Consider the following 115,343-nt stretch of genomic DNA (forward strand, 5'->3'; position numbering starts at 1 on the left):
AGCTAGTATTGAAATTAATAATTCTGTCTACTTGAGAAGCGTTGATAAATTGAACCTTACTATAAGCGATTCCGCTTATAGGGTAAGGTAAAGCGCTGTTTAAATTCTTAGAGTTTATTACCATTTCCTGCGCAGCTACATTATTATAAAAATTAGTATATCTAGCCAACTTGTATTTGAGATAACCTTTCGTTTTTCCGCTAGTCTTATTTACTAATTCTTGAATAATTTGCGAAGATTTTTGATAATTTCTATTCTTAGCTAAATCGAATGCTTTTTTCTGTTCAAGAGTGTCGTTGGCAAAAGTCAGTTTGGGGTTATACTTGACTTTTAATATCGTAGCATTATGCAAAGTAACCCATTCTGGATCTCTGTTTAAGCAATACTTAATAGTTGCATCTATTTCTTCCAATTCTCCGTTTTCAATTTCTTTGTTGATCATTCTTGAAAGTTCTAGTTGTTTTCTAGTCGCTTCTGTAAAAGCATTTTTTGCATCAGGTGCATATAAAGCTTTTACAAGAGAATTCCCCATTAAAAAGACCACACAATAGTCTTCTTTAGAACGTACACCACGCCCCATGCCCTGTTCTATTCTTTGAACTTTATCAATTAAGCTTTGACGGCTTCCACTTAGAGCTACTTCTTCAAACTTCCCAAATAAGCCTCTTGCGTCTGGCAGACCATCCAACACAAGTACTTCGCAAGCATTTCTAGGCAAGTCGATACCATCGTATCTATTGATCAAAACAACTAACCCGACATGTCTATCCTTTAGTCTTTGGGTAGTTCGAATCAACTCGCGTTGCTCTTTAACTATGACATCAGCAACGTCATTCCAAAATCTTGATCTATATTCAGAAGGTACTAATACCACAACATTTTTATTAGCTGATAAACTTTTGAAATAACCTTTTAACTCGTTGTCAGTGATTTCAGGATTGATTTCTTGCGGAATAACAATAAGCCGCTCTCCAATATCATTTGCCTTCTTAGGTGTTATCGCTGCCTCTACACTCGTACTTTCGATATTGAAATGAGACACTAATACAGTATCATCTTCGATTGTTGCACTCATAAAAATTCTTCGAGGACACTCATTAAAGCTGGGAATTACTTCGATTGGCAAAAAATCTACGTTAATCACTATCTCTTCTGAAGAAATAATACAATCTGATAAACTTAAATTATCTTTTATTAATGCCCAATTGTAAAACAAACTTGAATTATTTTCACTATTATCTTCACGTTGAGAATGAAGAAGTTTTGTAATATCAGCAATTTTTTCTTGCCAGTCCCAAAATGGTATTAATTGTTGAACTCCTCTATCTTTATCTTCCAATTCTAGTAATCTACTTTCACTTTGGTGCTTAATCGTATCTCTAAATATTTCAAAAATCGAATTGTATAATGAATTACTATGAGGTATAGAAATTGCAAATTGTGATTTTGCAATTTTCATACATGCATGTGCATCATCTACTACTAAACATCCGATGTGTTTTCTCATTTCATTTATCCCGAAAACAGATCTACCATTAATAATTTTATGTATATTGATTACTAATATAGCTTCTCCCGTTTCAAAGTCCGTATCATTAGGATCTTTTGTAACCTTGATACCCAAGTCATTAGCCTCTCTAAAAATTTGTTCAATCAAGTAATTGTCTGGAACAATATATACAGCAGGACCTTTGCCGTCATTTAAATATGATTTTAAAATAAGTAGTCCTATTAGAGTTTTACCACTACCAGTATTCATTTTAATAATTGTATTATCTTCATTAAAACTGGTATCGTACCACTCCTCTAGTACTTCGACCTGAGGATGCCTAAGTAAAGCTTTATACTTTTCGTTTTTATTAGGTAATAGGTCAAATATCTCAATCGGATTAGTAACTGACGAATTTAACGCATCGTTTAATAACTTTTCAAAGTTTAACATTTTCTCAATCATCTCCTTATTTTCAAAGCTTTCAATTCTATAATACTCTTTTTGTAAAAAAATTGTTATTTCAACACTAATTATTTTCCTTTTTTTAAAACATATTTCCTCTTAAAATTAAACCATTGATAAGGAAACTGTATATCAACAGTTTCAGCAAAAACAGATAACATACCGGATATCGCTTTCCAATTGATTTCGATATATCAAACGTATCGCTGATTTTTACAAAATCAACTTCTTTCTCTTTAATTCATTCAGTCCAATCAGATAATTATTTTATCTCACACAATCTTCCAACCCTAAATTTTCTTGCATAAAGTCCTTCCACCTCATCAATCGCCAGATGCACATCTCGATATATCGTGGTCTCCTCCCTTGAATTTATTGAGTCAGTTTAAAATCGTCTAACAGTTCCATGATTTTGTTCACAAAAAAAGCCCCCTTCCATTCACAAATCATGTGAACAAAAGAGAGCTTCATTTTGAAATAAAGTTGTTGAAGGTGACACGGTCTTCCTTTCACCTGTCCCCTTTAACACGTTGGTAGGACAGGCTTCATGAGACGAATCCCCTCATCAAGTCTAGTTCTTATTCCCACTCAATCGTTGAAGGTGGTTTCGACGTCACATCGTACAGGACGCGGTTAACGTTCTGAACTTCGTTGACGATCCGAACCGAAATCTTCTCGAGCACGTCCCACGGGATGCGTGCCCAGTCCGACGTCATGCCGTCAATCGACGTGACAGCACGGATTCCGACTGCATAGTCGTATGTCCGCTCGTCACCCATGACACCCACTGAACGAAGTGGTGGCAAGACCGTGAAGTACTGCCAGATCTCGCGTTCGAGACCGGCTTTTTTGATTTCATCGCGGAGGATGAAATCGGATTCCCGGACGATTTCGAGTTTCTCGTCTGTGATTTCACCGAGGACACGAATTCCGAGACCTGGTCCCGGGAACGGTTGACGCCAGACGATTTCGTCCGACAATCCAAGTTCTTTTCCGAGTTCGCGGACTTCGTCCTTGAACAACGTGTTGATCGGCTCAATCAACTTGAACTGCATGTCTTCCGGTAATCCACCAACGTTGTGGTGTGATTTGATCGTTTGGGCCGTATCGGTTCCACTTTCGATGATATCCGTATAAAGCGTTCCTTGGGCAAGGAAGTCCATATCCGTTAACTTCGACGCTTCTTCATCGAAGACATACACGAATTCGTTCCCGATGATTTTCCGTTTTTCTTCCGGATCCGAAACGCCTTTTAACTTGTTCAGGAAACGGTCCTGCGCGTCAATCTTGATGACGTTCATGTGGAAGTGGTCCGCAAATGTCTTCATGACACTTTCGGCTTCCCCTTTACGCAAGAGACCGTGATCGACGAACATACATGTCAATTGGTCACCGATTGCAGCGTGAATGAGTGCCGCGACAACAGAAGAATCGACGCCGCCTGAAAGCGCACAAAGGACTTTTTTGTCGCCGACTTCTTCTTTGATCTTCGCGATTTCGATTTCGATGAAGTTCTCCATCGACCAGTCGCCTGTACACTGACAGACTTCAAACAGGAAGTTCTTCAAGAGTTCTTTGCCGAACATCGTGTGGTTCACTTCCGGATGATACTGGACACCATACATTTTCAGTTCTTCGTTCTTGATTGAAGCAATTGGGCACGAGACGTTTGTTCCATCGACGACGAAACCGTTTGGTACCGACGTGACGAGGTCACTGTGGCTCATCCAAACCGTCTGTTCGAGCGGCAGGTTCGCATACATCGGTGATGGATCGTTGAGTGTCAACGTCGCTTTTCCGTACTCGCGGTGTCCGGCACGTTCGACCGTTCCACCAAAGTGTTGCGACATCAATTGCATACCGTAACAAATTCCGAAAATCGGAATGCCGAGGTCAAAGATTTCTGGATCACAGCGGTACGCGTCTTCTGCGTAGACACTCCGTGGTCCACCGGAGAAGATGATACCGGCTGGTGCGATGTCTTTTACTTCCGCTGCAGTGATCTTATGCGAATGCAGTTCACTGTAAACTCCGAGATCACGGATGCGGCGTGTGATCAATTGATTGTACTGACCTCCAAAGTCGAGGACGAGGATCATTTCTTGGTCCAAATGTGCTTCCAAATCTATTCCCGCCTTTCCAATTTCATGCGTACCCCGATGAAAAAAGCCCACTCTTCCCCCATAGATAAAATGGAAAAAGAGCAGGCCGCTTCACAAAAAGTGTATACGAAGGGTCTGCTCCTTCATAGTCAGGTCGTTTAAGGTGACCCGGTAGAGACTCTCACGCCATATTCGCGAGTATATACAAAGGAGATGCATGTATGATTTACGTTGTTCCCATTGTAACTGTATCAATTCGAAAATATCAACCCTCTATCCGCCGAATGATATTTTCGAAATATTCACGTTTTTTGTCAGCGGATAACGATTCCCCTCCGTAGACCATCCGTTCATAGGCATCGGTCAACGGACGCATCGCATAGGTCTCGTAGTAACCGTCGACCTCGTGTGCAAGTTCGGCAAGCGTTCGTCCGTCCTTGTAGTGGAAGCCTTTTTTATCGAGACGGCGTAACAAGTAACGGTACATCCGTCGGTATCCTTCCGGACGATTCACTTGGTTGCGGAAGAATAAAATCGCCGCTGTCCGCATCAACGCTTTGCGGAAGAGATAGAGGAACAGCCCTCCAACCACCAGACCGACAATCGGCCAAACCGGAATCGATTGTTGATCGTTTTGTGTCGTTGTCGTTGTCTGTTCTTCGTCCAACAGATTTTCCTGCGGACGTTCCGGTGTCGCGGTTTCCGTATCGGTTTCCGTATCGCGCTGCGGATTCGCCTGCTCGGTTTCATTGTCCGTTTCCTGATTGATCGTATACTGTCCGGCCCCGTCAAAACTGACGGTCGGCTCAAGCGGTACCCAGCCCGGCCCTTCAATATAGACTTCGACCCAGGAATGGGCGTTTTTATTCCGGACGGTGTAACTCGTCACGGCTGACCCGATGACATCGGAATCGCCTCCCGTGAACCCTTTCACCCAGCGTGCCGGAAGACCGGCCGCCCGTAACAGAACAGCTGCTGACGTCGAGAAGTTGTCACAGTAGCCGAGTTTCGTCTCGAATAAGAATTGGTCGACGTAATCTTGATTTTCTTCCGGGACGGCGACTTCTTCCGTATTGTATTCGAAGTTTTCCTGTTCGAAATAATTTTCAATCGCTTTTGCTTTATCCCACGGACTGTCCTCATCCGCGACAATCTCTGTCGCAAGATCACGGACCCGGTCCGGCAGGTTATCCGGTAATTGCAAGTAACGGTCTTGTTCCATCGCGGACAATGAAATCGGCTCGTCCGTCTGGAGCAGTTCTTCCGTGAATAACGGATACGTGTATTGAATCTGATAATTTTGTTGCCGTTCGGCATCGTCGAGATAAGAAATCTTTTGATTTTCCGGATCAATCAACAGGTTTTGCCGTTGCTCGTCTACACTCAAACGGACGTTGTCCCCGTTGTACGGAACAAATGGCAGTTCGCGCGACAGTTCAAAGGTCGCCCGTTCCTGTCGTGTTTCGACGTCATCGCCAAAGTGCGAGAAAAATCCCCGGGAATCAATTTCCGGCTCGGATTCCGACAACACCCATCCTTTTCCGGTATAGATGTCTTTGGTCTCAACCCGCCAGTAGCGGCTCCCTTCACTCTCGACCTGGAAGACTTCCCGGTCGTCCATCTGAAACGGACCGCCCAACTGTTCATCGTTGTTGCCGTAGCCGACTTTCTGGATTTGGCTGGACGACGTCCCTTCACTCTCAAATCCATCGGTCCAGTCGTACCAACTGTCCTGCCAGGTCGCCGTGATGACCGGGCTTTGAACGGCTGCGACCAGTGTCGCTCCAATGATCAACAACGCACTCATCGGTCGGACATACGACGCCTTTGGCCGTTCGCTGACTTCCGTTGCATAGAGCAACAGCAGCGCCAAGACTATCGGATAGATAATGAACTGTTCACCCGAATAGTCCGTCCACGTGTCGCAATAGGCAATAAAGCCGATTACACCAAGCGCGAGACCAAAGACGAACCCGCGATTCGGAAACGTCCGGCGCGCCAGGTAGCCGATCAAAAAGCTGATCAGTCCAATCGAGAAGGCAAATGCAGGGCGTCCCGGAAGCTCTCCGTTGATGACCCGATTGACGTCCCCTGCGATTTCCCGGAACAGATTCCATGGCGCTTCACCCGGGATCAAAATGAAATAAAACGACATGAGCAGCGCGAACAGACTGCCCAGTAAAAACCAACTGCGCCGCAGATGTGACAACAACAGCGGTGTCAATAACAGCGGCAGGAAGGGAACGACACTCTCGAACGTCGTCAACTCAAGTAACGGCGGCATGAAGCTCGCAAACAGGAGTCCTGCGAGTAAATTCCAAATCAGTCGTCGTATCATCGGGTTTCCCTCCTCTCGGGTGTATAGACATGAACCGTCGCTTCCTGTCGGACTTTTGAAATCCACAACTCATTGTTGGATTCGAGGTCCGGTGTGATGAACAGGACGTTTCCGTTCAGTCGTAACGCTTTAGAAGAGTACTCCCACGACTCGATGAACGAGCGGGTCCGACTCGGTTGCGCCGTCATTAAATAATGGGTCAGCTTCGCGCCTTCAAGCGGCAACGACAACGACTGGACACCATGTCCGACGAGATGGATCCGGTAATTCAAATGACGTTTGTTCAGTTGATCCGTCGCTGCAGCGAGCATCGAGATGCTTCGTTCGAAGTCATCGTCGCTCACCGTCCCTTCATCAAACACAATCGTCGTCTCGCGTTCCTGTTCCCGTTCAAACGTTTTGGTCATCAAGCCTTGCCGCTTTGCGGTTGCTTTCCAGTCAATCTGATTCATCCGGTCCCCGCTGACGTATTCCCGGACACCGACGACCGTGAAGGACGACTGCCGGAGATCAAGCGAGACCGGTGAGATCCCTCCATCCCCACGATCGTCCTCATGCGGCAGTTGCACGGCCAAGCGGGCAGGTTCCACCGCCAGATACGTTTCGACGGGATAGAGTTTTTTACGCATGAACAAACCGAACGGATCGCGAATTTCAAGCATACAACCGGGAATCTGATAGAGTCCCCGCCGAATCGACGGAATCATGTAGTCGATGTGTTCGACCTTCCGGTAATGTGCCCGTAACGGATGCCGGATATTTAGTTCTTCTTCACTCAGTTCCTCCGGTACAACTTCCGTCACTTCGACAGCGCCGACAAGAAACGGAAACTTCCGCCGGACTTTCAGAGAGACCGGAATATCCGTTCCGGCAATCAACATCTTGTTCGACACCTCACGCGTCGCAATCGCTTGCGTGACTGGCCAAATTAAAAACAGCGTCCAATAGATCGTCAATCCTGCCATGACGTACAACAACAGGGACGCGACGTTTCCGCCGTCAATCCGGGCGTAGACCCAGAGTGCCGTAACCGTGATCAGCAAGACGGCATAACGCCAGCCGATTTGCCATCGTGTCATAAAGACTCCACGTCTTGCTGGATCGGCACGGCAACTTCCTTTTTCACCTGTTCCAAAATGCGTTCGGCGGTCTGTCCATGGTACCTGGCATCTGCCGTCAAAATCAGACGGTGTGAGAGCACCGGTGTCAACAAATGTTTGACGTCATCCGGCAGGACAAAGGTCCGTCCTTCCATATAGGCCCAGGCTTGCGCGACCTTCATCAACGCAATCGAGGAACGCGGACTGGCGCCGAGATAAAGTGACGCATGACTGCGTGTCGCCTGGACCAGTTGAACGATATATTTTTTGACCGGTTGCGAGACATGAACGGCCTTCACTTCCTCCTTCATCCGCAACAACTCGTCGCGGGTGATGACCGATTCAAGTGTCTCGATCGGCTCGTCCCGCTCAAACCGCGTCAACAGTTTCATCTCCTGCTGGAAATCCGGATACCCCATTTTGACCTTGATTAAAAACCGGTCGAGTTGGGCTTCCGGGAGTGGATACGTTCCTTCATGTTCAATCGGATTTTGCGTTGCCATGACAAAAAAGGGATTTGGAAGCGTATGAATCTCTCCATCGACCGTCACATTCGCTTCCGCCATCCCTTCCAGTAACGCCGATTGCGTTTTCGGTGATGTTCGGTTGATTTCATCCGCCAGGACAATGTTTCCCATCAAAGGACCCGGCCGGTATTCAAACTGACTCGTTTTTTGATTATACATGGATACGCCCGTCAAATCGGACGGCAACAGATCGGGTGTAAATTGAACCCGTTTGAACGTCAAACCAATCGAACGGCTGAACGCCCGAACAAGCATCGTTTTCCCGACACCCGGTACGTCTTCCAGTAACACGTGCCCTCCGGCAAGTAATGCTGCTAAGGATTGCGTAATCACATTTTCTTTACCGATGATTACTTTTTCTACGTTGTCGATGATCGCTTGAATCTCCTTTGTATATGTTCGCATTGTCTGGCCCCTTGCTATTTAGTAGTTGAATTTTCTGACTTTTTATATCATCTCATATCCGCTGTTTCTTTTAAAGGAATACGGGTACCTCAATACGCACAAAAGGGGGGTCGCTGTTCGCGACTCCCCCTTCCTGCTTTCAGGAACGATCACATCTCGTAAACCGTTCTTGAGCCGTGCAATCTGCACGTAAAACACGTATCAATCCGTGTCTATTGTCATGTTGCCTTCGTCAAGTCCGGTGATCCTCTTCTCCTCGAAGCGACATGCGATCGTTCCCTATACATTGGTAATCATTCATGTGCATCACCATCCTTTCATATACTGAATATTACCGATTCTATTAGAAGTTAAACCTACTTTTTTGATTATTTTTTCTGATAGCGGTAATAGGTTGAGGCTAAGGCCAGTGCCAGGACAGCTCCCTTGATGATGTTCAAGGAATAGTAAGGGACAGATAACATCACCAGTCCGTTTTCGAGCACCCCGACCAAGCAGGCTCCGACGAGTGTACCGACAGCATTTGGTTTCCCTTGTCCGGCAAACGACGAACCGATGAACGCTGCTGCGACCGCCGGCATCAAATAGCCGGATCCGGCGTTAATTTGCGACGAGCCGACTTGTGAAGCGAGGAGAATGCCTCCGACCGCTGCGAGCCCCCCGGCAATTACATAGGCCAGTGCCCGGTAACGCTGCACCGGGATCCCCGTCAAGTGTGCCGCTTCCGGATTTCCGCCAATGATGTATAAGAAGCGGCCGTGTCGTGTATGGTTCAAAAACAGATGTGTTACCGCAACGACGACCAGCATGATGAAAATGATCCACGGCGCCTGACTGATCGTCAAAAATCCTTCCGGAATCATCCCGACCGTCGGTGTCCCGTCGAGTCGCGGCATCCCGGCACTGATCGATCCACCTCCGGTATACGTCATCGCTACCCCTTCAAAAATGAACATCGTCGCCAGTGTCGCAAATAAGTCGGGAATCTTGAATTTAACGATCAACAGCACGTTCACCAGCGCAACGCTTAAGGCAATCAAAATCGCCAAGCCAATCGACAAGCCAAGCGGGAGGCTGTACCAGACAAAAAATGATACGACGAGCGAACTGGCAAATGTCGCGGTTGAACCGACCGATAGATCAAAACCGTTGACGGTCAGCGAGACGGTCAAACCGATCGCAATGATCGTCACGATCGAGATGCTGCGTAAAATGTTGATCAGGTTTGCCCCTTGTAAAAAGCTTGGTGCCGTTACAGCAAAAAAGAAGATGAGTGCGAGGATTGCGAGGACGATCCCCCAATCATTCAAAAAGCGTAATATTCGTTTACCGGCCGGTTGCCGGTCCATTTTGTGTTCCTGTTCCGTGCTTGGTTCGTGCAGTACTTCGTTCATGACGTTGTCCCCCCTGTCGCGTATAACAGTAATTGCTCTTCGGTCGTCTCCGAGGTCTTAGTCTCGAACACGATTTTGCCGTCATACATGACATAAATCCGATCCGTCACCGTCAGCAATTCATCGAATTCACTGGAAGCATACAGAATCCCTTTTTGCTGTTCAGCCAGTTGATGAATCACGTGGAAGATTTCCCGTTTCGCCCCGACATCGACGCCTTTCGTCGGTTCGTCGAGCAGCAGGATCGATGCGTCGGCGAGGAGCCACTTACCGATCGCGACCTTCTGTTGATTCCCGCCCGAAAGTCCCGCCACGTGTTGCGTTTCATCCGTTGATTTAATCGCCAATCGTTTGATGATGTCCTTGGCGGCAGTCCGTTCTTGACCGGTCTGGACCCAACCGAACCGATTGACGAATTGTTTGAGACTCGCCGCCGTCATGTTTTGGTAAATCGGATCCGCGACAAGGATACCTTCTTTCCGCCGTTCTTCCGGAACCAGACCAATCCCGCGGCTGACGGCCTCGTGCGGCGACCGGATGTTTGCCGGTTCGCCGGCTACTCGAATCTGTCCTGCCGCAGTCGGAATCGCCCCAAAAATCGTCTTACAGAGCTCGGTTTTTCCCGCTCCGACAAGTCCGGCAATCCCAATCACTTCACCTGCGTGGACCGTCAATGACAGCTGATCCAGCTGTCCCGTGACCGATACTTGATCGAGTTCGAGCAACGCTTGTCCAACGGGCCTTGTTTGCCGGTCTGTCTGTTGCAAACGTCTTCCGAGCATCTGTTCCACGATCGTCTCTTTTGTTTGTCCGACCAATGCTTGGCGGGCGACCAGTTTCCCGTCACGCATGACGGAAATCGACTCACAGATCGTAAACAACTCCTGAAGGCGGTGTGAGATGAAAATCACGCCCAATTGTTCACGTGTCGCCAGTTCCTTGATGACCCGAAACAGGTGCTCCGTCTCCCGCTGACTGAGCGGAGCCGTCGGTTCATCCAGGATTAAAAAACGGCTGTCTTGAACGAGTGCCCGGGCAATCAAGACCAACTGCTTGTCGGCAAGACGCAGTTCACTGACCCGTTGCCGGACATCGATGGAAGACTGGAGTTTCCCGAGCGCCTCCAGTGCAATCTGTTCAAAACGCCGTTGCCGGATGACCCCTTTGAGCTGTCCGTTCGTCAACAAGTCGAGACAAATGTTTTCTGCGACCGTCAAGTACGAAATCAGTGCCGTATCGACCTCTTGGTAGACGATTTCAATCCCCGCTCGTTTGGCGGCACGCGGCGAATCGATCGTCAACGGCACACCTTCAAACGAAATCGTCCCGTCATACGACGTATGCGCTCCCGCCAATACTTTCATCAGCGTCGACTTACCGGCTCCGTTCGCTCCGACGAGCGCATGAATTTCCCCGCGGCGCACGGAAAAATCCACCTCATCCAGCGCTTTGACACCCGGGAATTCAATTGAGATCCCACGCATCTCGAGCCGGTTGGTCACATCGGACTGTGTCATTTCGAAGCGTTCGCTTTCCGCAGTTTTTCCATCCAAGGTTCGTTGAATTTCTCGGACGTGCTCCAGCCTTTGATGATCGTATCGAGATTGTACATCGTCGTATCTGCTTTGAGCGCCTTTTGCTCGACTAATTTAGCATCCAGGTCAAAGCTGTCCGGTGTTTTTTCACCGGCCAGTTTTTTCGCCAGCAGACGCATGTCCGTCTGTCCGATCAAGTGCGGATCGACGGCACTCGTCGACACCCAGTTGCTGCCTTTCTCACGCATCAAGTTAATGTCTTGGTTCGAGACATCGATTGAAATTAACGGGATTTCCTGACGTTTGTTATCTTTTAAGGATTTATAGGCGCCCTTGGCCACTTCATCCCATGCTCCCCAGACGGCATCGATGCTTCCTTTCGGATATTTGGCGAGAATCGCGTTCATCTTCGTCGCAATATCGCCTTGGACATCCTGGAAGTTCGTTGGTCCAACCGTTTCAAGCGTCTTGATTTTGCCGTCGGCTTCGTATGTCTTATAGATTTCCTGACGGCGGTCCAGCGGTGCAAATCCCGGACCAAACCATAATTTGATGACCCGGACCGGCTTGTCGTCCTTCACTTTTGTCACTTCATCGAGTGAAAGTTGCGCCAGTTTGTGATCATCTTGGAAGGTCTCTGTGATGCCTTTTAACGTCTGGTCTTTTTTCTTCGTCACCGTATCAAACGTCACGACTTTAATCCCTTTGTCGATTGCCGGTTTGATCATGTCGTAGGCATAATCTTCTTTTCCGTGTGAGATGATCAGTCCGTCATAATCCTGCTGAACGGCTTGTGCCACCAGTTCCTTGAACTTGACGTCATTGCCTTCGGAGATGAACGTGTTGACCTCAAAACCAAACGCTTCCCCTTCTGACCGGGCACCGTCCAAAAATTGTTTCGTATGATCATCGGACGCGAGATTGCGGATGACGGCAATCTTGACGTCTCCTTGGACACTTTCCGGTACACCGCTGATTTTTTTCGTCGGTGTCGCTTCACTATTGGCGCAAGCAGCCAGCAAGACCGCCGGTGCAAGTACAGCAAATGCTAATTTTTTCATCTGGATCTCCCCTGTCTGTTTAAATGGTCTGTTGTCCTACCGTCTGTTCGATCGTTTCCACACTCGGTCGTTCGATGACGCCCAGTTCCGTGATGATGGCGGTGATGAGCTCGTGCGGTGTCACGTCAAACGCCGGGTTAAAGACCGGTACACCGGCAGGCGCCGTCACCTGTCCGGCAAACTGCGTCACTTCCGTCGCTGCCCGTTCTTCGATCTCAATCTCGTCGCCTGATAAACTCGTTAAGTCAAACGTCGACAGCGGCGCGGCGACGTAAAACGGAATTCCGAAGGCACGTGCGAGTAATGCCAGCTGGAACGTCCCGATTTTATTGGCCGTATCCCCGTTTCGGGTAATCCGGTCCGCTCCGACGATGATGGCGGTGATCTGCTTTTCCTTGATCGTATGCGCGACCATATTGTCCGTGATCAAGGTGACGTCAATCCCTGCCCGTTGCAACTCCCATGTCGTCAAACGCGCCCCCTGCAACAAAGGCCGTGTTTCCGACGCATAGACGGATAACGGGATGCCTTGCTCCTTGGCGAGATAAAACGGGGCCAGTGCCGTCCCGTAAGCCGCTGTCGCAATCGATCCGGCATTACAAATCGTCAACACCCGGTCATCCGCTTGAAACAGCTCCAAAGCATGCACGCCGATTTGCCGTGACGTCTTGGCATCCGCTTCATAAAGCGCCACCGCTTTTTGTTCCAGACGTTTCGGCAGTTCTGCAAGCGTCGTGGCCGAAACAATGAGCTGATTCAGTTCGTCGAGCACGTTCCGCAAATTGACGGCGGTCGGCCGGGTGGCCAGTAATTGGGCCGACACCGTCAGCAGTTCCTGTTTCACTTCGTCAAGCGATCCTGTCGTCCGAAACGCTTCCTGCACGAGGACGAAACCACCGAACAAACTGATTGCCGGCGCCCCCCGGACACGCAGTTGTTTAATCGCTTCAATCGCCTGCGCCAAATCGTGAATGACTTCATACCGTTCTTCTTCCGGGAGACGGGTTTGGTCCAAGATCGTCACTGTCCCGTTTTCATAGATGATGCTCTGAACGAATTGACTCATCGGCTGAGTTCCTCCGTTACGTCAAAGTTCCGCAGATCCGTAAACGTCTTGCATTCCGTCCGGCGTTTGATCAGTGCAGCACCGAGGCGTAACGCATGACGTTTTCGTTCGAGACGGACGGTCGGATCGGTAATCTGTTCCAAGTCCGCGACCGGTGCCAGTCCGATCGTCCGGCGAATCAACTCGCATCCGGCAAATCCAAGCGCATCTTGTAAAATCGTACTGAGGACATCCTCGACGAGACCGTCCGCTGAACGGAACGGCTCCACCGCTTCCCGCTCCCACAACGCCTTGAACGTCGACGCAAACGTCAGCCAAAACGTATCGATGTCCTTGATCCGTTCCTCGCGCAACCGGTCATAGTCCGGATAAGCGGCAAAAAACAGATGGGCGATGAACTGACCGACATCAAACCCAAACGGACCGTAAAACGCGAACTCCGGATCGATGACCTTGGTTTCTTCCGCCGAGGCGAAGATGCTGCCTGTATGTAAGTCGCCGTGCAGCAAGGCGTCACCTTTCGTGATGAACAGTGCTTCGAGCTTCGCGACTTCCCGTTTCAGCTCCGCGTCGTTCCAGATTCGGTCGACTTCCGCTTCCAGTCCGGCTTCAATCGCATTCGTTTCCGCGTCGTAAAACGGGTCCGTGAAGATCAATTTCTCTGTGATGTCGCACAGATCCGGATTGTAGTACTGACGGGCGATCTGTTTTTTCGCGACCGGTCCGAGGGCAAAATCCGACGTATAAAACAGTGTCCGGGCCAAATAGGAACCGATGTGTTCCGCGAGCAACGGATACTTCTCTCCCTCAAGCAATCCAGCCCGGACGATCGTCAGATGAGACAAGTCTTCCATCACTGTAAAGGCTTCTTCTTTGCTCGCATGATACACACGCGGGACAAACGGAATCGCGACTTTCGCGAATTCTTTTAACGCTGACTGTTCGATCCATGCCCGTTCGAGCGACAGCGGCCAGCTTTCACCGACGACCTTCGCATACGGTAACGCTTGTTTTAAAATCAGGTGCTGGTCCCCCGCATGAATCCGAAAGACCAGGTTTAAATTGCCGTCACCGATTTCTTCTGCCGTCACCGGTTCATTGCCGATCAGACCGAGTGTCCGGACCCGTTCGATGGCGTCTTGTACTGTAAATGCTTGATATCCCATTCTGATTTCCCCCTTGATGATCACACGAAAAAACACCCCTTTTCGTCAAAGAAAAGAGGCGCAGTAGAATACTCCGTCCTCTTATCTCTCAGACGAATGTCTGTTGGATGTAGCACCGTGCCGGATGGTCGGTTGCTGCGGCGTCTTCGGGCCAATTCCCTCTGCCAACTCACGATAAGAGTCATATGTAGTTGTCGTGTGGTTTGATGTTGATTTGAATACTACGTGCGCCGACCACCCTCTGTCAATTCCAAATTTTAGTGCAATCCGCTCAAAATGGAGACATCTATAGAAGGAGTATTTTCAAAAAAATAAATTTTCAAAATTTAGTTTGACAAGTCCGTCATCTCATGTAAAAATTGCAATTAGATTTCACAATTTCATCCAATTCTTATCAAGAGCAGACGGAGGGACGAGCCCTACGATGTCGCAGCAACCGACCACTTGGCACGGTGCTAATTCTTGCAGCTAACACGCTGACAGATAAGAGTCCACGCGCAATTTTTCATGGTCTCTTGTCATTGACGAGGGACCATTTTTGTATTTTTTAACAAGGGAGAGACGACGATCATGGCGTACATTACCGCAACTTACCAACTCGGCGTGACCGATCAGTTACCAAAACGGGCAGAGCAAATCGCCCTCGGTCTGACGGTCGGCTCATGGACCGATTTGAATCATTTGGAACAACAACAGCTTGAATCCTTTAAAGGACAAGTCGTCCACACGGAAGAACACGACGGAAAAGGGTATGTCACGATCCGTTATCCGGAACACAACGTCTCACGGGACTTTTCGGCGATTTTGACGACCGTCTTCGGCAAGCTGTCGCTCGACGGTCAAATCAAACTGACGGATCTCCAGCTTCCCGCTACGTTCACACCGGACTTCCCCGGTGCTAAATTCGGCATCGAGGGCGTCCGCCAATTGATCCAAGTCCATGACCGTCCCCTGTTGATGAGCATCTTCAAAGGCGTCATCGGACGGGACCTCGTTTTTTTACGGGAACAACTCGAAGCCCAGCTTGCCGGCGGGATTGATCTCGTCAAGGATGACGAAATCTTATACGACAATCCGTTGACACCGGCACTCGACCGGGCGCGGATCGGACGGGAAGTCCTCGATGCCCATTATGAACGGACCGGTAAACGGGCCCTTTATGCGATTACGTTGAGTGGTCCGGTCTTCCGCTTGAAAGAACAGGCGAAACGACTGGTCGAAGCCGGAGCGACAGCGCTCCTGCTCAACACGTTTACATACGGGCTCGACGTCTTGCGGGAACTGGCAGCCGATCCGGAAATCCCGGTCCCGATCTTTAATCACCCGGCGTTGAGCGGTGCCTTGATCGCCAGTCCCGAGTACGGGATTGCCGCCCCGGTCCTGCTCGGAACGTTGCCGCGGATTGCCGGTGCCGACTTGACACTGTTCCCGTCGCCGTACGGGAATGTCGCCCTCGCCAAAGACTTAGCCCGCGGGATTGCCGTCGAAGCGACCCGAATCGGTGAGACCAAAACGATTCTCCCGGTCCCGTCCGCCGGAATCCACCCGGGTCTCGTCGCTCAGCTCGTTCGTGATTTCGGCGTCGATTCCGTCATCAATGCCGGCGGCGGTGTCCATGGTCATCCGCAAGGTGCTGCGGCCGGAGTCATCGCTTTCCGCCAGGCACTTGACGCGGCACTGGCCGGTGAATCACTGACAAGTGCCGCCCACCGGCACGAGGAATTACGTGTCGCCCTCGATGCTTGGGGGATTACGAAATGACGATCCGGATTTTGTGTGACTTTGACGGCACGGTAACGGAGCACGATAATATCATCGCCTTGATGCAGGAGTTCGCGCCGCCGGAAAAATTTGAACCGTTAAAACGAGGTGTGCTCGACCGGTCGCTCTCGATCCAGTCCGGCGTCGGACAGATGTTTCAGCTGCTTCCGTCCAGTCAAAAACAGGACTACATTGATTTCTTGATGAAACGGGCGGTCATCCGTCCCGGCTTCGACACCTTACTCGCCTTTGCCAAATCAAACGAGATTGACTTTTCCATCGTCAGCGGCGGGATCGACTTTTTTGTCCAGCCGATTCTTGCGGATGTACTGACGGACGAAGCGATTTATTGCAACGCCAGTGACTTCAGCCAGGAGACGGTTCGAATCGAATGGCCGCATGCCTGCGACGCGGCCTGTACAAATCAATGCGGCTGTTGCAAAACCTCGATCGCCCGGAAGCTCAAGGAGGACGGTGATACGATCATCGCGATCGGCGACTCCGTGACGGATTTTGAACTGGCCAAGCAGGCGGATCACGTTTATGCACGGGATTATCTGATCACGCTGTGTGAACAGCACGGCATCCCGTATACACCGTTTGAAAACTTTCATGACATCTTAAATCATCTCCAGACAAAGGTGGTGTACACATGATCTTCTTAAAACGATACGAAGAATTACGGGCCGTCAAACAGGAACTTGCAGCACGCGACTGGTTCCCCGGCACAAGCGGCAATCTCGCCATCCGGACAGCCGATCAACCGACTGAATTTCTCGTGACGGCAAGCGGGAAGGACAAACGGCAGGATACACCGGATGACTTCGTCCATGTCGACGCGTCCGGTCAACTGATCGGCGAACAGACGGGCCGTCCCTCTGCCGAAACGTTGCTCCACGTCGAGGTCTTCAACCGAACGACTGCCGGCTGTTCCCTTCACGTCCATACGATTGACAATAATGTCATTTCGGAACTGTACGGCGACCAAGGCGAGATTCGGTTTGCCGGTCAGGAAATCATCAAGGCACTCGGCCGTTGGGAAGAAGATGCGGAAATCCGTGTGCCGATCATCCCGAACCATGCCGACATTCCGACACTTGCCGCTGCCTTTGCAGCGCATGTACATGCCGAGAGCGGCGCTGTCCTGATTCGCAATCACGGTATCACCGTCTGGGCACCGACTGCCTTTGAAGCCAAAAAACAGTTGGAAGCATTCGAGTTTTTGTTCAGTTACACCTTAAAACTACAAACGTGCCGACAGGCGATTCATTAAAAGGAGGAATTTACAATGGCAACAGTACTTTTCCAACAGACAAACGAACGGTATACGGATCAAAACGAGGTATCTTCATTCCTTGCCTCACGCGGCGTACTCTACGAACAATGGGACGTCTCGAAACTGCCGGCGGAGCTGGTTGAAAACTATACATTGACGGATCAAGACAAACAAACGATTCTCGATACGTTCCAAGCTGAAATCACGGATGTGTCAGAACGCCGCGGTTATCAGACGGCAGATATCATTTCGTTGTCGGATGCGACACCAAACTTGGACGAGTTGCTCGTCAACTTCCAGAAGGAACATCACCATACGGATGATGAAGTCCGTTTCATCGTCAGTGGTCATGGCGTCTTCGCAATCCAAGATGACGAAGTCGGTTATTACAACATCGAGCTGAACCCGGGCGATTTGATTTCCGTCCCGGTCAACACCCGCCACTACTTCACGCTCCAGGACGACCGTCAAGTCGTTGCCGTACGGATTTTCGTGACGACGGACGGTTGGGTGCCGATTTATGAAAAAGACACACTTGAGACGACCAACTAAAAAGGATTTCTCAGGACAGACTGCCCCGCGGCTTCAAGCCCGGCAGTCTGTTTTTTTTTGCAATTCCTATCCTACAAACATGCCGCTTGTTTTCGTTTCCTCCTATATAATGAAGAAAAGACTCTCGAACAGGAGGACACGTTCATGATGATTCGACCCGTCCAGGAAGCTGACTTACCGCATATCCTCGCCATCTATAACGAAGGAATCGAAGACCGGATTGCAACGCTTGAAACGGATACCAAGGACCTGTCCTTCATGAAAGACTGGTATCAGGAACGGACGACACGTTACGCCGGTTTCGTCGCGTATGAAGGGACGACGATTCTTGGCTTCATCTCACTTGATCCCTACAATCCGCGTCCGGTCTATCAATCCGTCGGTGAACTGTCTGTCTACATCACAAGAACCCACCGCGGTCAAGGCATCGGACGACAGCTCTTACGGATCATCGAGGAACACGCGATTACGCACGGCTTCCATAAATTGATCCTGTTTACCTTCCCGTTTAATAAGCTGGGTCAAAAACTCTATATCCGGTCCGGATTCCGGATCGTCGGGACGTTTAAGGAGCAAGGCATGCTCAACGGCTACTATGTCGATGTTCTGGCGATGGAAAAGCTGCTTCCGAAGACGATTGACGACCAGATATGATTAGTCCGGCTTCCGAATGGGAAATGAACGAACAGTGAAGCATTCCCAGACAGGAAAGGAAGACTGCCCATGGACATTCAACAAATCCGTAACGCCACACTCGTCGTCACCTATGCCAACCAAGTATTTTTAATCGATCCGTTTCTCGGCGAAAAAGGAACCTTACCGCCGTTTGGCGAGACGCCAAACGCCGTCCCGAATCCGCTCGTTGACTTACCGGTCGACGTCTCAACGTTACTTGATCCCGATGCGATTTTCGTGACGCATCTGCATGCCGACCACTTTGATGAAGCGGCGAAGGAACTTTTGCCAAAACAGATTCCACTTTACGCCCAAAACGAGGCGGACGTAGCGACAATCCGCGAAGCCGGATTCACGAACGTCTCGTCGTTTGAGAATGGATTGACGCTTGGCGACATCCGCGTCACACACACATCAGGGCAACACGGGGTCGGTGAAATCGGTCAACGGATGGGAACGGTCTCCGGCATCGTCTTGACGCACCCCGACGAGCCGACACTCTATATCACCGGCGATACGATTTGGTGTGATGAGGTCGAAACCGCCATCGAACAGTATGCGCCTGACATCATCGTCGTCAACAGTGGTGCCGCTCAATTCCTGACCGGTGAACCGATTACGATGTCCCAGCGCGATTTACTCGCTGTTCATCAAGCCGCCGCTGAGGCGACGATCATCGTCTCCCACCTTGAATCCGTCAATCATTGTCTGCTGCGCCGTGACATGATTGCTGATTTCCTGGCTGCCCATCATCTGTCCGCTCATTTCCTCATTCCGGATGACGGCGAAACGATTTCCTTCTAAAATAAAAACGAAGTCCACCGTTCCGGTCTGATCCGGGAAAGTGGACTTCGTTTTTTTAATCGTGGCTTGGAATGACGAGTCCCAGCAATCGTGCGAACGTAATCGCCTGACTTTCCGTGACGATCGCCCCCGGCAGGAACCGCGGGTCGATCGTCAGACCGGATAGGTCAGCGTGCCGCAGATCAAGTCCCTGCAACGCAGTCTCCACCCATTGACTCTCCGTCAAATCGACCTCATCGAACCGTAAATCGATCGGTTTCATCTCGAAAAAATGACTCTCCCGCATCGCTGTCTGTTCAATCGAGACATGACGTAATGCCGTGCGGATGATTTGCGCATAATTCGCCTGACATCCTTTGACCGTCACATGGTCAATCGTGTTCGTTTCAAATTGGACGCCGGTCAAACGACAATCCTCAAAGACGACACGATGGAAACGGCTGTCATGAAATTGACACCCCGTCAAATCACACTGTTCAAACCGAACGTTTTCAAACGTCGCCCGTTCAAAGACGAGACCCGCGAACGAAACATTCCGAAAGCAGACTTGGTTGGCATCCAACCGGTCCGTCAACTCGATTGGCAACGTCTCTTTTTCATAAATCGTTTGGTACAGGTATGGGTCATCGATTTCGACGTCCGCAAATCTTTCCGGTGTCAAACGACTCGGTAACTCTGGTAACTGAATCAGCTGTTGCTTTTTCATTCATGTCCCCTTCTTCCTTTTACACTGGTTCTGCCTTTACCAGTGTATCAAAGATTGGCGAACAAGCGGTCGTCTATTTGCCCTGTTTTCTTCTCTGCCACATTGACTCTTTTTTGGATTTTTGATTTGAGACCCATTGAGACCATGGTATAGTCAAATCAAAAATAAGAACAAACGTTCTTTTAATGAAAGAGGAGTGTTTGCTGTGTATCCTGAAAGCCCCTTTCCGGATCGACGCATTTTCTGCATCGACAGTGTCTCATTTTATGCCAGTTGTGAATGCCGGTATCGGAACTTACCTCCACTTACAACAAAACTGGCTGTCGTCTCTGACTTAAAACGTTCCGGATCCGTCGTCTTAGCAGCCAGTCCGGCTTTAAAAAAACTTGGAATCAAGACGGCCAGCCGCCTTTATCAGATCGAACAGTTGCCGGTCCGGGAACGGAAGCAGATCCTGCTCGTCGAGCCGCAAATGCTGGCTTATATGAAAACATCAATCGAAGTGCTTGATGTGTTACATCAATTCGCTCCGCTCGATGCCATCCGCATCTATTCCATCGACGAGAACTTTATCGACATGACCGGAACGGAACGTCTTTTCGGGACAGACGATGAAGCCGCCCAGGCCATTCAAAGCGCCATTTGGGAGCAAACCGGCATTCCAGTCCGCATCGGCATCGGTCCAAACAATGTCGTCGCGAAACTGGTCCTCGATTTACTCGGAAAACGCGAAGGTATCGCACGGTGCGGCTATGCAGATGTCTCGAGGTTGCTACACGACTTTCCGATTCGAAAGATGTGGGGCGTCGGTCAAAAGATGGAACAGCACTTGTTGGCACTCGGCATCGAAACGATCGGCGATTTGGCGGCCTCCCGCGTCGAAGACCTTCATGAACGGTTTGGTGTGCTCGGAGCCGAACTGTGGCATCACGCATGGGGCATTGACAGTTCACCGACGACGATCGATCCGACGGCATTGTTTCAGACTTCACCTGCTGTGCAGCGAACAATCGGACATGGTGTGACCCTGATGCGTGACTACTACCAGTATGAACAGATCCGTTTGGTTCTGGCTGAACTGGCGGGTGACGTCGCGGCCCGGGTGCGCTTCTCCAATCAAGTCGGTTGGACGGTTCATCTGGGTGTCCGCTATTCCCGGCATGTTTTACGATCGGGTTTTTCCAAACAACTCCGTCTCCCCTATCCGACCGCTGATGAACGGCTTCTGTTGCGTCATCTGCTCCAACTGTTCGAACCGAACTGGATGGAAGGCGAGCCGATTCGTTTTTTGTCGGTTGCACTTGGTCAGCTCACAGCAGATCAGGGGACCCTGCAACTGTCGCTGTTTGAAGACAACCGAAAAGTCTGGCGCAGAAAACGGTTGTTAAAAGCGATGGACCGTGTCAATCTGCGGTATGGCAAAGGAACGATCCGTCTTGCTGTGTCCTTCCTTGATACGAGTGTCGCCAAACGCCGGCTCCGGTTCGTCGGCGGTCACCCGGGAGGTGACCTGCATGACACGTTACCGTGACCGCGGAAATCTCAAATGGATTCCCTTTCTGATGCCGGAACACGTTCAACTGCTCAAAGCGTATTATCTCGAAAAACACCGGATTGATTTTCCGGTCATCGATGAACAATTGCAGTATCCATGGCAGTTCCTGCTTGAAGAAGCCTTAATAGAAGGAAACGAGTTGGAAATCACGTATTATAGTGAAAGAGGTTACGTCACGACATCCGGTTTCATCGAACACATTCATCGTGAACACGCGTATGTGGTTCTACGTGGGGCTTCACGGATTCAAATTCCGTTTATGGGAATTGTTCGGATTGAAAACGGGTAGAAGAGACAGGAGGCATCATACCTCGCGCACTTATTTTACGAATCGTGATTGAAAGAAGGAATGATGTAGATGATGGATTGGTTCATCGGACTCCCCGTCGTCCTGCAGGCGTTACTTGCCGGGATGATGACTTGGGGACTGACTGCACTTGGTGCAGCACTTGTATTTGTTTTTACGACCATTGAAAAACGCGTCATGAACATGATGCTTGGTTTTGCCGCCGGCGTCATGATCGCCGCTTCCTTTTGGTCCCTGCTCGCCCCTGCGATCGAGTTTACGGAAAAAGATGGCGGGATTGCCTGGTTGCCGGCGGCGCTCGGCTTTTTGGCAGGTGGATTCTTCGTCCGGTTGCTTGACTTCGTCACCCCCCATCTTCATCTGTCTGCTCCGCTCGAAACAGCCGAAGGTCCGTCGACCGGTTTAAAAAAGACGACCTTATTGTTTCTCGCGATCACTTTACACAACATCCCGGAAGGTTTAGCGATTGGTGTTGCCTTTGGTGCAGCCGCGCTCAACATGGACGGGGCGACAGTCGCCGGCGCGTTGACACTCGCGCTTGGGATCGGGATTCAAAACATGCCGGAAGGGGCGGCCTTGTCGATTCCGCTTCGTGGTGAAGGGATGTCACGCCGGCGTGCTTTCAATTATGGACAGCTGTCCGCAATCGTCGAACCGATTGCCGCCATGATTGGTGCAGCTGCCGTCTTCTTCATTCAACCGCTGTTACCGTATGCGTTGGCTTTCGCTGCCGGTGCGATGATCTTCGTCGTTGTCGAAGAATTGATTCCTGAATCACAGGCGGAAAACGGCTCAGACTTGGCCACACTCGGGTTAATGGTCGGATTCACCGTGATGATGATTCTTGACGTCGCATTAGGCTAATCTCTTTTGTTGATTGTTTTCTACGCATCAAAATAAGACGCTGACTCAAAAGTCAGCGTCTACAAAGACAAGGGTGGCAGATTACAATTCTGCCACCCTTGTCTTATTTAAAAAACATCACTTCCGTAAAATCCGCATCGCATTCAAGACCGCAAGAACAGTCACACCGACGTCTGCAAATACCGCTTCCCACATCGTCGCAATCCCGAAGGCACCGAGGAGTAAGAACACTCCTTTGACACCGAGCGCAAAGATGATGTTCTGATAGACGATTTTCCGGGTGGCACGCGCGACGTGGATCGCTTCCACCAGTTGCTTCGGTTCATCCGTCATTAAGACGACGTCTGCCGCTTCAATCGCGACGTCACTGCCGAGTCCGCCCATCGCGATGCCGACATCGGCCCGCGTCAGGACCGGAGCGTCGTTGATGCCGTCTCCGACGAACGCGACTTTTCCTTTTGCTTGTCGCAAAATCGCTTCCAGCTGGTCGACTTTTTGATCCGGCAACAGTTCCGCTTCGATCTGATCGATGCCAATCTGTTGACCGATTCGTTGTGCCGTCTCCTGCCGGTCGCCGGTCAACATGACCGTTCGACGGACACCCAGTTTTTTTAGATCCTGTAAGGCGTCGATTGTGCTGGATTTAATCCGGTCCGCAATCCGGATAACCCCGAGGTACGTTCCATTTTTGGCAACATGGACATACGTCCCGTCTTCCGTCTGATCAAGCGGCGTAAAGCCCAGTTCCTTGAACCAACGGGCGTTCCCCGCCTCCAGCTGATCCGTTCCAAACCGTCCGGTGACACCGGATCCGGCCACTTCCCGGTAGTCTTGTCCCGCCACTCTGACGACACCACGCGTCGCGTACAGGCGTTGGATTGATTTCGCGATCGGATGATTGGAGTGTTGTTCGACCGTCGCAGCCGCCTGCAACAGTTCTTCGTCCGATCCACTTGCCGGACGCAGTTCGACGACTTCAAACACCCCTTCTGTCAGGGTCCCGGTTTTATCGAACACGACCGTATCCAGCTGTTGCAACGCTTCAAGGTGATTACCCCCTTTAACGAGAATCCCCCGTTTTGAAGCAGCACCAATCCCGCTGAAGAATCCTAACGGAATCGAAATGACAAGCGCACACGGACAACTGATGACCAGGAAGACAAGTGCCCGGTAAATCCAGTCCCCCCATGTCGCCCCGCTGATCAGGAGTGGTGGCACGACCGCGAGCAATGTTGCAATCACAACGACGACAGGTGTGTAGACACGCGCGAAGCGGGTGATGAATTTTTCTGTTGGTGCTTTATGACGCGACGCGTTTTCCACTAAATCAAGAATTTTAGCAACCGTTGACTCACCATACCGGCGGTCGACTTGAATCAACAGATGTCCATCCGTATTGATCGTCCCGGCTAAAATCGAATCGGACGGTCGGACCCGTCGCGGGACCGACTCGCCGGTCAGGGCGGTTGTGTCGATGAAGGCTTCCCCTTCAAGGACCGTCCCGTCCAAAGGGATTTTTTCGCCTGCCCGGACCAGAATCCGCTGACCAATCGTCACCTGATCCGGCCGGACTTGTCGTCCGTCTGCAAGCGTCGCGACATCCGGGCGGATGTCCATCAGTTCAGCAATCGATTTCCGGGATTGATCCACCGCACGATGTTGGAAAAACTCGCCGATTTGATAAAACAGCATCACGGCGACGGCTTCCGGATATTCGCCAATCAAAAACGCACCGATCGTCGCAATGAACATCAGGAAGTTCTCGTCAAACACCTGTCCGTGTCGTATGTTCCGGACGGCCGTTCGCAAGACATCCCATCCGATCAATAAGTACGCAATCGCAAAAAATAGAAGGTCAATTGATCCCGGGACGAGATACGCCCCGGCGAAGGACAGCAGACCCACACCATATTGAATTTTTTTCGTCCGGGTCAAAAACGGTCCGTGCTCATGATGATGACCGTGATCGTCCTCGCCGTCTGGTGCATCCGGTCGCGTGAGCACAACATTGGGTTCCAGTTCCTGAACTCGATTAACGACCGCGCGATAGGTGTCGTCGAGTATTGCTTCTTTTTCGTACGTCAGATACAGTTTTTGCCCGGCAAAATCCAAATTGGCTTGCTCGATGCCGTTGACGTTCGAAACACCGCGTTCGACTTTGGCTGCACAGTTGGCACAATCAATTCCGGTCACGTGAAGTCGTTCTGTTTTGGTTTCCATCTTCTCACCTCATTCAAACGATTGTTTGATTATAAAATCAGTGTACTCCCTTTTTTGGTCTGCGACAAGTCATATTTGACTCAGACCTGCGCCCGATATTTCGATTAGTTCTATCTCAGAAGAATAAAACATGATATGTTTTTAATTAGAAAAATATAGAAGGAGAATAACATGACTATCATTGAATTACTTAAAGCACTTTTACTCGGTTTCGTCGAAGGGATGACGGAATTCGCCCCTGTTTCCTCAACCGGACATATGATCATCGTTGACGATATGTGGCTCCAGACATCAGAATTCTTAGGTCAGTATTCCGCGAATACGTTTAAGATCGTCATCCAGCTGGGATCGATCCTCGCCGTCATCGTCGTCTTTTGGAAACGGTTGTTCAGCCTGATTGGTCTCTATAAGATCGAAGGCGAACATGATGCAACGGGTACACACAAACTGAAATTGCGTCACGTTCTGATCGGTTTACTCCCGGCAGCCGTTCTTGGTCTGTTGTTTGAAGACTTCATCGATGAGAACCTCTTCTCGATCGATACGGTCATCATCGGTCTTGCGGCCGGAGCAATCTTGATGATCGCAGCCGATAAATTCGGACCAAAAGAACCGAAAACCACGACGCTTGACCAAATTTCTTACCGTCAAGCAGCACTCGTCGGTCTGTTCCAATGTATCTCGCTCTGGCCCGGTTTCTCCCGGTCCGGTTCAACGATTTCCGGAGGGGTGTTCCTCGGGATGAACCACCGGACGGCAGCGGACTTCACTTTCATCATGGCTGTTCCAATCATGTTCGGCGCGAGTGCCTTGTCACTCTTCAAGAACTGGGAGTATATCAAAGTAGCAGACCTTGGATTTTATGCAGTCGGTTTCATCGCTTCATTCGCTTTTGCATTGTTGTCGATCCGTTTCTTCTTGAAACTGATTAACAAGATCAAACTTGTCCCGTTTGCAATCTACCGTCTCGTTTTGGCAGCAATTCTTGCCGTCATCGTTTATCTGTAATTTTCAAACTACCAGCGAATCGCTGGTAGTTTTTCATTTTCATGAAACTAATTAAGAGTGATTAGGGTATATATAGTTGAGATACAGAAAAAGGAGTGAACGTAGTTATGGCACGCAGAAATCGTGGAGGGTCCAAGTTACCTCTCATCATCGGGATTGCCGTCGTCGTCCTCATCGCATTTTTAGCGATTGGACAGTACAACAGTCTCGTCAACGTCGAAGAAGACGTTTCAAACAAATGGTCACAAGTCGACAATCAGATTAAACGCCGGGCGGATTTGATTCCGAACCTGGTTGAAACAGTTAAAGGCGTCGCCGGTCAGGAAGAAAAAGTCTACGGTGATATCGCCGAGGCACAAGCGGGTCTTGCCCGTGCGGCTTCGACAGAACAACGGATTGAAGCCGATCAGCAAGTCACCTCTTCGCTTCGCGGATTGATTGCCTTGCAAACGACGTATCCGGAACTTAAATCAAGCGAACGATTCCAATCGTTGATGGATACACTGGAAGGAACAGAAAACCGTCTTGGTATCGCACGAAAAGATTATAATGATGCCGTGACCGTCTACAACAAAAAACGTCGCAGTTTCCCAACTTCGCTTTATGCTTCGGCGTTTGGTTTTGAGAAAAAACCATATTATGAAATCTCAGAAAGTGACCGTGAAAATCCAACGGTTGACTTCAATAGTGATTCGAAATGATTTGGCGAAGAACGCGACTGCTTTTCACCGCGTTCCTCGTCTTCTTCCTTCTGACTCCGACTGCCGAAGCCGTGTCAGAACGCACGGGCGCAGCATTCTTCATCCAAGATGATGCCCAGCTGCTGTCTGCGTCGGAAGAAGCGGAACTCGCTCGTCTCGGTCAAGAACTCGAACAGTATACGACGGCACAAGTCGTCCTGAAGACCATCCCTGATTTAAAAGGACAGGATCTAAGCACGTATGCCAATGAGACATTCCGGGCGCAGGGCATCGGTCAAGCCGGGAAAGATAACGGAGTGCTCGTCGTCGTGGCTCCAAACGAACAAGACCGAAATTTTCGAATCGAGGTCGGTTACAAGCTGGAAGGCATCTTGACGGATATTACCGCCGGACGGATTCTCGACAAGTACGCGGTTCCGTACCGCGATCAAGGTGAGTATGGCAAGGCGGCTTCCGAAACGTACAAAGCCGTCGTCAGCTTCATCTCAAAAGAACAATCGCTCGAATCACAAGATCCGGTTAAACAAACTAACGACAGCGGGTTGAGCACATGGGCAAAAGTCTTGATCGGCGCCGGTCTCGTCTTGTTGCTGTTTCTTGATATGAAGTTCACCGGCGGCATGTTCTTCTTTGCGATCATCAACCTGTTCTCTGCCATCATGCGAGGCGGTGGTGGCGGTGGCAGTCGTGGTGGCGGCGGAAGTTCCGGCGGCGGTGGCGCAGAAAGGTAAGGATTTGACATGACACTTTACTCGAGTATCCTTCTATTTTACGGCGTGATGACCGTAATCGGATTTGTTTCGATGTGGCGGGATAAACGCCAAGCGAAACAACGGGCCTGGCGGACACCGGAAGCCACCTTGTTGACGATCGCTTTTCTTGGTGGGGCACTCGGGACATTGCTTGCGATGCAACTTGTCCGTCATAAAACACGGACCGCTAAGTTTCAATTGTTCGTTCCGCTCGCGATTTTACTCCATGCGACCGTCTGGATTTTATGGATCCGGTCGTGATGCTTTAGATTATGTACTAATCAACCGATAAAAGAGAGAGACGAATTCGTCTCTCTCTTTTTTTACTTTGGTCAATGGAGAGGTAAATAGTTGATATCAGGTTTGTATATAGATTATCTTCGGGTAAAGAGTTTAACCAATTTAATAAATACATCTTTTTCACGTGTATTTGAAATAAGAGAGGTGGACACCCATTCATGTGGCATCCTTGCGCCGAGTGTACAACGACAATCCGTTTTATCGAGACTGGTTCTCTACATATCCAGTCCCCTGCATCCGAAGTGTTTTCCTACGCTTCTTTTGAAGAACTGGAACAATTACTGACAGCGACTTTACGTATTGCTGACTTCCCGGTCTCCTGCCGGGCAGTTGGATCACGTCTCGCCACACCGGTTCTCGCTGCTTCTGTTTTACTGGAGCAGTTACACAACCGGCAGACGATCGATTTCATTCAAAATGGAATCATGACCAGTCATCTGCAACCGATCTTTAACATTCAGGACAACACCCTGTTTGCCAATGAAGCGTTGCTTCGGGCAGCAGACGAAAATGTCTCGATGTCGCCTGGTCTGCTCTTCTCGACCGCTTCGAAGATGGGACTCCATTCAAGACTCGATCAACGGGCACGTGAGGAAGCGATCCGTGCGACCCATTTAGTCGGCGGTACGGCGAAGACATTTATCAACTTCCTTCCTTCAACAATCTACAATCCGGAGTATTGTCTCCGCCATACGTTCGAAATCGTCGAACGATACAATGTCGATCCAAGCCGACTCGTGTTTGAAGTTGTTGAGACGGAAAAAATCGAAGACATCAATCATTTAAAGCACGTGTTCGAACAGTATAAAAAACAAGGCATTCAAGTCGCATTGGACGATGTCGGTGCCGGATTCTCGACGCTCGATATGTTGTCACTCCTGCAACCGGATTACATTAAAATTGACCGTGCCTTCATCTCCCACTGCGATACGGTCGCAGAAAATGAAGCCTTCTTACGAAAAGCACGTTATTTAACAAAAGAGATGGGCATTCAAATTCTTGCAGAAGGCATCGAACGCCAAGAAGAACTCGACCTCTGCCGGGAACTGGGCTTTGACTTCGGACAAGGATACCTGCTTGGTCGTCCTGCCCCGTATCAACAACTTGCCAAAGCCCAATAAAAAAATCCTGCCTCCGGATGTTCGGGGGCAGGATTTTTTTAACGTGTACTCAATGCGAACGAACGGCTTGTTGATCATTTTTCATTAAAGTTGCCAACATCGTACGGGGAGACAGATCGGTCTCGATCAATTGACAGAGGGGTTCTTGACCAATTCGTTCCGCTAAATTTTCTCGCTCCGCTTCCGTCAAACCAAGCTCTGTACTTGTCGTCGGTTGCTGATTGTCTTTTAAATAGTGCTGTAATTCTTCGTAAGACTGTGTTTCACCAAGCAATAATTCCTGGACCAACAAGCCATACCCGACTTTGCTTCCATGGAGGATTGTTTTGGTTGAAGGGAACGGTGACAATGCGTTGTGAACACCGTGTCCGATCGCTCCGCGCGTCGCTTCGTCACCAAATCCACCGACACTTCCAGCAAGCGGAATGACCGTCTCCACCAAGTGTTGAATGGATGACGGATAGGCTTTAAATTGTTCCGGACTGATCGGTGTCCGCAAAATCAGCGCTTTACAGTGTTCGGCCATCCGCAACGCGGACTCGACAACCGGATCGTCTGCCGATGTGCCGCTGAGGGCGCGTGCCTCATACCACTTGGCTAACGTATCAACGAGTCCGGCAACGAAATAATCATATGGACTATTGGCAAGAATCCGGTGATCGAGCAACAAAGCCTCGATGACGACGGGAATCGTATCAAACCGCACGTACTGTCCCTGCTGATCATACATGACACTGAGCGGTGTCCACGGGGCACAATTTGAAACAAGCGTCGGAATGACGATCAAGGGACGGTTTTGTTTGACGGCGACCTGCTTTGCCGTATCAATCAATGACCCTCCGCCAACGGCGACGATGACTTCGTACGTCGCACATCGTTCTGCCAACCGCTCAACTTGTTGATCCGTACAATGTCCGCTGAACTCGATTTTTGGTAGTTCCGGAAGATAGCCTCGGGCGGCTTCGAGCGCCTGTTTCCCGTGCAGCATGACGGCTTTTCGATCCGCTAACAGTGTTGTGAGCCGATCAACCGCCCGTTCTTCATGTATGTATTGCAAAACTGCTTGACGAATCATCGTTATCCCTCATTCCATTATTTGTTAACGCTCAGTATACGGAAGTCCCCCGCTGAGTTCAACCCTTCGTTTGATTCGATTTTCAGCAACAGAAGGCGTACACTAAATAAGCAGAACATTGCTGAACTAAGGGGGATTCAAAATGGAATTCATCACATTAAACAACGGACTTGTCATGCCGCAACTCGGGTACGGTGTTTTTAAAGTACCGGAACAAGAGGTTTATGAAGCGGTACGGGAAGCACTACAGGCCGGTTACCGGTCCATCGATACGGCGATGATTTATGAGAACGAAGCCGGTGTCGGACGCGCTTTGCGGGATTCGGGAATTCCCCGGGAAGACATCTTTTTGACGACGAAAGTCTGGAACAAGGATCAAGGTTATGATCAGACGCTCGCTGCGTTTCAAACGAGCCTCGACAAACTGGGTGTCGACTATGTCGATCTTTATTTAATCCACTGGCCGATGCCGGATGAGGATTTATACATGGACACATGGCGTGCGCTCGAACACCTCTATGCCGAAGGAAAAACCAAAGCCATCGGTGTCTCGAACTTCCACGTCCCGCACCTCAAACGGATTCTCGAAGAAGGAACGGTTGTGCCGGCCGTCAACCAAATCGAACTGCATCCGTTCCTGAGCCAGGAAGCGATCCGTTCGTTTTGCCGGGAACACGGTATCTTCGTCGAAGCATGGAGTCCACTGATGAAAGGACGCGACGCCTTGACAGAACCGGTCATCGTGGACATCGCAGCGCGACACGACAAGACGCCGGCCCAAGTCATTTTGCGCTGGCACCTTCAACACGAGATCATCGCCATTCCAAAATCCGTCACCCCAAGCCGAATCCGGGAAAACCTGGACGTATTTGACTTTGTGTTGTCGGCGGACGAGATGAACCACATCGACCAATTGAACCGCAATGAACGGACCGGTTCCAATCCGGATGACATGCATAAAAAATAAGACAAAAAAATCAAGGTGGCAGATTTGAAATCTGCCACCTTAATCTGTGTTACAAACGATTTTCAACTCATCACTTTTTGATTAACGATCCAAATCATTTCCGTGGTCTTGTTTCGCCAAATCGTCTGTGCGGTCGGCGGAACGGTTTGGACGATGAAGATCCTCTTTGTCATCCGTCTTCTCGTCTTCGTGACGGGCTTTTTGTTCTTCCCACTCCGGACGTTTGAAGTCATCATCACGACGCATCGCTACGTTTGGTTCGCGATCTCCGGCCGGCTTCGTGTTCTCGATCGCCTCTTCGTCTTGCGGCATCTTGTCTGTTCCTGCCCGGTGCAAATCGATTTCGGCATGTTCTTCTTTTGAATCCTTGTCGACGTCAAGCGGATTCCCCGATCCCAATTGGGCGTTGGAGTTCGCATCGTCTGATGTATGCGTCTCTTCATAGCTGCCGTAACGTACTTTGACGTCCGGATGTGTATTGTCTGTATTTAGATGGGGATCAAACTGAATGTCCTGGACTTCGAGCAACAAGACGAATCCGCCGCCTTCGACTTCCGTTTTATGGACTTCGACTTGATCTGCCGGTAAATCAAGTGAACCAAACAAATTATCCACTTCTTGGTCACGTCCTTGATTGCCGCGGATCCGATCGATCCATGACGGTTTCGTCGTCGCGATCTCTGCGTCCATTTGACTGCGGACAAGTTGCAGATTCGATTTCTCTTTGACGATGATATAAAAATCTTCTTCGCGATGACCTTGCTGATGCAACTCATCCATTTTCGAGATTAATTCTTCTTCTTTATAAAACGTTCCGATATACTGTTTTGTTTTCATACCGATCCATCCCCTTATGCACGATTTTAGTGACGTACTGTCTTATAAGGACTATTTCCTTTTTCCGACTAAAATATGCCACCAAGTCGGCTCGGATGAGAAAAGTAATCTAAATGATATGTTTATTCCCCAATCAGCTTTAATCCGATGGTCGCACTGATAATCAAACCGATACAGACCAACCGTTTCCAGTCTTTCGCTTCCTTGTAAAAGATCATACTGAGAATCGTACCACCGGCTGCTCCGATTCCGGTCCAGACCGCGTATGCCGTTCCCATCGGCAGTTCATTCATCGCCAAGGTCAGGAATAAAAAACTGAACCCGAAACCGGCAAACATCAAAATCAGGTTTTTCGCGTTTTTCTGCTGATTAAACGTATTAATCAAGACGACACCTAACATTTCAAATAAACCCGCCAAAATCAAATAGAACCAACTCATTGTTTTTCACCCTCCCCACTGACTAACTTCAGACCGATGACACCAACAAGTAAAACGGCAATCAGCATCAACTTGATGAGCGACGCGGATTGACCAAACAGCAGAATGTCGGTCAACACCGTACCGGCTGTTCCCAGTCCGACGAAGACGGCATAGACGGTTCCGACCGGCAGATGATTACTGACTTTAATCAAAACGCTGAAACTGACAATGATGCTGATGATCGTCGCCCCCCACTCGAGTGGTGTCGTTGCGTGTTTTAATCCGATGACCCAGCCGACTTCAAAAAAAGATGCCAGGACGATACTTAACCAATATTTTGTCATGTTATTTCCTCCTCACAGATGTTGGTTCAAACAAAAAAGCCCGGGAGCAAGCGTAAAAAACGCTTTACTCCCGGGCTTTTATCCCTCCGTTGCATGAGGTGTCCCTCATGTTCCTCCCTTGGTCCAGCCGAACGGAACCCTAGAGGATTACTCTTCTTTTCATTCGATACCCCGACTTTAGCACGCTTGATTTTACCTGTCAAACAGGAAAATCGCCAAAAGTGGCTAATAGGTATAGAGAGTCAACTACAGAGGAGGAGTCCATCATGCGCTACAAAATCAATGACCAACTGCGAATCCGCCGTTTCACGCCAGAAGACTTGGAAGCCGTCCATGCCTATGCCTCACAACCCATCGTGAGTCAGTATCAGTCGTGGGGACCCAACTCCGAAAGTGATAGCAAACAGTTCATTCACGACGCTCTCGAAAGTGAGCTCGAGAGTCCACGCCGCCGCTATGTCTTTGCGGTTACCTTTCCAGATGATCACGTGATCGGAGCTGGCGAACTCGTCATCACCGATACCGAACATAAAACGGCTGAGATTGGTTACATCTTGTCTCCCGACGAATGGGGAAACGGCTATGCCACCTTCATTGCCAACTTTTTACTTGAATTCGGTTTTGAGAAACTGGAACTGCACCGGATTACAGCGACGTGTGACCCGCGAAATGTCGCCTCCGAACGTGTCCTCCAAAAAGTCGGGATGACAAAAGAAGGACAACTTCGCGAAACGGTGTATCTGGAAGACCACTGGCGCGATTCCCTCATTTACGGCATGCTCGATTGGGAATGGCAGGTTGATCATGAAGACGATCAAAAATAACTCAGACCGGTGCCTCGAAGGAGGCATCGGTTTTTTTGTATCTGACCACCCCTGTTTAATTTGGTGGATGATTGACTTTTTTTGATATCTTTTTACACTATAAAAATTGAACATGGTAAACTTAGTTTTAGCTGGATTAAAATTAATTTTCTATGAGAAATGGAGTTTACATACGATGCCTCTTTCGAAAAAATGGTTCACCTCACTGGCCGCCTCCGTCATGCTGTTCAGTTCGTTTCCGGTCCAGGGACTTGCGGAAGGTGAAGCCGCTCCGGCAGTCGCCGAGCAACAGACGGACGTCGCGACCGGCAAACAATTCACGCAAGCAGAAACACCGGTCTTTGAAACAACGGACAGTACGGACGCCCTTCAAACTTTACCTGCCGCGACGGAAGTCGAGACGTTCGGGACAGAAGGTCTGTTTACACGCATCCTGCTCGACGGTGTCCATCGATTCGTTAAGACCGACCAATTAGCCGCCGCTCCAACTTATTCAAAAATCGACAGCCGCTATACGAATAAATCGACACCGCTTTATACGACAGCTACTTCAGAGACAGTGACAACCGATACGTTGGCTCTGAATACGGCAGTCGATACATACGGACAAGAAGGACTGTTTACACGCATCAAGCAAGGCACCGTGTATCAGTTCGTGTTGACGGCGGATCTCAGTGCAACTCCTGTCTATGCCACGACCGGAGAACGTTTTGTCCAACAGAAAACAGCCGTCTACCCGACGGCTGATGCCAATGGAACCGCCCTTCTAGAATACGCCGTCAATCAATCCGTTGAAACATTCGGAACGTCAGGCATGTTTACCCGGATCAAGTTGAATGGTCGTTATGCTTTCATTTTGACAGCTCATCTCGGAACAACAAAAGTCACCTCGCATTCGGTGACCGGCAAAAAATACAGCCAACAACTCACGCCTGTCTATCCAACCGCTTCTGCCACCGGAAAACCGCTTGGCACACTGGCACAAAATCAACATATCGACATCTACGGCATTTCCGGTGACTATACGCGTGTCCGGTTGAAGGATACATATGGTTTTGTCTTGACGGCACACCTTGGGGATCTTGCATTTTTTGAACAGACTGCCCGCCTGTACGTGCAGAGTCCGACGCCGGTCCGTCAAGCAGCGAGCAGTACGAGTCCGGTTCTCGCCCAACATCAGACGAATACACTGCTGACGGTCTACGGAACGAGCGGCGCCTACAGCCGGATTTTATTCCGCGGTCAGCATGCCTTCGTCTTGACGAGTGCTTTGGCACCCTTAAAAGTATATGCCAAAACGGACCGCCTGTACGTCCAGGCATCGACCCCGATTCGTCAGGCAGCAAGCAGTTCCAGTCCGATTTTAAAAAATCATCAAACGAATACGTTATTGACCGTCTATGGCACAAGTGGCGCCTACAGCCGGATTCTGTTCCGCGGTCAGTATGCCTTCGTTTTGACGAGTGCCCTTGCGAAAACAAAAGTCTTCGCGAAGACGGGACTTCGGTATGCGGCTAAAAACACATCAATCTTCAAAGACACGACCGCGAAAACCGTTCTCCGTTCGATCAAACGAGCGGAACCGATCGAGATTTACGGGGCAAGCGGTTCGTTCACACGGGTCAAGGTCGGTTCAGTGTACGGTTATATCAAAACGACGGATCTCGTCACGAAAAAACCGGATTTGTATGATGTCACCGGAACCCGTTATGTGCTCGAGGATAAACTGGTCGTGCATCCAAAAGCCAGTCTGACGGGAAAAATCGGGACGCTCAAAAAAAATACCGCCCTGTCGATTTACGGCAAGAGCGGCTACTATACCCGCGTCAAAGTCGGGACGACGTTTGGTTTCGTCGACTCAAGTAAACTCGGCTTAAATAAACCGGTCGCGCGTCCAAAAGTCGGAACGGTCTTTTATGTCCATTTTGATCAGACACCGCTGTTTTCAGCCGATGTCGCGTACAGCCGTCCTGCCGCCTATCTCACGAAAGGCACGAAGCTGATTGGTCTGAAAGCGATTGACGACGACTTCTGGCAAGTCCGGTTACCAAACGGAACGACCGGTTACGTCATCAATCCCTATATCGGGACGACAAAACCGGATATGCGTTACACCCAACAAGCGGTCAATCGTTTAAAGACGTATACCGTCAAAGCGACGACGTCTTATTTCGCAACACCGGCCAGCCCGAAAAGTGCCGGTTTGATTGAACAAGGAAAACGTGTTTATCCCCGGTATCGTGTCGGAAACTTCTACGTCATTCAATCCGGCTGGTCCCCTGTCTATCTGCCGGTCAGTGCCGTCACCGTCACGAGCGACACACGGATTGCCCAGAAAAATACGTCACGCGGCGAAAAGTTGATCCAAGCGGCGGCCAAACATTTGGGAACGCCGTATACGTGGGGATCACAAACGTCAGCCAACGGCGGCTTCGACTGTTCTGGTTTGATTCATTACGCAACGAACCAAGCCGGGAAATACGGGGGACGGACAAACGTCAGCGGCTATTGGTACGGCGCCTTCTTTACGAACCGTCGGACGACGATCAGCAGTGGAAAACGCTCGGATATCGTCTTCTTCGAGAATACGTATACCGATGGTCCGTCGCATATCGGCATCATGCTCGACAATGAATATTTCATTCATGCCGGCGGCTCGCAACTGCAGATCAATTCCATCTATGAACCGCGTTGGCGCGAACATTTCCTTGGCTTTAAATCGATGTAACATCACAAACAAAAAAGAGGGTCTGACTTTAAAGTCAGCCCTCTTCGCTTATCGTTCAGAACGTCATCTCGACGTATTTCGCGACTTGACGGTCTTCGAGATACAACTCGATTTGTTCACGGTATGCTTTATAATGGTCCGATGCGATATGCGCTTCGAGTGCAGCCTCATCTTGGTAGACTTCATAAAGCATGAACTCATGTTCATTTTCAATCGATTGATGTAACGTATAGCGTAAGCAGCCCGGCTCGTTTTGTGTGGCTTTGTAAACCGTGCTTAAAATGGGAAAGACTTGATCCGCTAATCCTGCTTTGACTGTAAGAACGGCATTGACGATGATTTCACCCATGTGTTAATTCCTCCTCTGATTTGATTACCTCTACCTGTACCCGTTTTTCCTAAAGACATACCGTAAAGGATGATTTTGATGTTAGAAACCCTGTTTACCCATCTCGCACAACAAGAAGCCGAGATGATTCGTTTACGCCGCGATTTTCACCGCCATCCGGAATTGTCGTTTCAAGAAGTCCGGACACCGGCCAAAATCATCGAATACTATGAATCACTCGGTATCCCGTATCAAAAAAATGTCGGGGGTAACGGTATCGTCGCGACATTACAAGGGGCGCGTCCCGGAAAAACGATTGCCGTCCGTGCCGATTTTGATGCATTACCGCTTCAGGAAGAAACCGAACTGTCGTTTCGCTCAATCCGTCCCGGTGTGATGCATGCCTGCGGACATGATGGACACACGGCAATCGTCCTCGGACTCGCTGCTGCCTTTCAACCGTTGCAGGAAGAGCTCGAGGGCACGATCCTCTTCATTCATCAACACGGTGAAGAAGTGTTTCCGGGTGGTGCCATTCAAATGATCGAAGATGGCTGCCTCGACGGGGTCGATGCGATTTTTGGTACCCACCTTGAAAACGATCTTCCGGTTGGGACAATCGGTTACCACAGCGGACATACATTATGTGCCATCGATGAATTTGAAATCGTCGTCCACGGTCAAGGTGGTCATGCCCAAGCCCCCCACCGGACGCAGGATGCACTCGTCGCCGGCGCACAGCTCGTCTGTAATCTTCAGCATCTCGTCAGTCGACGGGTCGATCCGTTTGAGCCGGCGATTGTCGCCATCGGTTCGTTTCACGCCGGAACGGCTCCGAACATCGTAACCGGCGAAGCACGGATTGTCGGAGAAATCCGGACGTTTAATGAACAGCTCCGGCATCAGTTGCGCCAGCAGGTGGATCTGGTCGCCCGGACGACGTGTGCCGGAATTGGTGCTACGTATTCCATCGATTTCACGACCGGTTATCCGTCGCTTTGGAATCATCCGAATGAAACGAAGCTCGTCCAGGAAGCGGCCGGCTTTTTACCGGAAGGACACGTCCGTGAAGTCAAACCGATGATGGCTGCCGACGATTTCGCCTATTACCTGGAGCAGGTCCCGGGCAGTTACTTCTTCACCGGTTCTGCGAAGACGGACGGTCGAACGATTTATCCGCAACACCATCCAAAGTACGAAATCGACGAGCAGGCTTTGCTGATCGGAGCCAAAACGTTAGGGGCCACGGTTCTCCGCGCCTTACAAACATAAGGATTGACTTTCCACTTTTGTGAATGGTATTATCATCCCAACGATAACGAACTTACATCAACTTCATATAACACTTATCAAGAGTGGACCGAGAGATCTGGATCGATGACGTCCCAGCAACCTGCGTACAGCAAGGTGCTACGACCAGCAAAGCGAAAGCTTTGGTTGATAAAAAGCGGCGACTCCTTTTGCAACCAAGCAAAGGAGTCGTTTTCGTTTTCTCGCTGTCAGAAATGAGAGCATTACGGTTCAAGGAACCAAGGGAAAGGGAGAGATGACATGGAAAAAGCAACATTTGCAGGAGGATGTTTCTGGTGCATGGTGACACCATTTGAGGAATTACCGGGTATTCACAGTATCGTGTCCGGTTATACAGGAGGACATGTCGACAACCCGACATATGAGCAGGTCAAAACAGGAACGACCGGGCATTCCGAAGTCGTCGAGATTACATTTGATCCGGCACTGTTTTCGTACGAACGGTTACTCGAACTGTACTGGCCGCAGACGGATCCGACCGATGCCGGCGGACAATTCCAGGACCGCGGCACACAGTATGCACCGGCAATTTTTTATCATACGGAAGAACAACGTCTCGCAGCGATTGCGTCGCGTGACGCGTTAGCGGCAACAAACCGCTTTAAGCAACCGATCGTCACACGGATTGAACCGGCGCACGCTTTTTATCCGGCGGAAGAGTATCATCAGGACTTCCACAAAAAAAATCCGGCGCACTACAAAAAAGACCGGAAAGCGTCCGGTCGCGATGCCTTTATTGACGTCGCCTGGAAAGAAGAAGCAACGGTCTAAACAAAATGCCAAAAAGGGATTGCCCTCTCACACGGATGGGCAATCCCTTTTTTCATTTTTCCAGCCGAGATCTTGCGGTCCAACGTGACGTACCTGTTGTCGTCCACTCAGGAAATCGCTTTGATATCCTCTGCTTGTTCCGTTTCATCCACAACTTGATACCGTTTTAAAACAAAAATCCCGGTCAGCATCACGGCGAGACCGGCTATCTGCCCAAGCGACAGATCAACCTGCGGCAGACCAAACCAACCGAAGACATCGACGCATAAGGCGAAACTCAGTTGTGAAATCAAGACGACCGAAATCGCGATCGAAGGACCGAGCAGTTGAATCCCCCGCATGACACAAAAAACAACCCCGACGCCGACTAATCCGCCAAACAAATACAACGGTTCAACTTCACGGACTGCCGAGAGTGTTCCTCCGCGAAAGAAGAGTAAGGCAAGCAACGAGCCGAGCAATCCGACAAAAAAAACTAACGTCGTCGTCGCCCACGCACCGAAGGCATGACTCATCCGCGCATTCAACACGGTTTGTAAACTGATCATCATCCCGGCAACGACGGCACAAAACATTCCTAATCCCATTTGGTTTCCTCCTTTGATTCACTTCAGGCGAGCGAAAAGATCAAGACGCCGGTCAACATCAATCCGACACCGACCCATTGTCCCCGGTTGCTGCTTTTTTTGATGACACCGAACCAGCCGTTCAAATCAATGACAAAAGCACATAGAATCTGTGCGACGAGTAATAACGACATCGCCCACGTCATTCCAAGCAGTTGAATCGACGTCAGTTCCGTAACGACGACTAACACGCCGAGCAATCCGCCGCTGGCATAAATCAACGGCAACTTTCGAAAACCGCCGATTTTCCGGTCACGGACAAACCCATAAATCAACAAGCAACCCATCAAACCGACAAAGTGAACGATCGTCACGGATAACCATGGACCGACCGCGTCACCCAGCCGGGCATTAAAAATGCCTTGCAAGGCAATAAACAATCCACTGAATAAGGCAAACACGATTCCTTGCATCTTCATCCTCCTTTTTCTCCAATTATGAGTAGACCGCATTCCGCCCGACTTTGAAAAGGACAAATGTCCTAAAATGCCAAAAACACAAAAAAAGAGCAGACCAACTGGCCTCCTCCTGAAATCAATCCGTTATGTGTTTACGGAAATGGTCGAGAAATCCGTTTATGCGCCTCGTCCATCATCCGGTCAAATAATGCCTGAACGGTCGGAATATCTTCAATTAACCCGGAGACAAGACCGGCGTTGACATATCCTGCTGTCTCGTCGCCCTCGAGTGCCCCTTTGATATGAAACGATTCGTTCGTTTTTTCTTGGAATTCAGCGAGTGATGCCGGACGCAACCCGTCCACATACGCTCCGTTCAAGACACGCCGGACTTGTCCGACCTCACGCCCGATGATCCGTGTCTCGAGATCATCCGCCTGCACAAGATGATTTTTATACTGCGGGTGCACACAGGACTCTTGTGTCGCAATCAACCGGGTTCCCAGTTGAACGCCTTCCGCCCCTAGCATCCAGGCAGCCGCAAGACCACGACCGTCGCCGATTCCTCCGGCCGCAAGTACCGGAATCGTGACCTGATCGGTGATTTGCGGAATCAATGTCATCGTCGTCAGTTCGAGCGGTGAGTTGATCCCGGCTGCTTCGACTCCTTCCGCCACCAATAAGTCAATCCCGGCCCGTTCCGCTTTGACCGCCTGTTTGACGGACGCGACGACACCAATCGTCCGGATGCCTGCTTCCTGTAAACGTGCCAGAAAAGGCGCCGGGTTCCCGGCGGATAACGAGACGACCGGAATTTGTTCCTCGATCGCTAACGTGATCAAGTCTTCCGTATATGGGGAAACACGAATCGCGATGTTCAAGGCAAATGGACGTGACGTCAGGCGGCGCGTGGCTTCGATCAACTGTTTGACTTCAATGGGCGACATCGTTCCGCAGCCAATCGTGCCCAGTCCCCCTGCGTTCGAGACCGCGGCCGTCAATTCGGCATGACTGATGTTTCCCATTCCCCCTTGAATAATCGGGATTTCAATCTGTAAGCTGGTACATACACGAGACATGGTCTCCCTCCGTTTCCGTCACTAAGAATGATATACTATGTAAGACTGAATTTTAATTCATTTTTAGAAAAGAGGCGTTGTTTGATGAACATTCCCTACCGCGATCTGTCTCCTGCCCTTGCGGCAAACGTATTTGTCGCTCCCGGTGCTTTTTTGATCGGTGACGTGACGATCGGTGAAGAATCGACGATCTGGTTTAATGCCGTCCTCCGCGGGGACGAAGGACCGATTACAATCGGCAAACGGTGCAGCATTCAGGACAATGCAACGATTCACCTGTACGAAGGCGCTCCGGTCATCGTCGAGGACGAAGTCACCGTCGGACATAATGCAATCCTGCACGGTTGCAAAATCGGGCGCCGTTCCATCGTCGGGATGGGCGCGACGGTCCTCGATCATGCCGAAATCGGCGAAGAGTGTATCATCGGAGCCAATACATTGATTCCGTCCGGCAAAAAATTCCCGCCCCGCTCCTTGATCATCGGGTCACCCGGCAAAGTCGTTCGCGAACTGACACCGGCCGATTTGGAAATGATTCAAGAATCGATCGATTCCTATGTCGATAAAGGATATGCCTTTCGGAAGCAACTGGCCGAGGGTTGACCGTCATCAAGAAAACGCTCATCTCGTTACGTCGGGATGAGCGTTTTTTTACCGTTCGGCAAACAACGGATGTTCTGACGCATCATAGTCGGCACTTTTTTGTGTGACGTCATGCGTTTCCTGAAACACCGCTTCAAAGAAACGGCTTGCCGGTTCGGCGAGCAACCGGTAATACTGTTCAAACAACAGCGCGGCGTGATGGCCACTCCATTCGTCCGGCAACAATTCCTGCGGCAGACCGGGATCGGTAAACAAAAATTTCCGGTATTCATGGACGAGTGTCGTCCGTTCGACGAAACACTGTTCTTCATCCATCTCGCCGAGTTGAATCCGACTTTGATGAACGATGTAGCGCCGGCTGTACTCGGCGATGAACCGTTCGTACCGTTCTTGCAACTCATCCAGCGGAAAAGCCCGTTCGACCAGCGATTGATCCGGTTGTGGTCCATGATATTCGCCGACGAAAAAATCGACATACTCGGTGATGCCATAAGCGTCAATCAACCGCTCCGCTTCTTTTTCGAGCGGATTCGGTGAGATCCAGACGCCGTTTGATAAGTTTCCGAACCCGCTCCATGACAACTCTTTCCGCAGTTCGTCGCGGATTTGCCGTTTGTCTTCCGGAATCGTATACATCAACGTCCGCCATTTCCCGTCCCAGACGTGAGGCGTTGATTTGTAGATCCGTCTCGCTGCCTCTTCCATCCGTTCGACCCCACGCGGCGTCAATGAATAAAAACTTTTGGTGCCTTGTTTTTGTGACGTCAACCACCCTTGCTTGACCATCCGCGAAACGGCGACCCGGACCGCCTGTTCATTATGACCAAATTCTTTGAGCAGACGAATTAAGCTGCCGACCCAGATTTGATTGCCGTAATGCCGGATGTAATCCCCGTATACGGTAAAAATCATCGATTGTGTATTCGCACTCATGTCATTCACTCTCTCTTTGATATAACGTTTTTTTGTGTACCGTTAGTATACGTGTTATTTCAGGTGACGACCATCCTCATTTGCCTTGAAACTGCGGGGTCCGTTTTTCGGCAAACGCACGTAAGGCTTCCATCCGGTCTTCTGTCGGGATGACGACCTCATAAGCGGCGGTCTCGATTTTCAGTCCTTCTGAGAGCGGGTGGTCGAGTCCCTGATCAATCGCCTGTTTGGCTTGCCGGATTGCCACCGGTCCATTTCGCAACATTTCGCCGGCGAAAGTGAGACAAACCGGCATCAGCTCCTCCACCGTCGGAACGACGCGAGAGACGATGCCGTATCGTTCCGCAGTCGCCGCATCAATCTTCTTAGCCGTAAAAATCAGTTCCTTTGCCCGCGTCTCTCCAATTAACCGCGGCAATCGTTGTGTCCCGCCGGCACCGGGAATGATGCCAAAACTCGTTTCCGTCAATCCGACCAATGCCCCTTCGACGATGATCCGGAAGTCGCAAGCGAGCATCCACTCGAACCCGCCGCCGAGTGCATGTCCGTTGACGGCAGCAATCGTCGGTTGCGGCAGATCGGCGATGTTCGTAAAGACGTCCCGAATCGCCTCGACGTTCCGCCGGACTTCACGTTCCGTCAACGTCGTCCGCTCTTTTAAATCTGCTCCGGCACTAAAGGCTTTGCCGGTTCCCGTGAAGATGACGACACGAATCGTCTTATCCTGCCGGACCGTGTCGACGAGTTGTTGAAGTTCCATCAGTGTCGGGTAATCCAAACAGTTCATCCGCTCCGGTCGATCGAGCCGGATCAATCCGATCTGGTCCATCTGTTCAAAATGAATCATACAAGTCCCTCCCGTTCGACAATTAACGCGATGCCCTGACCAACGCCGACACACATCGTCGCCAAGCCATAGATTTGGTTCGTCCGGCACATCTCATGCAACAAGGTGGTCAGGATGCGGGCGCCGCTTGCGCCAAGCGGATGACCAAAGGCAATCGCCCCGCCGTTGACGTTCACTTTCTCCACCGGTAATCCGAGTTCCTGAATACACGCGACACTTTGTGCCGCAAAGGCTTCGTTTAATTCAATCAAATCCAACTGGTCAATCGTCAACCCTGCCCGGTCCAAGGCTTTACGCGTCGCATCAACCGGTCCGATACCCATGACGGACGGTTCAACCCCGGCGACCGCACTCGCCCGGTAATACGCAAGCGGTGTTAAACCAAGCTGTTTGGCCGTCTCCTCACTCATTAACAGTAAGGCTGCCGCCCCGTCATTCACACCAGAAGCATTGCCTGCCGTGACGGTTCCGTCCGCAAACAAACTGTTGAGCGTTCCGAGTTTGTCCCGACTCGTCTCCGGACGGGGATGTTCGTCGACAGCGACTTCGACGACTTGTCCTTTTCGTGTCGTATACTGCACCGGAACCAGTTCTGCTTGAAAACGGTCCGCTTCCATCGCCTGTTTGGCCCGCTGTTGACTCATGAATGCAAAATCATCCTGGACTTCGCGTGTAATGTTGTACCGTACAGCCACATGTTCGGCCGTCTCCGGCATCGAATCCGTGCCGTATTTCGCATCCAGTTTATCGTTGACGAACCGCCATCCGATCGTCGTATCGTAGACGGCCGGGTTGCCGCGGGCAAATCCGGTTTCCGGCTTCGCCATGACGAGTGGTGCCCGTGTCATGCTTTCCGTCCCTCCGGCAATGTAGATATCGCCTTCATTCAGCGCAATCGCGCGTGCCGCGGCAATGACGGCATCCAGTCCCGAACCACACAGGCGGTTGACGGTCGTCCCGGCGACTTCGACCGGCAGACCGGCGAGTAAGCCGGACATCCGGGCGACGTTCCGGTTATCTTCGCCCGCCTGATTGGCATTGCCGAAGATGACCTCTTCGATTGTTTTCGGATCGACACGCGGATTCCGTTGGACGAGTGCCTCGATGACACAGGCGCCTAAGTCGTCCGCCCGGACCGCTTTCAGGGCTCCGTTATACCGCCCGATCGGTGTTCGGACGGCATCAATGATCGCGACGCGTCTCATGGTGTCTTCACCCCGCTGTCCGAATAATCATAGACACCCCGCCCAGTTTTCCGTCCGAGCCGTCCGGCTTTGACGTATTGTTCGAGCAGCGGCGCCGGACGATACTTTTCCCCGAGTTTTTCATGAAGGTACCGTAAGTTGTTCAACCGGGTGTCGAGTCCGACCAAATCCCCGAGTTCAAACGGTCCCATCGGATAGTTCAACCCGAGTTTAATCGCCTTATCGATTTCCTCCGGTGTCCCGAGTCCTTCTTGTAACATATAAAACGCTTCGTTGCCGACGAGGGCACTGATCCGGGACGTGACAAACCCAGGGAACGCCTGAATGACGACGGTCTCTTTGCCCATCCGGCGTGCGACATCCTCACAAATCGATACGGTCTCTTCTGACGTTTCAAGACCCCGGGCAAGTTCGACGAGCGGCATCCGGTGAACCGGATTAAAGAAATGCATCGCCATGACACGCTCCGGACGCTTTGTAAACGAAGCGATTTCCGTCGGACTCATCGTCGAGGTATTGGTCGCGAAGACACAGTGCGCAGGCGCCTGTTGATCGAGCGTCTCAAAGACCGTCCGTTTGATGTCGAGCCGTTCCGGAACGGCCTCAATGACAAGATCCGCCCGTCCGACGGTCCCGACGAGATCCGTCGAATAGCTTAGTCGGTTGAACAGATGGTCGACCTCTTCTGCGGTTAATTTTCCACGGATGATTGCTTTATCGGCAATTGCTTCTAATTCGTGCTGGGCTGATGCAAGCAGGTGTTGCTCGATGTCGACGAGCGTCACTTCGAACCCGTTTGCGGCTGCGACATAGGCAATGCCCCTTCCCATCACACCGGATCCTACGACCACTAGTTGCTGAACCATCATCTGATTTCCTCCTTTAAAAAAGCGTCCGGACGAACGTCCGCACGCTTGGTTTTACAGTCCGAACGGATTGAGTGGACGACTTCCGTAATACGACAGGATACTTTTCGTTTCCGTATATAAATCCAGTGTCTCGATACACAGTTCACGTCCGAAACCAGATTGTTTGTAACCGCCAAACGGTGTCCCCGGGAACGCCGAGAACGGACAGTTGATCATGACGATGCCGGCTTTGATCTGATTGGCAATTCGTGTCGCCCGTGCCCCGTCCTTCGTCCAGATGGCGGAACCGAGTCCGAATTCTGTATCGTTCGCCAGACGGACCGCTTCTTTTTCGTCCTTGAACTTCATCACGACGACGACCGGTCCGAAGATTTCTTCCTGGACGGCTTTCATGTCGTGTGTCACATCGGTGATGATGGTCGGCGCATACCAGAAACCTTTTTCAAACCCGGCCACCTGCTCGACTTGACCACCCGTTAAGATTGTCGCCCCGTCTGCTTTGGCTGATTGGACGTATCCGTCGATGACGTCGAGTTGTTGTTGGTCAATGATTGCCCCGACATGTGTCCCTTTATCAAACGGATTGCCGAGAACAAGTTGTTTCGTCTTCGCGACGAACTGTTCCATGAACGTTTCGTAAATGTCTTCGTGTACATAAAGGCGTGACCGCGCTTCACACGACTGACCGCTGTTATAGAAAATCCCGAACAGTGATCCGTCGACGGCTGCCGTGATATCCGCATCCTCAAATACAAGGTTCGGTGATTTGCCGCCGAGTTCCAGTGTGACCCGTTTTAAGCTTTCTGACGCCCGACCCATGATGTCTTTTCCGACCGGTGTCGAACCGGTGAAGGCGACTTTATCAACAGCTTGGTGTTCGACCAGATGGTTGCCGATTTCCCGGCCCGATCCCGGAATGACGTTGACGACACCCGCCGGCACACCGGCTTCGAGGCAAATTTCACCGAGAATGATTGCTGTCAGAGGTGTCAGGGTCGCCGGTTTCACGACGACCGAACAACCGACGGCGATGGCCGGCGCGACTTTCCAGGCTGCCATCATCAACGGATAATTCCACGGGATGATTTGGGCACAGACACCAACCGGTTCCTTTTCCGTATAGTTGTGGAACTGTCCCGGCACGTTATTGACGACACCGCGGTGACCGACGATGGCACCGGCATAAAATTCAAAGTCTTCAATCGCTTGCGTGATCTGTCCTTGTGCGGCTGCTAATGACTTCCCGGTATCTAAAATCTCGAGTTCCACCAGTTCATTGAACCGGGCACGCATGATGCCGGCGATTTTATTGAGGACTTGCGCCCGGCGGCCGACCGGCCACATCTTCCACTTTCCGTGATCAAATGCTTCGCGTGCTGCCTGCACCGCCCGATCCGCATCTTCTTTTGACGCTTTGGCGACTTCGGCGATGACTTCCCCGGTTGCCGGATTGTAGGTCTTAAACGTTTCGCCGGTTGTCCCTTCGACTTGTTCGCCGTTGATCAGCAAGTGATAGACGGACCGTTTCATCTCGATTGTTTTTTCATGTACCGTTGACATAGCTTCCACTCCTTTTAGTTTCCTTTGAATGTCGGTTGACGTTTCTCTAAAAAGGCTTGCATGCCTTCCGTCTGGTCGGCTGTTCCGAACAATAAGTAGAAATTTCTCCGTTCATGGTCCATCCCGTCCTGTAACGACAAGTCTCCCGCCTTATCGACGGCATCTTTGATCAGACGCACGGATATCGGAGGCTGGGCAGCGATTTGGTGTGCACGCGTCATGACGTCCTGTTCGAATTGTTCCGATGCGAACACACGGTTGATGATGCCAAGACGTTCCGCTTCCGGTGCCAGCATCCGTTCCCCCGTCCACAACCATTCAAGCGCCCGTGTCCGACCGATTCGTCTCGTCAATCGTTGGGTTCCGCCGGCTCCCGGCATGACCCCCAGTCCAACTTCCGGAAAACCAAACTGCGTCTCGGGCGTCGCGTAAATCAAATCACATGCCAGTGCCAATTCAAAGCCACCGCCGAGGACAAACCCGTGGACCGCCGCAATCAACGGTTTATGCAGACGGCTGATCCGGTCCCAGTCGGCAAAGGGATCGAGCAACTCCATCGAAATTGGCGTCGCGTCGACCATCTCGTCGATGTCAGCACCTGCTGAAAACGACTTTCCTTCCCCGCTCAGCACGATGACAGCCACCGTTTCATCCTGATCAAATTGTTCCATCACCTTGACGATTTCCCGAATCATCGTCCGGTTCAAGGCATTGTAACGTTCCGGACGATTGAGTCGGATCCGGCCGATCTGACCGTCGACGTCCGCCTTAACGTACTGTCGTGTCAGCATGAACTTCTTCACCGATCATCAGCGTCACGAGATCTCCCGCAAAGCCCATCAAGTCTTTGCCGGACGCTTTTCCCTCGAGCGAACGCATGCCGGCCTGCATCGTTTCATGGTTTTCATAGACCATCTCGCACATCAAATAGTATTTTCCGTCCCCGCCCATTGGTGAACCGACGATTTTCGTAACCGTCATTTCCTGTAACCCTGGAATTTTAGCCGTCAGTGGACCATGGACGTTGAAGTAATGCTCATCAAACTGTTCCTTGTTCTCCGGGTGTGTATAAAGCGCGATTAGTTTTACCATAATGATTACCTTCCTTCACATGAGAGTAGAGACGGGTTTCATCGCCTCGAATGGATTTTTGCATGATTTACAGTACAGAATGCTCCGGCAAGCCGTCGGACCAAACAGATTCTCGATCGAAACGAACGTCGAGCCGCAATACGGACAGTCGATTTCCCAGTGACCGTCGATGACACGCGGAGGTGCAATCCCAAAGGACTTCAGTCCGGTCATGCCGCGGTCGGTGATCCGGTCCGACGTCCACGGCGGATCAAAGAGAAACACGACGTCGACCGTCTGGACCTGCGGGACTTGTAACAACGCAGCTTCCGTATTTTTTTGAATGATTTCAAGCGCAGGACATCCTAAAAAGGTCGGAAGCAGCGTGACACGGACAGCATATCCGTCAGACGTCTCCGTCCACTCCATCGTTTCGAACATCCCGAGATCAAGAATGCTGACGGCATCAATTTCCGGATCCTTGACCGTGTCGAGCGCCTGTCGGATTTCTTGTTCCAGTCCTGTCGTCATCTGCCGTTCCTCCTTCACCATACTGCTGACTGATCGAGCAGATACACCTCACCGAGCGTCGATAAGGCATCGTTTAAGTCAGGCGAATGCTCCCCGTTTCGTCCGTTATAAGTCATCTTCATTTCCGGCAGTGTGACGTTTAAATCCACGAGGACCGGTGTCAAAGCTTGATACCAGCGGTCAATTAAGATTCCTTGTCCTTCGATCAATCGCATCTCGTCAATGATTTCCGTCGCTTCGCCGTAGTCAAACAGATCCCCGAAGTCAGCGAGCACCCGTTCAAGGGCCGCATCCATCTTCTGACGGGCGGTTTCCGTCGATTGATACAACTGTGTGAACCACGTTTGCCAGTGCAACAGGTGATAATACAATTCCATGTTGACCTTGACGGCGAGTGCTGCGAGCGGCGCATAACTGCTTTTTTTCAACGAGTCGATGCGGACCTTTTTCGCGAGCGTGTAGCAGTAATTACGAACGACAGCATACGCCCAGTCATACTCCGGATTTTCCATGTAGTAACCGGGACCGTTGACCCGTTCGACGAGGACGGAATTTTTCCGTTCGTGCGCCAGACGGACATGAGCAAGTGCATCTGCTTTTCCTTCACCGATGTCCTCGAGCAACTGATAATACATCGCCGCATGTCCCATCGAATCCTGGGCAATCGAGGAGGACGCGACATCTTCTTCGATATGCGGTGCCAGACCCAGCCACTCCGATCCGCGGTAGGCATAAAGGAAATCGTCATCCGCCAGTTGATACATCAGGGAGGCTAAAGCCAACCGTTCTGCTTCCGTCATTTCGAATCGCCTCCCTGCCATGACATGATCTCTTTCTCATCGAGCATCTGTTGCTCGTAATGCCGCCATTTTTTCTTGAGATACCCGTATCCTTTTGTCGTCCGGTAATCCTTGTTGTCGAGCCGTTGCAACATCTGTTTTTCGTCCGGCGTCATTCCCCGGATATCATCCCGTTTGACGACCCAGATATCGACGACCGGTTCGCGGCGCATGAAGTTTTCCTGCGCCATCAGCAACGCCATCTCTTTATTCGGGGCGAGCAGACTGAATTGATGCGTAAAAGCCGCGTTGGGTGTCCGTTTACTGAAAATCTCGAACTCCTGATAAAACGTTTCCGTCATGATGTTTCCTCCTTCAGCCGATCGTTTCAGCAAGTGCCTCACGGACCCAGGCATTGTTTTCATAAGACGTTTGGCGTAACGCGAGCCGCTCCTTCGAACGGGGACCGCCGCCTTGAATGATTTTCTTGAATTCCGTCCAATCCGGCTGGGCATATATCCATTGCCCTGTCTCCTCGTCGAACCGTAACGTCGGATCGGGAATGACGAGACCAAGCGAACGGATCCGAGGAACATATTTCGTAAAGAAACTTTGACGCAATTCTTCATTCGTCTTCGTCCGGATTTTATACGCAATCGTCACGTCCTGCTTTGAAGTGCCGGTCGTTTCTTTTGTCGCCGGTCCAAAGAACATCAACAGGGATTCCCACCACTCATCGAGGGATTCCTGAATCATCGCTTTTTGTTCGGGTGTTCCTTCCGCCAGTGCCATGATGATCGATTCTCCATGTTGGGCATGGAACACTTCTTCCGCACAAATCCGTTGCAACGCCCGCGCATACGGACCATACGAAGCACCGAGCATGTTCGTCTGGGTAATGATTGCCGCTCCATCAACAAGCCAACCGATTGTTCCGGCGTCCGCCCACGACCGGGTCGGCATATGGAAGACATTGTGGAACTTGAGGCGTCCCGTGAACAAGTCATCCATCAAATCCGCCCGGGTTTTTCCGTACGGCTTCATCAAGTCTTCCACGACACGAAGCAAGAGTTGACCGTGCCCCATCTCGTCCTGTACTTTGGCCATGATACCGAGTTTTCGGCGTAACGACGGTGCTTTCGGAACCCACTCTTTTTCCGGTAAAGCACCCATGATTTCACTGATGCCGTGCATCGAAATCAATTTAATTAACGTATCGCGGTAAAAACCGGGCATCCAGTCGTCGGCTTCAATTTTTTCCCCGTTGTCGATCCGTTCCTTGAACCGTGCCAGCTTTTCTTCTTCCGTCATGACCGGCGGTTCGAATAGATGTGTCGCATCATACATCTTGTTTCCTCCTCTGCTTAAACAAACTTCTTCTCCGGCTCCATCCGTCGATCGATGATCCGGACTGCTTTTCCTTCTGAACGGGGAAGACCGTATGGCGGATGACAGACCAGATTGACCGAAATCAGACATTCCGTTTTTATGGCGTGACAGACAGCTCGTTTGAGGTCTTCCGGGCTCGCTTCATGGTCTGCTTCAATATGCAGCTCCAATGCCTCAAGACCCCCGCGTTGAATCCGGTGAATTTGATAATGCGGACTGACACCTGTTTGTTGCAACAGGACCCGTTCGATTTCCGACGGGAAGACGTTGACGCCACGGATGATCAGCATATCGTCCGTTCTGCCTTTGACCCGTGACATCCGGGTGGTCGTCCGCCCGCATGCACACGGTTCTGTCGTCACGGATGCCAAATCACCGGTCCGATACCGGATGATTGGAAGCGCTTTCTTTTTTAAACTTGTAAAAACGAGTTCCCCGACTTGTCCTTCCGGCATCGGTTCCCCCGTCACGGGATCAATCACTTCTGTGATGAACAGATCGTCCATCAGGTGCAATCCGTCTTGTTCCTGACATTCCATCGCGACGCCCGGTCCCATGATTTCACTGAGACCATAGATGTCGAAGGCGCGAATGCCCCATTTTTCTTCGAGTGTCTGCCGCAATTCCTCCGACCACGGTTCGGCTCCGAAAATGCCGTAGCGGAGACTGCTCGTTCGCGGATCAAGACCACGTTCTTCCATCCGTTCTGCGAGATGCATCATATAAGACGGCGTCCCGCAAATGCCGCGCGGCTGAAAATCTTCAATCAAGGTAATCTGCCGATCCGTATTTCCTCCGGATACAGGAACGACCGCCATTCCGAGCTGTTCTGCCCCTGCATGCAATCCGAGTCCGCCTGTGAACAATCCGTACCCGTAGGCATTGTGCAACAGGTCGGTGTTGTCCGCCCCGATCGCAATCAGACCACGCGCGACGGCAGTCGACCAGTCCGCAAGATCTTCTTCGGTATAACCGACGACAGTTGGTTTTCCGCTCGTACCGGATGAAGCATGAATCCGGGCTGCTGCTTGCGGGGGAACAGCGAACAATCCGAATGGATAATGTTCACGCAGATCACTTTTCCGGGTGAACGGCAACTTTTGCAGATCCGTCAATGTCTCCAAGGAATCTGCATCGAGTCCGCGGTCCGCGAACTGTGTTCTGTAGAAGGGCACCTGCGCTGTCACATAACGTACGGTCTCGCGCAAACGTTCCAACTGTAAGCTTGTCCTGACTTCCGCCGTCATCGTTTCGAGAATCTTGTTATACAAATTGCACCTCCTCGACTTTTCCAACACAATAAATAAACGTCCGTTTTGAAATGGTTATATCATAAACCTACGATACGTTCACATTATTGTCAATCCTCCATTTTGTTAAAAGCTCCCAAATCAACTTTTTCTGACGCCGTTTAAATCAAAATCACCCGTAAAGGCGTTTCCTATAGAGAAAACGCAAAAATGATATTTCTTTTTGGAAAATATTTCTGAAAATGTTTGCTCATTTCGTAACTGATTGATAAAATATCGTGTGACAAGTGTTATACTATTTTTGGTAAGACCAGCTGTGGTCGGAATCAAGGGGGAATCACGTTGAGAAATGGTTTGTCGCTTGGAGATACAGCCGTCGTTGAAGCAATTGTGACCGAAGAAATGTTCGCTCAGTTTGAAGGTGTGATCGTCCATCCGGCCTATTCAACCGTCTCGATGGTCTATCACATGGAATGGGCGGCCCGAAAACTAATCCTCCCTTACCTCGAAGAACAGGAAGAAGGAGTCGGTGGTGCCGTTTCCTTGAAGCACTTGGGGATGGCAACACTGGGATCAAATATCCGGATCGAAGCCACTGTCATCGAACTCACACCTGACCGCGTCTTGGCAAAAGTCGAAGTCAGACACGGCGATCGTGTCATCGGTCTGGGTGAGGTGAAACAAATCATCTTAACGAAGCAGCTGATTCAGGAAAAGTTGACGCCGCGTGTTTTGTAACTTTCTAAATGAAAGCGCTTACTATAAGTCAGGAGGATGTTTCTTATGAATATGTTGAACCCGTCTACGAATCCCTCGCCTTCCATCATGGAAAAAATCTCCGGTCATGAACAGGTCGTTTTTTGCAACGATCCCGTGTCCGGTCTGCAAGCCATCATCGCCATTCATGATACGACGCTCGGTCCCGCCCTCGGCGGATGCCGGATGGCGCCGTATTCAACCGTCGACGAAGCACTGGATGATGTTTTACGCCTGTCGCGCGGCATGACGTATAAATGCGCCGCGGCTGACGTTGATTTTGGCGGCGGCAAAGCCGTCATCATCGGTGATCCTGCAACCGATAAGACGCCGGAACTCTTCCGGGCCTTCGGACGATTCGTCGATTCGCTTGGCGGTCGTTTCTATACCGGGACGGACATGGGAACGACGATGGACGATTTCGTCCATGCCAGTCGGGAAACCTCCCGGATCGTCGGCATTCCGGAAGCCTTTGGCGGCAGCGGGGATTCGTCGATCCCGACAGCGGAAGGCGTCATCTATGGTCTGCGCGCAACCGTCGAAACCTTGTATGGATCAGACGATTTAAGCCGGGCGAGTTACGCGGTCCAGGGTCTTGGAAAAGTCGGCTATAAAGTCGCAGAACAGCTGTTGGACGCAGGCGCCAACTTATACGTCTCCGATCTCAATGAAGCGGTTCTGGCTATGCTCGTTGAACGGGCAGAACAAACGCCGGGGACAGTCCGGGTCATCGCCGCCCATGAAATCCATCTGACGGATGCGGATATTTTTGTTCCTTGTGCTTACGGGGGCGTCATCCAAGCAACGAATATCCACATGTTGCAATGTAAGGCCATCTGCGGATCTGCCAACAACCAGCTAGCAGTGGATGCGCTCGCACTCGAATTAAAGCAACGCGGCATTTTATATGCGCCGGACTACATCGTCAACGGCGGCGGATTGATTCAAGTCGCGGATGAACTGTACGGGGCGAACCATGAACGGGTCTTGCTGAAAACCAAACACATCTACGATGCGGTTCTCGAAGTGTTCCACGAGTCCCATGCGGAATCGATCACGACACTTGAAGCGGCAGACCGGATGTGCACTAAACGCATTCAAATCCGGTCACGTCATAACAACATCTTTACAAATACGATCAAACCAAAATGGAACATCCGTAACGACTAATGGAGGTGACACCGATGGAAACCCAATTTCCGATCCACCGTATCCTCGATGATGCGGGACAAGTGATCGATACATCTAAAACCGACTTACTGACCAATGAGCTCAGCCTCGCCCTGTTCACACATATGAACCGTATCCGGACGTTTGACCGCAAGGCGATCAACCTGCAACGTCAGGGACGGCTCGGGACTTATGCTCCATTTGAAGGGCAGGAAGCCGCACAGGTCGGCAGTGCCTATGCGCTGCATAACAAGGACTGGGTCTTCCCGACGTATCGTGATCACGGGGCGACACTGACCTTTGGCGCTGACATGGTCCGGACGTTTTTGTACTGGAATGGACGTGTCGAAGGATGTGTCCCGACGGACGAGTTGCACATCTTCCCGCCGGCAGTACCGATTGCCACACAAATTCCCCATGCCGTTGGTGCAGCCTGGGCCGAAAAACGCAAAGGGACGAATCAAGTCGCCGTCGCTTATTTTGGAGACGGTGCGACCTCGGAAGGTGATTTCCATGAAGGGATGAACTTCGCGAGCGTTTTCCAGGCACCGGTCATTTTGTTTAATCAAAACAACGGGTATGCAATCTCGGTCCCGATTCAAAAACAGATGCATTCGGAAACGATTGCCCAAAAAGCGTTGGCCTACGGGATGCCGAGCGTCCGGATTGACGGCAACGATGTCTTTGCCGTGTACTTCACGATGCAAGAGGCACTTGAGCGGGCCCGGTCCGGCGGCGGTCCGACATTGATCGAAGCCGTCACATGGCGGTTCGGTGCGCATACGACGGCGGATGATCCGTCGAAATACCGCGATCAGGACCGGTCGCGTGATCGTGTCGATCCGCTCACCCGCTTGGAAGATTTCATGAAGGCACAAGGGTTTTACGAGGAACAGGAAATCGAAGCGATTCGAATCCGCCATCAAGAAGAGGTTGAGGCGGCCGTCAAAACGATGGAAGCCTTCCCTTCACCTGACGTCAACGATTTGTTTGACCATACGTTTGCGACACTACCGGACGATTTAATCCGTCAAAAAGCGGATTACCTGACAGCGAGGGGGAATTGACATGGCGACACCAATCAATCGACAAACGGAGATGACGCTTGTCCAGGCTGTCACCGATGCCTTACGGACAAAACTGACGACCGATGAGACGACACTCGTCTTAGGCGAAGATGTCGGAAAAAACGGCGGGGTGTTCCGGGCAACAGACGGTCTACAGGAAGAATTCGGCGAAGATCGGATCATCGATACCCCCCTCAGTGAAGCGGGAATCGTCGGAACGTCAATCGGTCTTGCGGTCAACGGGTTTAAACCGATCGTCGAAATTCAATTCCTCGGTTTCATCTATCCGGCCTACGAACAAATCATGACGCATGTCGCACGAATCCGGATGCGGACGATGGGACGTTACGGTGTCCCGATGGTCATCCGGGCTCCTTACGGGGCAGGCATTCGGGCCCCAGAAATCCACTCGGACAGCACGGAAGCCCTCTTCACCTCGATGCCCGGCTTAAAGGTCGTCTGTCCGGCAACGCCTTACGACGCCAAAGGCTTATTGATTGCAGCGATTGAAGATCCGGACCCGGTCTTATTCCTCGAATCGATGCGCAGTTACCGCGCCTTTAAGGAACCGGTTCCGAGTGAGTCGTACACGGTTGAAATCGGAAAAGCCAAATGCGTCACGGAAGGTCAAGACGTGACACTCATCGCCTGGGGGGCGATGGTGCAGGTTGCCCAAAAAGCAGCGACCGAAGCAGCGACACGTGGTATCTCCTGTGAAGTGATTGATTTACGGACACTTTATCCGCTTGACCGGACGACGATTGCCGCCTCCGTCCAAAAAACAGGTCGGGCTGTCATCGTTCATGAAGCACAGGCAACGGGTGGACTCGGGAATGATTTGATTGCTTTAATCAATGATACTTCGTTCTTGTATTTACGGGCACCGATTGCCCGGGTCACCGGATTCGATGTGCCGGTTCCATTATTCGCGCTCGAAGACCATTACATCCCGACGCCGACTCGTGTGCTTGAAGCGATCCAGCGTACGATCGATTTTTAAGGAGTGAGCAGGATGATTGAAGTGAAATTGCATGATGTGGGGGAAGGCATGACGGAAGGTGAAATCGCAAACTATCTGGTCCAGGTGGGCGATCGGGTCACGATTGACCAACCGGTCGTCGAAGTCTCGACTGACAAGATGGTCGCCGAACTGCCGGCTCCGGTGTCCGGTGTCGTCACGGATCTGTTAATTCCTGTCGGACAAACGGTTGGCGTCGGGACAGTCTTGTTATTGATCGAGGCAACGGAAGCACAACCGGCAGTCACCGTTAAACGAACGGTTGAACGGTCCGAGCAACCGCAACAACAACCAACCGTGACCGCCCTCCTGACGGAACGTCCAAAACGTGTGTTGGCGACACCTTACACCCGGAAAATTGCCCGCGATCTTGGCATCGATCTGGAACTAGTTCCGGCTGTCGATCCGTTCGGTCGTGTCACGGAAGAAGATGTACGTCGTTTCGTTGAAAGCGGAACGACTCCTGAGCCCGATCAGCGTCCAGTCGCGGTCGAGACACCATCTGCGCCGGTCGATACGATTCCGTTCCGGGGTATTCGTAAACAAATCGCCAAAAAGATGACCCAGTCACTCTTTACGATTCCGCATGTCACCCACTTTGAAGAAGTTGACATGACCCGTTTGCTGGCATTGCGCGAAGAATTGAAAGCTGCCGGGAAACCGATCAGCGTCAATGCTTTTTTCATCAAAGCCTTAATCGTCGCCTTACAAGACTTCCCGGTCTTCAACGCCAAGCTCGATGAAGCAAACGAACAGATTCTTTTGGAGCGGCAGTACCATATCGGTGTCGCGACTGAAACGGCCGACGGATTGATCGTGCCGGTTGTCCGGGACGCCGACCAACTGACGATGCAACAATTGCATCAACAAGTCGCGGATCTGTCCACCCGCGCCAAGACCGGTGATTTACGGGCAGCGGACCTCAAAGCGAGCACCTTCACGATGAGTAATGTCGGACCACTCGGCAGTACAGGCGCAACGCCGATCATCAATTATCCGGAAACGGCGTTGATTGCCTTCCACAAAACGAAAAAACGGGTCTGTGTCGACGACCAGGATCAAATCGTCATCCGTTCGATGATGAATCTGTCGATGTCCTTTGATCATCGTGTGGCGGACGGCGCGACCGCCGTCGCCTTTACGAATCGGTTTGCCGGACTGATCGAACACCCCACTACTTTATTGATGGAGTTGATCTAAATGGTTGTTGGTGAACTGACCCAAGAACGTGATCTGTTGATTCTCGGCGGCGGTCCGGCCGGTTACACGGCTGCGATCCGCGCCAGTCAATTGGGACGAAAAGTGACCTTGATTGAACAAGCACAGCTCGGAGGGCTTTGTCTGAACAAAGGCTGTATCCCGTCCAAAGTGGTCGCACATGCGGCGGAAGTGAAACAACAAATGAACCATTTGACGGCACTCGGTTTTTCGATCGAGCCGACGCATGACTTCAATCAATTGGTAAAGTACCGGGACGGGATCGTCCAACAGTTACGCACCGGCGTCGAAGCTTTATGCCAGGCAAACGCCATCGAATACATTCAAGGGACCGCCTCGTTCTTGGCGGACGATCGGATCGGCGTTGAACAGGGACATCAGTTCGACACGTACCGGTTCAATGATGTCGTGATCGCAACCGGAAGCCACAGTCTTCAGCAGACGTCCCCTCTCATCTTAAATGCCGAACAACTCTACCAGCTGACCGACTTGCCGGACCGGCTCGTCATCATCGGTCAGGACTATATCACGATTGAAGCAGCAATGAGTTTTCAGGCACTCGGCACACAAGTCACATTGATCGCCGACGCGTTTCAGCTCGATCCGAGCCTCGACAAAGAACTGCGGCGGCTCTTTAAAAAACAAAAAATCCGACTCGTAACGGGCATCGTGACCGCCATCGAGACAACGGATGAAGTGACGGTCACCGTCGTCAAAGAAGGACAGGAAACGACCTGGACCGCTCCATTTTTATTCCACTCGTTACCACGGATTCCAAACACGCTGGAGTTGGGTCTTGAACGCATCGGTGTGACGATGGCAGAAGACGGCACGATTCCCGTCGATCCGGTCGGACAAACGAGCCGGCCCCATATTTATGCGATTGGTGACGTTACACCCGGTCCGCCGCTGGCAATCCGGGCCATTCATGAAGCCAAACGAACCGCCGAACAGTTGGCAGGACAATCCCCTGATCCGACGATGCCCTATTATCCAACGGTCATCCGCTCCCTTCCACCGATCGTCTCAATCGGATTGACGGAGCAAGCGGCGACGGATGCCGGTCATGCCGTCCGGGTTGGTCAATTCGCCTTAAATGCCAATGGCGCAACGACGATTGAAGCCGGCAGTGGATTTATCAAAGTCGTCACGGATGCCACGACGAGTCTGTTATTAGGTGTTCATATGATCGGCGAAGGATCGATTGAACTCGCCGGCACCTTTGCTCAAGCGCTTGAAATGGCAGCCAAAGAAGAAGATGTCCGTTTCCCGGTCATGCCGCATCCAAGCCGGAATGAAGCCTGGACGGAAGCCATCGAATCTTTGGTTGGACAAGCTATCCACTTGTCCCCCCGGCAACAAGCTATCTTGACGAAGTCGTAATCCAAAAACCGGTCAACTGAACAGTGACCGGTTTGTTGTATGAATTTTTTAGTTGAAGGAGGGACAACGATGGACTTGTACTTTACGATGCTGAACTGGAATGATACATCGTTCCCGATTGCTGCGACGACGGATGGACTGTGTTACGTCGGCGCCTTAAACGAACCGGCTGACCTGTTTCCCGACTGGGCCCGGAAACAGTTGCCGCGTGCGGATCTCATCGAAGACACCCGGATCATGCAACCGTATCAGGAACAGTTGATGGAATACTTAAACGGCACACGGACTCATTTTTCATTTCCGCTGCACTTGATCGGAACCCCTTTTCAACTGGAGGTCTGGAACGCCTTACGTCACGTGCCATATGGCGTGACGGCGACCTACTCGGATATCGCGGAACGGATCTACCGACCGAATGCAACACGCGCCGTCGGTACGGCAATCGGCAAAAATCGTGTCTTGATCGTCGTCCCCTGCCACCGGATCATCGGCAAAAAAGGGGATTTGACCGGCTACTGGGGTGGATTGAATATGAAACGGCAACTATTAGCATTGGAACAGTTAACCGGCTGATTCGCGTCCGTTTTCGGAGTACTCCAAAACGAAAGTGACCCCAAAAGGATCCGTCACTTGAGCATATAACCCACCGAAACTCGGCACGCCCAACGCTTCCATGATCTGACCGTCTTCTGCCAGTGCCGCGTAGGCAGCTGAAATTTCTTCGGTCGTCTCAAATGACAAAAGCAACAGGATGTGCGAAGCCGCCGGAAGCGCTGACGAGACGTCCCACAGCATCAATTCAAAAGCACCATTCGCCAAATGGGCATGAAAGATTTCCTGTTGTCCTAGCGCATTTGTTTCCGATAAGATGCGGCGTGGTTTTAACCCCAATGTCCGGTCATAATACGCAATGGCCTCTGCCGCTGTGCCATTCAAGGTAATGCAAGGTGTCGCTGGGTAACGCATATTCTCTCCTCCTCTTCGTGTCCCATCCCTTTCTCTAATCCGACGGTCGTTCCCTGCTTGATGCTCCGGAATAATTGGTTCTGATAAGCGGGTTCAAAAATCGCTGATAAACAAACAAGAGGCTGACTCAAAAGTCAGTCTCTCCAAAGACAAGGGTGGCAGAATGATCATCTGCCACCCTTATCTCGTAAAAAAAGAATTACTCGTTACACGCAACTCCTACAGGAAAAAGCGCATTTTTGCGCTGTCAGAGACAAACAAGACCCGCTTTCCTGCCTGAATGAGGCAGGAAAACTGGCTTGTGTCTCGCCTGAGGAAAGGGCGTGAAAAGAAGAGTGATTCTTTTTTTGAGTCATCCCCTCGTTTCATCCAAAAGGAATCATTCGTTTCACACGCTTCTTGTTCGACTGGTCCCCATGTTGCCTGAAATCCATCTGTCCGTCCTTTACGAACCATCTGTCCCGAAGCGATATGTCGTTTCCCAGCGATATGTTTCGCCCGGTCGTACCAACACGTCCGGGAAAGATGCCTCTTTGACGGCATTCGGATGGACCTGTGTCTCAAGACACAGACCGAGTGACGGACGGGAAGCGACACCGCGAATCGTATAATTTGTTTCGAGTTGTGTACCGGTGTAGAGGACAACGACCGGCTGATCGGTCGTCACTTCCAGAAAACGACCGCTTGCCGGGTCTTCCAGTCGAATCGTTTGTCCCGACAAGACGAACGGATGGTCATATCCGTTGCCGGCTGCCGTTGTTTCCGGATGACCGGACTCCGCACCACTGCGGATCGAACGTCCGGTACGAAAATCAAGCGGTGTTCCGGTCACGTCACGAACCTCTCCAGTCGGCAACAGATCCTCTCCGACGGGCAGGTACGTGTCGCTCGGCACTTGCAAACGGTGATCGAGAATATCCCGACGTAAGTTCCCCGACAGATTCCAGTACGTGTGGTTCGTCAAGTTCAATGGTGTTGTTTGGTCCGTCGTCGCTTCCATCGTCAACGTCAGCGCCAGACCGTCGAGTTGATAAATCGCATCCAGCGTGACAGTACCGGGATAACCTTCCGCTCCATCCGGACTGACGTGCCGTAAATGAAGCCGTGTTTCCGTCATCTCCATGACTTCAAACAGTGCTTGATCAAATCCGTGAATCCCGCCATGAAGATGGTGCTCTCCATCATTGGCTGCCAACGGATAAACGGTGCCCTCGACTTCCATCCGCGCTTGGCCGATGCGTCCGGCGACCCGGCCGACAATCGCTCCAAAGTACGGGGAATGGTTTTGATACTCTTCAACGGTCTCCAGTCCAAGGACAACACTTTCCATCACACCGTCCCGGTCGGCCACACGAATATCGTTGATGATGCCGCCGTAGTTCCAAATCTCGACTTCAATCCCGGGTTGCGTCAACGTGTGCCGCACGAAATCGATTTCCGGAAGTGATTTTGTGTGCTCACTCATCGTCGATCACCTGCCACTTGGCGGCTGACTGTCTCAAGAAACCGCCCGAGTCCGGCTTGTCCGTGCTCCGTCTGCTTGAAGACACCACAGTCTTCGAGACCGCGAACGAATTTTGCTGCGACAGCCTGCCGGACATAGTCTGATACGTCTTGTCCGGCATAGGTTGCCTTCAGTTCTTCCGCCCAAGCTTGGTGCGACGGAGCGACTTGGCTTGTGCCGGTGATGAACTGTTCGACTTCTTTCAGTTCACTGAGCAGACGGGCCGGCAGAACGGCGAGTCCCATGACTTCAATCAAACCGATGTTCTCACGTTTAATATGGTGAATATCCGCATGCGTATGGAAAATGCCGTCCGGATGTTCCGCCGACGTCCGGTTATTGCGCAAGACCAAATCCAGTTCAAATCGTTCTCCGCGCATCCGGGCAATCGGTGTGACCGTGTTATGGCGGACACCGTCCGTTGCCGCAATGATCTCATGCTCGGCATCTTCGTATGTCAACCAGGTCTGATACACCTCGTCTGCTGCATCGAGCAAGGCCGACGCATCGGAACTGCTCAAGCGCACAACCGTCAGCGGCCAGTGCAGCGTTTCGCCGGTGACATCCGGATGATCCGGTAACACAAACTCGTGCAACGCTTGTGCCCGGTCCATCGCAAATTCATAACGACCGCCTTGATAATGATCGTGGGTCAAAATCGAACCGCCGACAATCGGTAAATCGGCATTCGACCCGGCAAAATAATGCGGGAACTGAGCGACGAAATCCAGGAGTCGCGCAAACGCTTGACGGTCAATCACCATATCACGGTGCGTCTGTGACAAGATGATGCTGTGTTCGTTGTAATAGACGTACGGGGAGTATTGCAACGCCCACGCTTCGCCTTCGAGGGAAAGCGGAACAATCCGGTGGTTGGCACGGGCCGGATGATTGATGCGACCGGCATAACCGACGTTTTCGACACAGAGCAGACACGTCGGATAGGTCGAATCAACGATTTCCGTCCGTGCCGCCGCAATTTCACGCGGATCCTTTTCCGGTTTTGAGAGATTGATCGTAATATCGATTTCACCATACACCGTATCCGCCTGGTATTGAATATTCTTAGCGATTCGTTTTGTTTGAATGTAGTTGTTCGCCTGACTGAGTTGATAGAAGTAGTCGGTCGCCTGTTGCGGACTTTCCGCATACAACCGTCGGAAGGTCGAAGTGATGGTCGACGGGCGATCGACGAACACATCCATCAGTTCCGCTGCCAATCGTTCTTTCTCGTCCAGACGCGCTGCCGATTGTCCGGCAGCAATCTGTTGTTCAATCATCGCATCCAAGATGTCGGGAATCGACGCAGTGTCGACAGTACCCGGATCCGTGTAAGCTGCTTCGCCCAGCAATGCCAATAATCGGTTTCGTGCATACACCGCGTCTTCCGGTTGAATCAACTGGTGACGGATTGCCTGCTCTACTAATTGTTTGATGAGTTCGTTCATCGCCTTCACTCCCCTAAATCCATTCTCTCTTTATCGTACCGGTGTCTTGTAGCCTTGCGGACGTTGTTCATGCCAGCGCCACGCATCTTGAATGATCGTTTCGATGTCTGTCCGGCTCGGATTCCAGCCTAAGACTGTTTTCGCCTTATCCGATCCGGCAATCAACGTACTCGGATCGCCGGCGCGTCTTGCAACGACTTGCTCCGGAATCGCATGTCCCGTCACGCGGCGTGCGGCTTCAATGATTTCCCGGACTGAAAATCCGCGGCTTGAGCCCAGATTAAAGACATCACTCGGCTTTCCTTGTTTTAAGTAGTCCAAGGCGAGCACATGGGCATCAATCAAATCCTCGACGTGGATATAATCGCGGACACATGTCCCATCCTCCGTCGCATAATCATCCCCATAAATTGAAATTACCGGACGTTGATTGTTTGCGACTTCGAGCACGAGCGGAACAAGGTGTGTTTCCGGTGTATGATCTTCACCGATTTCCCCTGTCGATCGGGCTCCGGCGACGTTAAAGTAACGCAACGCAACGTAATTCAGACCGTAAGCCGTCTCACACCAGCGCATCATCTTCTCCATCATCAACTTCGTTTCGCCATAGGCGTTCGTCGGATTCGTCACAGCTGTTTCGAGAATCGGCATCTGTTCCTGCTCCCCGTAGGTCGCGGCTGTCGATGAGAAGACAATCTGTTTGACGTCGTGCGCCATCATCGCCTCCAGCAACACTTGTGTGCCGTAGACGTTGTTGTCGAAATACGCCAGCGGATGTTCCATCGATTCACCGACTAACGAAAAGGCAGCGAAATGGACGACCTGATCAATCACTTCCGTCCCAAAGACCGTATCGAGAAAGGCCCGATCCCGGATGTCCCCTTCATAAAAACGGGCTTCCGGATGAACGGCTTCCCGGTGACCGGATTTTAAATGATCGATGACGACCACTTCCTGTCCGGCATCGATCAGTTGATAAACTGCATGCGATCCGATATACCCTGCTCCACCTACTACCAGTACTGCCATTTAGATGACCTCCTGTTCTACTTCGCGTGCTCCATCCCCGACGGTTGCCGTATAGAACGATGCCGGGTAACCGATTGCTGCCTCATATTGTCGACCAACTGCCGTCATGAATGCCTCGACTGTCTCGTCTTCGACGATCGCAATCGCACAGCCGCCAAAACCGGCACCTGTCATCCGGGCACCGAGGACACCCGATTGTGACCAGGCGGCCTCGACCAACGTATCGAGTTCTTGTCCCGTGACTGCATAATCCACCTGTAACGACCGGTGGGATGCATTCATCAATTGACCAAAAGCTTCGAGCCGCCCTTCCGTCAAGGCATCGAGCGCCTGCAACGTCCGCTCATTTTCGGAAATCGCATGACGTGCCCGCCGTTGCAAGCGTTCATCTTCGAACGGAACCGCTTCGAATTCAACTGTCGACCACTGTCCCAGCGTTGCGTACGGACGGTATTGTTGCAGATAAGTAAGTGCTTCTTCACACTCAGAACGGCGTTCATTGTATTTCGAGTCTGCCAGTTCGCGCCGTTTGTTTGTATTCATGATGATGATCGTGTAGCCCGATAAATCGAGCGGGGCATACGTATAATCCAGGGTCTCGCAGTCAAGCAACAGACCGGAACCCGCTTTTCCCATGCCGATCGCGAATTGATCCATGATGCCGCTGTTGACACCGATGTATTGATTTTCCACCTGCTGACCGTACTTCACGAGTTCGATCCGGTCGAGCTGCAATTCATACAGCGTATCGAGCAGCACACCGATGACGAGTTCGAGTGAAGCCGAGGAAGACAATCCCGCTCCGTTCGGAATATCTCCTTTGATGAGAATGTCGCATCCCTCGTCGATTTGGTATCCGGCTTCACGCAATACGTGAATCATCCCTTTGGCATAGTTTGCCCAACCATGGACCGGTTGATGCGTCAAATCATCTCCCGATACTTCGATGATGCCGTCGGCTTCAAAGTTCAAGGAATAAAAACGAAAGACTTGATCGTCCCGTTTCCGGGCAATGGCGTGAGTCCCAAGCGTCAAGGCGCACGGAAAAACGTGACCCCCGTTGTAATCCGTATGTTCGCCGATCAGATTGATTCGTCCGGGGGCAAAAAATCGGTGGGTCGACGGTTGACCGAATTGTTGTTCAAAAATCTGTTCGAGTGTCTGGTCTGTCATACGATCGGCTCCTTTGACTGTTTTGTTGTCACGCCGCGACGAACCGGTTCGATCTGTAAGCAACGTGCTTCATAATCGTTCGTATACGTCACGGTAATTCCTTGTTGCATCAAGTAGGCACCACTGAGCGTGCGTCCTTCAACCTGATACAGGACGGTGGCCTCAAGTCCTCTTAATCGGAAGCTGTATTGTCCGATTCCATGCTGACGCATCGGCGCAACAGCCAGGATGACCGTTTGTTCACTCGCCGTATACTGCATGATCGAGGCGCCTTGATCGTCCGCTTGAATCCGCTGTTGACGTCCGAATTGAACCGTTTCCCGAATCGTCTTGTATGTTGCAATCCATTCTTTTGCTTCTGCTAATTCTTCCGGCGTCCATTCGCTTAAGTTGCCGCCGATGCCAAGCGTGCCCTGCATCGATGAGACGAACCGTGTCGCAAGCGGCAAGTTCCGACCGTTGAGCCAGTTCGGACCATCCGTCACCCAACAACTCATCATCTTCGCATTATAGGCAAACGAGAAATCGTGTTGAATCGTCAGTCGATCCAGTGGATCCGTGTTGTCGCTCGTCCAGACTTGTTCCGTCCGCTTGAGAATCCCGAGATCAATCCGTCCGCCGCCTCCGGCACAGGCTTCAAAATCAACTTCCGGATGACGCGTCCGTAAGCCGTCAAAGATCCGGTACAACGCATCGACATGCCGTTTCCACAGTTCCTGTTGCGCTGCCGGTGTTGCACCCGGTACGCCCGGTTCTGAAAAGGCACGGTTCATGTCCCATTTGATGTAATCAATCGCATGGGTTCCGAGCAGTTCATCCATCATCCGGAATACGAATTGTTCCACTTCCGGCAAGCCGAGGTTCAAGACAAACTGATTGCGCGAGGTTGTCCGACGGGCACCGGGACTATGATAAATCCAGTCAGGATGTGTCCGGTATAAATTCGAATCCGGATTGACCATTTCTGGTTCGACCCATAAACCAAACTGCATATTTTGTTGTTTCACATAATCGATCAACGGCGTTAATCCGTTCGGAAACTTCTCCGGATTTACGACCCAGTCGCCAAGACCGGCCTGATCGGAGTTTCGTTCCCCGAACCAGCCGTCATCGACGACGAACAGTTCACAACCGATTGCGGCTGCCTGATCGACGAGCGCGCGTTGTCCGTGTTCCGTCACGTCAAAATAGGTCGCTTCCCAGGAATTATAGAGCACCGGTCGGACTTTATTCCGGTCCGATTCCGGCATGATGACGTCACGTTGGAAATCGTGGGCGCGAGCACTCATCCCAGCAAATCCATCCTGGGCATAACCGATATAAAAGTCCGGTGTGACGAGCTGTTGTCCCGCTTCGAGCATCCAGCTGAAATCAAACGCATTCATGCCGCCCGACAGTTGAACAAAACCAAACGCATCCTGTTCAAAATGCATCGACCAGTTGCCGGAATAGGCGAAATGACCATAAATGACTTCTCCTGCCGATTCAGTGGCACCGTGTTCCAAAGCGAACCACGGATTCGCCTGATGGCTTGTCACACCGCGTCGGCTGTCAATTGTCTTACGTCCCGGCGTTAGTGGCGTGACTTGTTTTTGGAACTCGCCGGTCCATGTTCCCGCAAAGTGATGCAGGTTCAAGTTCGGACGTTGCAAAATCCCCATCGCAAACGACTGGGCCGTCGTCAACCGGACCGGTTGTGTTCCAGTATTTTCAATCACGAGCGACCGTCCGATGATATCGTAAGCTTCGTACAGATCGTAGCGAATCCCGACACGAAGTTCCTGTAACGGATCAAACAACCATAACGTCAATCCGGTCTCCGATGTCTCGGCACGTTCAAACGCAAACTGGCTGATCCGTTGTCCGTCCTGCCGCTCTGATTTTAAAGTCGGTTCTGTGTAGACCATCTCACCGAATGGAATGAAGTCATAAACAGCGACACCGTCCGGTGATTCAAACGAACTGTGCGCAAGCACCGGATTCGGTAATGCTTCATAGTCGGATGGATACGGCAGACGGGCACCAAAATACGTATGCAACACTTTGCCGTGCTGTCCGATCGTCACGACATGCGCGACGTGTTGTCCTTCGAGGACGAACCGCTGATTCGGCAGTTCAAGAATAGCCATGGTCGTTCTCCTCCTTACGTTGTCAGAATCAGTGTCTCGAGCGGAGCGAGCGTCACTGTTCCACTATATGTCTCGTTCGTATTCACTTCTTTATAGGCAGCATCAAGCACAACCTCACGGCTGGCTGTTGTATCGTGGTTCATCAAGAACAGGAAGTCTCGTGTTTCCCCGTGACGGCGGACGACTTCGACTTGATCCGGTGCTTCAAACGTTTGAACATCGGCATCGAGAAACGCCTGGCGGTAGATCGTATCAATCATCGCATCGTCAATCGATGCGCCGATGTAGGTAATGGTTCCTTTATACACATTGCGTGTCACCGCAGCGACTCCGTCATAAAACGTATCGCGGTAAACGGCGAGTGGTTCCGCTGTCGTCGGTGTGATCAAATCGCACCAAAGACGGGCCGGTGACGCTTGTCCGGCGAATGCCCCGATTCCTTCGACCCGGTTTTCCTGAACCGCTTGAAGAGATTCGTATTCGTCAATTTCAATACCGGCATATGGTGCGAACTTGCCCGGCAACGTCAACGGAATGACGTTATTGTGCGGATCCTTGACGCCGGTCCGGTACGTAAAGATGACGTGACCGCCCTGCTCCATGTAATCGATCAACGCTTGATCAAACGTCGGATTCGTTAAGAAATACAGAGGAACGATGATCAATTTGTATTGATCGAGCCGGTCACCCGGGAAGACGATATCAGTTGCTGCCTGACGCCGGACGGCGCCGCCGTAAAACCGAACGAACTCGGTCCGGAAATCAAATGCGTCACTGTGCGGTTGATGCGTCCAGGCCCAGACGTTTTCCTGATCAAAATAAACCCCGACTTCTGCTTGATAGCTGCTCGCGTTGATCTCGTCACCAAATGTGTTGAGTTCCGTCATGATTTGTTTGACTTCATTGAATTTCCGTTTCGGTTTTCCATCGTGATCGATGATGCCGTGGCAAAATTCTTCTGTCCCGAACAAGGCGGCCCGGAAGCGGAAATAGACGATGGCTTCCGCGCCGCGTGCGACAGCCTGATACGTCCACAATCGGATGTGTCCCGGACGCGGCAAGTAGCCGATTTTACTCCACCCTTGCGCTCCGCTGAGCTGCTCCATCACCCAAAAGCCTTTGCCTTGTTTCGAGGAACGGCAGAGATCGTGATCGCTCGCCATCTTCTCGAAACGGTTCGGTTCCGGCAGTCCTCCCCAGACCGGGTAATTGTCGAAAGCGACGTAATCGAGATCTTGCGCCATCTGTTGCTGATTGACCGCCATGTCACTGTAGACGAGGTTGTGTGTGATGAAGGCATCCGGATGAATGTGTTCCCGGAGCGCATCGACTTGAAGTTTGTTGTAATGGTTGTAACCGTCGGCACAGAAGCGGTCGAAATCGACGAGTAACGACGGATTGTGCTCTTGATAAACTTTCCGCGGTACCGGGATTTGTTCCCATGCTGTGTACGTCTGGCTCCAGAAAACCGTTCCCCATGTTTCGTTTAACACGTCAAGCGTCCCGTAACGGTTTTTCAGCCAACTCTGAAACGCGACTCGGTCGACGTCACTGTACGAACGGTCGGACTTTTCATGACCGTATTCGTTATCCGTCTGCCAACCGATGACACGCGGATGTTTTCCGTAACGCTTCGCCATTTCCGTCGTGATGGCAACGGAAAAACGTTGGTACGTCTCACTGTGGACCGTATAGTGACGACGAGCACCAAAGCTGATCGTCACGCCGTTTTCGTCTGCCGGCAATATCTCCGGATACTTATGACACATCCAGGCCGGTGGTGTCGCCGTCGGTGTCCCGAGCACGATGTCAAAATCGGCCGCACTCAGGCGCTCAATGATATCGTCCCAAAAACGGAAATCGTAGACACCTTCTTCCGGCTCCATCATCGTCCAGGCAAATTCCGCCAAGCGAACGACGTTGACCCCGAGCTCTTTCATTAAACGAAAATCTTCCTCCCATAACTCGCGTGGAGTTTGTTCCGGGTAATAATCGACTCCTAAATACATCGTGCTCCCCCTGACTGAAAACAAATTATTTTACTGCGCCCGCCGTCATTCCTTTTTGGAAGAAACGTTGGAAGAAGATATAGAACACCATCGTCGGTAAACTGATCAAGACGAGTGAAGCGTAAATTTTTCCAGGGTCACCGCCAAGTGCATCTTTGAAGAAGCTTGGAGCCATCGTGACCGTTTGATACGCTGGGTCTGTCATGAACGTCAAGACCATCAAGTACTCGTTCCACGAGTTAAGGAACGCGTAAATCAAAGCTGTCGCAAGGGCTGGTTTCGCAAGCGGCAACATGACTTTGAAAAACACTTCGAGAATCGTCGCACCGTCAATGTATGCGGCTTCCATCAATTCATTTGGTAACTCGTCAAAATATCCTTTGATCAACATCAAACCGAACGGGAGGAAAAAGGCGACTTCTGCCCCGATCAATCCCCAGTGGTTGTTGAGACCGTCAAACGAACGTAACGTGAAGAACAATGGCACGATCATCGACGCGACCGGTAACATCAGACCGGCGAGCACCATGTTGAACAACAGGCGTTTGCCGGCGAACTCAAGTTTCGAGAACGCGAATGCCGCAAAGGCGAGAATCGAGATCGAGATGATGATCATGAAGAAGGCGACGAAGAAACTGTTGAAGACGAACGTCGGGAAGTTCGGGTTTTGCAGCGTCGCGATATAGTTTTCAAAGCCGTTGACACGCAGGCTTTCCTTAAACATGACGAAAATCGGGAACAGCCAGACGATCGAGGCGAGCACCAGGACGAGGTTAATCATCCAGCGGCTTTTTTTAGATTCTACATTCATGGGACGTTCCTCCTTAGTTATCCATTTTCTTTTGTACACGCAGTTGGAAGTACGTGATCAATAGGGCGATTGTCAGCAATACGATGGCAACGGCACTTGAAAAGCCGACTTCTTGTTGCAGCATCGATTTACGGAACAGGTACGTCGAGATGAATTCTGTTGAAGAACCGGGTCCGCCGGCGGTCGTGATCCAGACTAAGTCAAACGTCTTCAATCCACCGATGACGCCGAGAATCGATAACGTGAACGTCGTTCCTTTTAAGTTCGGGAAAACGATGCTCCAGAGTGTCCGGAAGAATCCGGCACCATCGATTTTGGCTGCTTCAAAGATTTCTTTTTCAATCGTCAGCATCGCCATGTAATACATGACCATCGACGAACCGGTCCATTGGAAGATGTTGATCGCAATGACCGAGTACAGGGCGATATCCGGATCACCGAGCCAGTTCTGTTCCAAACTGCCGAGTCCGATTGCCCGAAGGAATTCATTGATATAACCGAATTGGAAATCATAGATTTGCGAGAACGCGGCACCAAGTACAACCGGACTTAATACAACCGGAAAGAAGAAAACCGATTTCATCGCTGTCCGAAGCGGTCCTTGTGTGTGCAGGAAGTACGCCAGCACCAGACCGATAAAGGCTTGGATCGTGACCGTTAAGATCGTAAAGATGAATGTATTTTTAAGCGAGAGGTAGAAATCCGGGTCACGGAACATTTCCGCATAGTTCTCAAAACCAACGAAGGCCTTATCAAACGAAATGCCGTCCCAAGAGAAGAAGGAATTGTAGGCATTATAGAAGATGCCGTAATAGATGAACGCGACGACAAACAGGACGATGGGTCCAACGAACGCCCAACCGACCATATTTTGTTTCATTTTCCCTTTGTTTTTCTTCTTCGGAGCAGTTGCCCGTGGTGCAGGCTTCAGCGGCTCGGCCTTTGGTTTGATCGGCAATTCTTGTTGCTCTGTCTGCATAACGATTTCCCCACTTTCTTGATCTTAAAAATCAGGAAGTGGCACGCAAGGCGCACCACTTCACTGTCTCGTTCTTATTTTTTCGATTGGTCGGCTGCATCCTGAACACGTTGAAGTGCTTCTTTTGGATCTTGACCCGTCGCGATGTTTTGAAGTTCCTTACCGAGGATATCGTTGAGTTTCGTATCACGGATTCCACGGCTTGCTACCGCTTTCGAAAGTGTTTCGTTTAACATCTTGTACGACTCTTTTTCACCTTCTGATGTGAAGGCCGCATCGGAGTCAATTTTGACATCCTTGATTCCCGGCGCCATTTCGAATTCACCCATGTAGACTTCTTGTCCTTCACCTTGACTCATGAAGGCGACGAATTCAGCTGCACCCTCTTGTTGCTTCGATTCTTTGTTGACGGCAAGCGCCATGTCGATGGAGGCGATGATCGGCTGTTCTGTTCCCCCGGCCAAGTTTGGAAGTGGTGTGAAGCCGAGTTCATCTTCAATTTTCCATTTTTCTTTTTTCTCTGCTGTCGTCATGGAGTGTGCTTCCCATGAACCGATGACCCACATGGCTGCTTTTTTATCGAAGAACTGGTTCATCCCGTCATTGTATGTCGCAAGACCAAGTGCTCCTTCTTGGAAGACTTTATCTTCGAACAGATCTTGCCAGACTTGCGCTGTCTTGACCATTTCGTCGTCCGTCCATTTCGCCTCACCCGACAAGACTTTTTGGATGTAACCCGGTGCGACCTGGTGGCTTAAGACATTGTAGACATCGATGTCGATCCAGGCATCTTTTGCGCCAAGCATCAACGGAATGACTTTATCGCCGGACGCTTTGATCTTTTTGACGGCGTCGACCGTTTCTTTGTAGTTTTTCGGTGGTGTCACACCGTATTTATCAAGCATCGTCTTGTTGTACATCAAGTACGCTTGACCGGTAAAGCCGATTGGAACCGCGTATTGTTTGCCGTCGATTGTCGTCTGCTCGATGCCGAGCTCGACGAACTTATCTTTCCAGCCTTTGCCGGCTGCTTTATCCATGTAAGAATCAACCGGTACGACACGGTCTTTGTATTGTTGAATCATTGGTTCTTTTAAGCCGATGATGTCTGGTCCCTTACCTGACAACATCGCGACTTGAAGTTGTTTTTCATAGTCTTCGCTGTAACGTTTGAATTCAACGACGTATTTGTCCTGCGATTTGTTGAACGCGTCAACGACTTCTTTCCCTGCTTCCGGCTGAGGTGCCCAGCCCCACCATGAAATGATTGTTTTTCCATCTTTTGTTGTCGCTTGTTTTTCGTCTTCGCCACCACAAGCAGCGAGAAGTGCCGACAATGTTAAAACTGAAGCGGCTGCGAGAACTTTTGATTTTTTGAATTTCATGTGAGTGATCCCCTTTGTATGTGTGAGTGGTCAAGCATGTTTTTTAAGCTGCTGTCCTTCGTCCCGTGCCTGTTGACACCAATGTTCAATGACATCGGTTCCGATCGGCATTCGTTGGAGTTGAATCAGAACACGTGCGATCAGCCGGAGACGGTACTCTAACGTATCGACTTCACCGGCGACGAATAAGTAAAACTCACCGCCGAGTGTCAAACAGCCGGCTGTACGCATTTGTTGCATCAACGCCCGTAATTCAATGTATCCGCTCTCATTTTTTCGAATATGAAGTTCCGAAGAACGAATCGTCAGCACCCCTTGTACAGACGACATCCGAAATTGAAAGACCCCATCCTGTCGTGGACGAACAAGAACGCCGTCTTGATTCGCAGTTCGCTCATCTCCCGGTTTCTGTTCCGTCATTTGTTCTGTTAAACGGTCCACATAAAAGCCACGGATTGCTCCGTAACGCCCGAAAGCTTCACGGTAGGAAACCCATAAATCTTCTGTTTCCATCTGCGCGACGCCTCCTTCTTTTGGTTCAGCTTCACCGGTCCCTGCCGGTCTGCATCCACCTCCACTGGTTGATGAAAACTTAGTAAATTAAATTTATTATCTAACTTTAAGAAAACTATAGCACAGATGATTTTATTTTGTAAACGGTTTCATAAAAATTTTTATTTTTTGAGTAAACAGCAAAAAAAGCTTGTCCGTTTCCGGTCCTCGACCAAAAACGAACAAGCCTTTTTTAAATCGTTTGAAAGATACTGTTGGTAGCCAAGGCCGCTGCACTGAGCGCTCCTTGTTTTTCACTCCACGGAACCATTTTGACATCGGTTTCACGTGAAGCCGTCGTCAATGCCGTATGCGCAACACGTTCCTTAATCTGATTGACGATGGATGGAGCCAATTCAAACATCGGACCGCCAAGCAGAATCCGCTTCGGATTCAACAAGTGAATCGTGTTCAGGACACCGATGCCGATGTATTCCCCTGCCCGGTGATACGCTGCTTTCGCATAGGGGTCTTCCTCTGTCAGGCGTTTCCGGAGTTCGGTCAACGTCTTGACTTGTGGATCAATCGCTTCGAAATCCCGTAACAATGCTTTTTCACCAGCGAGTGCTTCGAGACATCCCCGATTCCCGCACGAACAAATCGGACCGTCTAAATCGAGGCGCATATGACCAACTTCCCCGGTGATATGATTTTCACCGTCAATCAAATTCCCGTCGAGGACATAAGCGCCCCCGATTCCTTCTCCCGCGTACAGGTAGAAAAATTGATCGACCCCGACGCCTTCTCCGAACAACAATTCAAACGAAGCGAGTGCCCGGACGTCATTTTCGATGAATACCGGATACGCAAACCGTTCTTCCAAATGTTTTTTTAAGGCGACGTCATGCAGATGAAAACGTGGTGCAAACAGGATGACGCCGGTTTCCGGATTCACCATCCCGTGAACGGAAATTCCGATCCCGTGAATCGTTCCGACCTGATTCGTCGCCTGAATCAATTCATCACACAAACGAATGACGGCTTCAATCATGTCGTCATTTGTATCAAATTGACCAACTGCTTCCACTTCATGAATCGTATTCCCACTCAAATCAGCAATGACACCGATAAAACGGTGACTCGTCGCATCAATTCCGATGACATACTGTTCCGTTGCCACCAGTTCCAATAAAATCGGTTTTCGTCCACCGTTCGAGACGCCTAACTCACGTTCCGTCACCAACTGATCCGCAATCAGTTCTCCGACGATATTCGAAACGGTTGGTTTCGTCAATTTTGTCTGTTGTGCCAATTCCACGCGTGAAATCGGCTGATGCATCCGAATCAAACGTAATACGAGCGCACGGTTGTAGGATCGCATCCATTTCGAATTTCGTGGCATCTCTTTGACCATGTTCTCCCCGCATCCCTTCCATGCTGTCTCTTTTCTTATTCTCGCATATTTTGTAAGGGATTTCATTGTTCGGGCGGAGATTCTTGGAAACTGTCAGTTGCCTGTATAAAAATTACTGTCACGGCTTTTTGGATCACGCATTTTTAATTCGCATCATGCTTCATCATACGGCTGTTCAATGACTAAGACACGACTTCCGTCTGCATTTTCGGTCAGTTCCATTTCGATGATGGCTTCTCCGACCAACAGCACAATCGGTAATGCTGGATCGGTGTTCCGGAAAAAACCGACCCGTCCCTGATAAACATCCATATAGTCGGCAAATAAAAACGTTCCGTTGACATGCAGTTCATCTTGATTCGGATTAAATTCAAGGCGCGGCACGCCAAACCATGCCTCACCGTTCAAATACAGCAATGGCTTTTTCCCCATCACTTCACTCGATTCCCGCCGCATCTCGATTGCTCCTTCGGTGTCATAATACAACCGGTCTGTTCCTCTGGTTGCAATGACGATTGGATTCCCTTGATACAACACAATTTCTAAAATTTCATCCGCCTGTTCCACGTAGTAACCGGATGCGTCAGAGATCGCAAAACTAATCGTGTACAATTGCATCCACGATACGATATCTGCCACCTCAACCGGTTTTAAGAACAAAGCCGAAACGAGCCGGACCTCATTTTTTGTCATCGCTAAATTCACATAAATATCAGCCAGTTGAATCGTTCGGATCTCGTTTGACTGATACACCTCATCATAGTCGGGAACAAACATCGTTTCATAATAATCGTCCATTTCACGTAATTCAAGCGGCGGCATACGACGGTCAAAGTCGGCAATCTGGATGCGTTTCATGGGGAAGTGCCTCCTTTTCGTAAAGTTCATTTTGTCCTTTGTATTGAATTACCCAATATCTGGTTCCGTTGCACTCCCCTAAAACGAAAAAAATCACCCTGGACTCCAGGATGATCCGTCATTTCACAAAAAATTGATACAGCAGATATAAAGCAAAGCCAATCACTACAAGGACTGTGAAAATGTTAGTTGTTCCAAAAAACACACGATTGGCCGTTTCATTCCGATCTTCGGGCTTACGATCCATTACGAGAACTCCTTTGCTAAAATCCATTTTTTTCTATCTTATACCTAAGGAATTCTCGAATGTTCTGTTCAGCACCTGCTGTTTTAATTATTTTTTCGCACCATTTGCAAAAAAGACGAGTGTTTCTTCTTCGTCTGTCGTCAAGTCCCGTCCGACCAGCTCACGATACAGCCGGCGCATCTCGGATACATGTCCTTCTGCTTGTTTTGTCACTTCGATGATGTGGCGTAAGACGTGTACCTCTTGCTCAAACGTATCCTTTGGCATCGCTTCGCCGTGCGACCAGACGTAATAGTCAGCGTCGTACTCGGCGATAACATCCAGTAACCGGGTCGTCTGCTCCACCGTGTAGTTCCACTTGGCAGAAAAGATGTCGGCGTACATAGCGTCCCCTAAAAACAGAACACGGTCTTGCGGTACAAAGACGAGCGCGCTGCCCGGTGAATGGTCATTCTCGACCTGCCGTAACAGACACGTCACGCCTCCGAGATCGATTTCAAGCTCCCCTGTGAACCGAATCGTCGGCAAGACCAGCTCAATGTCGCGGGTCGCCCCAAATTCGAGTTTGATCGCATCGGCACAAAACGGAATTTCAATCCCCTGTTGGATCCGTTCCGCAAGCGCCTCGTCCGACCAGTCATAGTCGATCATCTTCCGCATCTCGTCGACGGTTCGGTTAGTCGCAATCGTCGGTACAGCCATCTGCTTCATACCGAAAACATGATCCCAGTGCCAATGGGTCAACGCCACCAAGTCCGGTTTTCCAAGACCTTGTTGTTCCATCTCGTCGACAAACAATGCCGCATGACGACTCGAATTACCGGCATCAATCACGAGGTTTCGTTCGTCACCGGTGATGACGGCGACGATCGGTCGATCCGTTTCACTGACCGGCGTCTGATACCAAATACGATCGGTTAATTGTTTAAACTGTTGCATCTTGATCGCCTCCTGTTTGTAGTATAACGAAAAAATCCATCCGGATGATGTCCGGATGGATCAGTTTCATTCCCTTACTTCTTATTTTGCTTTTGACGGAAGGGCCACCAGACACCTGGTCCAAACGATACCGTAATCGCCGGAATCAGGAGCGGCAAGACAATCAATCCGTACAAGAGAAGACCCGTGATGACGATTGTCGCAATCTGAACCAGACTGAGGACGCCGGAAGGCATCATCGCACCAAACGTTCCGGCAAGGATGATTGCCGCCGTAATGATAACCGAGCCCATCTTTTTCATCGAGAGGTACATCGCTTCTTTTGTATCCAATCCGTTGATCGTTTCTTCCCGGAACCGATCGAGCAGGAAGATCGAATAATCGATTCCTAAGGCAACGAGCATGACGAAGCCGAAGAATGGAACCGCCCAGCTGATGCCGTCATAACCAAGACCGTTGACGAAAATCAGTTCTGCAATCGAGACCGACGTATAGTACGTCAATAACAAGGAACCGATCATAAACAGCGGCATGATCAACGAACGGAACATGATCGCAAGAATGATGAACAAGCTGACGATCATGATGATGACGGTCCGTGTAAAGTCAGCTTTCGACGTATCGTTTAAATCACTGTTGATGCTTGAGATACCGCCATACGCTACTTCTGCTTGTTCGAGCGGCGTATCTTTTAACGTGCTGGCTGTCGTTTCTTTGATCGCAGCGACCGTTTCAATCGCTTCCGGTGAATACGGATCATCGTTTAAGATGACTTCGAATTTCAGACCGGTTTGATCATCGATCGTATATCGTTCAATGACCGGTTCAAAGTCTTTGCCCGACAAGGTATCTTTCGGAATGAACATCCCCGTGCCGCGAATCGTTTCGGATTCCCCCATCTCCTTGAGGAAATCGGCTGCCTCCGTCAATCCGTCTTCGATCTGACCGAGTCCTTCATTGGCAGAACCTACACCATCGGCAAGTTGCGTCAAACCGCTTCCGAGTTGACCGGCCTGTGCGCCCTGCGTTTCAATGCCGGTTGCCGCTTGCGCGATACCGGTTTGAATTTGTGTCAATTGACCGGATAACGCCGTCAATGTTCCGACGGTTTGTGGAATGTTTTCAGCTGATTGTAAGCCTTGACCGACAAGTGTCAGCTGTTGGTTGATTTGACCGAGACCGGTTGCTGCTTGTTGCAACTGTGCTGCCCCGGCTGCTGCTTGATCGCCGGCTGGAATCTGACCGCTGATGGCTTGCAAGTTGTCTTCAACTGTCTGCAGACCTTGCCCGACTTCGCCGAGTCCATCTTTGGCATCGGTCAGACCATCGGCGACTTGCTTCAGTTGTTGATCGACATATAAGTCTTCGATGACGTCACCAGTTGGACGTGAAATCGAACGAACGGCTTTAACTCCGTCCAGTTTGACGAGTTCACGGCTCAATTGTTCTGCATACGGAACAGTTTCTTCCGTCACGATATTCTGGTCATCTTTTAAAATGACATTGACCGGTAACGATTCGCCGGCACCAAAGCCGTCCGAAATCGCATTTAAGCCTTTGACCGTCTCATACTTTTCCCCGATCTCATCGACCGTGTTGAAGGACAGATCATCATCGTACGTAAACAAGGTCGGAATCGTGACGATGGCAACAATCGCCATCGCAAGCAACGGACGACGAATCGATAATCCACCGTACCGGGCCCATAAGCGGCTGTCTTTGTGACTTGCCGCATTTTTCGACGGCCAGAACAATTTCTCTTTTAAGGTCGCCATGAAGAACGGGACAAGTGTAAAGAGCACAAGTAACAAGACGGCGATTCCGACCGCAACGGCGACGGAAGATTTAAAGATCGGGAAATCGGCAAAACCGATGGCCGAGAAACCGACGAGAACAGCGAGTCCACTGATCAACAATGTCCGACCTGCCGTTTTATACGTGTTGACGATTGCCGTCTCGACGTCATGACCGGCAGTCAACTCTTCTTTGTAGCGGCTGAGAAGCAGGATACAATAATCCGTCCCGATCCCGAAGAGAATCGCCACGAGGAAGATTTGGGTAAAGTTCGAAACCGGGAACCCAAACCAATCGACGAAAAAGGCGACGAATGATTGGCTCATCAAGTAAGTCACACCAACGGCGAATAACGGAACGAACGGTGTGACGATCGAGCGGAAGACAATCAACAACAGACCGAAAATCAGTCCGACAGTGATCAATTCCGTTCGTTTTAACCCTTCCTGTGAACTCGTGTTGACGTCCGCATTGATGAGCGACTCACCCGTCAGGTAAATCGTCCGGTCGTCCGGTAACAGGTCGCTCCGGATGTCTTCAGCGAGTGCTGTGATTTCTTCTTGTGAACCGTCGACCGTAATCGGTACGAGGACGGTTTTTTTATCTTCTGAAATCAACTGGCCTTCTGTTTCCTTGCTTTCGAACGGGTTCAAGACACCCGTCACCGGCTCGTCCAGTTGTTCGAGATCTTTCACGATTTGACCAATTTCCGTCCGGTCTTCTTTCGTGACCGCTTCTTTTAACGGAATGACCAGTGAAATGGTTTCCTCGCTTGCGCCGGCTGCCTTTAAGATTTCAGCTGCCCGCTGTGAATCATTATCGCTCGCGAGCTGAATAGCCCCTGCGTCTTCTGCTTGTTTCGATAAATTTGGTGCTGCTAAAAATAATCCGACTGTCGCAAGCAACAAGACGATTACGATCGGCCAACGCCATTTGACGATTTGTCGCATTCCCGTTCCACCTCTTCTGTCTCTATTTTTTCTGAATCAATCTTCAATCTTCAAAATCGCTTTGACTTTCCGGAACGTTTCGATGAATTGTTTGATTTCCTCATCATCCACTTTTCCGTCGATCAATTGTTCCAGGTAACTGTAAATCGCTTGATTCGAAGCTTCCACGATGTCGCGTCCTGCTTCAGTCAAGACGATGCGTTTCGTTCGATGATCGTCTTCCGCACGTTCGACCTCGACCAACCCGTGTTCATTCAATTTTTTTAAGCGGTTTGAGATTGCACTTTTATGCACACCTTGCATGACTGCAATCCGACCGGACGCGACCGGACCATATTTATCCACCAACTTCAACAAGTGAAGTTGTTCCGGCGAATAGAGCCGCCAGACCGGTGAATCGACGGATTTCAGCACACGTTCGGTTCCGTGAATCATCACCTCTTCAAACAAAAGAACGGCTTCCCGCAGATTGTCTTTCATTTTTAGTTTACCCCCTAAACTTATACAAGTAGTTTAGCCCCTAAACCAGATAGCGTCAACTCCAAACTGTCACAAAATATCCTGACAGACAATTCCAATCTTCGTTATGATGAAAGAGCATACATCATACCTAAAGGGGGACTGACACATGACCGCATTATTTTGGATTGCATTAGTGATTTGTGTACTTGGACTTATTTTTACAGTGATGGTCGGACAAAGTCGGAACGAAGAAACGTACAGCAACAGCCAAACAGCGAAAAATATGTCCTGGATGTACTTGGTATTGTTGCCCGTCATTTTGATTATTTTAGGCGTCTTCTATTATTTATTGACGTAAGTCGAAGGACTGAACAAAAAAAGCTGCCTCGATTAACCATCGAAGCAGCTTTTTGGCACTTATTTGAGTGTTTTCGGGCGAACGATATAGATGTCACATTTGGCGTAACGGGAGATGTTTTCAGACACACTGCCGATCATGATCCGCTCCATCGCATTCATCCCGACGGCACCACAAACGATCAGTCCCGCTCCGACACGCGGAGCGATGACTTTCGGAATCAATGTCTTCGGTGAACCGTTCTCAATGACGAGTTCGACTTCACCAACCCCTGCTTCTGTCGCCCGTTTTTCATACTTGTCGAGGAGCTGTTGTGCATACTCGGTCACGTTTTGATCGATGAATCGTTGGTTGGCACGAACGTTGGCAAAGGTTTGGATATCAATGACATGTGCGATGACGAGCTTTGCTTGATCAAGTTTTGCGAACTGGACGGCTTTTTCGAAAGCCAAGTCTGCCGTCTTTGATCCATCGACTGCGACTAAAATTGTATGATAGTGACTCTCCATCGTTGTTCACCCTTTCCACTCAGGCACGTTTACAACATCCGGTCGTTTTCATTCTCAAGTGCCCGGTTCTCATGATCAAGCTTCCGCTCCGCCTCAATGCCTTCCGGTTCACTCTCTAAAATACTCTTCGGTTCAGGTGCCGGACGTTTCGCGCCTTCTTCGTCCGCGAGCAGGACATAGGCGCCACTTTTAACGCTCGCCACATGCTTGTCGACTTCTCCGTCCGCTAAGCCCAGCGAGTCAAAGGCGGCTCGCGTTTCCTCGCTCGTTACCGGTTTTCCGGTAAATCGTTCAAACAATGTCCGTTTGCCGGCAACGAGTTGGGCGGCAGATTGCCCCCGTAACATTGCCATATCGGTTTTATCCTGCAGGACAACATATAAATCCTCTTCTAAATAGCCTGCAAAATGTAAGTCTTCAATCTGGCGAATTAAATCCGTCTCATTTTCGTACGTACCGATCAACTGCTTTTTCCCCATTGTTCATTTCCCCCTTTTATACTTCTATAAGGGATATACCCCAAAAAACCAAAAGCAACGTCATCAACTGCTGTTTTCTTAGGAAACCGGTCTTTTTTCTTCCGCAAACAATTTTTCCCGTTTCCGAAAGACGACAATCACGGCTACAGTTACAATGATGACACTGAAGATTGTGATGCCCTGTTGAAAGTCGGTCAATCGTTCGTTAAAGAACAGACCGATGTAATACCAAATCATGACGAGTCCGAACACCCAATCAGTATGAACGAAAATAAAGAATGCGGCTCCCAGTGCAAACAGGATCAGCATCACCGTGACCCATTCCGACGTCGTCAGTCCAAAAAGATCGTCAAATCGAAAGTCCCGTAAAATCCGGAACGGCAGAATTAAAATCTGAATACTCGACCAGGCGAGAAACACTGAAAACGGTGAGCGCATCCAGGGGGAACGGTTCGGATGATGTTGAATTTTCATATAAATGATGCATAAGGCAATAAAAGAAATCGTCGTCAAAACAAGTTCCCATGGCGGTCCGATGATGCTGCTGGCACCATAGCCGATCATCGTCAGCATGAACCAGCCGCTCATATCAAAAATCAATGTCCGGTCGGCCGGATAAGCCTGGACCGGTCGAATACACCAAATCAATAACGTCGTATAGACGACACCGAAAATCGCATCGATGAACGGTGCCGGCATGATCGCGAGACGTTCGCCCACCGGTGCCTCATACCAGACGACACGAGCCAAAAGAACAAATAAGAAACTGATCAGGTTCAACAAGCGAAGTGCGGTTAACGGTTGCATGACTGGACACCTCCTCAGGTATTTAATTCCCGCCTGTCGAACGGTGGAAACAAGGAAAATGTCGTTTCGACAAAAGCGTTTCCGTGAATATAGGACTACAAAGGAGCGATGTCGTATGGAACCCTTCATTAAACCCTTTCAATACAATTTCATCCGGAGCCAAGTCGATTTGTTGACGCAACAATTGACGACGGTCCATGATCCGGACGTGTTGGATGCCGTCATCTACAGTGCCGCTCAAAAGATTTTTGATCTAATCCCGGTTCTGACGTCAGAGCAAGAAGAATTGCTAATGCTCGTGCGAAATGTACACTCGGAAGCGGATTTAATCCGGTATATCGAGAAGATCCAACCGTTTGTTGCGTCTTTCCCGTCCATTACGGAGTCCCAGCTCCAGCAACTGTTTCGAAAGACAAAAAAATTGCGGAATCCGCCGCTTCATTCCTTCGATTTTCTTAAAACGACCTATTTAAGCTGGAATGATACCGGTAATAAAAAGAAGTTTTTTGTCTATCCGTTGCAAGGAGAATGGGTCGGCGTTGAAGGTCATTATGTTCCAACAATCAAAAAAGGCATCTGTACGGTCTGTCATCAGTACAGCGATGTCACCCTGGTCTTCTGCCCGCACGAACCAATCGGCGGATCACTACCGGGCTGTCGGCAACTACATTTGTATCGACAGTGACCATTGTAATGAGCAAGTGACGGATCCCACGTCTCTTGAAAAATTATTAGCTAAAATGAAGTAACAACAAAAAAAAAGGAGCGGACCGAGTTGAATCGGCGCTCCTCTTTTGATGGATCAGACTTCCACATGAAACTGATTTTTCCCACGGCGTTTTGCTTCATACATCGCGACATCTGCTTGCTCAATCAAGGCTGTCCGCGACGTGGCGTGGGTCGGATAAATCGCACCGCCGATGCTAGCGGTCATGAAGACCGGTGTCTCCTGGAGAATGAACGGCCGCTCGAACAAGTCAATCAACTGTTGACCGCATGCTTCGATCTCCGACTCCTCTTTTACATCAAATAATAACACCACAAATTCATCCCCACCTTGGCGTGAGATGACCGTGTTATGCGGTAATCGTTTTTCAAGGCGGCTCGCAATATCGATGATCAGTTGGTCTCCGACATGGTGTCCGTACGTATCGTTCACTTGTTTAAAATGATCGATATCAATGAAATATAACCCGACGAACCGTTGGTGAATTTCCGCCCGCCGCAACTCTTCCTTAAACAACCGGGCAAACAAGTAACGGTTCGGTAAATTCGTCAGGGCATCGTGGTAGGCCATGTGTTCCATCTCCTCGAGCGCCTGTTCGAGAGCAGCCGTCCGCTCCTCGACCTTTGCCTCGAGATTTTCACGCAGCCGTTGATTATCCATCACAATCCGCACCTGTCTTGAAATCAACAGCGGAACCGCAATCATCAGACCAATCGTCAACCCATTCCAACTGACCGCCTGTCGTGCCATTGTCACGAATAAAATCAACAAAAAGATATACGGTGTCACGAGGCGAATGCCCTCTAAAATCTGCCGATCAATTTTTAAGCCGATAGGCCGTTCGTCTGCATCAAATAAGATCGCCGCCCCGCCAATCAACAACACCGTCGCTATCCAAAGGGGATCGAGCCACATGACCGAGATCGGAAAATCGGTTCGATACAAAGCGACATATAATACATCGGCAATCAGTTGCAGATGGAATCCAGCTAAAATCATCAGAAGTGGAACGCTGTTGCCTCGCTTCATGATGCCAAAAAACAAGATGATCATTCCGCCGAGTAACAACAAATCTCCAAGGGGATAACGGAGCAACAGTAGCGTCTCAAAACTGAGAAATTCTGCTCGCTCCAAGTAAGGGCTGACAAGATAATGCCAGGAAATCGCGCCCGTTACGATCAGGATGATCAACTCATCAAATAAAAAGAACCGCAGATTGACCTGTGAACGACGACTGATTAAAAAATAACAAAACGCCAGCAAATAAAAAACGATTTGCAAGCTGAAGACTAAATCAATACCGTCAAAAGGTCCTGAACGTTCCAGACTGCGCCTTTCCGCAATCAGTTGTGCCGTTTCACCAATGGCTAACGATACATTTCCGAACAACAACAACAAAAACAGACGTTGGGTAAAGGGGCGAGTCGGATGACGGCGCACCGCAATCACTAACAAGACCGTCGAGACGACAGAACCCAGAATCATAAACAAGCTGTTGCCGATTTTTGAAAGTTCCGAAGACGTGCCGATGATTCCTAACCATAACGTATGAGACAAGACCCATCCGCCAATGATTGCATAGATTAGTTTATACATCGTTCACGCCCTTCCCTATTTTTGTCTAGTTCGTTTGTCCTATATGATTATCGGCAAATCTTTCTGTTTTTTAACCATCTTTTCATTATATTTAAATATTCTTAACGTGTCCTGTTTTTTTGCTCTGAAGTGGGTCAATCGATTTCTCCAGAATCAGACAACAAAAACAAGCACCACCGGTGAAGCGAGGCGGTGCTTGTTTTGACTTCAGACATTCTCGGTGACGTGTAGCGGCAACTGAACGGTAAACGTACTGCCCTGTCCTTCGATCGACTCGACATGAATCACCCCGTCATGTTCCTTGACGATTTCCTTACAGATCGATAGACCAAGACCTGTCCCGCCAATCCGTCGGGTATCCGAATTGTCGACCCGGTAAAACTTATCAAACAGTTGTGCGAATGCATAATGCGGAATACCGATGCCGTGATCCGTAATCCGAATCGTCGCATTGTCTTCATCGGTACCGACACTCACTTCAATCAATCCACCGTCTGGTGAATACTTGATGGCGTTATTCACCAAGTTGTTCAGTAATTGTTTAATACGCGCTTCATCCCCAATGATGGTCGGATGTTCCGTACCTAACATTTGGACACGAATGTCATGTTGTCCATTCGACACATCATATAATCCAGCGACCTGCTGGACAATCGTACATAAATCAAGATGCGCCATTTGGTACAGTTGTCCTCCGGACTGCATCCGCTGAACGTCCAAGAAATCTGTCACCAAATTAGACAACCGTTCCGTTTCCGTATGAATCGTCGCTAAATACTTCCGTTGCTTCATCGTATCAATTTCACGATTCAACATCAGCTCCGTAAATCCATAAATGGATGATAACGGTGTGCGCAATTCATGCGACACGGTTGAGACCAGTTCAGTTTTTAATCGATCGGCCTCTGTTTCCCGGGTAATGTCCCGGATGACCAGGATGACACCTTTCCAGCCCCCCTCAATATCAATCCGCTCGGCATAGACTTCTAAATGGGCCGTATTGTTTCGAACATCAAATTGAACTTTATCCGGAGAGACATCTCCTGCCCGAATCAAGGCTAAATAATCATTAAAACGATCGACATCATCGACGATATTACGCATCACTTCAATCACATAACTGCCGGATGATAATGTCCGGTCTTTTGTGAACTCTGACTGAAGTTCCGGTACCAGTTCAAACAAGGGACGGTTCACATACAATTCATCGTTTCCATCTTCCAGATAAATGATGGCTTCTCGAATCGAATCAAGAACTTGTTCCGTTTTTTGTTTCTCTTGTTTCATCTCGTCATAAGAACGTGTCCGAAGCAATGATAACGTCATCTGTTGCGAAAACTCACGCATATCGGCTAATTGTTGCGCTTTATACGTTGACTGGTAACGGACCATGTAAACCGCTGCCATTAACTGCTTCGTCGATGGATCGTAAATTGGCAGTGCGACTTCATGGGTACTGAAGCTGTATGGAACATCATCCGTCCGGGAAACCCGTTTCTCTGACTGAATCACTTGATTCGTCAGCATCATCCGATTGAGGACAGAGGTTTCATCTGCTAACAATGCCTCAATCTGCTGAAGCTTCATTCCGTTTGTCGTAGCTCCAATGTACTGTCCATCTTCATATAACAATAAGGCACCGTACTCAGACGACGTGATTTCTAGCATCTTCCGCACGATCGCCGGATACGATTCGACAGTTTCACGGACCGCCAATGCTTCTGTCAACTCGCTTCGCATTTTCAGCTTTTCTTCGTTCTGCTTCGTCGTTTGGTATGCTTCTTCTAATTCTTCCTGCTGTGCCTGCAGTTCTTCCTGTTGCGCAAGCAATTCTTCACTTTGCGCCTGTAATTCTTCGTTTTTTCCTTGCATCGCTTCTGTATGGGAGCTCGTTGTCACTGCCATCTGGTTAAAGGATGACCGGAGCATTCCGATTTCGTCCGTCCGTTGCTCCGTTAAGTCCATTTCAATCGGTTCGTTCCGTGACAACTTTTGATTGTCATCAATCAGACGCAAAAGCTGCTTCGTCATACGTCGGATAAACGGATGCACGAACAATAAGATAAACCCGACCAACACTAAGATGCTCGAAATCCAAATCCACTGTGTTTTTGCGACTTCGCTTCGCAGATTCGTGACGGCGTTTTCCTGTTGCATCTGTAAATTGTCACGATAATCCTCAAGTGCCACCGATGCCCGTTCAATGTCCGGTGCAATATCAATCGATCCGTCTGCCGAGGGTTTCAACTGTCCCTGTTCGACAAGCCGCTTGGCAACCGGTAATGAAAATAAGCTGTCGCCTTGCAAAAAGTCTTCGTTGATTGAATTGTCTTTTTTTCCGTTGACGTACGATTGGGTGACCGGGAAAAGGGCACCGTAATATAGGTCATACAAGTTCGTCATCTGTGCAGCAAACTCTTCTTCTTCATCCGTCTTGGCTTTACGGGAAAACCAATCGGTCTCACTCTTGATTTCGGTCCGTAAATCTTCGACTTCATTAAACCGGTCTTGATCTCCAAATATGACGAATCCCCGAAGCCCAAATTGAACGGTCTGCCAGTTGTCCCACAGCGTATCCGCCCGTCGGTTTTGCTCGCTGATCATCTCCAGATTGTTACGCGATGACTCGATCCTGCCCTCCATATAATCGTAGACAAAAAACGAGGTGACTGAAACCAATACGAGTACGGTATAAAAGACTGCCAACAACTGTCTTCCGATCCGCCTCCGAATCCATTTGATCATGAAATATCCTCCTCATCATTCGCTTCGAATGATGCTTTTTTGAAATGAATCTAATCACTTAAAAGTATCATAATTTTTAAAAAAATACTTTAAAAATAAGATATATGGTAAAAAAAACAAGCCTTTTCCGTTTTACCCGGAAAAGGCTTGTTTGAAGACTTATTTTTTAGCTTTTTTGACGACGACTACCGTGCTCGTACTTTTTTGTTTAAAGCTGTTTTCAACATAAACCGAAAGCTTGGCTCCTGCTTTTTGTTTGGCAATCTTGACTGTGAACGTCCCTTTTGATGTGACCGTTCCTTTACCGATTACTTTTTTCTTTTCGTTTTGAACATAGACACGGGCTTTTTTCTCACCTGTCCCGGTTACTTTCGTTTGACCGGCTGTAACCGATTTAACTTTTGGTGCTGCCGGAGGAGCAACAACGGTAATCACTGTCGCTTTACTCGAACGGTTCGCAATGTCTTTCACGGTGACCGCAAGACGGGCATTCGCTGCTTGTTTTTTGACCTTCACTGCGAACTTCCCTTTGCTGTCGATGGTTGCTGTACCAACGACTTTGTTTTTGGCATCTGTGATTGTGATTTTACCTTTGGCAATCGCTGTTCCTGTTACGGTTGTCGCACCGGCGAGGACACGATTGACTTTCGGAGCAGCTGGTGCTTTTCCTGGTAACACTTCCGTCCGTTCTGACGTGACATCAGAACCGTTGGCATAACGGATCGTCAAGACGGTTTCTTTCTCCTGACGGGGAATCGTCACGCTGTATTTACCGGCTTTTGCAGTTGTTTTCGCTAATCGTTTAGATGTGTCTTTTGTATCCGTCAACTTCTTCGTCGACCAGACTTCTACTGTCGTACCTGATTTGACTTGTCCGCTGACAACCAGTTGGTTGTCATAGACCGGGTTTACTTTTCCTTTGAGGTTTAACTGGGCAATCGCACGCGTGATGTTGACTTTTCCGTATCCGGATACCGGACTGACATATGCCGGGAATTCCGGTGTGCTGTCCTTTTCATATCCAGGCGGGTACTCATCTTCCATCTCTTCGTCTTCATCGTACCAATCATTCGGATTTTCGAAAGCGAGTGGTTCTGCGCTCGTCCGTAAGATTGCTTCGATTTGTTTCGGCGTCAACTTCGAATCAAGTGACGCGAGAATTCCAGCAACTGCTGCGACGTGCGGTGATGCCATGCTTGTTCCGTCCATGTAGACCGTGTTACCGTCCGGAACGAGACTCGCAATTTTTGAACCCGGTGCAACGACATCCAGTCCAATGCCATAGTTCGAGTAGTCCGCGACCATGCCGAGCGGGTTTGTTGCGCCGACAGAAATCGCGTATTCCGAGCTGGCTGGGAAACCGACTGACATATCATATTCGTTCCCTGATGCTGCAACGACGGTCACGCCGTGATCAGCTGCGTATTTCATCATATAAGCCATCGTCCGGCTTTCACCGCCGCCAAGACTCATGTTAATGATTTTGGCACCATGATCAACCGCGTATTTGATTCCGAGTGCAATCGCATCGGTTTCTCCTTCACCGTTGGCATTCAAGACTTTGATCGGAAGGATCTTCGCTGACTGGTGAATTCCGCGAATACCGTAATCATTTTCAAGAGCTGCTGCGATGACACCCGAGACGTGTGTCCCGTGACCGTGGTCATCTAAGGCATTTCCGTTGCCGTTAACATCAACATAGTTCTTTTCCTGGGCAATATCGACTTTCCCTTGGAAGTCTTTCAGACGGTAATCCACCCCGGTGTCGATGACTGCAATCGTGACGGGTGCTAATGTTTTACCCGCACGGTACTTCTCGAATTGCTCAAAGCCGATTCCGGCGTTCGGGAACTGTTCGACATTTGATTTTTGATTGAGTGACCATTGGTAGTCGTAGTTGATGTCCCCTGTTGCGCGGTATGTCTGAACTTCCTCGACATACTCAACCGCACTTGATTTCTTCAACGATTGTTTGAGGACGGCTGCCGACTGGTTTTTGACCGTCGGATCTTCCGTGACAATGACAAACTCACCTGTTTTACCAAGCGATAACTTTTCAACATCCGGTGCTTGTGCTCCGGCGATTTTCATCGTCCGTTGCGTGTGACCCGGTTTTAACTTCACGATGAAACGTGTCTTAGCTTCTGATTTCACTTTAATGCCAAATGGTTTGAACGCTTCACTCAAGTCGGAACCACCAATCGTTTCGATTCCCGCAGTTTTTGCGACTTGATTGATTTCAGTTGCGATGACTTCCGGAGAAGCATCACGTGTCAGGGCATGCAAACGATTGATTGCCGTCTGATCCGTTTTGGTTAATGTATAAGCCGTTCCGTTGACAAGAGCTGTCATGGCCGGTTTTAACGTTTTTAAATCTTCATACGTTTGTGTCCGCTTGTCTTTATTGAAGAGAAGTGTTTTGACGACGTATGGAGAGACTTTGTAGTACAACGAGGTTAAGTCGCGTCCTTGTTCCGACTGGCTCAACACTTGTTTTTGAATCGCGTGCATCAACGCAAGCAACGGCTTCTCGTCCGTTGTTTGTTTGAGGGCTTCTTCCGCCATACAGCTCATATCGTCGCTGATTGGCTCATATTCGACTGGCAGCTTGACATTGTTGTATGTCAATTTGACGTGTGCCGCTTTTGGTGTTTTGCCTTCTTCGATTTCTGGATAATAGTCGACTTTGACGTAATATGGACCATCCCAGGCATACGGGACAGCGATTTTTGTTGCGTCTTTGTCGCTTGGTTCTGCGTATCCGCGGTAACGATCAAACGTTTCGTCCTTTGACGCCATTTCTTGACTTGGGTAAGCCGTCACTTCAATCGGCTGATCCGTATCAAGCGACAATTCAAAGTGGCTTGCTGTTTTTTCAACACCCGCTTGATGCTCGACCTTATACCAATATGTATTTTTTTCTGCCGTTCCGGTTTCGAGCACAGTTTCTTGCCCAGCGTTTAATAAGACAGCTTCCGATAATGCGCTTGCTGCCGCGGTCTTCGTAGCTGACGGTCCGATTCCAAGTGACAGAATCAAACAGCTCAGCATGAGCCAAATGGTTACCTTTTTCACAACGTTCCTCCTCAAGATATAATCCTACATTGTTTATAGTATAAACAATATTTGGATAAAATGGATAGCTATTTTTTAGGCGAATCACCTTACAGTTTCGAAAGAAAAGACACCTTCCACAAAAGTGAAAAGTGTCTGTTTCGCTGTTATTTAAATTCAGAAAGATATTGTTCGTACCCTTCTTGTTTCAACTCTTCTTTCGGAATGAATCGCAAAGCTGCCGAGTTCATACAGTACCGTAACCCTGTCGGTTCGGGACCGTCCGTAAAGACATGTCCAAGATGGGCATTCCCGTGACGGCTTCTGACTTCCATCCGCTTCATCCCAAGCGCAAAGTCACTTTTTTCAATGATGTTCCCGGGTTCAAGAGGTCGCGTGAAGCTGGGCCATCCGGTTTTCGAATCGTATTTATCCTTCGAAGAGAATAACGCTTCACCGGAAATCAGATCGACATAAATCCCGTCCGCCTTCAAATCATGGTACGGATTATCAAATGCCGGTTCTGTCCCGTCTTCTTGGGTGACTTTGTACTGAATATCCGTCAATTTCGCTTTGATCTGTTCGTCCGTTAACTTCGTATACTTGGGTAAATCAAGTTTTGGTTGATCATTCCAGTATTGGTTAATGAAGTCATCACGTCCGGACGCAGCGCGGTAGAACTTGTATTTCTTTTCGCTTTTCAAGTAATAATCTTGATGGTAGTCTTCCGCCTCATAAAACGGACCGGCTTCAATCAACGGCGTGACGATTTTTTCATCAAAGATGCCGCTGGCTGCCAAATCCTTCTTCGATTGTTCCGCAATCTGTTTTTGCTCGGCGTTCGTATAGAAAATTGCCGTCGTATAAGATTGCCCCTGGTCGACGAACTGACCGTTCGGATCAGTCGGATCCACTTGACGCCAGTAAACATCCAGAAGTTGTTTGTACGAGATGACCGATGGATCAAACGTGATCAGGACCGCTTCCCGGTGACCGGTTGTCTCCGCCGATACTTGGTTATAGGTCGGATTTTCAACATCTCCACCGGTATAACCGGAAATGACTGATTTCACACCTTTTAACTCTTCAAACGGCGGTTCCATACACCAGAAACATCCTCCGGCGAGAATCGCCGTTTCTTCTTTTGTATACGACAACTCTTTGCTTCCGCTCGATTTTGCCTGTTGCTGTTGGAAAACAAAGTAGCCGCCAATCATGATCGCAATCAATGCTACGACCGAAAGAATCGTCAACATCCGTTTCTTCATCTCCCTCCGCCTCCTTTTTTAAGCTTACGTCGTTCACCCGCGGGCAGATGTCTTTTTTCTAATGTACCTTGATTTCCCACAGTTTGTCGCCCGGTCCGCCTTCATTTGGCACATTCAAAAAACGATTCATCTTATTCAGACAGGGAATAAGATAAAAGAATTCAAAAAACCAGGAGGGGTATTTATGTTTGACTACACCGTCAACTCCAATCATTCGACAGAGGACACCATTACACGACTCAAAACAGAACTTGCCGAGATTTCATTCGGCGTCTTATGGGAGTTTGATTTAGCCAAGAAATTCAAAGAAAAAGAGTTACCGTTTGACGACCAGTACCATATCCTTGAAGTCTGTAACCCGAAAGAAGCCCATCGTGTCTTATCTACTCGACGGCGGGCCGGCTACTTCTTACCGTGTAAGCTCGCTGTTTATACGGAAGATGGACAAACGAAAATCGGCATGCCGCGCCCGACCTCACTGATCGGTTTGGTCGAAGACGACGAGCTGAAGCAAGTCGCACTCGATGTTGAACGACAACTTGTTGACGTTATCGAAAAAAGCCGATTGTAACTTCATCAGAAAAACGATGCTCTGCTGACGTACAAGCAAAGCATCGTTTTGTTTGTTCTTTTACAAAATATCAATCCAAATTTTGATCGCTGTCGCTAAAATCAAGACCGCCAAAATGATTTGCAAAATCTTCGTGTTCATCTTTTTTCCGGCAAGCGCGCCGAGCGGTGCCGCAATCAGACTGGCGACGACCATGATGGCCGCTGGACCCCAATCGACCTGTCCTGTCGTAATCTTCCCGACCGTTGCACCAATCGACGAAATAAAGGTAATGGCAAGAGACGAAGCAATCGTCATTCGGGTCGGGATCTTTAGAATGACTAGCATGATTGGAACGAGTAAAAAGGCTCCGGCCGCACCGACGATTCCCGCTCCCACTCCGACGATAAACGCAGCACTTGCCGCAATCCCTTTATTGAAGCGAACTTGATCAAGCGGGATATCATCGATGCCTTTTCGCGGAATGAACATCATCACGGCTGCAGTCAGTGCCAACACGCCGTAGACAAGATTGATTGTATCTTCCGCGAGAACGTTTGAGCCATAAGCGCCGATGAAGCTCCCAATCAGAATTGCTCCGCCCATATACAGAATCAGCGACTTATTTAAGAAACCGCCTTTTCGATAGGCCCAAACGCCGCCAATCGTCGCAAAAAAGACTTGAATCGCGCTGATTCCCGCAACTTCATGCGCAGAAAAAGCAGCAAATCCGAGCAGTGGTGGAATGTAGAGTAGCATTGGATATTTGATGATCGAGCCGCCAATTCCGACCATGCCCGAGATGTATGACCCAACAAACCCAATTAAAAAAATTGTGATGATAAAACCGAGTTCCATTTGATTCACTCCTTTAAAAAAAGAGGACTGTCGCCAGCCCTCCTTCAACTTGAATTACCCTTTTTGGATCCAGAATTTTAAGACGCTTGCCTCTTCCTCATGTTTCACAAGTTCGTGGCCACCTGATTTTGCCCAGGCTTGTAAATCGTTTTTTGCCCCTTTGTCCGTTGCATGGACTTCAAGGATTTGACCGGATTCGAGTCCGGAAATGGCTTTTTTTGTTTTGACGATCGGCATTGGGCAGGCAAGCCCTTTGGCGTCGAGTACGAGTTCTGATTTCATGATTGTGATTCCTCCTGAAGTAAGTGGTTTTCTAATTTAACGAACGGCGCAACGGTTAGGTCCGACTTCCATCTCGCGTTGTGCTTCGAGATCAGGCGTCTGTTTCCCCATGTTGGTTTCGCGAATTTCTTGATAGGCATTTGGCTGCGGTGGCAGATTTTCGGTCACCATCTTCCGGAATGTTTCTTCATCTTCGATGTTCAAGCCGTGATTGTTTGCGAGTAAAATGTCGAGTTTTTCTGCGACACTGCCGTCTTCATTTAACTCTTCAATCAGCATGAAATGGGCCGGTAAGACGACAAGGTCTTTCGCAAGTTCGCGGTACGTCTTGTAAAGCGACTCCCGCAGATCGCCGACCCAATCTTCTGCCAGACCGGCTAAATCCGGACGACCAATCGAATCGATGAATAAGATATCACCCGTTAAGAGGTATCGCTCGTCGACAATAAACGACGTGGAACCGATTGTATGTCCCGGGGAATACAGTGCCCGGACATCGATTTTTGTATCGCCTACTTGAACGCGGCTTCCGTCTTCGAGTGCTGCATAATCAAATGTGACATCTGTCGCGTCTTTTGGCGGCAACCAGTAAGTTGCTCCCGTTTTTTCCGCAATCTCACGCCCACCGGAAATGTGATCGGCGTGAAGGTGTGTATCAAAGACGTGCGTGATGGTCAGTTGACGTTCGTTAGCATAATCGAGATAAACATCTGTCATCCGCGCGGCATCCACGAGGACGGCTTCGCCTTCTGAGATGATCATGTACGATAAGCAGCCTTTCCCGATTCGGACGAATTGAACGACTTCCCCTTGATCGGCTCCGGTTTCATTTAATGATCCAAGTGAAATCGGCTCCAAGTGTTCACTCCAGGCTTTCATGCCTCCTGAAAGATACGAGACGGTCCGTCCTGCTTCTTCCAATAAATCCGCTACAAAAATCGACGACCCTTCTTTTGCACAGACGACTAGAACAGGTTGGTCCGTCGGCAGTTGCTCTAAAATATCTTCGACACCGTCGAGTAAATCGAAATACGGAACATTGAGATACGAAAACTGTTCGCCTTCAATTTTCCAGTCTTGAAATGCCTCTTCATTTCGGACATCCAAGATAAACATTTTTTCACGGTGAATGATTTTTTGCGTGACTTCTTTTGTTGTCATTGCGTGTGCCATCTGATTGATTCCTCCTGCTCATAATTTACGGATTAAACGGTTTGATGCGTGTCATACTTCCAGTCACTCATGCCGGGGATCACGTTTTGAACGTTGAATCCTTTTGCATCAAGCTGTTGGCAGGCTAAATCACTCCGACTGCCTGTCCGACAGACGACATAAATCGTTTTCGCTGTGTCGAGTTCTCCGATTCGTGTCTCCAGTTCTCCGAGCGGAATGTTGACGGCATTCGGGATATGGGAAAACGCATATTCAGCCGTTTCCCGGACGTCCAAGATGAGCGTATCCGGATTGTTGCGAACCGTTTCAACAGTTTCGTTCGTAACAACCGATTTAAATGCCGGTGCTTCTTGCTCGTCACCGGAAGATTTACGGACGTAATGCCGTAAGACATCTCCTTCTTCGATCGTTCCAAGATATTGATTCCCGGTACTGTTCGCCCAAGCACGGAGATCGGCTGTTGATCCTTTGTCAGTTGCCTGTACTTCCACGACTTGACCTGATTCCAGCGTCTTCATCGTCTTTTTTGTCCGGACGATTGGCATCGGGCACGCTAAGCCACGTGCATCGAGTACGATATCTGTTTTGATTGTCTGCAAAAGTATTCGCTCCTTTTTACCTATAGGGGTATATTTAACATTAAATTTTTTAGTTGGTTTTACCTTCATATGCCATCATGCCGCCATCCATGTTGATGACATCAAATCCTTGCCCTTCGAGATATGTTGCGGCACGACCACTTCTTGCGCCAGAACGGCAGACCATGACATATTGTTTTTTCTTATCGAGTTCGTTCATTTTAAATTCGACGAGACCAAGTGGAATATGAATCGCTTCCGGAATCTTGCCTTCTTTGACTTCATCCACTTCGCGGACATCGATGATGTTGAGTTGTTCCCCGTTTTCAAGCTTTTCCTGTACTTCTTTTGCTGTAAATCGTTTCATCTGTCATTCCTCCTCCTAGTGTTAACGCCAAGCGTTCATTCCGCCTGACACTTCTGTAACCTGAGCATAACCCGCCTTTTTTAATTGTTTGACCGCCTGTTTACTGCGCATGCCGCTCTGACAGATTACGATGACTTCTTTGTCTTTCGGAATCTTGTCGAGTTGTGACGGCAATACTTGAAGCGGAATGTTTTTAAAGCCTTTAATGTGATTGCCTTTGAATTCACCCGGTGTCCGGACGTCCAAATAAAATCGGTTGCGGTCGCCTAACTTCTGTTTTAATTCGGACGTCGACCATTTGTTGACACCTTTAGTTGGCGCAAACATCCGATAAGCTAGAAATGCAACGATGATTAGAAATACGATGGTCAAGATATCCATTTGTATCATCCCTCCTCGAGATTAGATGAACAGGTTGACGTTTCCGTCTTCGGCATCGGCAAGATATGCAGCGACACCGGCATATTCGATCCCGTCATGCAATTCTTCTTGTTTTAGTCCGAGCAGATCCATCGTCATCGTACACGCGACGAGTTTTACGTCTTGTTCTTTTGCCAGTTCAATTAAATCAGGAAGTGGCATCGCATTGTGTTTTTTCATGACGTTTTTAATCATCTTCTGACCGGCACCACCAAAGTTCATTTTCGAGAGCGGCATCTTGTCTGCTCCGCGCGGCATGAATTTCCCGAACATTTTTTCAAGCAACGTTTTATCGGGCTGAATCGGTTCGTCCTTGCGCATCGCGTTTAATCCCCAGAACGTATGGAAAATCGTCACTTCATGGTCGTAAGCCGCTGCACCGTTGGCAATGATATATGCTGCCATGACCTTATCGTAATCTCCGCTGAACAATACAATCGTTGTTTTTTTAATTTCTGACATCTGAATAATTCCTCCGCTCAATTTACCCTAATGGGTATATTTTCTTTTAAAAATTTTTTATCTGCTTTTCAATAACAGTTGAACCGCTTCTGCTACGGCTTGTTCATGATTGTCTGCCGTGTCATCATTCGTCACACAGTCAATGAGGTTTTCACTCACGACCAGTCCAATGACACGATCAATCGCACTCCGTGTCGCACTCAGTTGAGTGACAACCTCTTTGCAGGATGCTTCTTCTTTCATCATCCGGGTGATGGCGTGAAGTTGCCCTTCAATCCGGTTCATCCGGTGAATGATTTTGTCTTCGTATACTTTTTCCATGTGAAGAACACGCTCCTTTTTTCGTGTGACCTGCGTCATATCCATTGGCTACATTCCATACAATAATACCTACAGGGGTATAAGTCAACGAAAAAGTTTTTAATCTGATCCGGAGTGTTCCTTCATCCACTTGTGGGACAGACGGGTCGTCTCCCCTTTTAACGTAATGAATTGAAAAACGCGTTGGTCGATTCGGGAATCATCATGTGTCTTAAATCTATTCGAATCGAGCAAAGTACCTGCCAAACGTTCCGAGAGAATCGAGATTCCCGTCCCGTTCGCGATCAATTGTTTAATCAGCCGATTGGAATACACGGTAATGATCCGTTTTGGAACAATCGCTTGCGTGGCTAACCATGTTTCCAGTGCGAAGCGGGCAGCTGACCCTTCTTCCCGGTAAATCCACGTCGCCTGCTCCAAAGCAAGGCTTTCGTGACCGATGATCCGTAATCGGTCGGTCGCAAAAGGAAGCGCCTCGATTTGATGGGAATGATGTGGTCCTTCTACCATCCCTAAATCGATTTCGTGATGAAGTAATGCCTGCTCGACTTGTTCTTGGTTCATCACCCGGGCATCCACTGACGCGTCCGGATAAGCGACAAGAAAGTCGTGGATCATCTGTTCTAACATCGCTTCATAGATGGTATGCGTCGCGGCGATTCTTAACGTCCCTCGGGTGATCCCTTCTAATTCATCCATTTCTTGTTCCAACCGTACCGTCTGGTGCAGAATTTCTTTGGCATGACGATACACAATCCGTCCGGCTTCTGAGATTTCGATCGTCTTGTTAAACGTATGCCGATGAATCAGACTTTGCCCGAAATGTTCTTCGAGATGCTTTAAGTGAAGACTGACCGTCGGCTGTGAAATATACAGCCGTTCAGCTGTTTTCGTAAAGTGTTTTGTTTCGACTAACGTAACAAATGTCTTCAGTTCATTAAAATTCATTTCTTCACCTCATTTATTTTTCTGATTCTTAGTATCAGTATAATTCATTTTCCTGATTAAGACTTTCCCCGTAGAGTCATCTGTATCACCTCACAGAAAGAAGGAACACCCTTTGGAACTATTACTTTTTCTTTTACTCGGCGCCGCAATCGGCATCCTTTCCGGCTTTTTTGGAATCGGTGGAGGCATCATTCTGACCCCACTTTTATTGATCTTAGGATACGCCCCCAGCACAGCGATCGTCTTAAGTTTACTGTTGACGCTTGGTTCGACGGTGACCGGCACCTTTGCCCACCTCCGCCAGAACAACTTTCATCTTCGGGATGCGGGTACGATTGGGCTGGCAGGGATCATCGGATCTGCTGCCGTTACGCCTGTCGTTTTTTGGATGGAACAACACAACGGTGCAGACATCATTATTTCCACGCTGTACATCGTCCTATTGCTTCTGTTTGCGATTCAATTCTTAAAACCGGCAAAAAAAATCATTCGCGAGACGCCTGTTGTGCACGCTTCGTTTTATAAATTAGTCGCAATCGGCGGAGCCGCCGGAATTCTGTCGTCTTTGATGGGCGTCAGCGGTGGCTTTTTGCTCACCCCGCTGCTGATGGGATGGGTGCGTTTCCCCCTTAAACAAGCCATCGGAACCAGTATCGCAGCGGCCACGTTAATTGTCCTCGGCGGAATCACGAGTTACTTCATCTCGGGGACGCAGGCTCCGCTCGGTTTAGGAGTTGTTTTGATTATCGGCGCACTGATCGGCTCACCACTCGGTGCTTCCTTTCTCAATCTCTTCAGCACACACTTTATTAAAAAGAGTTTGGGCAGTTTTTATGCAGCTGTCGCCACGAGTGTTTTCTTGAAAACGACACACCATGAACAACTTTCTCTGCTCCTGCTCGCTTTGTTTACGACCGGATTGATTGGTCTGTTCGTCTATCAAAAAACCGTTCAACGTCAAACAAAAGACTGTCCTTAACAGACAGTCTCAGAACGATGATGTTGATCTCTTTTTCCCATCATAATGATTCCTCTTCTTTTGAATATCTATGCTGGTTTTATACCTGGAGGCGTGAAAGAAAAAGCGGTTGTTCGCTCGAAATCGCTTCCTAGGGAAAAACAAGCAGGAGCGACCCAGCAGCGATGCGGCGCGATGCTTGGCCCAGGAAAACGATTCGAAGCGAACAAAAAAAGCGGTTCTTCTCGATCAAGAGAAAAACCACTCCTTTGTCTTCAGTCTGAGGCTGCTCTTAACGGACAGTCTCTTGTTTAATTTTTTCTGGTTTTAAAACTTTGGCTTCCTTCTTTTGACGCATCCGTTCAGCATTCATCAAGCCCCCGAGCATCAAGACGACCGACGAAAGATAAAACCATGTCATCAAGACGATGATTCCGGCGAGTTGTCCGTACAGACGGTCATAACTGCCGAATTCTGCGTAGTAGGAGAAGAATTCCGATACCGCCTGCCAGGCAATCGTTGCAAAAACGGCACCCGGTAACACTTGGCGTACAGTCAGCCGGACACTCGGCAACACGCGGTAGAGCAGGATGAAGAACATCAACAGGAACAACGAACCGAGTCCCCAGCGGAACAGAAACCAGACCCACGAATAGTTGGTGACAAAGTCATTGACGAGGGCAAAATGCGTGATGAAGCGGCGCGTCAGCTTTTCCGCCACCGGAACGAGGAGGGACATCGGTAAGATGACCATCATTCCGATCGTAAAACCAAAGTCCTGCAACAACCCTCTCCAAAACGGCACTTTTCGTGTCACTTCTAACGCATCATTTAACGAACGGACCAGTGACTGGACCGACATCGAAGCAAGCCAAAAGGCGGCCAGGAAACTGATCGAGGCAAGTTTTAATCCACCGTCATCAAAAATTCCGACGACATTTCTCCGGATCAACTCATACGTCTCTGCCGGTGCAAACGGACGGATCAAATCGAGCACGTCTCCGGACGTAAACGGTAAAAAGGATACCAATCCCACAACAAATAATAAAAACGGGAATAAGGACAACATCAGATAATAGGCGAGTTGTGCCGACTTATCAAAGAAGGCTTCGCCGAAAAAACGCGCAAATACAGGTTTTAATAATGACATAACTATTTCCTCACTTTCGAATGATTCCTTTCTCTATCCCCCTTTCGGTGCTACTTTTAAACTTTTGTAGTCTTTTGAACTCGTAAGTAAGCGTTTAACGATTATCGATTGGCAGAAAGCTGAAGCAGGCGGTACACTGAAACAAGAACAATCGTCGTGTTGGATAAAAGAAAGGATTCTACGCCGTGCCTACTTTACTTGCCGAAGCCGAACGCTTCTTAACTGACTATATAGAACAATACCCGCAGGACAGTAATCGCCTGCATGAAGTCCGGAATGAAATTTCCCGGACAGGGACATATGAACAAACGTCCCAAGAGTTAGCGTACGGGGCAAAGCTCGCTTGGCGCAACAGCAACCGCTGCATCGGCCGTCTCTTTTGGGATCAGCTCCACGTCATCGATGCACGGGATGCTTTAACCATCGAGACGATTCGCGATGCCCTATTTGAGCATATCGAATATGCGACGAATGATGGGCGTGTCCGTTCGACGATTACGATTTTTCACCCGGACCGCGTCCGCGTCTTGAATCATCAATTGATTCGTTATGCCGGATATGAGACACCGGAGGGCATCACCGGGGACCCGAACTCCGTTGCCTTTACCAACCAGTGCCAGTCACTCGGTTGGTCCGGTCAAGGAACCGCCTTTGATGTCTTGCCGTTGTTGATTGAACTCGACGGGCACGTCAGCCTGCATCCGCTTCCGGACGACCTGGTGCTCGAAGTAACGATCACCCATCCCGACTACGACTTATTCGGCGATCAAACCATCAAATGGTACGCCGTGCCGATGATTTCCGATATGCGGCTCGAAATCGGCGGCATCTCCTATCCGTGCGCGCCGTTCAACGGCTGGTACATGGGAACGGAAATCGGCGCCCGTAATTTAGCGGATACCGATCGTTATGATCTCTTGCCGCTTGTTGCGAGACAGCTCGGACTCAATACATCACGGGAACGTTCCTTATGGAAAGACCGTGCCCTCGTCGAATTGAATCTGGCCGTTCTCGATTCGTTTGAACGGGCTGGCGTGACCATCGTCGATCACCATACAGCTGCCAAACAGTTTGCCCGATTCGAAAAAAATGAAGCCGCGTGTGAACGGGATGTCACCGGCGACTGGTCCTGGCTTGTACCGCCGATGAGCGGTGCCGCGACACACCTGTTCCATAAAGACTTTGAACCGACAATCAAACGGCCTAACTTCTTTCCCGGTGTTGCTCCGGCCGAAAAAACAACTGCCCCCACCGGTTGTCCGTTCCACCAGGAGGTTTCCCGATGAATTACGTCAAGACGCTGCGGGATCAAGTCGGACAAACGCCGTTGATCTTGGTCGGTGCCGTCGTGCTTGTCATCAACAACGGGCACATCCTGCTTGAGCAACGCAATGAATCGCAGGCACGGTTCGGACTGCCCGGTGGATTAATGGAATGGGCCGAATCAACGGAAGAAACGGCCCGTCGTGAGCTGTTGGAAGAGACCGGTCTCGTCGCGGAACAGCTGACGTTACTGGGTGTCTATTCCGGAAAAAATTACGTCACGACGCTTGCAAACGGTGATGTCTTTCAAAGCGTGACCCTTGCTTACGTGACAACTGAAACGTCCGGTACGTTACGAATCAGTGAGGAAAGTTTTGCGTTGACCTATTTCCCGTTAACGGAATTACCGGACAACATCGTCGGATCGCATCGTGTGATGATTGAAGACTACTTACGCCTTCAACATGGAGCAATCACGCCATAACGGGCTTGTTCTTTTTAGTAAACGAAAGCGAAGCGATTTTGGTTTTACATTTTTTAATGGTAGGCTAGAAGAAAATCGTAGTTTTCTACAGATTTGAGGTTGTTCTATGATGAACAAAATCATGCTGATCATGCTCGGTGGCACCGGAATCCTGTTTGTGATTTTTGCCATTATCGTCATGATCAGTTTATGGACCTGACAAAAAGCCATGATGTGTGGCGTTCCCCCAGGGGACTTCCGCACATCATGGCTTTTTTTGTATCAGATGGTTTGACTCATGACGAATTGCTTCAAGTCCCGCTGCTTCCAACCGGCTTGCCGTAAGTCGTCCCACACTTGTGGATTGGTCGACTGCAACTGATAACGGGTTCCCGTCAAACGGCGTGTCGCTTCTGTCGCGATCCGCGCTACGTCTTTCTCTTCCGTTATAATCGCAAAAATCGACTCATTAGCGGTCGCAATGAACGCACCGTCGAGTTCATAGTACTGTGCTTGTGCCTGCTTCATGACCGTCTGGTCTTGTTGCCAGATGTATTCCCCTTGCTGTACGTAACGGCGCTCAAATGCAACCGCATCAATCTCGATAAGCGGCTCCATCTGGTCGGATTCTTCCCGAAGAAAATAGCCGAGTTCGTCGACTGTGCGGTAACCGAATTTCTGATAGAGCGAAATGGCCGGCTCATTTCCTTGAATGACTTCGAGCATCAGACAATCGACCTTTAACGATTTGGCGTAACTTAGCTGGGCATCATAGAGAGCTTTGGCAATCCCAAGCCGTCGGTATTGGGGATCTACCGCAAGACCACCACATCGCATGACCGTCTTTTTCTTGATGGTCTTCAGCCCATTCAACCAAATGGCGACCGGTCGTTCGCCGTGGTAGGCAATAAACGAATGCTCGAGTTGATTCCAGTCGCGTTCCAGGATTCGTTCTTGAAATACCTCACGTGAAAGACCTAATGGAATTATGTAATCGCTGAATCCTTCTTGCATCACTAAAAATGCGGTTTCTGTATCAGGTGCCCGTTTAATATGAATCATCTCGGATCGCCCCTTTCTTTACAATTGTTCGCCTTTTTAGCACGCCATTCCTGCCGAGGACCAAACAAAAAGCCATTCAGAACAGCTTCTGAATGGCCGGATCTTATTAATGTAATTTCGAGCGTGTTCTTCCGTACAGGAAGTAAACTGCAAGTCCGATCCCTGTCCAGATGAAGAATGCGACCCATGTGAACGGTTGAAGGTTCAACATCAACATGATACACGCAAGGACCGAAAGAATCGGCAAGAATGGAACCAATGGCACTTTGAACGCCCGTTTCAAATCCGGACGTGTTTTCCGGAGGATGATGACGGCGATCGAGATTAACGAGAAGGCAGCCAGTGTACCGATATTGATTAATTCTGCGAGCGTACCGAGTGGGACGAATCCGGCAATCAATCCGGCTGTTGTTCCTAAAATCCATGTTGCTTTCACCGGCGTATGCGATTTTTCGTTCACGTCCGAGAAGACTTTTGGCAACAACCCATCACGGCTCATTGCGAACAAGAGACGAACAAGACCAAATGTCATGACGAGGATAACCGTTGTCATTCCGACGATCGCGCCTAAGTCAACGAATCCTGCGACCCAGTCCTGACCGGCTACTTTTAATGCAAGTGAAACCGGGCTGTCAACCCCTTCAAATTGTTTGAACGGGACGATTCCGACCATGATGGCGGATACGACAACGTACAATACGGTAACGATCCCAAGTGATCCTAAGATCCCGATCGGCAAGTTACGGCCTGGATCTTTCACTTCTTCTGCAGCCGATGTGACGGCATCAAAACCAAGATAAGCAAAGAAGGCGATGGCGGAAGCTTGTAACACACCACTGATACCGAACGGTGCGAATGGTGCGTAGTTGCCTGGCTCAACGTACCAGATTCCGACGACGATGAACAAGATGACGACGGCGACTTTGACGAGAACCATGATATTGTTGACGCGTTTTGTTTCCTTAATGCCCATCGATAATAAGAACGTGATGACCATTAAGATCAAGAAGGCCGGCAAGTTGAAGAACGTTTCGCTGCCGGGTACTGCTCCTGGTGCAGCGGTTAAAGCAGTCGGTAAACTGATACCAAATCCGGATAATAATGACTGGAAATAACCGGACCAGCCTGTTGCGACCGCACTCGACGCTAAACCGTATTCTAATATGAGACACCAACCGATAATCCAGGCAACGAGTTCCCCAATCGTTGCGTACGTGTAGGTGTAGACACTACCCGACACAGGAATCATCGATGAAAATTCCGCGTAACAGAGGGCGGCTAATGCACAGACAATAGCAGAAATAATAAATGCAACCGGTAAAGCTGGTCCTGCATACAGCGCTCCTGTTCCTGTTAGGACAAAGATTCCCGTCCCGATAATGGCACCAATACCGAGTAAGACAAGATCAAAACCCGATAAATGCCGTGCCAATTTGGAATGACTTTTTTGATCCATCATGACACTGACGTCTTTCTTACGAAGCAAACTCATAAAACACCCTCCGAACTTTCTCTTTTTTCTGAATATTCAAATCATTTTTCTGATTGACTTCATCATCATAACAAACGATGTCAGGTTTTATAAGCCGTTCTTTCTGTGTTTTTTCACAAATTGGTCAAACCAGTTTTGTTGTTTTACTACAATACGAATATGTGGATACGCGTTAACGCACTAAAAAACTCCTCCACCGATGGGTGAAGGAGTTTTGGTTTGGTTACGGACGATCATTTGGGTGATCTAAGTTCGGACCGCGGTTAGCATCCGGATCGATCGGATAATCGTCTTGTTGTGCTAAATCATTTTCAGGAAGTGCACCCTTTGGCGTACCATGTGTCGGGTTCACGTTCGTAGAAGATGATGGTTTAGAGGCTTTTGGTGCTTGATCTGGTGTGACATCATCTGCTGCTTTTGATGCTGCACCTTTTGCTGCTTCTTTTAAGCTCGGCTTTGTTGAAGCAGACGATGTGTTGTTTGATGGCAGGTTCGATGTGTCGATGTCTGCATTTTCTGCTTTTTTCTGGAGACGATCGAGGTAACGTGATGCGTTATCACGACCACCTAAACCAAACGCCAGTCCGAAAGCAAGTGCGACAGCACCGAGGATCAAGATGAACGCCGAGTTAACGATTGTTGCTGCTACACCAAGCTGATCAAGTGCCATGAAGACAGCAAGAGCAAGGATGGCATATTTCGCGACGCTTGAAAGAACTTTTAAGTCTGAGTTCGCGAACAAGCTGTCCATTGTACGTTTCACCAAGTTGCTGATGATGATACCGATTGCCAAGATGACGATTGCCGTCAAGACACTTGGAAGGAAAGCAAGAACTGCGCGACCCAGGTCAACCATGAAGTCGAGACCAATCAGGTTGAATGCTTCAACGACGAACAAGACGACGATGACGATTTCAACAAGTGATCCAACGATCGATGACGGTGATGTCGAAGCATTGTTCGCATCCCAGCTACCGATTTTCAAATGACGTGTTAAGTTGTTGAATCCGAGGCGTGACAAGAGGTCCGCAACGAATTTCTTGACGAAACGACCGACGTAAAGACCCACAAGAATCAAGACGACGCCGATGATGATGTTTGGAATCATACCAAGAACATCGTTTAGCATGTTGATGGCTGGTCCTGTGATTCCTTTAATGTTGAGTTGATCCAGTGCCGAAATCGTGATCGGAATTAAGATCAGGATGAAGACGACTGTACCAAGGATTGAAGAAAGTGATTTTGTATCTTTTTGTTCGTTTGTACCAATGTTAAAGCGTGAAGCAAATTTGTCTGTCCCGACAGCATGCAGGAAGTTCGTGACGATATCGCGAACGATTTTCGCCACGAGGAATCCGACGAAGAAGATGGCTGCTGCAGCGATCAGACGTGGGATGAACCCAAGGAACGATGACAACAATTGACTGAACGGTTCCGAAACACTTTCAATGTTAAGCGCACCGAGTACACCTGGTAAGAACAGTAACAAGACAAGGTAGAAGACGATTTCGCCTGCAACCTTCGGATAGTTTGACAGATCCGTTTGACCTTGAAGCATTTTGTTCGAACGAATTTTTTCATTCGACATCAATTTCGTTCCTGCTTTGACGATGATCATACGGAGAACAACCGCGATGACGTACGCAAGAAGAAGAATCAATGCTGCTTGCAAGATATTCGGGATTGCGGCGAGCAATGTGCTCATCGTATCCGCAAGTGGTCCTGCAATGATGTTCAGGTTCAAGATGTTAAAGACTAAGATTAAGACAAATACCATCAAGACCCAGAAAACAACAGTTCCGATAATTTTTTCAGGCGTCCACTTTTTCTTTTGTGGTGGCGTACCTTCTTTTTGTGGTGACAGCTTGTTGACGACACCAGATTTTTCTAATGCCTTTTGAATGCCGTTTGCGATCAGCTTCGCAATCAGCCACCCGATCAGGAATACGATAAGTGCTCCTAAAATGTTGCCGAGGGATCCTAGAATCCCGTTCAGGTCAAGCGACGTACTGTTCCAAAAGTTGTTCATCCTGCCACGCTCCTTCATCTCTAAATAAATTAATATATCTCCGACACTTCTTTAATTTCCCCCGCTAAAGAAATTACTAAACCACATTTAACCTGAATGTGGGAGTTTGTGAATAGTATTTAAAAAAATGGATGATTCTAGTCAGAACCATCCATTTACAACAAACTATGCATTTTTAGTATTTTACCGTCACGATTCCGTTGCCGTGCGTTGATGCAAAACGGTCTGTATCGCCGCATATCCACCGTCGATATTGATGACGTCTTTGATACCAAGCGATTGCAACACACTGACCGCCATCCGCGAACGGACGCCCGACGCACAATGGACCGCAACCGGTCGATCTGTCGGGATTTCCTGATGACGTGTTGCAAGCTTCCCGAGCAAAATCCGGTTGGCTTGCGCATAATGTCCGCCGTCCCATTCCGTTTTGTTCCGGACATCCAGGACAAAGACATCACCCGCTTCTGCCGCTTGCATCGCCTGTTCCGCACTCCAATCCGGATACTGTTCCGTCAATTGCTCGTCTGAAAGATTCGCGACGTCAATCACTGTTACGAAGCGATCGAGACCAACCGACTGTAAATCCGTCTGGATCATCTGAAATTGATCCGGTTCCGTAATGACGGCGATATCGTGGTCAAAATCAAGCAACCAACCTGCCCATGTCACGAACTTCGAGTTGTACGGAATGTTGAGCGTGCCGGGTACGTGACCGGCAGCAAATGATTTTCCGTCCCGTGTATCCACGACTTGCATCGTTTGAACAAGCTCTGTTAGCTCGGAAGTGTCCGCGGCACGTGGTGCAGAAAGCGTCGTCGTGTCAGCAATCCCCTCTTTGTTGACCCGTTTCATCATCGCAAAGTAGTTGGGTGGTTCCGGCTGATCCGTCGTCAATTCTTTGACGAATGCTGCCTCGTCCTCCATCTGCAATGCCCAGTTCGTCGCTTTTTCGTAGCCGACCGTCGATGTCGGAATCGCACCAAGTGCTTTTCCGCAGGCACTGCCTGCTCCATGACCCGGCCAGACTTGAACGAAGTCCGGTAACGCTTTGAATCGTTTGAGCGAGTTAAACATCTGCTTCGCTCCGACTGCTGTCGTCCCTTGAATCCCGGCCGCTTCTTCGAGTAGATCCGGACGCCCGATATCGCCGACGAAGACGAAGTCTCCTGTAAAGATCCCCATCGGCACCGTTTGATCACGATCGTATAAGACAAACGAGATATGTTCCGGGGTATGACCCGGGGTATGCATGACTTCAAGTGTCACGTTCCCGACTTTAAAGCTCTCCCCGTCTTTGACGAGACGCGCATCAATCTCTGAAGCAAAACCATACTTCCAAGAAGCATCGCCTTCATCGGACAGGTAAGCTGTCGTTCCGAGACGTTGCGCGAATTCGCGTGTCCCGGAGACGAAGTCAGCATGAATGTGTGTTTCCGCCGTCGCCGAAATTCGAAGTCCTTCTTTTTCTGCTTCTTTGAGATACGGTTCGATGTTTCGTGCCGGATCGATGACAATCGCTTCTCCCGTCTTCTGGCACCCTACCATGTATGAAGCTTGTGCTAATTTTTCATCATAGAAATAGCGTAATAACATAACGATTCCTCCTTTAGTTGAATGGCTGTGCTCGATTGATCCGTTCTTAGCGTGTGACGTTTCCTTCCCAGCTCATCATGCCGCCGTCAACGTTTGTCACGTCAAAACCTGCTTGTTCCAAATACATCGCGGCATTCATGCTGCGTCCGCCGGATAAGCAAATGACATGAAGCGGTCGTGACGGATCCAGTTCGTTGGTCCGCTCCGTCAGTTCCGACAACGGCACGTTTTTTGCTTGTTTGATATGACCGCCGGCGTATTCATCCGTTTCCCGGACGTCGATCAGTTGGATCGTTTCGTCTTGTTGCAGTGTTTGTTCCAGTTCATTTGTCGTCATGTTGTTCATGTTGTTTGCCCCTTTGCTACATAAGTTGATGCCCATAATATACCCCCTACCGTATTAAAGAACAAGAAAAAAGATTGCATCAAAAAAGACAGCACCCGGATCGGGTACTGTCTGACGTTTCACTTTTCAGGAGAAGTGGGGTGAAGGATAAGCCTTTTCCGAGTCCACTTCCTCTGTTTTTCTCCTTAGACCACTTCTTTTTCCGAGAACTGACTGTTGTAAAGATCAGCATAAAACCCGCTTGCGGCAAGCAATTCTTCGTGTGTTCCCTGCTCGATGACACGTCCCTGATCCATCACTAAAATCAAATCGGCATCTTTGATCGTCGAGAGACGGTGGGCGATGACAAAGCTCGTCCGTCCTTCCATCAATCGTTTCATCGCTTTTTGAATGAAGATTTCCGTCCGTGTATCGACGCTTGACGTCGCTTCATCGAGAATCATGATGGGCGGATCGGCGAGGACCGCACGGGCAATCGTCAACAACTGTTTTTGTCCTTGCGAGATGTTCGATGCTTCTTCGTTTAATACGGTGTCATAGCCGTCCGGTAACGTCCGGATGAAGTGATCGGCGTGAGCCGTTTTTGCTGCTTCGACGATTTCCTCTTCCGTCGCACCGGTTTTTCCGTAGGCGAGATTGTCGCGGATTGTTCCGTTAAAGAGCCACGTATCTTGCAACACCATTCCGAACGTCGTCCGTAAATCTTCCCGTGACATCTTCCGCGTATCGATGCCGTCGATGCGGATGACACCGTGGTTGAGTTCATAAAACCGCATCAACAGGTTGATCAGCGTCGTTTTCCCGGCACCGGTCGGACCAACGATCGCAACCGTTTGACCTGGTTTAACGTCGATGTTCATGTCTTCGATCAACAGTTGCTCGCCGTAACCGAAGTCGACGTGTTCAAACGTAACTGCTCCGTCGGCTTTCGCCAACTGATGCGTCGTCACTTCTTTGACTTCCTCTTCTTCATCCAACAGTTCAAAGACCCGTTCGGCAGCGGCGACCGTCGATTGGACGATGTTGGCAATGTTCGCCGTCTGGGTGATCGGTTGCGTGAACTGGCGTGTATAGGTGATGAACGCTTGAATGTCCCCGATCGAGATGCTGCGCTGAGTGACGAGAATCCCCCCGACGACACTGATCAAGACGTAACTGATATTGCCGATGAACATCATCATCGGCATGATGATCCCGGAGATGAACTGGGCTTTTCGTCCCGCCTCATACAACTCGTCGTTGACGGCATCAAACTGTTCAACAGCTTTCCGTTCATGTCCAAACGCCTTAACGACGGGATGACCGGTATACATCTCTTCGACGTGTCCGTTTAATTGTCCGAGCGTCCGTTGTTGATCGGCAAAGTATTTTTGCGACCGTTTCAAGATTGGACGAATCGCAAAAATCGACAGCGGCAACGAGACGAGTGAAATCAATGTCAGCAATGGACTGATCGTCAGCATCATGATTAAAATCCCGACAATCGTCACGATCGATGTGATGAACGACGTCACACTTTGCTGCAACGTACTGCCGATCGTATCGATGTCATTTGTGACCCGACTGAGCGTCTCCCCGTTCGGACGGCCGTCATAATACTTGAGTGGTAACCGCTCCAGTTTCTGATTGACGTCTTCGCGCAAATCATAGACCGTTTTTTGGGCGACACTCGACATGATGTATTGCTGGATGTAACTGAACAGACTGCTGATGACATACAGTCCGGCGAGCACTAATAAAATCTGTCCGATTTTCGTAAAGTCGATTTCCGCACCGGGTACTCCCTGGAACTTGGCATAGGCCCCTTCGAACAGTTCCGTGATCGCCGTTCCCATGATTTTCGGTCCGGCAATCATAAAGATGGTACTGAGAATCGCGGCGATGAAGACGGCAATCAGTGCCGTCCGGCGCGGTTTCAGATAGCCGAGCAATCGGCGGAACGTCGCTTTGAAGTTTTTTGGTTTTTCGCCCATCATCATCATGTTCCCGCCGCCGGGACCACCACCCGGTCCATCTGGAGGACCACCGGCAGGACGTTTTGTTGTACTTGTACTCATGCGATCTCCTCCTCTGACAGTTGGGATTTGACGATTTCTTGATAGACGTCGTTTGTTTCATACAGTTCGTCATGTGTTCCGATTCCGGCAATTTTTCCTTCTTCGAGAACGATGATCTGATCGGCATCCATGACTGTGCTGACACGCTGGGCAACGATCAAGACGGTTGCGTCCTCGGTTTCCTGCTTCAGGGCTTTGCGTAAGGTCGCATCCGTTTTAAAATCAAGCGCCGAGAAACTGTCGTCAAAGACATAGATGTCCGGTTTGCGGACAAGCGCCCGGGCAATCGACAGGCGTTGTTTTTGACCACCGGAGACGTTGGATCCGCCTTGTTCGATAATCGAGTCATACTGATTCGGCATCCGTTCAATGAAATCCGTCGCTTGGGCGACACGCGCCGCATGTTTGATTTCTTCGTCCGTCGCATCCTCTTTCCCGAAGCGGATGTTGTCCGCGATCGTTCCCGTGAACAACAACGCTTTTTGCGGCACAAAACCGATTTTCGAACGTAATTCCTCTTGCGGGACAGCTTGACTGTCGACACCGTTGACTTGAATACTGCCGTTCGTCACGTCATAAAACCGGGGAATCAAATTGACGAGCGTTGATTTTCCGGAGCCGGTTCCGCCAATGACGGCCGTAATTTCACCCGGACGCGCTGTAAAGCTGATGTCCGATAAGACCGGAGCTTCGGCTCCCGGATAACTGAACGTCACCCGGTCAAAGACCAGTGTGCCGCGTTCGCGGTCGGCGGAAGCTGTTCCGGCGTCGACCATCGTCGGCTCCATCTCGAGGACTTCATTAATCCGTTTCGCCGAGACGGCCGCCCGGGGAATCATGACGAACATGACAGATGCCATGACGAGGGCAAACATGATTTGCATGACGTATTGAATAAAGGCCATCAAATCTCCAATCTGCATCCCGCCGTTGTTGATCCGGATGCCGCCGAACCAAATGACACCGACGACGGTCAAGTTCATGACAAGCATCATGACCGGCATCAAAAAGGCCATGATTTTATTGACTTTGATCGAGACGTCCGTCAAATCGGCATTCGCTTTCGTTAACCGAACCTTTTCTTCCGATTCCCGGTTAAAGGCCCGGATGACACGAATCCCGGTCAGATTTTCCCGTAAGACGAGATTCAAACGGTCGAGCCGTTTTTGGACTTTTCCAAACAGCGGAACCCCTTTCCAGAGAATCAACAGAATCGACACAACCAAAACCGGCATCGCGGCGACGATGACGAGTGACAGTTTGGCGTCTTTCGAAACGGCCATGATCAGCCCCCCGACAAACATGATCGGCGCACTGACGACCATCCGCAACATCATGATGACGACTTGCTGGACTTGCGTGATATCGTTTGTCGTCCGCGTAATCAAGGACGCCGTTCCGACTTGATCAAACTCTTGTAGCGTAAAGCGTTCGACGTGGTTAAAGACTTTTCGGCGAATATCGCGTCCAAGTCCCATCGCGGCTTTGGAGGAATAGTAGCTGGCGGCAATCGCTGCGAGTGCACCAAGTCCGGTAATCCCGAGCATGACGGCACCGATTTTCCAAATGTACGCCGTATCGCCCGTCACAACCCCTTTATCGATGATGTCCGCCATCAAGGTCGGTAAATACAAATCGGACATCGATTGGGCGAAGACGAGGATCAAGACGGCGAAGACGGCCCATTTATAGGTCGTCAGATTTTTGAGTAACTTAATCATCTGCACAGCCTCCGTTTCCTGGTGACAAGATGTCTTTTAATCCGTCTGCAATTTGTTCGTGCGTCTTGAGCATCTGTTCAAAGGCAGCAGGATCAATCTGATCGAGAACCTGTTCAAGCCGTTGTTGCATCCCTGCTTCCTGCCGCTTGATTGCGTCAACGAACTGTCGTCCGTGATCACTCAAATTCAGGACGACTTCGCGCCGGTTGTCCGGATTTGTTTCCCGGATCACCCAACCTGATTGAACAAGCCCTTCAATTGATTGACTGAGCGTACTTTTCGGTAAATGCGTATGTGCGGCAAGTTCCTTTTGAGTAATCGGACGTCTTGGCGCAATCGTCATCAAGCTGTGAAATTGCGGTAAACTCAGTCCATTTTCCTGCGCCGTCTGATGAGCTGCCCGAACGAGATGCCGTTGGACATTCCAAAAAGATTGCATCATTGCCGTCGAACGGACCGGCTCACGTTGTTCCGTTTCCATCCTTCCACCTCCATGTTCCATTTTGAATCGTTCCATATCGAACGATTATCTATATAAATTAAATTACGCCGATTAGTTCAGAATGTCAATCAATAAACAATGTGAAAATGCACATAATAACTTCTCAAATCCCATAAAAAAAAGCCCAATCAAAATTGGACTTTCAAACGATTTTTTTGAAGTTGGAAACAGACAATCATTCCGGCTCGACATGGACATGAATGTCGTACACACCGTACTCATCGGTCAACGTATCCTCGACCTTCGTCGCGATATCATGTGCTTGATGGACGTTTAACTGGGAGTTGACGAGAATGACGACATCGACGACTTCATTGTTGCCGTAATTCCGACCTTTGATTGATTTAATCCCTTTGACGCCGTCAAGATCATAAATCACATCTTCATACATCTTGAGTTTGTGTTCATCAAACCCGTCCGACAGCTCATGAGACGCTTCCGAGAAGATGTCCCACGCAGTCTTACAGATCAAGAACCCGACAATGATCGCCGTCACGACATCGAGCCACGGCATCCCGAACTGGGAACCGATGATCCCGACCGTCGTCCCGATACTGACCCAGGCATCGGACAAGTTATCCTTGGCGGCCGCCATGACTGCCTTGCTGTCGATTTTACGCGACAAGTTCCGATTGTAACGGTAGACGAAGTACATCACGATGGCAGAACCGATCCCGACATAAGCAGCAATCAAATCCGGCGACTCCTGTTTGCCTTCGAATAACGTTGAAATCGTATCAATCAAGACTTGCAGACCCACTGCCATCATAATGAAGGAAGCGACCATCGAAGCAATCGTCTCACTTTTCCAGTGGCCGTATTTATGATCGTCGTCTGCCGGACGTCTTGAGATTCGTAATCCGATCAAGACGGCAATCGATGCAATGATATCGGTCGTATTGTTCAAGCCGTCTGCCCGTAAGGCAGCGGAATCGGCTGTATAGCCGACAATCAATTTAATGACGGATAAGACAATATAGGCAACGATGCTGATGATGGCACCGCGCTCGCCAAGCTTTAAATTATCGTATTTTTGTTGATCCATTTGTAGTCGCCCCCACTCGCTCTGTCGATTAGCAAACCTCATCGTAACAGGTCGAAATCAAGTGGGTCTATAGAAATCATTTTGCTTAAAACTAGTTAATTAACAAAAGACCAATAGTGTTTCCTGAGGGCAATTCATCTTTTGTTGTTATATGGCGCTTCTTGTGCAATTTGCGCATACTTGATGTCATTCTATCCGCCAACATTTTTGCAAAATTTCTTTGTTGGGCAATCATAATTCGTGCATCTTATGCTCGGAATCAGTAGACTAAAGATACACACCAACAACAGGGGGATGAACACATGAGTAACTACATTAAAAGTGAAGATACGTTTAAAGAATTGATCGCAAGCGACACACCGGTCATCATCAAGTTCGAAGCAGACTGGTGCCCGGACTGCAAACGGATGGATTATTTCATGCCGGATGTCGAAGCACAATTCAAAGAATTGCCGATCTATACGATCGACAAAGACGAGTTCCCGGAAATCGCATCGGACAACGTCGTCATGGGGATTCCAAGCCTGCTCGTCTTCCAAAACAACGAGAAGCTTGGTCACTTACACAGTGCCAACGCCAAAACACCGGACGAAGTCACAGACTTCCTCAAGAAAAACTTCAACTAAACAGATGAAGACCCACTTTCCAAAATGGAAGTGGGTCTTTTTTTAGCGTTCACAGGCGATGCCGTCTTTGTCACGGTCACTTTTCGTATTAAGGTTATATGTCGCTGAGCTGACATATGCTTTGTATTTTGTGTCTTTGTAGATGGATTTTCCGTTTTTATCGTAACCGGTCCGGTTTTTAATTCCCTTTTTCTTCGCGACGCCACCTTTATAGGTTTTCTGCATCTCCGTACAGTTTTTGAAGGCCTTCGCTTTCGTCGCGGCGTGGCTTTCTGCTGATGTCACACTGATCAACGAAAGACTCAGTACACCGGTCATGATGAGTTTTACTGCCTTGTTCATGTCAATTCCTCCTCAATTTTAAAATTCCAAATTTTAGTGATAATTTGATTATAGAGGATTTTTTTAGAATGTGTTTTGACTTTTTGATTTTTACAGGGATGATTTGTCAGAAAGTTTCTGTGAACCAAAAAAGATCCACCGCTTCGCGACAGACCTTTCTTGAACATCCGATTGAATTATTGTGTTCCTGCTAAATACATGACGACAAACATCAAGATTAAAGGGGTTACCAAGAGGATCAAAAGCGTCAACCACAACCCTAATGCAAAAGCACCCGAATCCCGTAATCGAATCGTCTTCCGGGACTTTACTTTTCGTTTCCCGCTTTTTTCCTCACGTTCACTGACTGGACTAAACATCGCTTCTCTCCTTTTGAATCGGATGAATGAAATCATCTGCCCGGCAAAGAATCGTCACCGACCAGTTCGGGTGAATCCGAAATCCTTGGACAGGACGTGCAGAACCCAGGACGACTATTGGTGTCGCCTCAATCAGATCCAGCCGGGTAAAACGATCGCGGATTCTTCGAATCAACTGCCGCATATGATCGTACGTGATGTCTTGTCCACTCAGCTCGGACAAAGCACTCTGCAAGACCGGATACGTTTGAAATGTCGCTTGATTTAATAACACGATTGTCAAAAACATATGTTGATTCAGCAAATCACTTGGTCGCCCGGCAGTATGTAACGTTTTCCCGGCATCTGAACTTTTCAGCAATAGTTCCATTTTACCCGGTTGCGTCTCGTGAAACGTTTCTTCGTTGATAATCGTTTCATATCCTGCTGCGATTTTCCGGTAATAGATCCGGTCCAGTACGTACTCATCCTGAACGACCATCTCGGCCCGGTAACGGTCGATTCGTTCTTGATCGATGTCGCCCTCGATTTGAAGTTCTAAATCCTCAAGCTTCCGCAAGGCTTCCCGCGTAATCGCCACGCCACAATTAACGAGAAACGTATTCGCTAAAATCAGTTGTGTGTCACTTAAGACGTCCGTCCGTGTACCATCAAGTGCTGTTTTCAAATGATAGGCGGCTTGTTCATATTCACGTTCGCGATACAAGATATAACCCAATCGATAGTTCGCGATTGGATGATGTTTTTCGATTTTAATGGCTTCCAGTAACCACCGTTTTGCTTGGTAATAGTCCGGTGTATCCGATAACTTATAAAACTCTGCCTGACGAACAAGTAAGTCAAGATGTGCTTGACGCTTGATTGCCCGTTCCTCGTGAGTTTCATTCGGTAATTCCCGGCGGATTCGTTGCGCTTCCAAATATCCTGACAGTTCCATTCCCTGTGACTCCTTCATTTTTGACGTGTGACAGCTTGTCACAGCTCCCTTGCTACACTGAAAACAACTTATCTGACAAGGAGCTGTTTTTGATGACAAACGCAACGATTCTCTTAGCACGACACGGTCTGAGCCAGGACGACCGGTTCAGCAAAACGCATGTGGCCCGTTTAACTCAATCCATTTTACAATATCCAACTAATGACTGGAGTGATCGCCGGCTGATCGAGTGGATCCAGCAGGTTCCTTTTCAGGATCTGCCCGGGCGAGAAGCGATGATCAATCCATTGACGGATGACTTGCCGTATCAATCCTTTGATCCGTACATCCGGGGAATCGTCCGTTGGCTGAACACTCTTGGTATCCTGACATTGTCTTGTTGTGACGGACATGCCCGCGGTCAAGCTTCGATCACCCTCCAGCAAGCCCCCTCTTTGGAACAATGGCAACTTCTTGAGCTTGCCTTGCCGCAACAGATGACGATGCAACTGATTCATCTGACGTTGAAGTTGAACTACCGCAGAAGCGGGTTCGCTTCCCTCTTGCTGTTCGCGGAACGTCTCTACCGGTTGACCGCAGATCAACACTACTTCAAGACTTTACGACTGGAACGGTTTAAACATCGTTTGCTGACTTGGCTTGAGGTCCCCGGCGTCAGCAGACGGGAACGACTGGTCGCGATGCGCCTTCGCAAT

General features: G+C 49.6%; 112 protein-coding genes and 4 riboswitches (2 of these 116 cut by a window edge). Of the genes, 35 read left to right on the forward strand and 77 right to left on the reverse strand.

What is annotated here, in order from left to right; genetic code table 11:
- From P397_RS0114760 to mtnK, 10 genes are all read right to left on the reverse strand, one after another.
- Positions 1–1,942: the 5' portion of a DEAD/DEAH box helicase family protein gene (locus P397_RS0114760; RefSeq protein ID WP_028106998.1), read on the reverse strand. It extends 557 nt beyond the left edge of the window; only the first 1,942 of its 2,499 coding nucleotides appear in the window; its start codon is at positions 1,940–1,942; its stop codon lies off the left edge, out of view.
- 590 nt (positions 1,943–2,532) lie between these two features.
- Positions 2,533–4,053: a glutamine-hydrolyzing GMP synthase gene (gene guaA / locus P397_RS0114770; protein ID WP_035387773.1), complete on the reverse strand. Its 1,521-nt coding sequence runs from the start codon at positions 4,051–4,053 to the stop codon at positions 2,533–2,535.
- A gap of 129 nt (positions 4,054–4,182) precedes the next feature.
- Positions 4,183–4,284, reverse strand: a riboswitch (purine riboswitch).
- A gap of 37 nt (positions 4,285–4,321) precedes the next feature.
- Positions 4,322–6,394 carry a transglutaminaseTgpA domain-containing protein gene (locus tag P397_RS0114775; protein WP_028106999.1) on the reverse strand — a complete coding sequence of 691 codons (2,073 nt, stop codon included), beginning with the start codon at positions 6,392–6,394 and terminating at the stop codon, positions 4,322–4,324.
- Positions 6,391–7,473 carry a DUF58 domain-containing protein gene (locus P397_RS0114780; protein WP_026833980.1) on the reverse strand — a complete coding sequence of 361 codons (1,083 nt, stop codon included), beginning with the start codon at positions 7,471–7,473 and terminating at the stop codon, positions 6,391–6,393. Before P397_RS0114780 ends, P397_RS0114775 begins: the two co-directional genes overlap by 4 nt.
- Positions 7,470–8,426 (reverse strand): AAA family ATPase, encoded by a 957-nt coding sequence (locus P397_RS0114785; RefSeq protein WP_028107000.1) that lies wholly within the window; start codon positions 8,424–8,426, stop codon positions 7,470–7,472. Before P397_RS0114785 ends, P397_RS0114780 begins: the two co-directional genes overlap by 4 nt.
- A gap of 368 nt (positions 8,427–8,794) precedes the next feature.
- The gene (locus tag P397_RS0114790) at positions 8,795–9,820 is read right to left on the reverse strand and encodes an ABC transporter permease (RefSeq protein WP_028107001.1); all 1,026 of its coding nucleotides are present in this window, start codon (positions 9,818–9,820) and stop codon (positions 8,795–8,797) included.
- Positions 9,817–11,337, reverse strand: coding sequence for a sugar ABC transporter ATP-binding protein (locus P397_RS0114795; RefSeq protein WP_028107002.1), 1,521 nt, complete (start codon positions 11,335–11,337; stop codon positions 9,817–9,819). Before P397_RS0114795 ends, P397_RS0114790 begins: the two co-directional genes overlap by 4 nt.
- Positions 11,334–12,416, reverse strand: coding sequence for a sugar ABC transporter substrate-binding protein (locus tag P397_RS0114800; protein WP_028107003.1), 1,083 nt, complete (start codon positions 12,414–12,416; stop codon positions 11,334–11,336). The genes P397_RS0114795 and P397_RS0114800 overlap by 4 nt, the downstream gene beginning before the upstream one ends.
- A gap of 19 nt (positions 12,417–12,435) precedes the next feature.
- Positions 12,436–13,482, reverse strand: coding sequence for an S-methyl-5-thioribose-1-phosphate isomerase (gene mtnA, locus P397_RS0114805; protein ID WP_028107004.1), 1,047 nt, complete (start codon positions 13,480–13,482; stop codon positions 12,436–12,438).
- Positions 13,479–14,648 carry an S-methyl-5-thioribose kinase gene (mtnK, locus tag P397_RS0114810; RefSeq protein ID WP_026833986.1) on the reverse strand — a complete coding sequence of 390 codons (1,170 nt, stop codon included), beginning with the start codon at positions 14,646–14,648 and terminating at the stop codon, positions 13,479–13,481. Before mtnK ends, mtnA begins: the two co-directional genes overlap by 4 nt.
- A 78-nt stretch (positions 14,649–14,726) precedes the next feature.
- Positions 14,727–14,829, reverse strand: a riboswitch (SAM riboswitch).
- A gap of 207 nt (positions 14,830–15,036) precedes the next feature.
- Positions 15,037–15,138: riboswitch (SAM riboswitch) on the forward strand.
- A gap of 80 nt (positions 15,139–15,218) precedes the next feature.
- Between mtnK and P397_RS0114815 the strand changes: the two genes are divergently transcribed.
- The 6 genes from P397_RS0114815 (at position 15,219) to P397_RS0114840 (ending at position 19,716) form a co-directional block, all read left to right on the forward strand.
- Positions 15,219–16,409 carry a 2,3-diketo-5-methylthiopentyl-1-phosphate enolase gene (locus P397_RS0114815; protein WP_028107005.1) on the forward strand — a complete coding sequence of 397 codons (1,191 nt, stop codon included), beginning with the start codon at positions 15,219–15,221 and terminating at the stop codon, positions 16,407–16,409.
- On the forward strand, positions 16,406–17,065 hold the full coding sequence (locus tag P397_RS0114820; protein ID WP_028107006.1) for a 2-hydroxy-3-keto-5-methylthiopentenyl-1-phosphate phosphatase: 660 nt from the start codon (positions 16,406–16,408) through the stop codon (positions 17,063–17,065). Before P397_RS0114815 ends, P397_RS0114820 begins: the two co-directional genes overlap by 4 nt.
- Positions 17,062–17,682, forward strand: a complete 621-nt coding sequence (locus tag P397_RS0114825; protein ID WP_028107007.1) for a methylthioribulose 1-phosphate dehydratase — start codon at positions 17,062–17,064, stop codon at positions 17,680–17,682. Before P397_RS0114820 ends, P397_RS0114825 begins: the two co-directional genes overlap by 4 nt.
- A gap of 15 nt (positions 17,683–17,697) precedes the next feature.
- Entirely contained in the window at positions 17,698–18,237 is a 540-nt protein-coding gene (locus P397_RS0114830) for a 1,2-dihydroxy-3-keto-5-methylthiopentene dioxygenase (protein WP_028107008.1), read from the forward strand.
- A gap of 144 nt (positions 18,238–18,381) precedes the next feature.
- A complete protein-coding gene (locus tag P397_RS0114835; RefSeq protein WP_026833991.1) occupies positions 18,382–18,891 on the forward strand; it encodes an arsinothricin resistance N-acetyltransferase ArsN1 family A in 510 nt (169 codons plus the stop codon).
- Positions 18,892–18,960: 69 nt separating this feature from the next.
- Positions 18,961–19,716 carry an MBL fold metallo-hydrolase gene (locus tag P397_RS0114840; protein WP_028107009.1) on the forward strand — a complete coding sequence of 252 codons (756 nt, stop codon included), beginning with the start codon at positions 18,961–18,963 and terminating at the stop codon, positions 19,714–19,716.
- A gap of 55 nt (positions 19,717–19,771) precedes the next feature.
- On the opposite strand, the gene P397_RS0114845 is transcribed toward P397_RS0114840, so the two are convergent.
- Positions 19,772–20,422 (reverse strand): pentapeptide repeat-containing protein, encoded by a 651-nt coding sequence (locus P397_RS0114845; RefSeq protein WP_028107010.1) that lies wholly within the window; start codon positions 20,420–20,422, stop codon positions 19,772–19,774.
- Positions 20,423–20,627: 205 nt separating this feature from the next.
- Here P397_RS0114845 and P397_RS0114850 point away from each other — a divergent pair, with 205 nt between their 5' ends.
- From P397_RS0114850 to P397_RS0114860, 3 genes are all read left to right on the forward strand, one after another.
- Positions 20,628–21,953: a Y-family DNA polymerase gene (locus P397_RS0114850; protein WP_028107011.1), complete on the forward strand. Its 1,326-nt coding sequence runs from the start codon at positions 20,628–20,630 to the stop codon at positions 21,951–21,953.
- Complete coding sequence (locus P397_RS0114855) at positions 21,937–22,266, forward strand: YolD-like family protein (protein WP_028107012.1); 330 nt, start codon at positions 21,937–21,939, stop codon at positions 22,264–22,266. The genes P397_RS0114850 and P397_RS0114855 overlap by 17 nt, the downstream gene beginning before the upstream one ends.
- Before the next feature lie 69 nt (positions 22,267–22,335).
- A complete protein-coding gene (locus P397_RS0114860) occupies positions 22,336–23,148 on the forward strand; it encodes a ZIP family metal transporter (protein ID WP_035387680.1) in 813 nt (270 codons plus the stop codon).
- 117 nt (positions 23,149–23,265) lie between these two features.
- Here P397_RS0114860 and P397_RS0114865 read toward each other — a convergent pair whose 3' ends face one another.
- Positions 23,266–25,368, reverse strand: a complete 2,103-nt coding sequence (locus tag P397_RS0114865) for a heavy metal translocating P-type ATPase (RefSeq protein ID WP_028107013.1) — start codon at positions 25,366–25,368, stop codon at positions 23,266–23,268.
- A 171-nt stretch (positions 25,369–25,539) separates the two neighbouring features.
- Here P397_RS0114865 and P397_RS0114870 point away from each other — a divergent pair, with 171 nt between their 5' ends.
- The 5 genes from P397_RS0114870 to P397_RS0114890 all read left to right on the forward strand — a co-directional run bounded on the left by P397_RS0114870 (position 25,540) and on the right by P397_RS0114890 (position 29,250).
- Positions 25,540–26,376 (forward strand): undecaprenyl-diphosphate phosphatase, encoded by an 837-nt coding sequence (locus P397_RS0114870; RefSeq protein ID WP_028107014.1) that lies wholly within the window; start codon positions 25,540–25,542, stop codon positions 26,374–26,376.
- A 107-nt stretch (positions 26,377–26,483) separates the two neighbouring features.
- The gene (locus tag P397_RS0114875) at positions 26,484–27,077 is read left to right on the forward strand and encodes a LemA family protein (protein ID WP_026833999.1); all 594 of its coding nucleotides are present in this window, start codon (positions 26,484–26,486) and stop codon (positions 27,075–27,077) included.
- Positions 27,074–27,808, forward strand: a complete 735-nt coding sequence (locus tag P397_RS0114880; protein WP_028107015.1) for a TPM domain-containing protein — start codon at positions 27,074–27,076, stop codon at positions 27,806–27,808. The genes P397_RS0114875 and P397_RS0114880 overlap by 4 nt, the downstream gene beginning before the upstream one ends.
- A gap of 9 nt (positions 27,809–27,817) precedes the next feature.
- Positions 27,818–28,090, forward strand: coding sequence for a DUF1294 domain-containing protein (locus P397_RS0114885; protein ID WP_028107016.1), 273 nt, complete (start codon positions 27,818–27,820; stop codon positions 28,088–28,090).
- A 197-nt stretch (positions 28,091–28,287) separates the two neighbouring features.
- A complete protein-coding gene (locus P397_RS0114890; protein ID WP_028107017.1) occupies positions 28,288–29,250 on the forward strand; it encodes an EAL domain-containing protein in 963 nt (320 codons plus the stop codon).
- A 49-nt stretch (positions 29,251–29,299) separates the two neighbouring features.
- On the opposite strand, the gene P397_RS0114895 is transcribed toward P397_RS0114890, so the two are convergent.
- Positions 29,300–30,325, reverse strand: coding sequence for an iron-containing alcohol dehydrogenase family protein (locus P397_RS0114895; protein WP_028107018.1), 1,026 nt, complete (start codon positions 30,323–30,325; stop codon positions 29,300–29,302).
- 142 nt (positions 30,326–30,467) lie between these two features.
- Between P397_RS0114895 and P397_RS0114900 the strand changes: the two genes are divergently transcribed.
- Positions 30,468–31,292, forward strand: a complete 825-nt coding sequence (locus P397_RS0114900; RefSeq protein ID WP_028107019.1) for an aldo/keto reductase — start codon at positions 30,468–30,470, stop codon at positions 31,290–31,292.
- 81 nt (positions 31,293–31,373) lie between these two features.
- On the opposite strand, the gene P397_RS0114905 is transcribed toward P397_RS0114900, so the two are convergent.
- From P397_RS0114905 to P397_RS0114915, 3 genes are all read right to left on the reverse strand, one after another.
- Positions 31,374–32,129, reverse strand: coding sequence for a general stress protein (locus tag P397_RS0114905; protein WP_028107020.1), 756 nt, complete (start codon positions 32,127–32,129; stop codon positions 31,374–31,376).
- Positions 32,130–32,251: 122 nt separating this feature from the next.
- Positions 32,252–32,569, reverse strand: a complete 318-nt coding sequence (locus tag P397_RS0114910; RefSeq protein WP_028107021.1) for a DMT family transporter — start codon at positions 32,567–32,569, stop codon at positions 32,252–32,254.
- The gene (locus P397_RS0114915) at positions 32,566–32,895 is read right to left on the reverse strand and encodes a DMT family transporter (RefSeq protein ID WP_028107022.1); all 330 of its coding nucleotides are present in this window, start codon (positions 32,893–32,895) and stop codon (positions 32,566–32,568) included. Before P397_RS0114915 ends, P397_RS0114910 begins: the two co-directional genes overlap by 4 nt.
- A 266-nt stretch (positions 32,896–33,161) precedes the next feature.
- Between P397_RS0114915 and P397_RS0114920 the strand changes: the two genes are divergently transcribed.
- Both P397_RS0114920 and P397_RS0114925 read left to right on the forward strand, forming a co-directional pair.
- Positions 33,162–33,719 carry a GNAT family N-acetyltransferase gene (locus tag P397_RS0114920; protein ID WP_026834008.1) on the forward strand — a complete coding sequence of 186 codons (558 nt, stop codon included), beginning with the start codon at positions 33,162–33,164 and terminating at the stop codon, positions 33,717–33,719.
- 175 nt (positions 33,720–33,894) lie between these two features.
- On the forward strand, positions 33,895–36,447 hold the full coding sequence (locus tag P397_RS0114925) for a C40 family peptidase (RefSeq protein WP_235184007.1): 2,553 nt from the start codon (positions 33,895–33,897) through the stop codon (positions 36,445–36,447).
- A gap of 55 nt (positions 36,448–36,502) precedes the next feature.
- On the opposite strand, the gene P397_RS0114930 is transcribed toward P397_RS0114925, so the two are convergent.
- Entirely contained in the window at positions 36,503–36,796 is a 294-nt protein-coding gene (locus P397_RS0114930) for a putative quinol monooxygenase (protein ID WP_028107024.1), read from the reverse strand.
- Positions 36,797–36,874: 78 nt separating this feature from the next.
- Between P397_RS0114930 and P397_RS0114935 the strand changes: the two genes are divergently transcribed.
- Positions 36,875–38,047, forward strand: a complete 1,173-nt coding sequence (locus tag P397_RS0114935) for a M20 metallopeptidase family protein (RefSeq protein ID WP_028107025.1) — start codon at positions 36,875–36,877, stop codon at positions 38,045–38,047.
- A 71-nt stretch (positions 38,048–38,118) separates the two neighbouring features.
- A riboswitch (SAM riboswitch) is annotated at positions 38,119–38,222 on the forward strand.
- A 104-nt stretch (positions 38,223–38,326) separates the two neighbouring features.
- Positions 38,327–38,857, forward strand: a complete 531-nt coding sequence (gene msrA, locus P397_RS0114940; RefSeq protein WP_026834012.1) for a peptide-methionine (S)-S-oxide reductase MsrA — start codon at positions 38,327–38,329, stop codon at positions 38,855–38,857.
- A 107-nt stretch (positions 38,858–38,964) separates the two neighbouring features.
- Here msrA and P397_RS0114945 read toward each other — a convergent pair whose 3' ends face one another.
- The 3 genes from P397_RS0114945 to P397_RS0114955 all read right to left on the reverse strand — a co-directional run bounded on the left by P397_RS0114945 (position 38,965) and on the right by P397_RS0114955 (position 40,960).
- Complete coding sequence (locus P397_RS0114945; protein WP_028107026.1) at positions 38,965–39,444, reverse strand: DMT family transporter; 480 nt, start codon at positions 39,442–39,444, stop codon at positions 38,965–38,967.
- A 23-nt stretch (positions 39,445–39,467) separates the two neighbouring features.
- Positions 39,468–39,896 carry a DMT family transporter gene (locus P397_RS0114950; protein ID WP_026834014.1) on the reverse strand — a complete coding sequence of 143 codons (429 nt, stop codon included), beginning with the start codon at positions 39,894–39,896 and terminating at the stop codon, positions 39,468–39,470.
- 137 nt (positions 39,897–40,033) lie between these two features.
- The gene (locus P397_RS0114955; protein WP_028107027.1) at positions 40,034–40,960 is read right to left on the reverse strand and encodes an NAD(P)H-dependent flavin oxidoreductase; all 927 of its coding nucleotides are present in this window, start codon (positions 40,958–40,960) and stop codon (positions 40,034–40,036) included.
- Positions 40,961–41,044: 84 nt separating this feature from the next.
- Between P397_RS0114955 and P397_RS0114960 the strand changes: the two genes are divergently transcribed.
- Positions 41,045–41,563: a gamma carbonic anhydrase family protein gene (locus P397_RS0114960; protein ID WP_026834016.1), complete on the forward strand. Its 519-nt coding sequence runs from the start codon at positions 41,045–41,047 to the stop codon at positions 41,561–41,563.
- 48 nt (positions 41,564–41,611) lie between these two features.
- Here the strand turns inward: P397_RS0114960 and paaX are convergent, their stop codons facing one another.
- The 12 genes from paaX to P397_RS0115020 form a co-directional block, all read right to left on the reverse strand.
- Complete coding sequence (gene paaX / locus P397_RS0114965) at positions 41,612–42,496, reverse strand: phenylacetic acid degradation operon negative regulatory protein PaaX (protein WP_026834017.1); 885 nt, start codon at positions 42,494–42,496, stop codon at positions 41,612–41,614.
- 76 nt (positions 42,497–42,572) lie between these two features.
- Positions 42,573–43,343, reverse strand: coding sequence for an enoyl-CoA hydratase-related protein (locus tag P397_RS0114970; protein ID WP_028107028.1), 771 nt, complete (start codon positions 43,341–43,343; stop codon positions 42,573–42,575).
- Positions 43,340–44,548, reverse strand: a complete 1,209-nt coding sequence (locus tag P397_RS0114975) for an acetyl-CoA C-acyltransferase (RefSeq protein ID WP_028107029.1) — start codon at positions 44,546–44,548, stop codon at positions 43,340–43,342. The genes P397_RS0114970 and P397_RS0114975 overlap by 4 nt, the downstream gene beginning before the upstream one ends.
- Positions 44,545–45,414: a 3-hydroxyacyl-CoA dehydrogenase gene (locus P397_RS0114980; RefSeq protein ID WP_028107030.1), complete on the reverse strand. Its 870-nt coding sequence runs from the start codon at positions 45,412–45,414 to the stop codon at positions 44,545–44,547. The genes P397_RS0114975 and P397_RS0114980 overlap by 4 nt, the downstream gene beginning before the upstream one ends.
- A gap of 54 nt (positions 45,415–45,468) precedes the next feature.
- Complete coding sequence (locus P397_RS0114985) at positions 45,469–46,977, reverse strand: aldehyde dehydrogenase family protein (RefSeq protein ID WP_028107031.1); 1,509 nt, start codon at positions 46,975–46,977, stop codon at positions 45,469–45,471.
- A 14-nt stretch (positions 46,978–46,991) separates the two neighbouring features.
- Positions 46,992–47,768, reverse strand: a complete 777-nt coding sequence (locus P397_RS0114990) for an enoyl-CoA hydratase/isomerase family protein (RefSeq protein ID WP_028107032.1) — start codon at positions 47,766–47,768, stop codon at positions 46,992–46,994.
- Positions 47,746–48,069 carry an EthD family reductase gene (locus tag P397_RS0114995; RefSeq protein ID WP_028107033.1) on the reverse strand — a complete coding sequence of 108 codons (324 nt, stop codon included), beginning with the start codon at positions 48,067–48,069 and terminating at the stop codon, positions 47,746–47,748. The genes P397_RS0114990 and P397_RS0114995 overlap by 23 nt, the downstream gene beginning before the upstream one ends.
- Positions 48,070–48,084: 15 nt before the next feature.
- On the reverse strand, positions 48,085–48,579 hold the full coding sequence (gene paaD / locus P397_RS0115000; RefSeq protein WP_026834024.1) for a 1,2-phenylacetyl-CoA epoxidase subunit PaaD: 495 nt from the start codon (positions 48,577–48,579) through the stop codon (positions 48,085–48,087).
- A 14-nt stretch (positions 48,580–48,593) separates the two neighbouring features.
- Positions 48,594–49,379 (reverse strand): 1,2-phenylacetyl-CoA epoxidase subunit PaaC, encoded by a 786-nt coding sequence (gene paaC / locus P397_RS0115005; protein WP_026834025.1) that lies wholly within the window; start codon positions 49,377–49,379, stop codon positions 48,594–48,596.
- Positions 49,376–49,720, reverse strand: a complete 345-nt coding sequence (paaB, locus tag P397_RS0115010; RefSeq protein WP_026834026.1) for a 1,2-phenylacetyl-CoA epoxidase subunit PaaB — start codon at positions 49,718–49,720, stop codon at positions 49,376–49,378. Before paaB ends, paaC begins: the two co-directional genes overlap by 4 nt.
- Before the next feature lie 13 nt (positions 49,721–49,733).
- Positions 49,734–50,705 (reverse strand): 1,2-phenylacetyl-CoA epoxidase subunit PaaA, encoded by a 972-nt coding sequence (paaA, locus tag P397_RS0115015; protein ID WP_035387681.1) that lies wholly within the window; start codon positions 50,703–50,705, stop codon positions 49,734–49,736.
- A gap of 17 nt (positions 50,706–50,722) precedes the next feature.
- Positions 50,723–52,018: a phenylacetate--CoA ligase family protein gene (locus P397_RS0115020; RefSeq protein WP_081776997.1), complete on the reverse strand. Its 1,296-nt coding sequence runs from the start codon at positions 52,016–52,018 to the stop codon at positions 50,723–50,725.
- Between the two features lie 321 nt (positions 52,019–52,339).
- Here P397_RS0115020 and P397_RS0115025 point away from each other — a divergent pair, with 321 nt between their 5' ends.
- From P397_RS0115025 to P397_RS0115055, 7 genes are all read left to right on the forward strand, one after another.
- Positions 52,340–52,735 (forward strand): thioesterase family protein, encoded by a 396-nt coding sequence (locus tag P397_RS0115025; protein ID WP_028107035.1) that lies wholly within the window; start codon positions 52,340–52,342, stop codon positions 52,733–52,735.
- Positions 52,736–52,780: 45 nt separating this feature from the next.
- Positions 52,781–53,923, forward strand: a complete 1,143-nt coding sequence (locus P397_RS0115030; protein WP_028107036.1) for a Glu/Leu/Phe/Val family dehydrogenase — start codon at positions 52,781–52,783, stop codon at positions 53,921–53,923.
- Between the two features lie 14 nt (positions 53,924–53,937).
- A complete protein-coding gene (gene pdhA, locus P397_RS0115035; RefSeq protein ID WP_028107037.1) occupies positions 53,938–54,990 on the forward strand; it encodes a pyruvate dehydrogenase (acetyl-transferring) E1 component subunit alpha in 1,053 nt (350 codons plus the stop codon).
- A 1-nt stretch (position 54,991) separates the two neighbouring features.
- The gene (locus P397_RS0115040) at positions 54,992–55,990 is read left to right on the forward strand and encodes an alpha-ketoacid dehydrogenase subunit beta (protein WP_026834032.1); all 999 of its coding nucleotides are present in this window, start codon (positions 54,992–54,994) and stop codon (positions 55,988–55,990) included.
- 12 nt (positions 55,991–56,002) lie between these two features.
- Positions 56,003–57,208, forward strand: a complete 1,206-nt coding sequence (locus P397_RS0115045; protein WP_028107038.1) for a dihydrolipoamide acetyltransferase family protein — start codon at positions 56,003–56,005, stop codon at positions 57,206–57,208.
- A complete protein-coding gene (locus tag P397_RS0115050) occupies positions 57,209–58,609 on the forward strand; it encodes a dihydrolipoyl dehydrogenase family protein (RefSeq protein ID WP_028107039.1) in 1,401 nt (466 codons plus the stop codon).
- Between the two features lie 69 nt (positions 58,610–58,678).
- Positions 58,679–59,182: a methylated-DNA--[protein]-cysteine S-methyltransferase gene (locus tag P397_RS0115055; RefSeq protein ID WP_028107040.1), complete on the forward strand. Its 504-nt coding sequence runs from the start codon at positions 58,679–58,681 to the stop codon at positions 59,180–59,182.
- Here P397_RS0115055 and P397_RS17650 read toward each other — a convergent pair.
- From P397_RS17650 to P397_RS0115145, 16 genes are all read right to left on the reverse strand, one after another.
- Positions 59,171–59,575, reverse strand: a complete 405-nt coding sequence (locus tag P397_RS17650) for a VOC family protein (protein WP_051524055.1) — start codon at positions 59,573–59,575, stop codon at positions 59,171–59,173. The two genes, P397_RS0115055 and P397_RS17650, sit on opposite strands and share 12 nt — an antisense overlap.
- Before the next feature lie 445 nt (positions 59,576–60,020).
- The gene (locus P397_RS17440; RefSeq protein WP_035414263.1) at positions 60,021–61,040 is read right to left on the reverse strand and encodes an aldose epimerase family protein; all 1,020 of its coding nucleotides are present in this window, start codon (positions 61,038–61,040) and stop codon (positions 60,021–60,023) included.
- On the reverse strand, positions 61,037–62,527 hold the full coding sequence (locus P397_RS0115070) for a UDP-glucose--hexose-1-phosphate uridylyltransferase (protein WP_028107041.1): 1,491 nt from the start codon (positions 62,525–62,527) through the stop codon (positions 61,037–61,039). The genes P397_RS17440 and P397_RS0115070 overlap by 4 nt, the downstream gene beginning before the upstream one ends.
- A gap of 30 nt (positions 62,528–62,557) precedes the next feature.
- The gene (gene galE / locus P397_RS0115075; protein ID WP_028107042.1) at positions 62,558–63,556 is read right to left on the reverse strand and encodes a UDP-glucose 4-epimerase GalE; all 999 of its coding nucleotides are present in this window, start codon (positions 63,554–63,556) and stop codon (positions 62,558–62,560) included.
- Complete coding sequence (locus P397_RS0115080; protein ID WP_028107043.1) at positions 63,557–64,729, reverse strand: galactokinase; 1,173 nt, start codon at positions 64,727–64,729, stop codon at positions 63,557–63,559.
- Entirely contained in the window at positions 64,726–66,858 is a 2,133-nt protein-coding gene (locus P397_RS0115085; RefSeq protein ID WP_028107044.1) for an alpha-galactosidase, read from the reverse strand. The genes P397_RS0115080 and P397_RS0115085 overlap by 4 nt, the downstream gene beginning before the upstream one ends.
- Positions 66,859–66,872: 14 nt before the next feature.
- On the reverse strand, positions 66,873–68,867 hold the full coding sequence (locus tag P397_RS0115090; RefSeq protein ID WP_028107045.1) for a beta-galactosidase: 1,995 nt from the start codon (positions 68,865–68,867) through the stop codon (positions 66,873–66,875).
- 25 nt (positions 68,868–68,892) lie between these two features.
- Positions 68,893–69,678: a carbohydrate ABC transporter permease gene (locus P397_RS0115095; RefSeq protein WP_026834043.1), complete on the reverse strand. Its 786-nt coding sequence runs from the start codon at positions 69,676–69,678 to the stop codon at positions 68,893–68,895.
- Positions 69,679–69,691: 13 nt separating this feature from the next.
- On the reverse strand, positions 69,692–70,657 hold the full coding sequence (locus P397_RS0115100) for a carbohydrate ABC transporter permease (protein WP_028107046.1): 966 nt from the start codon (positions 70,655–70,657) through the stop codon (positions 69,692–69,694).
- Between the two features lie 74 nt (positions 70,658–70,731).
- The gene (locus tag P397_RS0115105) at positions 70,732–72,042 is read right to left on the reverse strand and encodes an ABC transporter substrate-binding protein (RefSeq protein ID WP_026834045.1); all 1,311 of its coding nucleotides are present in this window, start codon (positions 72,040–72,042) and stop codon (positions 70,732–70,734) included.
- Positions 72,043–72,072: 30 nt separating this feature from the next.
- Positions 72,073–72,555 (reverse strand): hypothetical protein, encoded by a 483-nt coding sequence (locus P397_RS0115110; RefSeq protein ID WP_026834046.1) that lies wholly within the window; start codon positions 72,553–72,555, stop codon positions 72,073–72,075.
- A 232-nt stretch (positions 72,556–72,787) separates the two neighbouring features.
- Positions 72,788–73,948 (reverse strand): ROK family transcriptional regulator, encoded by a 1,161-nt coding sequence (locus P397_RS0115115; RefSeq protein WP_028107047.1) that lies wholly within the window; start codon positions 73,946–73,948, stop codon positions 72,788–72,790.
- Positions 73,949–74,101: 153 nt separating this feature from the next.
- A complete protein-coding gene (locus tag P397_RS0115120; RefSeq protein ID WP_026834048.1) occupies positions 74,102–74,806 on the reverse strand; it encodes a hypothetical protein in 705 nt (234 codons plus the stop codon).
- A gap of 334 nt (positions 74,807–75,140) precedes the next feature.
- Positions 75,141–75,992: an MBL fold metallo-hydrolase gene (locus P397_RS0115130; protein ID WP_028107048.1), complete on the reverse strand. Its 852-nt coding sequence runs from the start codon at positions 75,990–75,992 to the stop codon at positions 75,141–75,143.
- 74 nt (positions 75,993–76,066) lie between these two features.
- Complete coding sequence (locus P397_RS0115140; protein ID WP_028107049.1) at positions 76,067–78,736, reverse strand: MMPL family transporter; 2,670 nt, start codon at positions 78,734–78,736, stop codon at positions 76,067–76,069.
- Between the two features lie 36 nt (positions 78,737–78,772).
- A complete protein-coding gene (locus P397_RS0115145; protein WP_026834051.1) occupies positions 78,773–79,216 on the reverse strand; it encodes a MarR family winged helix-turn-helix transcriptional regulator in 444 nt (147 codons plus the stop codon).
- 148 nt (positions 79,217–79,364) lie between these two features.
- On the opposite strand from P397_RS0115145, the gene P397_RS0115150 reads away from it, so the two are divergent.
- Complete coding sequence (locus P397_RS0115150) at positions 79,365–79,556, forward strand: hypothetical protein (RefSeq protein WP_026834052.1); 192 nt, start codon at positions 79,365–79,367, stop codon at positions 79,554–79,556.
- A gap of 59 nt (positions 79,557–79,615) precedes the next feature.
- Here P397_RS0115150 and P397_RS0115155 read toward each other — a convergent pair whose 3' ends face one another.
- The 3 genes from P397_RS0115155 to P397_RS0115165 all read right to left on the reverse strand — a co-directional run bounded on the left by P397_RS0115155 (position 79,616) and on the right by P397_RS0115165 (position 81,351).
- Positions 79,616–80,065, reverse strand: a complete 450-nt coding sequence (locus tag P397_RS0115155; protein ID WP_026834053.1) for a universal stress protein — start codon at positions 80,063–80,065, stop codon at positions 79,616–79,618.
- Between the two features lie 29 nt (positions 80,066–80,094).
- Positions 80,095–80,544 carry a general stress protein gene (locus tag P397_RS0115160; protein ID WP_026834054.1) on the reverse strand — a complete coding sequence of 150 codons (450 nt, stop codon included), beginning with the start codon at positions 80,542–80,544 and terminating at the stop codon, positions 80,095–80,097.
- Between the two features lie 78 nt (positions 80,545–80,622).
- Entirely contained in the window at positions 80,623–81,351 is a 729-nt protein-coding gene (locus P397_RS0115165) for a hypothetical protein (protein ID WP_028107050.1), read from the reverse strand.
- Positions 81,352–81,466: 115 nt separating this feature from the next.
- Here P397_RS0115165 and P397_RS17445 point away from each other — a divergent pair, with 115 nt between their 5' ends.
- On the forward strand, positions 81,467–82,036 hold the full coding sequence (locus tag P397_RS17445) for a FusB/FusC family EF-G-binding protein (RefSeq protein ID WP_051524057.1): 570 nt from the start codon (positions 81,467–81,469) through the stop codon (positions 82,034–82,036).
- A gap of 117 nt (positions 82,037–82,153) precedes the next feature.
- Here the strand turns inward: P397_RS17445 and P397_RS0115175 are convergent, their stop codons facing one another.
- The 4 genes from P397_RS0115175 to msrB all read right to left on the reverse strand — a co-directional run bounded on the left by P397_RS0115175 (position 82,154) and on the right by msrB (position 90,741).
- Positions 82,154–83,674, reverse strand: coding sequence for a GGDEF domain-containing protein (locus tag P397_RS0115175; protein ID WP_081777000.1), 1,521 nt, complete (start codon positions 83,672–83,674; stop codon positions 82,154–82,156).
- Positions 83,675–83,881: 207 nt separating this feature from the next.
- On the reverse strand, positions 83,882–86,419 hold the full coding sequence (locus P397_RS0115180) for a HAMP domain-containing sensor histidine kinase (protein ID WP_028107052.1): 2,538 nt from the start codon (positions 86,417–86,419) through the stop codon (positions 83,882–83,884).
- Positions 86,420–86,578: 159 nt separating this feature from the next.
- On the reverse strand, positions 86,579–89,494 hold the full coding sequence (locus P397_RS0115185) for a S8 family peptidase (protein WP_028107053.1): 2,916 nt from the start codon (positions 89,492–89,494) through the stop codon (positions 86,579–86,581).
- Between the two features lie 146 nt (positions 89,495–89,640).
- Positions 89,641–90,741, reverse strand: a complete 1,101-nt coding sequence (msrB, locus tag P397_RS0115190) for a peptide-methionine (R)-S-oxide reductase MsrB (RefSeq protein ID WP_026834060.1) — start codon at positions 90,739–90,741, stop codon at positions 89,641–89,643.
- Positions 90,742–90,925: 184 nt separating this feature from the next.
- Here msrB and P397_RS0115195 point away from each other — a divergent pair, with 184 nt between their 5' ends.
- A complete protein-coding gene (locus P397_RS0115195) occupies positions 90,926–91,312 on the forward strand; it encodes a DUF302 domain-containing protein (protein ID WP_028107054.1) in 387 nt (128 codons plus the stop codon).
- A gap of 60 nt (positions 91,313–91,372) precedes the next feature.
- Here the strand turns inward: P397_RS0115195 and P397_RS0115200 are convergent, their stop codons facing one another.
- The 9 genes from P397_RS0115200 to P397_RS0115240 all read right to left on the reverse strand — a co-directional run bounded on the left by P397_RS0115200 (position 91,373) and on the right by P397_RS0115240 (position 96,700).
- On the reverse strand, positions 91,373–92,149 hold the full coding sequence (locus P397_RS0115200) for a sulfite exporter TauE/SafE family protein (RefSeq protein WP_026834062.1): 777 nt from the start codon (positions 92,147–92,149) through the stop codon (positions 91,373–91,375).
- Positions 92,150–92,203: 54 nt separating this feature from the next.
- Complete coding sequence (locus tag P397_RS0115205) at positions 92,204–92,431, reverse strand: sulfurtransferase TusA family protein (RefSeq protein ID WP_026834063.1); 228 nt, start codon at positions 92,429–92,431, stop codon at positions 92,204–92,206.
- Between the two features lie 36 nt (positions 92,432–92,467).
- Entirely contained in the window at positions 92,468–93,604 is a 1,137-nt protein-coding gene (locus P397_RS0115210) for an MBL fold metallo-hydrolase (protein WP_028107055.1), read from the reverse strand.
- Between the two features lie 32 nt (positions 93,605–93,636).
- Complete coding sequence (locus tag P397_RS0115215; RefSeq protein ID WP_028107056.1) at positions 93,637–94,203, reverse strand: sulfurtransferase TusA family protein; 567 nt, start codon at positions 94,201–94,203, stop codon at positions 93,637–93,639.
- 49 nt (positions 94,204–94,252) lie between these two features.
- Positions 94,253–94,549, reverse strand: a complete 297-nt coding sequence (locus P397_RS0115220; protein ID WP_028107057.1) for a rhodanese-like domain-containing protein — start codon at positions 94,547–94,549, stop codon at positions 94,253–94,255.
- Positions 94,550–94,570: 21 nt separating this feature from the next.
- On the reverse strand, positions 94,571–94,930 hold the full coding sequence (locus P397_RS0115225) for a rhodanese-like domain-containing protein (RefSeq protein WP_028107058.1): 360 nt from the start codon (positions 94,928–94,930) through the stop codon (positions 94,571–94,573).
- Between the two features lie 21 nt (positions 94,931–94,951).
- On the reverse strand, positions 94,952–95,431 hold the full coding sequence (locus tag P397_RS0115230) for a DsrE/DsrF/DrsH-like family protein (protein WP_014969361.1): 480 nt from the start codon (positions 95,429–95,431) through the stop codon (positions 94,952–94,954).
- 57 nt (positions 95,432–95,488) lie between these two features.
- Entirely contained in the window at positions 95,489–95,752 is a 264-nt protein-coding gene (locus P397_RS0115235) for a metal-sensitive transcriptional regulator (protein ID WP_026834068.1), read from the reverse strand.
- A gap of 99 nt (positions 95,753–95,851) precedes the next feature.
- Positions 95,852–96,700: a LysR family transcriptional regulator gene (locus P397_RS0115240; protein ID WP_028107059.1), complete on the reverse strand. Its 849-nt coding sequence runs from the start codon at positions 96,698–96,700 to the stop codon at positions 95,852–95,854.
- 112 nt (positions 96,701–96,812) lie between these two features.
- On the opposite strand from P397_RS0115240, the gene P397_RS0115245 reads away from it, so the two are divergent.
- Positions 96,813–97,679 (forward strand): sulfite exporter TauE/SafE family protein, encoded by an 867-nt coding sequence (locus P397_RS0115245; protein WP_028107060.1) that lies wholly within the window; start codon positions 96,813–96,815, stop codon positions 97,677–97,679.
- 271 nt (positions 97,680–97,950) lie between these two features.
- On the opposite strand, the gene P397_RS0115250 is transcribed toward P397_RS0115245, so the two are convergent.
- Complete coding sequence (locus tag P397_RS0115250; protein ID WP_028107061.1) at positions 97,951–98,808, reverse strand: YihY/virulence factor BrkB family protein; 858 nt, start codon at positions 98,806–98,808, stop codon at positions 97,951–97,953.
- Positions 98,809–98,993: 185 nt separating this feature from the next.
- On the opposite strand from P397_RS0115250, the gene P397_RS0115255 reads away from it, so the two are divergent.
- Together P397_RS0115255 and P397_RS0115260 are read left to right on the forward strand one after the other, a co-directional pair.
- The gene (locus P397_RS0115255) at positions 98,994–100,094 is read left to right on the forward strand and encodes a nitric oxide synthase oxygenase (protein WP_028107062.1); all 1,101 of its coding nucleotides are present in this window, start codon (positions 98,994–98,996) and stop codon (positions 100,092–100,094) included.
- Positions 100,091–100,555 carry an NUDIX hydrolase gene (locus P397_RS0115260; protein WP_028107063.1) on the forward strand — a complete coding sequence of 155 codons (465 nt, stop codon included), beginning with the start codon at positions 100,091–100,093 and terminating at the stop codon, positions 100,553–100,555. The genes P397_RS0115255 and P397_RS0115260 overlap by 4 nt, the downstream gene beginning before the upstream one ends.
- Positions 100,556–100,816: 261 nt before the next feature.
- On the opposite strand, the gene P397_RS17655 is transcribed toward P397_RS0115260, so the two are convergent.
- The 9 genes from P397_RS17655 to P397_RS0115310 form a co-directional block, all read right to left on the reverse strand.
- Positions 100,817–101,596, reverse strand: a complete 780-nt coding sequence (locus P397_RS17655; protein ID WP_051524058.1) for a GNAT family N-acetyltransferase — start codon at positions 101,594–101,596, stop codon at positions 100,817–100,819.
- A gap of 106 nt (positions 101,597–101,702) precedes the next feature.
- Positions 101,703–103,088: an amino acid permease gene (locus P397_RS0115275; protein ID WP_028107064.1), complete on the reverse strand. Its 1,386-nt coding sequence runs from the start codon at positions 103,086–103,088 to the stop codon at positions 101,703–101,705.
- A gap of 223 nt (positions 103,089–103,311) precedes the next feature.
- Complete coding sequence (locus P397_RS0115280) at positions 103,312–105,117, reverse strand: mechanosensitive ion channel (RefSeq protein ID WP_026834076.1); 1,806 nt, start codon at positions 105,115–105,117, stop codon at positions 103,312–103,314.
- Positions 105,118–105,306: 189 nt separating this feature from the next.
- The gene (locus P397_RS0115285; RefSeq protein ID WP_028107065.1) at positions 105,307–106,713 is read right to left on the reverse strand and encodes an MBL fold metallo-hydrolase; all 1,407 of its coding nucleotides are present in this window, start codon (positions 106,711–106,713) and stop codon (positions 105,307–105,309) included.
- A 46-nt stretch (positions 106,714–106,759) separates the two neighbouring features.
- Positions 106,760–107,059 (reverse strand): rhodanese-like domain-containing protein, encoded by a 300-nt coding sequence (locus P397_RS0115290; protein ID WP_028107066.1) that lies wholly within the window; start codon positions 107,057–107,059, stop codon positions 106,760–106,762.
- A 185-nt stretch (positions 107,060–107,244) separates the two neighbouring features.
- Positions 107,245–109,116, reverse strand: coding sequence for an ABC transporter ATP-binding protein (locus P397_RS0115295; RefSeq protein WP_028107067.1), 1,872 nt, complete (start codon positions 109,114–109,116; stop codon positions 107,245–107,247).
- The gene (locus P397_RS0115300) at positions 109,113–110,837 is read right to left on the reverse strand and encodes an ABC transporter ATP-binding protein (RefSeq protein WP_028107068.1); all 1,725 of its coding nucleotides are present in this window, start codon (positions 110,835–110,837) and stop codon (positions 109,113–109,115) included. The genes P397_RS0115295 and P397_RS0115300 overlap by 4 nt, the downstream gene beginning before the upstream one ends.
- Entirely contained in the window at positions 110,830–111,318 is a 489-nt protein-coding gene (locus P397_RS0115305; protein WP_028107069.1) for a MarR family winged helix-turn-helix transcriptional regulator, read from the reverse strand. Before P397_RS0115305 ends, P397_RS0115300 begins: the two co-directional genes overlap by 8 nt.
- Positions 111,319–111,514: 196 nt before the next feature.
- A complete protein-coding gene (locus P397_RS0115310; RefSeq protein WP_026834081.1) occupies positions 111,515–112,384 on the reverse strand; it encodes a cation diffusion facilitator family transporter in 870 nt (289 codons plus the stop codon).
- A gap of 302 nt (positions 112,385–112,686) precedes the next feature.
- Between P397_RS0115310 and P397_RS0115315 the strand changes: the two genes are divergently transcribed.
- Positions 112,687–113,010, forward strand: a complete 324-nt coding sequence (locus tag P397_RS0115315; protein WP_026834082.1) for a thioredoxin family protein — start codon at positions 112,687–112,689, stop codon at positions 113,008–113,010.
- Between the two features lie 42 nt (positions 113,011–113,052).
- On the opposite strand, the gene P397_RS0115320 is transcribed toward P397_RS0115315, so the two are convergent.
- The 3 genes from P397_RS0115320 to P397_RS0115330 form a co-directional block, all read right to left on the reverse strand.
- Complete coding sequence (locus P397_RS0115320; RefSeq protein WP_028107070.1) at positions 113,053–113,352, reverse strand: excalibur calcium-binding domain-containing protein; 300 nt, start codon at positions 113,350–113,352, stop codon at positions 113,053–113,055.
- A 176-nt stretch (positions 113,353–113,528) separates the two neighbouring features.
- Positions 113,529–113,711 carry a hypothetical protein gene (locus P397_RS0115325; RefSeq protein ID WP_028107071.1) on the reverse strand — a complete coding sequence of 61 codons (183 nt, stop codon included), beginning with the start codon at positions 113,709–113,711 and terminating at the stop codon, positions 113,529–113,531.
- Positions 113,704–114,648, reverse strand: coding sequence for a tetratricopeptide repeat protein (locus P397_RS0115330; RefSeq protein WP_028107072.1), 945 nt, complete (start codon positions 114,646–114,648; stop codon positions 113,704–113,706). The genes P397_RS0115325 and P397_RS0115330 overlap by 8 nt, the downstream gene beginning before the upstream one ends.
- A 92-nt stretch (positions 114,649–114,740) precedes the next feature.
- Between P397_RS0115330 and P397_RS0115335 the strand changes: the two genes are divergently transcribed.
- Positions 114,741–115,343 carry the start of a M20/M25/M40 family metallo-hydrolase gene (locus tag P397_RS0115335; RefSeq protein WP_028107073.1) on the forward strand. 669 nt of this gene lie beyond the right edge of the window, so the window shows 603 of its 1,272 coding nt (coding positions 1–603); its start codon is at positions 114,741–114,743; its stop codon lies off the right edge, out of view.

The organism is Exiguobacterium undae DSM 14481 (genome assembly GCF_000620805.1).
Lineage (GTDB): Bacteria > Bacillota > Bacilli > Exiguobacteriales > Exiguobacteriaceae > Exiguobacterium_A > Exiguobacterium_A undae.

Excerpts from the sequence above, each read along its gene's own strand:
- guaA (WP_035387773.1), bottom strand. The coding sequence starts at position 4,053 with ATGATCCTCGTCCTCGACTTTGGAGGTCAGTACAATCAATTGATCACA.
- P397_RS0114775 (WP_028106999.1), bottom strand. The coding sequence starts at position 6,394 with ATGATACGACGACTGATTTGGAATTTACTCGCAGGACTCCTGTTTGCG.
- P397_RS0114780 (WP_026833980.1), bottom strand. The coding sequence starts at position 7,473 with ATGACACGATGGCAAATCGGCTGGCGTTATGCCGTCTTGCTGATCACG.
- P397_RS0114785 (WP_028107000.1), bottom strand. The coding sequence starts at position 8,426 with ATGCGAACATATACAAAGGAGATTCAAGCGATCATCGACAACGTAGAA.
- P397_RS0114790 (WP_028107001.1), bottom strand. The coding sequence starts at position 9,820 with ATGAACGAAGTACTGCACGAACCAAGCACGGAACAGGAACACAAAATG.
- P397_RS0114795 (WP_028107002.1), bottom strand. The coding sequence starts at position 11,337 with ATGACACAGTCCGATGTGACCAACCGGCTCGAGATGCGTGGGATCTCA.
- P397_RS0114800 (WP_028107003.1), bottom strand. The coding sequence starts at position 12,416 with ATGAAAAAATTAGCATTTGCTGTACTTGCACCGGCGGTCTTGCTGGCT.
- mtnA (WP_028107004.1), bottom strand. The coding sequence starts at position 13,482 with ATGAGTCAATTCGTTCAGAGCATCATCTATGAAAACGGGACAGTGACG.
- mtnK (WP_026833986.1), bottom strand. The coding sequence starts at position 14,648 with ATGGGATATCAAGCATTTACAGTACAAGACGCCATCGAACGGGTCCGG.
- P397_RS0114815 (WP_028107005.1), top strand. The coding sequence starts at position 15,219 with ATGGCGTACATTACCGCAACTTACCAACTCGGCGTGACCGATCAGTTA.
- P397_RS0114820 (WP_028107006.1), top strand. The coding sequence starts at position 16,406 with ATGACGATCCGGATTTTGTGTGACTTTGACGGCACGGTAACGGAGCAC.
- P397_RS0114825 (WP_028107007.1), top strand. The coding sequence starts at position 17,062 with ATGATCTTCTTAAAACGATACGAAGAATTACGGGCCGTCAAACAGGAA.
- P397_RS0114830 (WP_028107008.1), top strand. The coding sequence starts at position 17,698 with ATGGCAACAGTACTTTTCCAACAGACAAACGAACGGTATACGGATCAA.
- P397_RS0114835 (WP_026833991.1), top strand. The coding sequence starts at position 18,382 with ATGATGATTCGACCCGTCCAGGAAGCTGACTTACCGCATATCCTCGCC.
- P397_RS0114840 (WP_028107009.1), top strand. The coding sequence starts at position 18,961 with ATGGACATTCAACAAATCCGTAACGCCACACTCGTCGTCACCTATGCC.
- P397_RS0114845 (WP_028107010.1), bottom strand. The coding sequence starts at position 20,422 with ATGAAAAAGCAACAGCTGATTCAGTTACCAGAGTTACCGAGTCGTTTG.
- P397_RS0114855 (WP_028107012.1), top strand. The coding sequence starts at position 21,937 with ATGACACGTTACCGTGACCGCGGAAATCTCAAATGGATTCCCTTTCTG.
- P397_RS0114860 (WP_035387680.1), top strand. The coding sequence starts at position 22,336 with ATGATGGATTGGTTCATCGGACTCCCCGTCGTCCTGCAGGCGTTACTT.
- P397_RS0114865 (WP_028107013.1), bottom strand. The coding sequence starts at position 25,368 with ATGGAAACCAAAACAGAACGACTTCACGTGACCGGAATTGATTGTGCC.
- P397_RS0114870 (WP_028107014.1), top strand. The coding sequence starts at position 25,540 with ATGACTATCATTGAATTACTTAAAGCACTTTTACTCGGTTTCGTCGAA.
- P397_RS0114875 (WP_026833999.1), top strand. The coding sequence starts at position 26,484 with ATGGCACGCAGAAATCGTGGAGGGTCCAAGTTACCTCTCATCATCGGG.
- P397_RS0114880 (WP_028107015.1), top strand. The coding sequence starts at position 27,074 with ATGATTTGGCGAAGAACGCGACTGCTTTTCACCGCGTTCCTCGTCTTC.
- P397_RS0114885 (WP_028107016.1), top strand. The coding sequence starts at position 27,818 with ATGACACTTTACTCGAGTATCCTTCTATTTTACGGCGTGATGACCGTA.
- P397_RS0114890 (WP_028107017.1), top strand. The coding sequence starts at position 28,288 with ATGTGGCATCCTTGCGCCGAGTGTACAACGACAATCCGTTTTATCGAG.
- P397_RS0114895 (WP_028107018.1), bottom strand. The coding sequence starts at position 30,325 with ATGATTCGTCAAGCAGTTTTGCAATACATACATGAAGAACGGGCGGTT.
- P397_RS0114900 (WP_028107019.1), top strand. The coding sequence starts at position 30,468 with ATGGAATTCATCACATTAAACAACGGACTTGTCATGCCGCAACTCGGG.
- P397_RS0114905 (WP_028107020.1), bottom strand. The coding sequence starts at position 32,129 with ATGAAAACAAAACAGTATATCGGAACGTTTTATAAAGAAGAAGAATTA.
- P397_RS0114910 (WP_028107021.1), bottom strand. The coding sequence starts at position 32,569 with ATGAGTTGGTTCTATTTGATTTTGGCGGGTTTATTTGAAATGTTAGGT.
- P397_RS0114915 (WP_028107022.1), bottom strand. The coding sequence starts at position 32,895 with ATGACAAAATATTGGTTAAGTATCGTCCTGGCATCTTTTTTTGAAGTC.
- P397_RS0114920 (WP_026834008.1), top strand. The coding sequence starts at position 33,162 with ATGCGCTACAAAATCAATGACCAACTGCGAATCCGCCGTTTCACGCCA.
- P397_RS0114925 (WP_235184007.1), top strand. The coding sequence starts at position 33,895 with ATGCCTCTTTCGAAAAAATGGTTCACCTCACTGGCCGCCTCCGTCATG.
- P397_RS0114930 (WP_028107024.1), bottom strand. The coding sequence starts at position 36,796 with ATGGGTGAAATCATCGTCAATGCCGTTCTTACAGTCAAAGCAGGATTA.
- P397_RS0114935 (WP_028107025.1), top strand. The coding sequence starts at position 36,875 with ATGTTAGAAACCCTGTTTACCCATCTCGCACAACAAGAAGCCGAGATG.
- msrA (WP_026834012.1), top strand. The coding sequence starts at position 38,327 with ATGGAAAAAGCAACATTTGCAGGAGGATGTTTCTGGTGCATGGTGACA.
- P397_RS0114945 (WP_028107026.1), bottom strand. The coding sequence starts at position 39,444 with ATGGGATTAGGAATGTTTTGTGCCGTCGTTGCCGGGATGATGATCAGT.
- P397_RS0114950 (WP_026834014.1), bottom strand. The coding sequence starts at position 39,896 with ATGCAAGGAATCGTGTTTGCCTTATTCAGTGGATTGTTTATTGCCTTG.
- P397_RS0114955 (WP_028107027.1), bottom strand. The coding sequence starts at position 40,960 with ATGTCTCGTGTATGTACCAGCTTACAGATTGAAATCCCGATTATTCAA.
- P397_RS0114960 (WP_026834016.1), top strand. The coding sequence starts at position 41,045 with ATGAACATTCCCTACCGCGATCTGTCTCCTGCCCTTGCGGCAAACGTA.
- paaX (WP_026834017.1), bottom strand. The coding sequence starts at position 42,496 with ATGAGTGCGAATACACAATCGATGATTTTTACCGTATACGGGGATTAC.
- P397_RS0114970 (WP_028107028.1), bottom strand. The coding sequence starts at position 43,343 with ATGATTCATTTTGAACAGATGGACCAGATCGGATTGATCCGGCTCGAT.
- P397_RS0114975 (WP_028107029.1), bottom strand. The coding sequence starts at position 44,548 with ATGAGACGCGTCGCGATCATTGATGCCGTCCGAACACCGATCGGGCGG.
- P397_RS0114980 (WP_028107030.1), bottom strand. The coding sequence starts at position 45,414 with ATGGTTCAGCAACTAGTGGTCGTAGGATCCGGTGTGATGGGAAGGGGC.
- P397_RS0114985 (WP_028107031.1), bottom strand. The coding sequence starts at position 46,977 with ATGTCAACGGTACATGAAAAAACAATCGAGATGAAACGGTCCGTCTAT.
- P397_RS0114990 (WP_028107032.1), bottom strand. The coding sequence starts at position 47,768 with ATGCTGACACGACAGTACGTTAAGGCGGACGTCGACGGTCAGATCGGC.
- P397_RS0114995 (WP_028107033.1), bottom strand. The coding sequence starts at position 48,069 with ATGGTAAAACTAATCGCGCTTTATACACACCCGGAGAACAAGGAACAG.
- paaD (WP_026834024.1), bottom strand. The coding sequence starts at position 48,579 with ATGACGACAGGACTGGAACAAGAAATCCGACAGGCGCTCGACACGGTC.
- paaC (WP_026834025.1), bottom strand. The coding sequence starts at position 49,379 with ATGACGGAAGCAGAACGGTTGGCTTTAGCCTCCCTGATGTATCAACTG.
- paaB (WP_026834026.1), bottom strand. The coding sequence starts at position 49,720 with ATGACGGAAACGTTTTATCAGGAGTTCGAGATTTTCAGTAAACGGACA.
- paaA (WP_035387681.1), bottom strand. The coding sequence starts at position 50,705 with ATGTATGATGCGACACATCTATTCGAACCGCCGGTCATGACGGAAGAA.
- P397_RS0115030 (WP_028107036.1), top strand. The coding sequence starts at position 52,781 with ATGAATATGTTGAACCCGTCTACGAATCCCTCGCCTTCCATCATGGAA.
- pdhA (WP_028107037.1), top strand. The coding sequence starts at position 53,938 with ATGGAAACCCAATTTCCGATCCACCGTATCCTCGATGATGCGGGACAA.
- P397_RS0115040 (WP_026834032.1), top strand. The coding sequence starts at position 54,992 with ATGGCGACACCAATCAATCGACAAACGGAGATGACGCTTGTCCAGGCT.
- P397_RS0115045 (WP_028107038.1), top strand. The coding sequence starts at position 56,003 with ATGATTGAAGTGAAATTGCATGATGTGGGGGAAGGCATGACGGAAGGT.
- P397_RS0115050 (WP_028107039.1), top strand. The coding sequence starts at position 57,209 with ATGGTTGTTGGTGAACTGACCCAAGAACGTGATCTGTTGATTCTCGGC.
- P397_RS0115055 (WP_028107040.1), top strand. The coding sequence starts at position 58,679 with ATGGACTTGTACTTTACGATGCTGAACTGGAATGATACATCGTTCCCG.
- P397_RS17650 (WP_051524055.1), bottom strand. The coding sequence starts at position 59,575 with ATGCGTTACCCAGCGACACCTTGCATTACCTTGAATGGCACAGCGGCA.
- P397_RS17440 (WP_035414263.1), bottom strand. The coding sequence starts at position 61,040 with ATGAGTGAGCACACAAAATCACTTCCGGAAATCGATTTCGTGCGGCAC.
- P397_RS0115070 (WP_028107041.1), bottom strand. The coding sequence starts at position 62,527 with ATGAACGAACTCATCAAACAATTAGTAGAGCAGGCAATCCGTCACCAG.
- galE (WP_028107042.1), bottom strand. The coding sequence starts at position 63,556 with ATGGCAGTACTGGTAGTAGGTGGAGCAGGGTATATCGGATCGCATGCA.
- P397_RS0115080 (WP_028107043.1), bottom strand. The coding sequence starts at position 64,729 with ATGACAGACCAGACACTCGAACAGATTTTTGAACAACAATTCGGTCAA.
- P397_RS0115085 (WP_028107044.1), bottom strand. The coding sequence starts at position 66,858 with ATGGCTATTCTTGAACTGCCGAATCAGCGGTTCGTCCTCGAAGGACAA.
- P397_RS0115090 (WP_028107045.1), bottom strand. The coding sequence starts at position 68,867 with ATGTATTTAGGAGTCGATTATTACCCGGAACAAACTCCACGCGAGTTA.
- P397_RS0115095 (WP_026834043.1), bottom strand. The coding sequence starts at position 69,678 with ATGAATGTAGAATCTAAAAAAAGCCGCTGGATGATTAACCTCGTCCTG.
- P397_RS0115100 (WP_028107046.1), bottom strand. The coding sequence starts at position 70,657 with ATGCAGACAGAGCAACAAGAATTGCCGATCAAACCAAAGGCCGAGCCG.
- P397_RS0115105 (WP_026834045.1), bottom strand. The coding sequence starts at position 72,042 with ATGAAATTCAAAAAATCAAAAGTTCTCGCAGCCGCTTCAGTTTTAACA.
- P397_RS0115110 (WP_026834046.1), bottom strand. The coding sequence starts at position 72,555 with ATGGAAACAGAAGATTTATGGGTTTCCTACCGTGAAGCTTTCGGGCGT.
- P397_RS0115115 (WP_028107047.1), bottom strand. The coding sequence starts at position 73,948 with ATGGTCAAAGAGATGCCACGAAATTCGAAATGGATGCGATCCTACAAC.
- P397_RS0115120 (WP_026834048.1), bottom strand. The coding sequence starts at position 74,806 with ATGAAACGCATCCAGATTGCCGACTTTGACCGTCGTATGCCGCCGCTT.
- P397_RS0115130 (WP_028107048.1), bottom strand. The coding sequence starts at position 75,992 with ATGCAACAGTTTAAACAATTAACCGATCGTATTTGGTATCAGACGCCG.
- P397_RS0115140 (WP_028107049.1), bottom strand. The coding sequence starts at position 78,736 with ATGCGACAAATCGTCAAATGGCGTTGGCCGATCGTAATCGTCTTGTTG.
- P397_RS0115145 (WP_026834051.1), bottom strand. The coding sequence starts at position 79,216 with ATGAAAGACAATCTGCGGGAAGCCGTTCTTTTGTTTGAAGAGGTGATG.
- P397_RS0115150 (WP_026834052.1), top strand. The coding sequence starts at position 79,365 with ATGACCGCATTATTTTGGATTGCATTAGTGATTTGTGTACTTGGACTT.
- P397_RS0115155 (WP_026834053.1), bottom strand. The coding sequence starts at position 80,065 with ATGGAGAGTCACTATCATACAATTTTAGTCGCAGTCGATGGATCAAAG.
- P397_RS0115160 (WP_026834054.1), bottom strand. The coding sequence starts at position 80,544 with ATGGGGAAAAAGCAGTTGATCGGTACGTACGAAAATGAGACGGATTTA.
- P397_RS0115165 (WP_028107050.1), bottom strand. The coding sequence starts at position 81,351 with ATGCAACCGTTAACCGCACTTCGCTTGTTGAACCTGATCAGTTTCTTA.
- P397_RS17445 (WP_051524057.1), top strand. The coding sequence starts at position 81,467 with ATGGAACCCTTCATTAAACCCTTTCAATACAATTTCATCCGGAGCCAA.
- P397_RS0115175 (WP_081777000.1), bottom strand. The coding sequence starts at position 83,674 with ATGTATAAACTAATCTATGCAATCATTGGCGGATGGGTCTTGTCTCAT.
- P397_RS0115180 (WP_028107052.1), bottom strand. The coding sequence starts at position 86,419 with ATGATCAAATGGATTCGGAGGCGGATCGGAAGACAGTTGTTGGCAGTC.
- msrB (WP_026834060.1), bottom strand. The coding sequence starts at position 90,741 with ATGAAGAAACGGATGTTGACGATTCTTTCGGTCGTAGCATTGATTGCG.
- P397_RS0115195 (WP_028107054.1), top strand. The coding sequence starts at position 90,926 with ATGTTTGACTACACCGTCAACTCCAATCATTCGACAGAGGACACCATT.
- P397_RS0115200 (WP_026834062.1), bottom strand. The coding sequence starts at position 92,149 with ATGGAACTCGGTTTTATCATCACAATTTTTTTAATTGGGTTTGTTGGG.
- P397_RS0115205 (WP_026834063.1), bottom strand. The coding sequence starts at position 92,431 with ATGAAATCAGAACTCGTACTCGACGCCAAAGGGCTTGCCTGCCCAATG.
- P397_RS0115210 (WP_028107055.1), bottom strand. The coding sequence starts at position 93,604 with ATGGCACACGCAATGACAACAAAAGAAGTCACGCAAAAAATCATTCAC.
- P397_RS0115220 (WP_028107057.1), bottom strand. The coding sequence starts at position 94,549 with ATGAAACGATTTACAGCAAAAGAAGTACAGGAAAAGCTTGAAAACGGG.
- P397_RS0115225 (WP_028107058.1), bottom strand. The coding sequence starts at position 94,930 with ATGGATATCTTGACCATCGTATTTCTAATCATCGTTGCATTTCTAGCT.
- P397_RS0115230 (WP_014969361.1), bottom strand. The coding sequence starts at position 95,431 with ATGTCAGAAATTAAAAAAACAACGATTGTATTGTTCAGCGGAGATTAC.
- P397_RS0115235 (WP_026834068.1), bottom strand. The coding sequence starts at position 95,752 with ATGGAAAAAGTATACGAAGACAAAATCATTCACCGGATGAACCGGATT.
- P397_RS0115240 (WP_028107059.1), bottom strand. The coding sequence starts at position 96,700 with ATGAATTTTAATGAACTGAAGACATTTGTTACGTTAGTCGAAACAAAA.
- P397_RS0115250 (WP_028107061.1), bottom strand. The coding sequence starts at position 98,808 with ATGTCATTATTAAAACCTGTATTTGCGCGTTTTTTCGGCGAAGCCTTC.
- P397_RS0115260 (WP_028107063.1), top strand. The coding sequence starts at position 100,091 with ATGAATTACGTCAAGACGCTGCGGGATCAAGTCGGACAAACGCCGTTG.
- P397_RS17655 (WP_051524058.1), bottom strand. The coding sequence starts at position 101,596 with ATGATTCATATTAAACGGGCACCTGATACAGAAACCGCATTTTTAGTG.
- P397_RS0115275 (WP_028107064.1), bottom strand. The coding sequence starts at position 103,088 with ATGAGTTTGCTTCGTAAGAAAGACGTCAGTGTCATGATGGATCAAAAA.
- P397_RS0115280 (WP_026834076.1), bottom strand. The coding sequence starts at position 105,117 with ATGAACAACTTTTGGAACAGTACGTCGCTTGACCTGAACGGGATTCTA.
- P397_RS0115285 (WP_028107065.1), bottom strand. The coding sequence starts at position 106,713 with ATGTTATTACGCTATTTCTATGATGAAAAATTAGCACAAGCTTCATAC.
- P397_RS0115290 (WP_028107066.1), bottom strand. The coding sequence starts at position 107,059 with ATGAACAACATGACGACAAATGAACTGGAACAAACACTGCAACAAGAC.
- P397_RS0115295 (WP_028107067.1), bottom strand. The coding sequence starts at position 109,116 with ATGAGTACAAGTACAACAAAACGTCCTGCCGGTGGTCCTCCAGATGGA.
- P397_RS0115300 (WP_028107068.1), bottom strand. The coding sequence starts at position 110,837 with ATGATTAAGTTACTCAAAAATCTGACGACCTATAAATGGGCCGTCTTC.
- P397_RS0115305 (WP_028107069.1), bottom strand. The coding sequence starts at position 111,318 with ATGGAAACGGAACAACGTGAGCCGGTCCGTTCGACGGCAATGATGCAA.
- P397_RS0115310 (WP_026834081.1), bottom strand. The coding sequence starts at position 112,384 with ATGGATCAACAAAAATACGATAATTTAAAGCTTGGCGAGCGCGGTGCC.
- P397_RS0115315 (WP_026834082.1), top strand. The coding sequence starts at position 112,687 with ATGAGTAACTACATTAAAAGTGAAGATACGTTTAAAGAATTGATCGCA.
- P397_RS0115320 (WP_028107070.1), bottom strand. The coding sequence starts at position 113,352 with ATGAACAAGGCAGTAAAACTCATCATGACCGGTGTACTGAGTCTTTCG.
- P397_RS0115325 (WP_028107071.1), bottom strand. The coding sequence starts at position 113,711 with ATGTTTAGTCCAGTCAGTGAACGTGAGGAAAAAAGCGGGAAACGAAAA.
- P397_RS0115330 (WP_028107072.1), bottom strand. The coding sequence starts at position 114,648 with ATGGAACTGTCAGGATATTTGGAAGCGCAACGAATCCGCCGGGAATTA.